Annotated in this window: 124 protein-coding genes, 2 tRNA genes and 3 pseudogenes (1 of these 129 only partly in view); 88 read left to right on the top strand and 41 right to left on the bottom strand. The window is 36.4% G+C overall.

All coding sequences use genetic code 11. The features are described from left to right. The first annotated feature begins 290 nt into the window (after positions 1-290). The 3 genes from ACYU0V_RS12385 (at position 291) to ACYU0V_RS12375 (ending at position 3,275) form a co-directional block, all read left to right on the top strand. The gene (locus ACYU0V_RS12385) at positions 291-518 is read left to right on the top strand and encodes a hypothetical protein (protein WP_002163179.1); all 228 of its coding nucleotides are present in this window, start codon (positions 291-293) and stop codon (positions 516-518) included. A gap of 322 nt (positions 519-840) precedes the next feature. Beyond that, entirely contained in the window at positions 841-2,160 is a 1,320-nt protein-coding gene (locus ACYU0V_RS12380; protein WP_005070381.1) for an NCS2 family permease, read from the top strand. 116 nt (positions 2,161-2,276) lie between these two features. Beyond that, positions 2,277-3,275 (top strand): adenosine deaminase, encoded by a 999-nt coding sequence (locus tag ACYU0V_RS12375; protein ID WP_017403116.1) that lies wholly within the window; start codon positions 2,277-2,279, stop codon positions 3,273-3,275. A gap of 44 nt (positions 3,276-3,319) precedes the next feature. Here ACYU0V_RS12375 and ACYU0V_RS12370 read toward each other — a convergent pair whose 3' ends face one another. Then, positions 3,320-3,877, bottom strand: coding sequence for a cytochrome b (locus ACYU0V_RS12370; protein WP_005076999.1), 558 nt, complete (start codon positions 3,875-3,877; stop codon positions 3,320-3,322). Positions 3,878-4,116: 239 nt separating this feature from the next. Between ACYU0V_RS12370 and ACYU0V_RS12365 the strand changes: the two genes are divergently transcribed. Together ACYU0V_RS12365 and rnhB are read left to right on the top strand one after the other, a co-directional pair. After that, complete coding sequence (locus tag ACYU0V_RS12365) at positions 4,117-4,506, top strand: hypothetical protein (RefSeq protein ID WP_005076998.1); 390 nt, start codon at positions 4,117-4,119, stop codon at positions 4,504-4,506. Between the two features lie 68 nt (positions 4,507-4,574). Next, the gene (rnhB, locus tag ACYU0V_RS12360; RefSeq protein WP_002163155.1) at positions 4,575-5,141 is read left to right on the top strand and encodes a ribonuclease HII; all 567 of its coding nucleotides are present in this window, start codon (positions 4,575-4,577) and stop codon (positions 5,139-5,141) included. Positions 5,142-5,208: 67 nt separating this feature from the next. Here rnhB and csrA read toward each other — a convergent pair whose 3' ends face one another. From csrA to alaS, 3 genes are all read right to left on the bottom strand, one after another. Beyond that, positions 5,209-5,463, bottom strand: coding sequence for a carbon storage regulator CsrA (csrA, locus tag ACYU0V_RS12355; protein ID WP_000906487.1), 255 nt, complete (start codon positions 5,461-5,463; stop codon positions 5,209-5,211). A 246-nt stretch (positions 5,464-5,709) separates the two neighbouring features. Continuing rightward, the gene (locus ACYU0V_RS12350; RefSeq protein WP_002115333.1) at positions 5,710-6,990 is read right to left on the bottom strand and encodes an aspartate kinase; all 1,281 of its coding nucleotides are present in this window, start codon (positions 6,988-6,990) and stop codon (positions 5,710-5,712) included. Between the two features lie 65 nt (positions 6,991-7,055). After that, complete coding sequence (gene alaS, locus ACYU0V_RS12345) at positions 7,056-9,692, bottom strand: alanine--tRNA ligase (RefSeq protein WP_461849942.1); 2,637 nt, start codon at positions 9,690-9,692, stop codon at positions 7,056-7,058. 270 nt (positions 9,693-9,962) lie between these two features. Here alaS and ACYU0V_RS12340 point away from each other — a divergent pair, with 270 nt between their 5' ends. The 5 genes from ACYU0V_RS12340 (at position 9,963) to ACYU0V_RS12320 (ending at position 15,179) form a co-directional block, all read left to right on the top strand. After that, positions 9,963-10,982 (top strand): type I glyceraldehyde-3-phosphate dehydrogenase, encoded by a 1,020-nt coding sequence (locus ACYU0V_RS12340; RefSeq protein WP_005076995.1) that lies wholly within the window; start codon positions 9,963-9,965, stop codon positions 10,980-10,982. Positions 10,983-11,293: 311 nt separating this feature from the next. Beyond that, positions 11,294-12,460: an ATP phosphoribosyltransferase regulatory subunit gene (locus ACYU0V_RS12335; protein WP_014206187.1), complete on the top strand. Its 1,167-nt coding sequence runs from the start codon at positions 11,294-11,296 to the stop codon at positions 12,458-12,460. A gap of 63 nt (positions 12,461-12,523) precedes the next feature. Beyond that, positions 12,524-13,843 (top strand): adenylosuccinate synthase, encoded by a 1,320-nt coding sequence (locus ACYU0V_RS12330; protein WP_002121613.1) that lies wholly within the window; start codon positions 12,524-12,526, stop codon positions 13,841-13,843. Between the two features lie 123 nt (positions 13,844-13,966). Continuing rightward, positions 13,967-14,284, top strand: coding sequence for a hypothetical protein (locus ACYU0V_RS12325; protein WP_002121533.1), 318 nt, complete (start codon positions 13,967-13,969; stop codon positions 14,282-14,284). Positions 14,285-14,399: 115 nt separating this feature from the next. Beyond that, positions 14,400-15,179, top strand: a complete 780-nt coding sequence (locus ACYU0V_RS12320; RefSeq protein WP_002121572.1) for a M48 family metallopeptidase — start codon at positions 14,400-14,402, stop codon at positions 15,177-15,179. A 54-nt stretch (positions 15,180-15,233) separates the two neighbouring features. On the opposite strand, the gene ACYU0V_RS12315 is transcribed toward ACYU0V_RS12320, so the two are convergent. Further along, positions 15,234-16,283 (bottom strand): NADP(H)-dependent aldo-keto reductase, encoded by a 1,050-nt coding sequence (locus ACYU0V_RS12315; RefSeq protein ID WP_063098424.1) that lies wholly within the window; start codon positions 16,281-16,283, stop codon positions 15,234-15,236. Between the two features lie 159 nt (positions 16,284-16,442). After that, a complete protein-coding gene (gene crp / locus ACYU0V_RS12310; RefSeq protein ID WP_032004029.1) occupies positions 16,443-17,150 on the bottom strand; it encodes a cAMP-activated global transcriptional regulator CRP in 708 nt (235 codons plus the stop codon). Between the two features lie 240 nt (positions 17,151-17,390). Between crp and ACYU0V_RS12305 the strand changes: the two genes are divergently transcribed. From ACYU0V_RS12305 to ACYU0V_RS12295, 3 genes are all read left to right on the top strand, one after another. Continuing rightward, a complete protein-coding gene (locus ACYU0V_RS12305; RefSeq protein WP_002121587.1) occupies positions 17,391-17,510 on the top strand; it encodes a hypothetical protein in 120 nt (39 codons plus the stop codon). Positions 17,511-17,588: 78 nt separating this feature from the next. Beyond that, positions 17,589-18,011, top strand: a complete 423-nt coding sequence (locus ACYU0V_RS12300) for an OsmC family protein (protein WP_002121528.1) — start codon at positions 17,589-17,591, stop codon at positions 18,009-18,011. 95 nt (positions 18,012-18,106) lie between these two features. After that, positions 18,107-18,532 carry a GNAT family N-acetyltransferase gene (locus ACYU0V_RS12295; RefSeq protein ID WP_213688612.1) on the top strand — a complete coding sequence of 142 codons (426 nt, stop codon included), beginning with the start codon at positions 18,107-18,109 and terminating at the stop codon, positions 18,530-18,532. On the opposite strand, the gene ACYU0V_RS12290 is transcribed toward ACYU0V_RS12295, so the two are convergent. After that, positions 18,529-19,338, bottom strand: coding sequence for a peptidoglycan DD-metalloendopeptidase family protein (locus ACYU0V_RS12290; protein ID WP_461847651.1), 810 nt, complete (start codon positions 19,336-19,338; stop codon positions 18,529-18,531). The two genes, ACYU0V_RS12295 and ACYU0V_RS12290, sit on opposite strands and share 4 nt — an antisense overlap. Positions 19,339-19,676: 338 nt before the next feature. Here ACYU0V_RS12290 and ACYU0V_RS12285 point away from each other — a divergent pair, with 338 nt between their 5' ends. Both ACYU0V_RS12285 and clpB read left to right on the top strand, forming a co-directional pair. Then, positions 19,677-23,633: a Dyp-type peroxidase gene (locus ACYU0V_RS12285; RefSeq protein WP_461847649.1), complete on the top strand. Its 3,957-nt coding sequence runs from the start codon at positions 19,677-19,679 to the stop codon at positions 23,631-23,633. Between the two features lie 333 nt (positions 23,634-23,966). Further along, complete coding sequence (clpB, locus tag ACYU0V_RS12280; RefSeq protein ID WP_461847648.1) at positions 23,967-26,546, top strand: ATP-dependent chaperone ClpB; 2,580 nt, start codon at positions 23,967-23,969, stop codon at positions 26,544-26,546. A 50-nt stretch (positions 26,547-26,596) separates the two neighbouring features. Here the strand turns inward: clpB and ACYU0V_RS12275 are convergent, their stop codons facing one another. Next, positions 26,597-27,091 (bottom strand): CinA family protein, encoded by a 495-nt coding sequence (locus ACYU0V_RS12275; protein ID WP_002121541.1) that lies wholly within the window; start codon positions 27,089-27,091, stop codon positions 26,597-26,599. A 268-nt stretch (positions 27,092-27,359) separates the two neighbouring features. Here ACYU0V_RS12275 and ACYU0V_RS12270 point away from each other — a divergent pair, with 268 nt between their 5' ends. Then, positions 27,360-27,776, top strand: a complete 417-nt coding sequence (locus tag ACYU0V_RS12270; protein ID WP_461847647.1) for a hypothetical protein — start codon at positions 27,360-27,362, stop codon at positions 27,774-27,776. An 18-nt stretch (positions 27,777-27,794) separates the two neighbouring features. Here the strand turns inward: ACYU0V_RS12270 and rlmKL are convergent, their stop codons facing one another. Continuing rightward, a complete protein-coding gene (gene rlmKL / locus ACYU0V_RS12265; protein ID WP_017399354.1) occupies positions 27,795-30,005 on the bottom strand; it encodes a bifunctional 23S rRNA (guanine(2069)-N(7))-methyltransferase RlmK/23S rRNA (guanine(2445)-N(2))-methyltransferase RlmL in 2,211 nt (736 codons plus the stop codon). Between the two features lie 239 nt (positions 30,006-30,244). Here rlmKL and ACYU0V_RS12260 point away from each other — a divergent pair, with 239 nt between their 5' ends. The 5 genes from ACYU0V_RS12260 to ACYU0V_RS12240 all read left to right on the top strand — a co-directional run bounded on the left by ACYU0V_RS12260 (position 30,245) and on the right by ACYU0V_RS12240 (position 35,492). Continuing rightward, positions 30,245-30,589: a hypothetical protein gene (locus ACYU0V_RS12260; RefSeq protein WP_206223390.1), complete on the top strand. Its 345-nt coding sequence runs from the start codon at positions 30,245-30,247 to the stop codon at positions 30,587-30,589. Between the two features lie 124 nt (positions 30,590-30,713). Continuing rightward, positions 30,714-31,730 carry an aspartate carbamoyltransferase catalytic subunit gene (locus ACYU0V_RS12255; RefSeq protein WP_002121555.1) on the top strand — a complete coding sequence of 339 codons (1,017 nt, stop codon included), beginning with the start codon at positions 30,714-30,716 and terminating at the stop codon, positions 31,728-31,730. 12 nt (positions 31,731-31,742) lie between these two features. Further along, entirely contained in the window at positions 31,743-32,978 is a 1,236-nt protein-coding gene (locus ACYU0V_RS12250; protein WP_461847646.1) for a dihydroorotase, read from the top strand. 213 nt (positions 32,979-33,191) lie between these two features. After that, complete coding sequence (locus tag ACYU0V_RS12245; protein ID WP_461847645.1) at positions 33,192-34,619, top strand: OmpA family protein; 1,428 nt, start codon at positions 33,192-33,194, stop codon at positions 34,617-34,619. A gap of 93 nt (positions 34,620-34,712) precedes the next feature. Further along, positions 34,713-35,492: a Rossmann-like and DUF2520 domain-containing protein gene (locus ACYU0V_RS12240; RefSeq protein ID WP_174731427.1), complete on the top strand. Its 780-nt coding sequence runs from the start codon at positions 34,713-34,715 to the stop codon at positions 35,490-35,492. 13 nt (positions 35,493-35,505) lie between these two features. On the opposite strand, the gene ACYU0V_RS12235 is transcribed toward ACYU0V_RS12240, so the two are convergent. After that, on the bottom strand, positions 35,506-36,132 hold the full coding sequence (locus tag ACYU0V_RS12235) for a glutathione S-transferase family protein (protein ID WP_461847644.1): 627 nt from the start codon (positions 36,130-36,132) through the stop codon (positions 35,506-35,508). 295 nt (positions 36,133-36,427) lie between these two features. Here ACYU0V_RS12235 and ACYU0V_RS12230 point away from each other — a divergent pair, with 295 nt between their 5' ends. From ACYU0V_RS12230 to ACYU0V_RS12080, 31 genes are all read left to right on the top strand, one after another. Next, positions 36,428-37,036 carry an immunity protein Imm33 domain-containing protein gene (locus ACYU0V_RS12230; protein ID WP_461847642.1) on the top strand — a complete coding sequence of 203 codons (609 nt, stop codon included), beginning with the start codon at positions 36,428-36,430 and terminating at the stop codon, positions 37,034-37,036. Between the two features lie 82 nt (positions 37,037-37,118). Beyond that, positions 37,119-37,322: a hypothetical protein gene (locus ACYU0V_RS12225; RefSeq protein ID WP_461847640.1), complete on the top strand. Its 204-nt coding sequence runs from the start codon at positions 37,119-37,121 to the stop codon at positions 37,320-37,322. Further along, positions 37,313-37,627, top strand: a complete 315-nt coding sequence (locus ACYU0V_RS12220) for an ankyrin repeat domain-containing protein (protein ID WP_199113206.1) — start codon at positions 37,313-37,315, stop codon at positions 37,625-37,627. Before ACYU0V_RS12225 ends, ACYU0V_RS12220 begins: the two co-directional genes overlap by 10 nt. Positions 37,628-37,869: 242 nt before the next feature. Next, the gene (locus tag ACYU0V_RS12215) at positions 37,870-38,295 is read left to right on the top strand and encodes a tetratricopeptide repeat protein (RefSeq protein ID WP_227602354.1); all 426 of its coding nucleotides are present in this window, start codon (positions 37,870-37,872) and stop codon (positions 38,293-38,295) included. 20 nt (positions 38,296-38,315) lie between these two features. After that, positions 38,316-38,867: an imm11 family protein gene (locus ACYU0V_RS12210; protein WP_227602355.1), complete on the top strand. Its 552-nt coding sequence runs from the start codon at positions 38,316-38,318 to the stop codon at positions 38,865-38,867. A 149-nt stretch (positions 38,868-39,016) separates the two neighbouring features. Continuing rightward, positions 39,017-39,421 (top strand): hypothetical protein, encoded by a 405-nt coding sequence (locus ACYU0V_RS12205; protein WP_199112086.1) that lies wholly within the window; start codon positions 39,017-39,019, stop codon positions 39,419-39,421. Between the two features lie 417 nt (positions 39,422-39,838). Next, positions 39,839-40,678 (top strand): ADP-ribosylglycohydrolase family protein, encoded by an 840-nt coding sequence (locus ACYU0V_RS12200; RefSeq protein ID WP_199112088.1) that lies wholly within the window; start codon positions 39,839-39,841, stop codon positions 40,676-40,678. 165 nt (positions 40,679-40,843) lie between these two features. After that, positions 40,844-41,260 carry a hypothetical protein gene (locus tag ACYU0V_RS12195; protein WP_461847637.1) on the top strand — a complete coding sequence of 139 codons (417 nt, stop codon included), beginning with the start codon at positions 40,844-40,846 and terminating at the stop codon, positions 41,258-41,260. Between the two features lie 357 nt (positions 41,261-41,617). Continuing rightward, positions 41,618-42,142 (top strand): DUF4303 domain-containing protein, encoded by a 525-nt coding sequence (locus ACYU0V_RS12190; protein ID WP_461847636.1) that lies wholly within the window; start codon positions 41,618-41,620, stop codon positions 42,140-42,142. A 372-nt stretch (positions 42,143-42,514) separates the two neighbouring features. Then, complete coding sequence (locus ACYU0V_RS12185; RefSeq protein ID WP_068611587.1) at positions 42,515-42,913, top strand: immunity 22 family protein; 399 nt, start codon at positions 42,515-42,517, stop codon at positions 42,911-42,913. Positions 42,914-43,013: 100 nt separating this feature from the next. After that, a complete protein-coding gene (locus ACYU0V_RS12180; RefSeq protein ID WP_461847634.1) occupies positions 43,014-43,391 on the top strand; it encodes a hypothetical protein in 378 nt (125 codons plus the stop codon). A 365-nt stretch (positions 43,392-43,756) separates the two neighbouring features. Beyond that, complete coding sequence (locus ACYU0V_RS12175) at positions 43,757-44,209, top strand: hypothetical protein (RefSeq protein ID WP_068611484.1); 453 nt, start codon at positions 43,757-43,759, stop codon at positions 44,207-44,209. An 88-nt stretch (positions 44,210-44,297) separates the two neighbouring features. Beyond that, on the top strand, positions 44,298-44,753 hold the full coding sequence (locus tag ACYU0V_RS12170; protein WP_068611483.1) for a DUF6985 domain-containing protein: 456 nt from the start codon (positions 44,298-44,300) through the stop codon (positions 44,751-44,753). 106 nt (positions 44,754-44,859) lie between these two features. Further along, positions 44,860-45,378, top strand: a complete 519-nt coding sequence (locus tag ACYU0V_RS12165; protein WP_068611482.1) for an ankyrin repeat domain-containing protein — start codon at positions 44,860-44,862, stop codon at positions 45,376-45,378. 69 nt (positions 45,379-45,447) lie between these two features. Continuing rightward, complete coding sequence (locus ACYU0V_RS12160; RefSeq protein ID WP_060465538.1) at positions 45,448-45,882, top strand: hypothetical protein; 435 nt, start codon at positions 45,448-45,450, stop codon at positions 45,880-45,882. Positions 45,883-45,922: 40 nt separating this feature from the next. Beyond that, the gene (locus ACYU0V_RS12155; protein ID WP_068611481.1) at positions 45,923-46,297 is read left to right on the top strand and encodes an immunity 22 family protein; all 375 of its coding nucleotides are present in this window, start codon (positions 45,923-45,925) and stop codon (positions 46,295-46,297) included. A 134-nt stretch (positions 46,298-46,431) separates the two neighbouring features. Then, positions 46,432-46,719, top strand: a complete 288-nt coding sequence (locus tag ACYU0V_RS12150) for a hypothetical protein (protein ID WP_461847629.1) — start codon at positions 46,432-46,434, stop codon at positions 46,717-46,719. Positions 46,720-46,937: 218 nt separating this feature from the next. Further along, positions 46,938-47,462, top strand: coding sequence for an ankyrin repeat domain-containing protein (locus ACYU0V_RS12145; RefSeq protein ID WP_461847627.1), 525 nt, complete (start codon positions 46,938-46,940; stop codon positions 47,460-47,462). A gap of 127 nt (positions 47,463-47,589) precedes the next feature. After that, complete coding sequence (locus ACYU0V_RS12140) at positions 47,590-47,994, top strand: hypothetical protein (RefSeq protein ID WP_461847625.1); 405 nt, start codon at positions 47,590-47,592, stop codon at positions 47,992-47,994. 192 nt (positions 47,995-48,186) lie between these two features. Continuing rightward, on the top strand, positions 48,187-48,606 hold the full coding sequence (locus ACYU0V_RS12135; protein ID WP_461847623.1) for an SMI1/KNR4 family protein: 420 nt from the start codon (positions 48,187-48,189) through the stop codon (positions 48,604-48,606). Between the two features lie 100 nt (positions 48,607-48,706). Next, positions 48,707-49,141 (top strand): SMI1/KNR4 family protein, encoded by a 435-nt coding sequence (locus ACYU0V_RS12130; RefSeq protein WP_461847621.1) that lies wholly within the window; start codon positions 48,707-48,709, stop codon positions 49,139-49,141. A gap of 120 nt (positions 49,142-49,261) precedes the next feature. Beyond that, positions 49,262-49,687 (top strand): hypothetical protein, encoded by a 426-nt coding sequence (locus tag ACYU0V_RS12125; RefSeq protein ID WP_461847619.1) that lies wholly within the window; start codon positions 49,262-49,264, stop codon positions 49,685-49,687. Positions 49,688-49,872: 185 nt separating this feature from the next. Then, on the top strand, positions 49,873-50,061 hold the full coding sequence (locus ACYU0V_RS12120) for a hypothetical protein (protein ID WP_461847617.1): 189 nt from the start codon (positions 49,873-49,875) through the stop codon (positions 50,059-50,061). Between the two features lie 218 nt (positions 50,062-50,279). Further along, the gene (locus ACYU0V_RS12115) at positions 50,280-50,768 is read left to right on the top strand and encodes a hypothetical protein (protein ID WP_461847615.1); all 489 of its coding nucleotides are present in this window, start codon (positions 50,280-50,282) and stop codon (positions 50,766-50,768) included. 102 nt (positions 50,769-50,870) lie between these two features. Beyond that, positions 50,871-51,221, top strand: coding sequence for a hypothetical protein (locus ACYU0V_RS12110; RefSeq protein WP_461847613.1), 351 nt, complete (start codon positions 50,871-50,873; stop codon positions 51,219-51,221). Positions 51,222-51,547: 326 nt separating this feature from the next. Next, positions 51,548-51,946, top strand: coding sequence for a hypothetical protein (locus ACYU0V_RS12105; protein ID WP_461847611.1), 399 nt, complete (start codon positions 51,548-51,550; stop codon positions 51,944-51,946). 304 nt (positions 51,947-52,250) lie between these two features. Then, positions 52,251-52,565 (top strand): hypothetical protein, encoded by a 315-nt coding sequence (locus tag ACYU0V_RS12100; protein ID WP_461847609.1) that lies wholly within the window; start codon positions 52,251-52,253, stop codon positions 52,563-52,565. Positions 52,566-52,740: 175 nt separating this feature from the next. After that, on the top strand, positions 52,741-52,908 hold the full coding sequence (locus ACYU0V_RS12095) for a hypothetical protein (protein ID WP_461847607.1): 168 nt from the start codon (positions 52,741-52,743) through the stop codon (positions 52,906-52,908). Positions 52,909-52,982: 74 nt separating this feature from the next. Beyond that, positions 52,983-53,240: a hypothetical protein gene (locus ACYU0V_RS12090; RefSeq protein WP_461847605.1), complete on the top strand. Its 258-nt coding sequence runs from the start codon at positions 52,983-52,985 to the stop codon at positions 53,238-53,240. A gap of 956 nt (positions 53,241-54,196) precedes the next feature. Beyond that, positions 54,197-54,535, top strand: a complete 339-nt coding sequence (locus ACYU0V_RS12085; RefSeq protein ID WP_373883216.1) for a hypothetical protein — start codon at positions 54,197-54,199, stop codon at positions 54,533-54,535. Positions 54,536-54,853: 318 nt separating this feature from the next. After that, complete coding sequence (locus ACYU0V_RS12080; RefSeq protein ID WP_461847604.1) at positions 54,854-55,246, top strand: hypothetical protein; 393 nt, start codon at positions 54,854-54,856, stop codon at positions 55,244-55,246. Between the two features lie 279 nt (positions 55,247-55,525). On the opposite strand, the gene trmB is transcribed toward ACYU0V_RS12080, so the two are convergent. Beyond that, a complete protein-coding gene (gene trmB / locus ACYU0V_RS12075; RefSeq protein WP_461847603.1) occupies positions 55,526-56,242 on the bottom strand; it encodes a tRNA (guanosine(46)-N7)-methyltransferase TrmB in 717 nt (238 codons plus the stop codon). Between the two features lie 145 nt (positions 56,243-56,387). Here trmB and ACYU0V_RS12070 point away from each other — a divergent pair, with 145 nt between their 5' ends. Continuing rightward, the gene (locus ACYU0V_RS12070; RefSeq protein WP_461847602.1) at positions 56,388-58,826 is read left to right on the top strand and encodes an ExeM/NucH family extracellular endonuclease; all 2,439 of its coding nucleotides are present in this window, start codon (positions 56,388-56,390) and stop codon (positions 58,824-58,826) included. Positions 58,827-59,033: 207 nt separating this feature from the next. Continuing rightward, on the top strand, positions 59,034-59,645 hold the full coding sequence (locus ACYU0V_RS12065; RefSeq protein ID WP_039757466.1) for a glutathione binding-like protein: 612 nt from the start codon (positions 59,034-59,036) through the stop codon (positions 59,643-59,645). 60 nt (positions 59,646-59,705) lie between these two features. On the opposite strand, the gene ACYU0V_RS12060 is transcribed toward ACYU0V_RS12065, so the two are convergent. Both ACYU0V_RS12060 and ahpF read right to left on the bottom strand, forming a co-directional pair. Beyond that, positions 59,706-60,050, bottom strand: coding sequence for a hypothetical protein (locus tag ACYU0V_RS12060; protein ID WP_002121546.1), 345 nt, complete (start codon positions 60,048-60,050; stop codon positions 59,706-59,708). A gap of 172 nt (positions 60,051-60,222) precedes the next feature. Beyond that, positions 60,223-61,788, bottom strand: a complete 1,566-nt coding sequence (gene ahpF / locus ACYU0V_RS12055; RefSeq protein WP_461847601.1) for an alkyl hydroperoxide reductase subunit F — start codon at positions 61,786-61,788, stop codon at positions 60,223-60,225. A 257-nt stretch (positions 61,789-62,045) separates the two neighbouring features. On the opposite strand from ahpF, the gene ACYU0V_RS12050 reads away from it, so the two are divergent. Next, entirely contained in the window at positions 62,046-62,264 is a 219-nt protein-coding gene (locus tag ACYU0V_RS12050) for a DUF1653 domain-containing protein (RefSeq protein WP_004702746.1), read from the top strand. A gap of 45 nt (positions 62,265-62,309) precedes the next feature. Continuing rightward, the gene (locus ACYU0V_RS12045) at positions 62,310-62,897 is read left to right on the top strand and encodes an O-methyltransferase (RefSeq protein WP_461847600.1); all 588 of its coding nucleotides are present in this window, start codon (positions 62,310-62,312) and stop codon (positions 62,895-62,897) included. A 66-nt stretch (positions 62,898-62,963) separates the two neighbouring features. Here ACYU0V_RS12045 and ACYU0V_RS12040 read toward each other — a convergent pair whose 3' ends face one another. Beyond that, a complete protein-coding gene (locus tag ACYU0V_RS12040) occupies positions 62,964-63,179 on the bottom strand; it encodes a KTSC domain-containing protein (protein ID WP_130121880.1) in 216 nt (71 codons plus the stop codon). 194 nt (positions 63,180-63,373) lie between these two features. After that, positions 63,374-63,937, bottom strand: a complete 564-nt coding sequence (ahpC, locus tag ACYU0V_RS12035) for an alkyl hydroperoxide reductase subunit C (protein ID WP_003652649.1) — start codon at positions 63,935-63,937, stop codon at positions 63,374-63,376. Positions 63,938-64,289: 352 nt separating this feature from the next. On the opposite strand from ahpC, the gene hrpA reads away from it, so the two are divergent. Both hrpA and ACYU0V_RS12025 read left to right on the top strand, forming a co-directional pair. Then, complete coding sequence (gene hrpA, locus ACYU0V_RS12030; RefSeq protein WP_461847599.1) at positions 64,290-68,147, top strand: ATP-dependent RNA helicase HrpA; 3,858 nt, start codon at positions 64,290-64,292, stop codon at positions 68,145-68,147. Between the two features lie 95 nt (positions 68,148-68,242). Further along, positions 68,243-69,349 carry a beta-ketoacyl-ACP synthase III gene (locus tag ACYU0V_RS12025; RefSeq protein ID WP_013198471.1) on the top strand — a complete coding sequence of 369 codons (1,107 nt, stop codon included), beginning with the start codon at positions 68,243-68,245 and terminating at the stop codon, positions 69,347-69,349. A 105-nt stretch (positions 69,350-69,454) separates the two neighbouring features. Here the strand turns inward: ACYU0V_RS12025 and ACYU0V_RS12020 are convergent, their stop codons facing one another. The 7 genes and pseudogenes from ACYU0V_RS12020 to benA all read right to left on the bottom strand — a co-directional run bounded on the left by ACYU0V_RS12020 (position 69,455) and on the right by benA (position 77,615). Continuing rightward, positions 69,455-70,711, bottom strand: a complete 1,257-nt coding sequence (locus ACYU0V_RS12020; RefSeq protein WP_461847598.1) for an OprD family outer membrane porin — start codon at positions 70,709-70,711, stop codon at positions 69,455-69,457. Between the two features lie 44 nt (positions 70,712-70,755). Further along, positions 70,756-72,114, bottom strand: coding sequence for an aromatic acid/H+ symport family MFS transporter (locus ACYU0V_RS12015; RefSeq protein ID WP_461847597.1), 1,359 nt, complete (start codon positions 72,112-72,114; stop codon positions 70,756-70,758). Between the two features lie 478 nt (positions 72,115-72,592). Beyond that, positions 72,593-73,786, bottom strand: coding sequence for a benzoate/H(+) symporter BenE (gene benE, locus ACYU0V_RS12010; protein ID WP_461847596.1), 1,194 nt, complete (start codon positions 73,784-73,786; stop codon positions 72,593-72,595). A gap of 57 nt (positions 73,787-73,843) precedes the next feature. After that, positions 73,844-74,629 (bottom strand): 1,6-dihydroxycyclohexa-2,4-diene-1-carboxylate dehydrogenase, encoded by a 786-nt coding sequence (locus ACYU0V_RS12005; protein ID WP_461847595.1) that lies wholly within the window; start codon positions 74,627-74,629, stop codon positions 73,844-73,846. An 18-nt stretch (positions 74,630-74,647) separates the two neighbouring features. Continuing rightward, positions 74,648-75,664, bottom strand: coding sequence for a benzoate 1,2-dioxygenase electron transfer component BenC (gene benC, locus ACYU0V_RS12000; protein ID WP_461847594.1), 1,017 nt, complete (start codon positions 75,662-75,664; stop codon positions 74,648-74,650). A gap of 52 nt (positions 75,665-75,716) precedes the next feature. Continuing rightward, positions 75,717-76,236: pseudogene (gene benB / locus ACYU0V_RS11995) on the bottom strand (benzoate 1,2-dioxygenase small subunit). After that, a complete protein-coding gene (gene benA, locus ACYU0V_RS11990; protein ID WP_167563887.1) occupies positions 76,233-77,615 on the bottom strand; it encodes a benzoate 1,2-dioxygenase large subunit in 1,383 nt (460 codons plus the stop codon). Before benA ends, benB begins: the two are co-directional and overlap by 4 nt. 106 nt (positions 77,616-77,721) lie before the next feature. Here benA and ACYU0V_RS11985 point away from each other — a divergent pair. Both ACYU0V_RS11985 and ACYU0V_RS11980 read left to right on the top strand, forming a co-directional pair. Next, positions 77,722-77,851, top strand: a pseudogene (locus tag ACYU0V_RS11985) (hypothetical protein). A gap of 44 nt (positions 77,852-77,895) precedes the next feature. Next, positions 77,896-78,855, top strand: a complete 960-nt coding sequence (locus ACYU0V_RS11980) for a LysR family transcriptional regulator (protein WP_017386346.1) — start codon at positions 77,896-77,898, stop codon at positions 78,853-78,855. Positions 78,856-78,904: 49 nt separating this feature from the next. On the opposite strand, the gene ACYU0V_RS11975 is transcribed toward ACYU0V_RS11980, so the two are convergent. Next, a complete protein-coding gene (locus ACYU0V_RS11975) occupies positions 78,905-79,105 on the bottom strand; it encodes a heavy-metal-associated domain-containing protein (RefSeq protein ID WP_080759550.1) in 201 nt (66 codons plus the stop codon). A gap of 166 nt (positions 79,106-79,271) precedes the next feature. On the opposite strand from ACYU0V_RS11975, the gene ACYU0V_RS11970 reads away from it, so the two are divergent. The 3 genes from ACYU0V_RS11970 to ACYU0V_RS11960 all read left to right on the top strand — a co-directional run bounded on the left by ACYU0V_RS11970 (position 79,272) and on the right by ACYU0V_RS11960 (position 82,655). Next, complete coding sequence (locus ACYU0V_RS11970; protein ID WP_461847593.1) at positions 79,272-81,743, top strand: heavy metal translocating P-type ATPase; 2,472 nt, start codon at positions 79,272-79,274, stop codon at positions 81,741-81,743. A 75-nt stretch (positions 81,744-81,818) separates the two neighbouring features. Then, positions 81,819-82,220, top strand: coding sequence for a Cu(I)-responsive transcriptional regulator (gene cueR, locus ACYU0V_RS11965; RefSeq protein ID WP_001020650.1), 402 nt, complete (start codon positions 81,819-81,821; stop codon positions 82,218-82,220). A 27-nt stretch (positions 82,221-82,247) separates the two neighbouring features. Then, positions 82,248-82,655, top strand: a complete 408-nt coding sequence (locus tag ACYU0V_RS11960; protein WP_033850543.1) for a GFA family protein — start codon at positions 82,248-82,250, stop codon at positions 82,653-82,655. Between the two features lie 608 nt (positions 82,656-83,263). Here ACYU0V_RS11960 and ACYU0V_RS11955 read toward each other — a convergent pair. After that, entirely contained in the window at positions 83,264-83,620 is a 357-nt protein-coding gene (locus tag ACYU0V_RS11955; protein ID WP_033850541.1) for a four-helix bundle copper-binding protein, read from the bottom strand. Positions 83,621-84,079: 459 nt separating this feature from the next. Then, on the bottom strand, positions 84,080-84,409 hold the full coding sequence (locus ACYU0V_RS11950; RefSeq protein ID WP_005070242.1) for a hypothetical protein: 330 nt from the start codon (positions 84,407-84,409) through the stop codon (positions 84,080-84,082). A gap of 441 nt (positions 84,410-84,850) precedes the next feature. On the opposite strand from ACYU0V_RS11950, the gene ACYU0V_RS11945 reads away from it, so the two are divergent. Both ACYU0V_RS11945 and ACYU0V_RS11940 read left to right on the top strand, forming a co-directional pair. Next, on the top strand, positions 84,851-85,444 hold the full coding sequence (locus ACYU0V_RS11945) for a LysE family translocator (protein ID WP_033850539.1): 594 nt from the start codon (positions 84,851-84,853) through the stop codon (positions 85,442-85,444). 48 nt (positions 85,445-85,492) lie between these two features. Then, complete coding sequence (locus ACYU0V_RS11940; RefSeq protein ID WP_016141649.1) at positions 85,493-85,711, top strand: hypothetical protein; 219 nt, start codon at positions 85,493-85,495, stop codon at positions 85,709-85,711. Positions 85,712-85,964: 253 nt separating this feature from the next. Here ACYU0V_RS11940 and xseB read toward each other — a convergent pair whose 3' ends face one another. Further along, a complete protein-coding gene (gene xseB, locus ACYU0V_RS11935) occupies positions 85,965-86,159 on the bottom strand; it encodes an exodeoxyribonuclease VII small subunit (RefSeq protein ID WP_002119890.1) in 195 nt (64 codons plus the stop codon). Then, positions 86,149-87,414, bottom strand: a complete 1,266-nt coding sequence (xseA, locus tag ACYU0V_RS11930) for an exodeoxyribonuclease VII large subunit (RefSeq protein WP_461847591.1) — start codon at positions 87,412-87,414, stop codon at positions 86,149-86,151. The genes xseB and xseA overlap by 11 nt, the downstream gene beginning before the upstream one ends. Before the next feature lie 255 nt (positions 87,415-87,669). On the opposite strand from xseA, the gene ACYU0V_RS11925 reads away from it, so the two are divergent. Then, positions 87,670-87,746 (top strand) — tRNA-Met (locus tag ACYU0V_RS11925). A 175-nt stretch (positions 87,747-87,921) separates the two neighbouring features. Beyond that, on the top strand, positions 87,922-88,155 hold the full coding sequence (locus ACYU0V_RS11920; protein WP_005070233.1) for a hypothetical protein: 234 nt from the start codon (positions 87,922-87,924) through the stop codon (positions 88,153-88,155). A 151-nt stretch (positions 88,156-88,306) separates the two neighbouring features. Here ACYU0V_RS11920 and ACYU0V_RS11915 read toward each other — a convergent pair whose 3' ends face one another. Further along, the gene (locus tag ACYU0V_RS11915) at positions 88,307-88,978 is read right to left on the bottom strand and encodes an XRE family transcriptional regulator (protein ID WP_017481391.1); all 672 of its coding nucleotides are present in this window, start codon (positions 88,976-88,978) and stop codon (positions 88,307-88,309) included. Between the two features lie 673 nt (positions 88,979-89,651). Between ACYU0V_RS11915 and ACYU0V_RS11910 the strand changes: the two genes are divergently transcribed. The 3 genes from ACYU0V_RS11910 to ACYU0V_RS11900 all read left to right on the top strand — a co-directional run bounded on the left by ACYU0V_RS11910 (position 89,652) and on the right by ACYU0V_RS11900 (position 91,082). Continuing rightward, the gene (locus ACYU0V_RS11910; RefSeq protein WP_002119927.1) at positions 89,652-89,906 is read left to right on the top strand and encodes a hypothetical protein; all 255 of its coding nucleotides are present in this window, start codon (positions 89,652-89,654) and stop codon (positions 89,904-89,906) included. A gap of 210 nt (positions 89,907-90,116) precedes the next feature. Further along, positions 90,117-90,506 (top strand): hypothetical protein, encoded by a 390-nt coding sequence (locus ACYU0V_RS11905; RefSeq protein ID WP_461847590.1) that lies wholly within the window; start codon positions 90,117-90,119, stop codon positions 90,504-90,506. Between the two features lie 30 nt (positions 90,507-90,536). Next, a complete protein-coding gene (locus ACYU0V_RS11900; protein ID WP_304395310.1) occupies positions 90,537-91,082 on the top strand; it encodes a glycoside hydrolase family 108 protein in 546 nt (181 codons plus the stop codon). Between the two features lie 96 nt (positions 91,083-91,178). On the opposite strand, the gene ACYU0V_RS11895 is transcribed toward ACYU0V_RS11900, so the two are convergent. Then, positions 91,179-91,796: a LysE family translocator gene (locus ACYU0V_RS11895; protein WP_461847589.1), complete on the bottom strand. Its 618-nt coding sequence runs from the start codon at positions 91,794-91,796 to the stop codon at positions 91,179-91,181. Between the two features lie 239 nt (positions 91,797-92,035). Between ACYU0V_RS11895 and ACYU0V_RS11890 the strand changes: the two genes are divergently transcribed. The 4 genes from ACYU0V_RS11890 to ACYU0V_RS11875 all read left to right on the top strand — a co-directional run bounded on the left by ACYU0V_RS11890 (position 92,036) and on the right by ACYU0V_RS11875 (position 95,135). Then, positions 92,036-92,968, top strand: coding sequence for an LpxL/LpxP family acyltransferase (locus tag ACYU0V_RS11890; protein ID WP_130118621.1), 933 nt, complete (start codon positions 92,036-92,038; stop codon positions 92,966-92,968). A 343-nt stretch (positions 92,969-93,311) separates the two neighbouring features. Then, the gene (locus ACYU0V_RS11885; RefSeq protein WP_005070223.1) at positions 93,312-93,527 is read left to right on the top strand and encodes a cold-shock protein; all 216 of its coding nucleotides are present in this window, start codon (positions 93,312-93,314) and stop codon (positions 93,525-93,527) included. A gap of 220 nt (positions 93,528-93,747) precedes the next feature. After that, on the top strand, positions 93,748-93,972 hold the full coding sequence (locus tag ACYU0V_RS11880) for a hypothetical protein (RefSeq protein WP_002117453.1): 225 nt from the start codon (positions 93,748-93,750) through the stop codon (positions 93,970-93,972). Positions 93,973-94,325: 353 nt separating this feature from the next. After that, positions 94,326-95,135: a pyrroline-5-carboxylate reductase family protein gene (locus tag ACYU0V_RS11875; protein WP_017403101.1), complete on the top strand. Its 810-nt coding sequence runs from the start codon at positions 94,326-94,328 to the stop codon at positions 95,133-95,135. Between the two features lie 15 nt (positions 95,136-95,150). On the opposite strand, the gene ACYU0V_RS11870 is transcribed toward ACYU0V_RS11875, so the two are convergent. Both ACYU0V_RS11870 and ACYU0V_RS11865 read right to left on the bottom strand, forming a co-directional pair. Then, entirely contained in the window at positions 95,151-95,267 is a 117-nt protein-coding gene (locus ACYU0V_RS11870; protein ID WP_002117441.1) for a hypothetical protein, read from the bottom strand. 178 nt (positions 95,268-95,445) lie between these two features. Continuing rightward, positions 95,446-95,931, bottom strand: a complete 486-nt coding sequence (locus tag ACYU0V_RS11865; RefSeq protein WP_031944142.1) for an Lrp/AsnC family transcriptional regulator — start codon at positions 95,929-95,931, stop codon at positions 95,446-95,448. Between the two features lie 364 nt (positions 95,932-96,295). On the opposite strand from ACYU0V_RS11865, the gene ACYU0V_RS11860 reads away from it, so the two are divergent. Together ACYU0V_RS11860 and ACYU0V_RS11855 are read left to right on the top strand one after the other, a co-directional pair. Further along, the gene (locus ACYU0V_RS11860) at positions 96,296-97,063 is read left to right on the top strand and encodes a class I SAM-dependent methyltransferase (protein ID WP_014206235.1); all 768 of its coding nucleotides are present in this window, start codon (positions 96,296-96,298) and stop codon (positions 97,061-97,063) included. Between the two features lie 284 nt (positions 97,064-97,347). Next, positions 97,348-97,686, top strand: coding sequence for a hypothetical protein (locus tag ACYU0V_RS11855; RefSeq protein WP_060465949.1), 339 nt, complete (start codon positions 97,348-97,350; stop codon positions 97,684-97,686). A gap of 252 nt (positions 97,687-97,938) precedes the next feature. On the opposite strand, the gene ACYU0V_RS11850 is transcribed toward ACYU0V_RS11855, so the two are convergent. After that, the gene (locus tag ACYU0V_RS11850; protein ID WP_461847588.1) at positions 97,939-98,442 is read right to left on the bottom strand and encodes an AAA family ATPase; all 504 of its coding nucleotides are present in this window, start codon (positions 98,440-98,442) and stop codon (positions 97,939-97,941) included. Positions 98,443-98,596: 154 nt separating this feature from the next. Here ACYU0V_RS11850 and ACYU0V_RS11845 point away from each other — a divergent pair, with 154 nt between their 5' ends. From ACYU0V_RS11845 to ACYU0V_RS11835, 3 genes are all read left to right on the top strand, one after another. After that, complete coding sequence (locus ACYU0V_RS11845; RefSeq protein WP_005076872.1) at positions 98,597-98,722, top strand: YHYH domain-containing protein; 126 nt, start codon at positions 98,597-98,599, stop codon at positions 98,720-98,722. A gap of 91 nt (positions 98,723-98,813) precedes the next feature. Further along, positions 98,814-99,236: a hypothetical protein gene (locus ACYU0V_RS11840; RefSeq protein ID WP_461847585.1), complete on the top strand. Its 423-nt coding sequence runs from the start codon at positions 98,814-98,816 to the stop codon at positions 99,234-99,236. 649 nt (positions 99,237-99,885) lie between these two features. Beyond that, entirely contained in the window at positions 99,886-100,440 is a 555-nt protein-coding gene (locus ACYU0V_RS11835) for a TetR/AcrR family transcriptional regulator (protein ID WP_461847584.1), read from the top strand. Positions 100,441-100,509: 69 nt separating this feature from the next. Here the strand turns inward: ACYU0V_RS11835 and ACYU0V_RS11830 are convergent, their stop codons facing one another. Continuing rightward, positions 100,510-101,454 carry a metal-dependent hydrolase gene (locus tag ACYU0V_RS11830; RefSeq protein ID WP_271649527.1) on the bottom strand — a complete coding sequence of 315 codons (945 nt, stop codon included), beginning with the start codon at positions 101,452-101,454 and terminating at the stop codon, positions 100,510-100,512. 321 nt (positions 101,455-101,775) lie between these two features. Continuing rightward, positions 101,776-102,009, bottom strand: a complete 234-nt coding sequence (locus ACYU0V_RS11825) for a DUF2171 domain-containing protein (protein ID WP_014206240.1) — start codon at positions 102,007-102,009, stop codon at positions 101,776-101,778. Positions 102,010-102,258: 249 nt separating this feature from the next. Between ACYU0V_RS11825 and ACYU0V_RS11820 the strand changes: the two genes are divergently transcribed. Genes ACYU0V_RS11820 through ACYU0V_RS11805 form a run of 4 tightly spaced genes read left to right on the top strand, consistent with a single transcriptional unit; the run spans position 102,259 to position 105,269 of the window. After that, positions 102,259-103,272 carry an acyl-CoA dehydrogenase family protein gene (locus ACYU0V_RS11820; RefSeq protein WP_461847582.1) on the top strand — a complete coding sequence of 338 codons (1,014 nt, stop codon included), beginning with the start codon at positions 102,259-102,261 and terminating at the stop codon, positions 103,270-103,272. Then, positions 103,260-104,054 carry a PIG-L deacetylase family protein gene (locus ACYU0V_RS11815; RefSeq protein ID WP_461847580.1) on the top strand — a complete coding sequence of 265 codons (795 nt, stop codon included), beginning with the start codon at positions 103,260-103,262 and terminating at the stop codon, positions 104,052-104,054. Before ACYU0V_RS11820 ends, ACYU0V_RS11815 begins: the two co-directional genes overlap by 13 nt. Continuing rightward, positions 104,029-104,628 carry a class I SAM-dependent methyltransferase gene (locus tag ACYU0V_RS11810; RefSeq protein WP_461847578.1) on the top strand — a complete coding sequence of 200 codons (600 nt, stop codon included), beginning with the start codon at positions 104,029-104,031 and terminating at the stop codon, positions 104,626-104,628. The genes ACYU0V_RS11815 and ACYU0V_RS11810 overlap by 26 nt, the downstream gene beginning before the upstream one ends. After that, complete coding sequence (locus tag ACYU0V_RS11805; RefSeq protein WP_032003976.1) at positions 104,625-105,269, top strand: glycosyltransferase family 2 protein; 645 nt, start codon at positions 104,625-104,627, stop codon at positions 105,267-105,269. The genes ACYU0V_RS11810 and ACYU0V_RS11805 overlap by 4 nt, the downstream gene beginning before the upstream one ends. 4 nt (positions 105,270-105,273) lie before the next feature. On the opposite strand, the gene ACYU0V_RS11800 is transcribed toward ACYU0V_RS11805, so the two are convergent. After that, positions 105,274-105,636 carry a DUF3592 domain-containing protein gene (locus ACYU0V_RS11800; RefSeq protein WP_199992775.1) on the bottom strand — a complete coding sequence of 121 codons (363 nt, stop codon included), beginning with the start codon at positions 105,634-105,636 and terminating at the stop codon, positions 105,274-105,276. 241 nt (positions 105,637-105,877) lie between these two features. On the opposite strand from ACYU0V_RS11800, the gene ACYU0V_RS11795 reads away from it, so the two are divergent. Further along, on the top strand, positions 105,878-107,125 hold the full coding sequence (locus tag ACYU0V_RS11795) for a mechanosensitive ion channel family protein (protein WP_032003974.1): 1,248 nt from the start codon (positions 105,878-105,880) through the stop codon (positions 107,123-107,125). An 86-nt stretch (positions 107,126-107,211) separates the two neighbouring features. On the opposite strand, the gene ACYU0V_RS11790 is transcribed toward ACYU0V_RS11795, so the two are convergent. Together ACYU0V_RS11790 and ACYU0V_RS11785 are read right to left on the bottom strand one after the other, a co-directional pair. Continuing rightward, a complete protein-coding gene (locus ACYU0V_RS11790; RefSeq protein WP_086266327.1) occupies positions 107,212-107,616 on the bottom strand; it encodes a hypothetical protein in 405 nt (134 codons plus the stop codon). Positions 107,617-107,748: 132 nt separating this feature from the next. Continuing rightward, positions 107,749-109,015, bottom strand: a pseudogene (locus ACYU0V_RS11785) (MFS transporter). A gap of 111 nt (positions 109,016-109,126) precedes the next feature. Between ACYU0V_RS11785 and ACYU0V_RS11780 the strand changes: the two are divergent. After that, on the top strand, positions 109,127-109,573 hold the full coding sequence (locus ACYU0V_RS11780) for a winged helix-turn-helix transcriptional regulator (protein WP_325793031.1): 447 nt from the start codon (positions 109,127-109,129) through the stop codon (positions 109,571-109,573). Between the two features lie 85 nt (positions 109,574-109,658). After that, on the top strand, positions 109,659-109,988 hold the full coding sequence (locus tag ACYU0V_RS11775; protein ID WP_001210983.1) for a hypothetical protein: 330 nt from the start codon (positions 109,659-109,661) through the stop codon (positions 109,986-109,988). A gap of 217 nt (positions 109,989-110,205) precedes the next feature. Here ACYU0V_RS11775 and ACYU0V_RS11770 read toward each other — a convergent pair whose 3' ends face one another. Next, the gene (locus ACYU0V_RS11770; protein ID WP_461847569.1) at positions 110,206-110,880 is read right to left on the bottom strand and encodes a hypothetical protein; all 675 of its coding nucleotides are present in this window, start codon (positions 110,878-110,880) and stop codon (positions 110,206-110,208) included. Positions 110,881-111,115: 235 nt separating this feature from the next. Here ACYU0V_RS11770 and ACYU0V_RS11765 point away from each other — a divergent pair, with 235 nt between their 5' ends. Both ACYU0V_RS11765 and ACYU0V_RS11760 read left to right on the top strand, forming a co-directional pair. Beyond that, positions 111,116-111,682, top strand: a complete 567-nt coding sequence (locus ACYU0V_RS11765; RefSeq protein WP_086400074.1) for a DUF6932 family protein — start codon at positions 111,116-111,118, stop codon at positions 111,680-111,682. Between the two features lie 4 nt (positions 111,683-111,686). Further along, positions 111,687-112,601 (top strand): hypothetical protein, encoded by a 915-nt coding sequence (locus ACYU0V_RS11760; protein ID WP_461847566.1) that lies wholly within the window; start codon positions 111,687-111,689, stop codon positions 112,599-112,601. 64 nt (positions 112,602-112,665) lie between these two features. On the opposite strand, the gene ACYU0V_RS11755 is transcribed toward ACYU0V_RS11760, so the two are convergent. The 3 genes from ACYU0V_RS11755 to cysS all read right to left on the bottom strand — a co-directional run. After that, positions 112,666-113,142, bottom strand: coding sequence for a hypothetical protein (locus ACYU0V_RS11755; protein WP_461847565.1), 477 nt, complete (start codon positions 113,140-113,142; stop codon positions 112,666-112,668). A gap of 207 nt (positions 113,143-113,349) precedes the next feature. Beyond that, positions 113,350-113,425: transfer RNA gene (locus ACYU0V_RS11750), tRNA-Gly, on the bottom strand. Positions 113,426-113,488: 63 nt separating this feature from the next. Beyond that, positions 113,489-114,198 carry the 3' portion of a cysteine--tRNA ligase gene (gene cysS, locus ACYU0V_RS11745; RefSeq protein WP_005076856.1) on the bottom strand. The gene runs 712 nt beyond the window's last position, so only the last 710 of its 1,422 coding nucleotides appear in the window; the start codon falls outside the window, past its right edge; it ends in the stop codon at positions 113,489-113,491.

Here is a 114,198-nt window from a genome sequence, read left to right as displayed (position 1 = left end):
AATTTCAAGCCATATACACATTTGTCTATGCTCTATCTTTAAAATAACTTAAGAGTTAAAACCGATAAAAAGATAATATTAAAAATAACTAAAATAAGCTCTTATTAAATAAAGTTACTTTTCAATGGAAAAATTTAGTATTTATTAGGTTTTTTAATGATATTTTTAAAATAACTTTTATTTTCAATAATTTGAATAATGGTGTATTATTGTAAATAAATGTGAAAATATTCACAAAGCTATAATTTTTTGTTAAGATCATTAACATTAAAAACATAGAGATAATAATAATGATCAATAAAGTATTAATAGTGTTGTGTGTGGGTATTGTCTTTGTATTAGGGTATTGGGCTTATTTAGATACTCAAAATAAAAGACATCAAGAGCTAATGCAGATCATACAAGAAGCTGAAAAAAACCTGCAAAGTATCGAACGAAATCCGAATCATGCTCATCACAGCAATTTAGCTTCTTTTCATATGCAACAATATATAGGCGAGAAAAAAATTATTTTCTAGCAATAACGAGCTATAAATTTCTAACTTTTTACAGTGTCATTGGTCATATCTTTTCATAAATTTTGATCATGTTTCTGTTGAATCTGTTAAACTTATTGAACGTATAGTAAAAAAGCTGCATAGGGGTTATGCAGCTTTTTTGTGTTTCAAGAGGGGCTGTGGTTGTTTGCTATGTATAAAGCTAGAAATCAAATGAGTGGCATATTTGTTGCTTCTTAAATTTGAGATTCTTGTTTATAGGACTGAACAGAAAAACAATATTGTTCAGCGACCTACATAGACGTAAATATTCCACAGTTCAGATTTTGCATAGAGGCTACTTATGGCGGCGCCCAATTCTTCGGCAGGCTGGTTAGAGCGTTTATTTAAGCTAAGCGACAATAAAACCACTTTCCGAACTGAAGTTCTTGCTGGTGTAACTACATTCTTAACGATGTGTTACATCATTATTGTCAATCCACTCATTTTATCTGAAACCGGCATGGATCATGGTGCCGTATTCGTTGCAACCTGTTTGGCAGCAGCAATCGGATGTTTAGTAATGGGGATCATTGCTAATTATCCGATCGCACTGGCCCCTGGTATGGGTTTAAACGCTTACTTTACCTACTCGGTTTGTATGGGAATGGGCGTGCCATGGCAAACAGCTTTAGCCGCTGTTTTTGTTTCAGGCCTTGTCTTTCTTGCAATTAGCTTCTTTAAAATTCGTGAAGCGATTGTTAATGCGATTCCAATGTCACTTAAGTTTGCAATCGGCGGTGGTATTGGTTTGTTCCTAGCGCTGATTGCACTAAAAAATGCTGGAATCATTGTTGATAACCAAGCGACATTAGTCGGTTTGGGCGATATCAAACAGCCTACAGTATTATTAGCGCTATTCGGATTTTTAATGATTGTGGTTTTACACCAATTAAAAGTTCGTGGCGCAATCATTATTAGTATTTTAGTTGTTACGGCCATCGCTACTGCTTTAGGTTTAAATGAATTTAAGGGTGTAGTGGGTCAAATTCCTTCAATTGCACCAACATTCATGCAAATGGACTTTGAAGGTCTATTTACTGCAAGTATGGTCGGCGTCATTTTCGTATTCTTTATCGTCGACTTGTTTGACAGTACAGGTACTTTGGTTGGTGTTTCACACCGTGCAGGTCTTTTACAAGACGGTAAATTACCTCGTTTGAAGAAAGCATTATTTGCAGACTCTACTGCAATCGTTGCAGGTGCCGCATTAGGTACATCTTCAACTACACCATATATCGAATCAGCTTCAGGTGTAGCAGCAGGCGGACGTACTGGTTTAACTGCTGTTGTGGTTGCAGTCTTATTTATCTGCTGTTTATTTTTAGCACCTCTTGCTCAATCTGTACCAGGTTTTGCAACGGCGCCAGCTTTATTGTTCATTGGTGTGTTGATGATCCAAGGAATCACTCACATTGATTGGGATGATATTACTGAAGCTGTTCCAGCATTTTTAACCATTGTATTTATGCCATTCACCTATTCAATTGCTGATGGTATTGCAATGGGCTTTATTAGCTATGCATTAGTTAAATTATTCACGGGTAAGGCAAAAACTGTACCGTACATGGTATGGATTATTGCTGCGCTTTGGGTATTTAAATTTATCGCGTTTGGCGGTTAATATGATTTTTTATAATTTTCTTCTTGAGCTATCTTAGACATAGTTTTCAATAAGAAGAAAATTATAAAAGGGTGTGATTTTGACCACACCCTTTTTTCTTTAGACGTGGAGTTAATATGAATCAAGTCGAGCTGATTCGCGCCTTACCAAAAGCCGAATTGCATGTACATATTGAAGGGACTTTCGAACCTGAATTAATGTTTGCAATTGCCCAGCGCAATCAGATTCAGATTCCTTACAAATCTGTTGAAGAAGTAAAGCAAGCTTATAACTTTCATAATCTTCAATCCTTCTTAGATATTTACTATGCTGGCGCGAATGTTCTTGTACATGAACAAGACTTTTATGATTTAGCGTGGGCCTATTTTGAGAAATGTGCTGAAGATCATGTCGTTCATACAGAAATGTTCTTTGATCCGCAAACCCACACAGACCGTGGTGTTGCGTTCTCAACTGTGATTAATGGTTTAAAGCGCGCTTGTGCAGATGCCAAAGCTAAGTTTGGTATTAGCTCTCAACTGATTATGTGTTTCTTACGTCATTTAAGTGAAGAAGCTGCATTTGAAACACTTGAGCAGGCTTTACCATTTAAACAAGACATTATTGCAGTTGGCCTTGATTCAAGTGAAGTAGGGCATCCACCAGCTAAATTTGAACGTGTGTTTGCTAAGGCGCGTGAAGAAGGCTTCTTAATCGTGGCTCATGCTGGTGAAGAAGGTCCACCTGAATATGTATGGGAAGCTTTAGATCTACTTAAAGTGAATCGTATTGATCATGGTGTGCGTTCTGAAGAGGATGAACAATTAATGACGCGTTTAATTAATGAAAAAATGCCATTAACGGTTTGTCCTTTAAGTAATTTAAAGCTATGTGTTGTTAAGGATATGAAAGATCACAATATCCGCCGTCTTTTACAAAAAGGCGTACATGTGACGGTTAACTCAGATGATCCTTCATATTTTGGTGGATATATGAATGATAATTTCTTTGCCATCCAGCAAGCATTAGACTTAAACAATGATGAGTTGAAACAACTCGCAATTAATTCTTTTGAGGCTTCTTTCATTTCAGATGAAGAGAAACAAAAGTGGATTGCAGAAATCCAAAAAATCTAAATAAAAAAACCGCCTGTGATAGGCGGTTTTTTTATACATCAGGTTTATTTAGGCTGTTTAGTCATACTATTTAAAATATTGTCTTTATCAATAAAGTGATGTTTTAAAGCTGCTAGTACATGCCCAACAATGAGAAAACCAGCAAACCAAGAAATATAAATATGTAATGGTTTAACAACAGCTAAAAGCTCTGGGTTATCTTGCACTAAACGCGGAATTTCAAATAAATATAAAACAGGAGCAGGGTGACCAGCACTCCAACTAAACAAGCAACCAGTGACAGGTAAAGCCACTAAAATTACATAAAGGAATAGATGACCAACGTGTGCCAGAGTTTTCATCATCGGTGACATAGTGTCAGGTAGTTTTGGAGCTGGATGTGTATAGCGCCATAAAATCCGGATAATCACTAAAAAGATAATGGTGGTTGCAATATTCTTGTGCAACGTAATCACATCACCTTTAAAGCTGCCATCAACGTCATAGCTTAAAAAATTTCCACTATAAAAGCCAATAACCCATGCGACGATGAAAATGATTGCCATCACCCAATGCAGAATTTGTGCGGTACGGGTGTAATACTGAGAGGAAGCAGCAGGCATAAAAGACCCTTTTTTTGTCGTTTTGATTTTTGATTTTAGGGGAAAGCACAGATTTTGAGAAATGTTTTAAATGTGACAGAGCGTGCTAAAAACAGAACGTTTTACCCCAAAAAAAGCTTTTGATGGGCTGAATTTCGCTCGGCAAAATAGTTTGCATAAATGCATCAAATTATTTGTTTCTTCTAAAGTTGAGTTTAGGCACAATACGCGCTGCCAACGTTCAATCAAAGGAAAAAATGATGAAAAAATTGATGCTCGCTCTAGCACCAGTTGTTTTAGCTTTAACAGCATGTGCAACAACTACAGGCACTGGTACAGGTGCTGCTTCTGCACAAACCACAACTCAACAATTGGGAGTTGCTGCGTTAAAGGTTGCTGTAAATGCGAAATGTATTACAGAGATTAATAATGTCGCAGCTTGGAAAACAGCAACAAAATATATGACTGCTGAGCAACGTGATAGCATCCAAACCAATGTATGTGGTTGTGTGAGTGAAAAGGCTCCAAACAGTGTGACAGCTGTAGAATTAGCGGCTGCTGCACTTGATGTAAATACACGTGCTACAATCGTAAACCAAGTGGTTTCTAAAACTGTAAATGCTTGTGTGGCAGAAGCTTTACAAAAGTAATTAATGATTTTGTATTAAAGAAGGCTGATTATATTGATCAGCCTCTTTTATTTAAAGGTAGTGAGTCGATGTTTATTGCTGGTGTAGATGAGGCGGGACGGGGGCCTTTAGTAGGTTCGGTTGTGGCAGCGGCCGTTATTTTAGATCCGAATAATCCAATTTTAGGATTAAATGATTCTAAAAAATTAACTGAAAAGAAACGTGAAAAGTTGTTTATTGAAATACAAGAAAAAGCCTTAGCTTGGTCAATTGCTGAAGCAACACATGCTGAAATTGATGAGCTAAATATTTTACAGGCAACTTTTTTGGCTATGCAGCGCGCTGTTGATGGCTTAAAAACTCAACCTCAAAAAGTGATTGTCGATGGTAATCAAATTCCTAAAGGAATTATTATTCCTTGTGAAGCCATTGTTGGTGGGGACGCAAGCCATGCTGAAATTAGTGCAGCAAGTATCTTGGCAAAAGTGACACGAGATCGACAAATGGCGGAATTAGATCAGCAATATCCGTTATTTGGTTTTGCCAAACATAAAGGATATCCAACCAAAGCACATTTTGAAGCGATTGCCGTGCATGGTGTGATTGATCAGCATCGTCGTAGTTATGCACCTGTTAAACGTGCGTTAGGTCTATAAATACAACCACTTAAAAAATTTAAAGCGACTATAAAGTCGCTTTAATTAGGGAGAGAACAACTTCATACTAACGATTGAAGTTTTTCTGTGCATAATTATCATCTTCATAAGAAACTTGATAATCTTGATCAAGATGTTGAAGGTGTTCATGCATTGCACGTTCATGTTGAATACGTTGATAAATTTCTTCGCGATGAACAGAAACCTCTTTTGGTGCATTCACACCAATACGAACTTGGTTTCCTTTGACGCCAAGCACAGTAACACTGACTTGATCCCCAATCATTAATGTTTCCCCGACACGGCGGGTCAGAATCAGCATGTTTATCTCCTTGCTAAACGCTTAAAACTGCAATATTGGTACCCAAATAAAAAGCTCAACCTCAGTTTTCAGTCAGATTCTAACAGAAATATGAGAACAAAGTCATATTTTGATAATCTCTGCCAAAAAACTTTCCGTTTAATATAACAGAGCCGCTATAAAAAAAACTATAGCGGCTCTGTGTTTTCTTTGATTATTGTCGGACAAGTAAACATTTTTTAATGAATTCTTGACCGGTTGGTAAAATTAAGCGCGAGCGCTGCTTTCACCATGTTCACGATCCAAACCAAAAGCGGTATGTAAGCAGCGAACAGCAAGTTCAAGATATTTCTCGTCGATAATCACAGAAACTTTAATTTCAGAAGTTGAAATCATAAGAATATTGATACCTTCATCAGCAAGGGCAGTGAACATTTTGCTCGCTACACCTGCGTGTGAACGCATACCTACACCAACGATAGACACTTTAACGATATCATCACGTGTTGAAACTTCACGTGCGCCAATATTTTTAGCAGTTTCGTTTAAGATTTTTTCAGCTTTCGCTAAATCAACACGGTTTACAGTGAAAGTGAAATCTGTTGTGCCATCTTCTTCAACATTTTGCACTATCATATCGACTTCGATATTGGCATCACTTACTGGTGATAAGATTTTAGAAGCAATGCCTGGTTCATCAGGTACACCTAAAATCGTTAATTTTGCTTCGTCACGGTTAAAAGCAATACCTGCAATAATTGGCTGTTCCATAGTATCTTCTGCCTCAGTAGTAATGAGTGTACCAACATTTTCTTTAAATTCGTCGTCAAAAACGCCGTCGTCGTCATTATCAAAGCTTGATAATACACGTAAAGGAACTTGATATTTCCCGGCAAACTCTACTGAGCGAATTTGTAAAACTTTAGAACCTAATGATGCCATTTCTAGCATTTCTTCAAAAGAAATACGGTCGATTTTTTTGGCTTTAGGAGCAACGCGAGGGTCAGTGGTGTAAACACCATCTACATCAGTGTAAATCTGGCATTCGTCAGCTTTTAAAGCAGCAGCAAGAGCAACACCAGAAGTATCTGAACCACCTCGACCTAGTGTTGTGGTATTTCCATTAGCATCAAAGCCTTGGAAACCAGCAACCACAATAACACGGCCTGCATCTAGGTCATTGGTCATGACATCTGTATCAATAGACTCGATACGCGCCTTGGTAAATGCACTGTCAGTTTTAATACCGACTTGACGTCCGGTATAGGATTTAGCTTCCACACCAATCGAATTAAGTGCCATAGCTAACATGGAAATCGTCACCTGTTCACCGGTTGAAACCATTTGGTCTAACTCACGTGGGTCAGGTGTTTCGGTAATGGCTTTAGCGAGAGCAAGTAAGCGGTTTGTTTCACCACTCATTGCAGATACGACCACAACAACCTTGTGACCGTGATCATGCCAACGCTTCACACGACGAGCAACATTTAAAATGCGCTCGGGGGTACCCATAGAAGTACCGCCATATTTTTGAACGATTAATGCCATAGTTGTTCCATATAAGCCATGACCCTGAGAGGCTTTTCAGGGTCAGTTACACAAAAAGTGAAGTCTTATTTTTGTTCAAGCCATGCAGGCAATGCTGCGATAACTTGTCCAAACTTCTCGTTAAGTGGCGCGCCACCTTGTGCTAAGTCAGGTTTACCACCACCTTTACCACCTAACTCGGTTGCTAGATGTTTGATGATGTCACCTGCTTTTAGAGTTGCAGTGTATTGTGATGCAACTGAAGCAAGTAAGCTGACTTTGTCACCCTCTACACCAGCTAACACAATCACTGCATTCTCTAATTTCGATTTAACACTGTCGTGTAAGTTGCGAAGTGATTTTGCATCTACACCTTGAACAGTGGTAATAAGCGTTTGACGACCAGCAATGGTTTGTACCTGATCAATCAATTCTGACGCTTGGAAGTTTGCCAATTTCTGATTGAGCTGTTCAATCTGCTTTTGTAATGCAGAAACCAATTCAACATTGGCTTGTACACGCTCAACAGTTTGGTCTTTCTGTGCTTTTAATAAGCCATTAATGTGCTGGATATCAGCATCAGTTTTTTGTACTACATCTAGCGCTTTAGTACCTGTAACAGCTTCAATACGACGTACACCAGCAGCTACACCACCTTCAGAAGTGATTTTGAATAAACCAATATCACCTGTACGTTTAACGTGGATACCACCACAAAGTTCAATTGAGAAGTTTTTCTCATCAATAATTGAACCCATAGAAAGTACACGTACTTCATCACCATATTTTTCACCAAACAACATCATGGCACCTTTAGCTTTTGCAGCTTCGATATCAAGAAGTTCGGTTGTTACAGCACTATTTGCAATAATTTCTGCATTCACTAAGCGCTCAACTTGTTGTAACTGTTCAAAAGCTACAGGTTGGTCATTAGCAAAGTCGAAACGTAAGATATCGCTTGCAACTAAAGAACCTTTTTGTTGTACATGTGAGCCTAAGATTTGACGAAGGGCAGCATGTAATAAGTGAGTTGCAGAGTGGTTACGTGCAGTTGCTTCACGAATTTCTGCTTTAACAATCGCTTCAACGTTTTGATCTGCTTTAAGGCTACCAACGGTCACAATACCTTGATGAACAAAGGCACCGCCTGACTTTTTAGTATCTTGAACTTCAAAAATACCAGTTTCGTTTTTGAAGATACCAGTATCACCAATCTGACCACCACTTTCAGCATAGAAAGGAGTTTGGTTTAAAACGATAAGCGCTTCATCACCTTCAGAAACTTCTTCAACTTGTACGCCATCTTTATAGATCGCTACAATTTGACCTTGACCAGTGGTGTTGATGTAACCATCAAACTGAGTTTCGCCTTCAACTTTTACAATGTTGTTGTAGTCGACTGCAAACTTACCAGCATCACGAGCACGTTGACGCTGTGCTGCCATTTCTACTTCAAAACCAGCTTCATCAATAATAAAGTCACGTTCACGTGCAATATCAGCAGTTAAGTCTGTCGGGAAGCCGTAAGTGTCGTAAAGTTTAAATACAGTGGCACCAGGAATCGTCTTATCTTTTAATTGAGCAAGCTCACCTTCAAGTAGTTTTAAGCCTTGCTCAAGTGTTTTAGCAAACTGTTCTTCTTCACGAATTAAAGTTGCTTCAATCACATCTTTACGAGCTGCAAGCTCTGGATATGCATCACCCATAACTTCAATTAAAGGTTGCAACATTTTGTAGAAGAACGTACCAGTTGCACCAAGTTTATTTCCGTGACGAACAGCACGACGGATAATACGGCGAAGTACATAACCGCGACCTTCATTACTTGGATTTACACCATCAGCAATGAGGAAACAGCATGAACGCGCATGGTCTGCAACAACACGTAAAGACGGCTGACCTTGGTCTTCAATACCGATAATATTGGCAGCAGCTTTTAATAAATGTTGGAACAGGTCAATATCGTAGTTTGAATTAACATGTTGTAATACAGCAGAGATACGCTCTAAGCCCATACCTGTATCAACAGATGGAGCAGGAAGTGGGTGAAGCACGCCATCAGCAGTACGGTTAAACTGCATGAAAACGTTGTTCCAGATTTCAATGAAACGGTCACCGTCTTCTTCAGGTGAGCCTGGTAAACCACCCCAAATGTGATCACCATGGTCAAAGAAAATCTCAGAACATGGACCACATGGGCCAGTATCACCCATTGCCCAGAAGTTATCAGATGCGTATTTTTCGCCTTTATTATCACCAATACGGATAATACGTTCTGGCGCTAAACCGATTTCTTTGTTCCAGATGTCGTAAGCTTCGTCATCGGTATGGTAAACCGTGGCATAAAGTTTATCTTTTGGTAAAGCAAGCCATTGTTCGCTGGTTAAAAATTCCCATGCGAATTTAAGCGCATCACGTTTGAAATAATCACCGAATGAGAAATTACCTAACATTTCAAAGAATGTATGGTGACGTGCGGTGTAACCAACGTTATCTAAGTCATTGTGTTTACCGCCAGCGCGTACACATTTTTGAGATGTAGTTGCACGCACATAGTCACGTTTCTCAAGACCTAAAAAGCAGTCTTTAAACTGGTTCATCCCAGCATTTGTAAATAATAAAGTTGGGTCGTTGGCAGGAACAAGAGAACTCGACGCGACACGTGTATGCCCTTGCGTTTCAAAGTAGCGCAAAAATGCTTCACGAATTTCAGCAGATGTCATTAAACGAGTACTCACAACCAAGTCACTCCATATTTTCGAATTTGGCTAAATGTATCAATGCCTGTTTGTTTTATGCCAAACCTTAGCATGTGATACGGGGCTTATTTTTTAAAAACGCTAAATTGTAGCGGAAAAACCCCACCGAACCAACGATTTTAAAAGGAATATCTTACAAAACTGTGATTTGGCTAAAAATCTATATTCAATTGGCCTTGACGTGCTTTACTATATGCCTTCTTTACTTTGTAGTTTTGTTGATAAGGATAGGTCATGCAACGTATCGCCATTAATGGGTTTGGTCGGATTGGACGTAATGTTTTACGCGCCTGGTTCGAGAGCCCAAAACAATTTCATTTTGAAATCGTGGCGATTAACGATATAGCAGATGTCCAGACATTAGTACATTTATTTAAATATGATTCTACGCACGGCCGTTTCAATGGAAATGTAGATATATTCATTGAAAATGAAAAAGTTTTTTTGAATATTCAGTCAAATCAACGAACGTTAAAAGTTGAGGTTTTAAAGCAGAAACAACCTGAACTTTTACCATGGTCTAGTTTAGATATTGATGTGGTACTTGAGTGTACGGGACTGTTCCGTTCTCATGCGGATGCAACACGTCATCTACAAGCAGGGGCGAAACGGGTCATTATTGGGGCGGCACCTTTTGATCATGTCGATGCAGCCATTGTTTATGGTGTGAACCATAATGAAGTCAAAGTGACTGATCAGATCATATCAAGCGTTTCATGTACTACGCAGGCTTTGGTTCCATTAGTAAAAATCATTGATGATGCTTTTGGTATTGAAACTGCACTTATGACAGAAATTCATGCAGTAACAGCAGATCAATCTGTACTTGATCACGCACATCGTGATTTACGTCGTGCTAGAGCTTCAGGGCAAAATATTATCCCGACCACATCTAGTGCACTCGGCGCATTAAAGCGTGTTATGCCTAAAATGGAAGACCGTATTGATGGTTATTCAATTCGTGTACCGACTATTAATGTGGCAGCAATTGACTTAACTTTTATCGCGCAATCTCCAATTACTGTGCATCACATTAATGAAATACTAATTAAAGCATCTCAAACAGACTATGCAGAAATTATGGCGGTAACAGATGAGCCATTAGTTTCGAGTGATTTCAATCATTCACCTTATTCACTCATTGTTGATTTAACTCAGACGATGGTTGTTGGCCATCAAGCTAAAGTATTCGCTTGGTACGATAATGAATGGGGCTATGCAAATCGTTTATTGGATCTGTGTGATTCTTTCTAAATTTAAAATACCTTAAGAAAGCTATTCAAAGATTAAATTTAGTTAACTGGCAACCAGGTGATAGTTCAGATATTGGCCCATTCTTTGGTCGAAGAACTTTTGCCTATGATGTGAGTGAATGAGAATAAAGTATTGAATATTATTATTAATTCATGAAATCTTCTTTTTGACTTTAGAGTTTATTAAGAAAGATTTATGCAAATTGTCAGGTGCATGGCACAAAGTATCATGCTACACTAAGAGAAATCGGGTGTGTTCCCGATTTTTTTATGTGGGGTCGTTCCACGTTGATCAGATTTTAGGCTTGAAATATGACCATTTCAGAGACATGGTTGCTGCCTGACGGGGTAGCAGATGTATTGCCGGAACAGGCGCAAGTCATTGAAAAACTTCGCCGTGAAGCTTTAGATTTCCTCGCGGTACGAGGTTATCAATTGGTATATACACCATTTATCGAATACATCGAATCGTTGTCTTCATTATCAGAATCAAATCAAGACTTAGATTTAGTAACTTTTAAGGTCATTGATCAGCTCTCAGGCCGTTTACTCGGTGTTCGTGCTGATATGACGCCACAAGTTGCACGTATCGATGCACATGTAAGACCAGTTGAAGGCGTTGCACGTTACTGTTATTCAGGGACTGTATTACATACTAAACCACAAAATTTCAATGCCACACGTGCACCTCTACAATTAGGTGCAGAGTTATACGGGCATGACAGTATCGAAGCTGATGTCGAAATGGTCGATGTTATGCTGGGGTTGATCGAGAACATCTATACTTTACAAGGCGCGCATTTAGATTTGGGTCATGTAGGGTTGTTCCGCAGTTTAGTAAAATGTGCTGGACTGTCAAAAAATGAAGAGCATGAGCTTTCAGATCTTTATCAAAGAAAAGCGTTACCAGAGTTAGCTGAATTTACTCAAAACCTCAATATGGGTTCTGATTTCTATGCACTTGGCCGTTATTCTAGTGATTTAGAAGCATTGCAGGCGAATTTAAGTGCAAACATCTTACAAGATGCTGAATTTAAGTCAGCATTAGATGCACTTAAAACAACACTTGCGCAAATTAAAGGCCGTTGGCCAAATCTCAATATCGGTATTGATGTTGTAGAGCTACGTAGTTATCACTATCACACTGGCTTAATGTATGCGGTCTATGCACCGAATCGCGCTGCGCCCTTAGCACAGGGTGGTCGTTATGATGGCATTGGCGAGCACTTTGGCCGCGCACGTCCTGCTACTGGCTTTAGTTGTGATTTATATGCCCTAGGTGCAAATCAGTTCGCCGAAATCGAAACTGTTGTTGCTCCAAAAGGCTCAGAACAGGATTTACTCTCAGCAATTTCGAATGCACGTGCTCAAGGTTTACGTGTAGTTCAATTGTTAGGTAATGATGATTTAAGTTCTATTCCATATGCGACCCATCAACTCGTGTCGCAAAATGGACAATGGAATATTGAAAAGATTTAATCGCCAACGGTAAATTTTTACTGGTGGTTTCCAATTTTAACAGCATGATGTAATGAGGCTATTATGGGCAAAAATGTTGTGGTACTTGGTACCCAATGGGGCGACGAAGGTAAAGGTAAAATCGTCGACCTGCTCACAGATCAGGCGGCTGCGGTAGTACGTTATCAAGGCGGACATAACGCAGGTCATACTCTTGTCGTAGGTGGTAAAAAGACTGTATTGCACCTCATTCCATCAGGCATTTTACGTGAAAACGTATTGTGCTTAATTGGTAATGGTGTAGTACTGTCACCAGCCGCGTTAATTGAAGAAATGGGAATTTTGGAAGCAGAAGGTGTTCCTGTTAAAGAACGTCTACGTATTTCTCCAAACTGTCCACTCATTTTGCCTAACCATATTGCACTTGATCAGGCACGTGAGAAGAAACGTGGTAATGCTAAAATCGGTACTACAGGTCGTGGTATTGGTCCTGCATACGAAGATAAAGTGGCTCGCCGTGCAGTGCGTGTTGCTGACCTTGTTCGTGGTGGTGCAGCGTTAGAAGAAAAACTTCAAGAAATGCTTGAGTTACATAACTTCCAATTAACTCAGTTCTACGGTGTAGAAGCTGTTAAATTTGAAGATGTATTGGCTCTTTGCAACCAATGGCGTGAAGTGCTTGCTCCATTAGTGATTGACGTTACTAAAGTGTTGCATGACTATCGCAAAGAAGGTAAGGCTGTAATGTTTGAGGGAGCTCAAGGCTCACTTCTAGACATCGACCACGGTACTTATCCGTATGTTACAAGTTCAAATACAACTGCTGGTGGCGTAAGCTCTGGTTCAGGTATGGGGCCTTTACATCTTGATTATGTATTAGGTATTACTAAAGCTTATACAACACGTGTAGGTGCTGGTCCATTCCCAACTGAATTGGTTTACGATGCAGCTGCTGATTCTGGTGATCCGATTGGTAAACACCTAGGTACAGTTGGTCATGAATTTGGTGCTTCTACTGGCCGTCAACGTCGTTGTGGTTGGTTTGATGCTGAAATTCTTCGCCGTTCTGTAGATGTAAACTCACTTTCAGGTATTTGCTTAACTAAACTTGACGTTTTAGATGGTTTGGAAGAAGTAAAAATCTGTGTAGGTTATGAAAATACAGATTCAGGTTGTGTAGGTTCTTCAGATGCGGTTTCTTTTGAATGCTTGAAGCCAATCTATGAAACTATGCCTGGTTGGAGCGAGTCGACTGTTGGTTTAACTAGTATCGATCAATTACCAGCAAATGCTTTGGCTTATGTTAAGCGTATTGAACAATTAATCGAATGTCCGATTGATATCGTTTCAACTGGTCCAGATCGTGCAGAAACAATTGTTTTACGTCATCCATTCTCTGCTTAATTAGCAAAGATTAAAAAGGCCTCCTGAAAGGAGGCTTTTTTTATACCCGACTAAAGTGCAGTTTTCGTTTTATTAGATTCAGATTAAAAACGTTATATATAGATAAGGAAGGATGGGCTCAGGATGAAGCTGCAACCAACTATTTCAAAAACAATTTTTTATTCTTTTTTATTTGCTATTGGTGGTTCACCCACGCTGGCGATGTTGGTTATTTATGGACAGGAGTATCATGAAGATTTCTTTATGACTGCTTTTATGAGCTTGTCGGTTTTGTTCGCATGTGTGTTAATTCCTGTTGTACTCATACAAAATAGTTATTTACTCTGGAAACGGGAAAGTCCTAATCTTGAAGAGAAAGTTAAAACCTTAAGTCATGTTTATCTGGGTTTAAATGTAATCTGTTTAATTTTCTGGATTTATTTGATGACTTTATCTACTTGATCGTTACATAAATACTATGATCATGGAGAAATGAGACATTCAAAGCATGAGTGGTATTTCTTATAATAAGTGCAAAAGAATAAACAGCTTTTTATCGATTTAGGTGATCCGTGTTATGAATAAAAAACTCTTTTTAAGCTTGTGTGCAGCAAGTGTGATGACCATTTCTGGCTGTGCAACAGTAGCGGACATGGCTGGTGCAGATACTGCAACCTTAAATGCTCAATCTGCTCAAGGTTTTAATAAGATGGTGCAGGAAGCACGTGGTAAGGGTGCTCTCGATACAAGCTCTAGTACATATAACCGTATTAATGCTGTATTCAACCGTTTAAAACCATATGCTAACCAGATGAATCAGACTGGTCAACCATTTAGCTGGCAATTAGCGGTGTTGAAATCAGATACGATTAATGCTTACGTTGCACCTGGTGGCAAAGTAGTGTTCTATACAGGTATTGTGAATAAATTGAACCTGACAGATGCTGAAATTGCAGCTGTTATGGGACATGAAATGACACATGCTTTAGAAGAGCATGCAAAAAGTAAAATCGGTGCACAAGCTTTAACTGATTTAGCTCTAGGTATCGGTTTAAGCTATGCGGGTAATAATGTAGGCCAGCTTGGTACTGCTGCTGCTCAGTTAGGTACACAAGTGGGTGTGGGCTTACCATATTCTCGTAGCTTGGAAAGTCGTGCTGACCAAGGTGGTTTAATGTTGATGGCGCGTGCAGGCTATAATCCAAATGCAGCGATTACGCTTTGGGAAAAAATGAATAAGCTTGAAGGTGGCGGTGGTTCATCCTTCTTGTCTACTCACCCATCTAACTCACAACGTATTGGTGATATGCGTAAAAACTTACCTGCGGCAATGGCAGTTTATAATAGCCGTAAATAAGATGTAAATTTTGTATAGGTAAAGAAAACGGATGCTTAAGCATCCGTTTTTTATTTAAGGAGCAGGGTTGGGCTGTTGAGTATGGATGGCCTCAATACCTTTTAGAACTTCACTTGGTAATTCAATCTCAAATGCCTGAATATTTTCTTTGAGTTGATCTAAATTAGTGGCACCAATAATTGTGCTGGTCACAAAGAACTGTTGTTTAATAAAAGCTAAGGCCATCTGAGTTAAGCTTAGTCCATGCTTTTCTGCTAGCTGTGCATATTGTTCAGTTGCCCACTCACTTTGAGGGTTACTGTAGCGGCTAAAGCGAGGGAATAGTGTCACACGAGCATTAGCGGGACGTGCACCATTTCTAAACTTGCCAGTTAGGTAACCAAAAGCCAGAGGAGAGTAGGCGAGCAAGCCGACATCCTCATATTTAGCAATTTCTGACATACCTATTTCATAAGTGCGGTTAAGCAGGCTATATGGGTTTTGAACACTTACAAATTTACTGACACCTAGCTTTTCGGCCAAATGTAAAAATTTCATGGTGCCCCACGGGGTTTCATTTGATAAACCAATATAGCGAATGCGCCCGCGATTAATCTCTTCTTGTAGGGCAAGTAATGTTTCTTCTAGAGGTGTTGTGTCGTAATCATTTTCAGCTTGCTGATTGCCATAAGCGAGCGTACCAAAAAAGTTGGTATGACGTTCAGGCCAATGCAGTTGATAAAGGTCGATATAGTCCGTTTGGAGGCGTTTAAGTGATCCATCTAGGGCTTTAGCAATATGGTCACTGTTAAAGCGTGTATTGCCTTCTCGGATGTGTGTTCCTCCAAAGCCCGGACCTGCAATTTTAGATGCGAGAAAGACTTTGTCACGTTGTCCATGCTGGGCAAACCAATTGCCAATAATCGTTTCAGTTGCTCCATAAGTTTCAGGTTTTGGTGGAACAGAATACATCTCTGCCGTATCCCAAAAATATAAGCCATGCGCCAAGGCGTAATTGAGTTGTTCAAAAGCTTCTTGTTGGGAGTTTTGCTCACCAAATGTCATGGTGCCTAAACAAATTTCTGGAAGTTTAAGGCCTGTGCGACTAAGTGGGTTAAATTGCATACAGCGGAATCCTTGGAAATTTTGAGTTAGCCTAACGGAGAATATGTATTCAACTTAAATCATAAAATTAGAATAGTTTGTAAGTTTTGTGTATTAACTCATTGTTGCATATAAAAAAAGCAAACCGAAGTTTGCTTTTTATTAAAAATTTAATGAATATTATTCTTCATCGTCGTAGTCTTCATCAGAAACAGTGTTTTCTTCTAATGATGCATCAAAAATAAGAATGGCTTTACCATCAGTTTGGATCATACCTTGATCTTCTAAGGTTTTGAGTACACGACCAACCATCTCACGTGAACATCCAACAATACGGCCAATTTCTTGACGAGTAATACGAATTTGACGACCATTCGGCAAAATCATTGCTTCTGGTTGAGAAGATAGATCGATTAAGCAACGTGCAATACGACCAGACACATCAATGAACGCAAGATCTGTCATTTTACGAGTCGTATTTTTTAGACGGCGAACTAATTGTGCAAAAACAGCATAGCTTAAGTCTGGGTATTGTTTGCTAAGTTCGTGGAAGTTGTCATAAGAGATCTCTGCAATTTCACAGACATCACGAGTTCGAACTTCGGCTGTACGTTGAGGGTTCGGTTCGAAAAGCCCCATTTCCCCAAAGAAATCGCCCGGATTTAAATACGCAACAACAATTTCACGTTCGTCATCTTCACGCAAAATAATTGAAACTGAGCCTTTTAAAATTAAATATAAAGATTTTGACTCTGTTCCGGCATCAACAATTGTGGTTCGTTTTGGATATCTGTTGATGTGAGCACGTTTTAACAATGCTTTAACGGATTCAGGTAGTTGCCCCGGAGATAAAGCATCTGTGCTGAGTTGTGAAAAATTTGAAGTCATGCTTAATATGTTCCGAATAGGGTAAACAATTCACACAAGCTCGAGATGAGCTATTACACAGAAGAGATGAAATTCCTTATCAACTCATTTTATGTTAGTGTACAAAACAAGGGCCTGTTGACATTTCACAGATGGTTGCAACATAAGACAATTCTTTTAGACGTACCAAATAAGAACTATGAAATTTAGCCATTCTAAATAAATAGATCTTAACAACGGAACGTACAAAATAACTTGGTCTTGCGCTATGCCTGCGCTGCTTTAATTGCAACTCAGATTATGGCTGAAATTTCACAAACTTTATTACAAAACTGGACAAAGGATTGCCATTGTCTGGGTTTTGCGTCTTATTTGGATTAATTTTTAGCTATAACGCAATCCATAGATGAAATGTCAACAGACCCTGCTTAAATTTATAATTTTTTTTGGGTAGTTGCAATGCAAACAAGTGTACATTGGCTAGAGAATGTTGCTTTTGAAGCGAAATCGGATAGTGGGCATAGTGTCATCATGGACGGCTCACCTGAGTATGGTGGTGAAAACCGTGGTCCACGTCCTATGGAACTGATATTAATGGGACTTGGTGGGTGTGCTTCATTTGATATTGTGACTATTTTAAAGAAATCTCGCCAAGATGTGACGAATGTTGTATGTAATTTAAAAGCTGAGCGCGCTGACGCAATTCCGGCTGTGTTTACTAAAATCCACTTACATTTTGTGGTAACTGGTAAAGCTGTGAAAGAAAAGCAGGTTGCAAAAGCAGTTGAATTGTCTGCCGAGAAATATTGTTCAGCAAGTAAAATGCTTTCCGATGGTGGTGTTGAAATTACACATGACTTCGAAATTATTGAAGCGGAATAAGGCATTTTTTTGCTAACTAGAAATTAAAAAAAGCTGACATTAGAGTTGGCTTTTTTATTGTCAAAAATAACTAAAAAATAATAGGGAGAAGAAAGGTGAATATTCGTTCTGCTAAATCAAAAGATACTCAAGCTATATGTGATCTACTTAAACAGATGGGATACCCACAGCCTTTTGCTCTTATTCAAGAAAAATTTGAGATACTCCATAATGACGCTAATTCACAAATTTTGATTGCTGAAGAGAGGGATAAAATTTATGGTTTTTTATCTCTCTACTTTATTCCGCAAATTGCCTTACAAGGTGACTTTGCCAAAATATGCTATCTGTGTGTTGATGAGAATATGCGCAGTAAAGGTGTAGGGCATTTACTCGTAAAGGAGGCTGAGCAACAAGCCAGACGCCGAGGGTGTGATCGAATCGAACTGCATTCAGGAATGCAAAGACCTTTGGCACATCAATTTTACCTAAGAGAAGGCTATATCGAAGCGCCAAAGTATTTTCGTAAAGCTTTAAATTAACGAGCTGTATTTAGAAAAAGCTGAGGATCTACCCGAGCATTATTAAGGCTCATGCCCCAATGCAGGTGTGGGCCTGTCACGCGTCCTGTTTTGCCTACTAAACCTAGTGTTTCTCCTTGGCGGATATGTTGGCCTTTCTCTACTTTAATTGCGCTTAAATGGCAGAACATGCTGACTAAGCCTTGGCCATGATCAATCAATACAGTTTGTCCATTAAAAAAATAAGATCCAGTTTGAATAACCACACCATCTGCGGGCGCAATAACTTTTTGCCCTACTGGCGCAGGAATATCTAAACCTGAGTGAGGCGCGCGTTCTTCACCATTGAAAAAGCGCTTTCTTCCAAAAGAGTTGCTAAATTTCCCTGAAGTCGGGCGTATAAATGTGGGTAGGGTTTGCCATGAGCTCTGTGTAAATGAGGTATACACATCATTTTGTTCTTTTGCTTCTTGAGCGTAGCGGTCTAATTGACTTTGATTAGGGTTCACATAATCTTGGTTCGTGACTTTAATGCGTTGCTCAGCGTAAGGATAAGACTTAACTGCTATTTGAATTGGGGCTTTATTCGTATCGAGTTGAATATTTCCGATTGGAGTAGATAATGGAATGCCAAGCACGGCATAACGCTGCTGACCTTCTTGGCTAATTAAAACAGGCTTTTGTTGAAAAGTGACCTGAGTAATATCAGTACTTAGAGGAACAACTGCAATTCCACCAGGTCGTCTGGAGTCCTGTGGGAGCTCGGCAAAGCAATAAAAGGGTATGGATGTAAAAAGTAAAGTGGAGAAAAGCTTTTTTATAAACATAGCTGCCTTATTTTTTATGCAAAGAATAATGAAGATTATATCAATAAGATTTACTTAAAGATTGTTTTAATTTTTTTAATGATATTATTTATTATTTTATGTTAATAATTTATTGTTTTTTTTATGCAGATATCTTTAATTTTATGGTTTTTAGGAATTTTATATTTTAAGTTTTCTAAACTTAATATTTTATTGAAATTTTTATTAATTCTTACTGTTTTGCTTTGATATTTTAAATATCTTGTTATTTAAATTTTTATTATGAATAATAATTTTGTAATTAAATTTATAATCATAATTTTAATTATTATATAAGAAATTTTAAAGGAACTAATATAATGTTAAATATATCTTATAACGATCGTTTTACTGAAGTATGGAAATATATGCAACGTGGGTTGGTTTATCCAGCTCCCCATGCAACTTTTAGTACGGTTTGGCTTAACACAGAAATTACACGTGAAAAAATTAAGCAATTAATGATCGCTGTGCGTCAAAAGGTGCATCATACTGAGGAACTTTCCAGTAAAAATACAACTTTGTCGATTGGTGTGTCTTTTGATAATTGGGATAAAATTTGTAAAACAGAACGTTTATCGCGACCCAAAGGAATGCAATTACATTATCCAGATCAAAACAATTCAAATATCTCAAAAGTTTTTGCGGACTCTAATGGGAGTTTTAAAAACTCGAATGGTGATATTTGGTTGCATGTAAAAAGTGATGATGCTAATGCATGTGAAATATTACAGGAATATATTAAGGAATTTTTAGGTTCAGATATCAAAGAAATAAATGAACAATATACTGCTTCACAATCTAAAACTGGTCGTAATGGTAAGGTTCTGGGTTGCCGTTTTTCTGAAAATTTAAATAATCCATCTGATACAATTTCGCTAGCAAAGCATACTTTGATTGGTGCAGAAGATATTGATCATTTTGGTGGTTCTTATGTTTTATCCCAACGGTTTCTAATTAACTGGGATCAAATCAATATGATGTCAGAAGATCAAATTGAAGATTTGATTGGACGTAAAACTGATGACACAATTATTCCAGACCGTGATAGCCGTTCGCACATTAAAGCTTCTCGTGTACAAGATGAAAATGGAAATACCACGCCTATTCTACGCTTAGGTTTACCGTTTGGCCGTGCTGAATCAAATTCAAGTTTTAGAGTGCCAAAATCGGTAACTAAAGCTGATGAAGCAGGAATTTATTTTGCTGGTTTTGCAAAAACTGCTGCCATTTTAGAAGAAGTGATGGCAAATCAAATTGGACCAAGACACGATTCAAAGGAAGATTCAAAGCAAGATGCTTTGAACGGCTTTATGAATGACCGTCTATTCAATAATCTTCACTCGGACTTGGGAGGAATATTCTATATTCCAAGTTTAAAAGATTTAAAATTAGATTTAGATAATGATCGAGCATCAGAATATCTAAATACCTTTAATTATCTGAGCGACAACGATAATCTGGATTGGAAGTCATTTCCAGGTATGGATTGGACGCGTTTTGATCGCCATTATACGAATAGTTCTGATAATGGTTTGATGTACTACAACCATAGTAATTATCTTTTTAATATGGCGACTGGGCTAAATCCTCATAGTGAGTTTTTTAAGCCGCCATCAAACCGTATTTTAAGTCTACTTGAGAATACATTTTCTTTATGGCAAGACAACTGGTATTTCAACCGAAAGCAAGAAGAAATTGAGCATGGCATAGATTATTATATTAACCAGTTTAATATTTCTGATAAGCCTGAAAATATTATGGATTTATCAATTATGTTGCGCAAAGGCTGGGCTATTCGATTAAGTTTACAGTTATTTTCATCAGAAAATTACGGTTTCCGTGGAAGAAAAATTTTATTAAAAAATGGTGAAATGATTCCATATTCGAACAGACGTGAATGTGATGGTAAGGTCATTTATGGATCAGATACCTATCGCATCATGCCTGATGAAATTATTGTAGGAGCCATGCCAAACCTGACCTTGGGTGAAGGTCGTTATGTCATGAAGTATTTATCTGAGGAAGAACGTATTCAGGGCTTTTTGCGTAACTTAAGTGAAGCATCAGGTGTTGGACATGTTATTCCGAATTATAAAAAAGCATTAGATTTAGGTTTGGCTGGTCTACAACTGGAAATTGCTAAACATGCAAGCAATGCGCAGACTCCAGAGAAAAAAGATTTTTATGAAGCTTCTAGATTGGCGCTAACCGGTATTTCTGAATATTTCTTAAACTACTCGAAGCTTGCATTTAAAATTGCAGATCAGATGCAAGAAGGACAGCAATTCGAAAAAGATAACTTAACTGCGATTGGTCGACGAATGGAAAAGTTGTCGAAAGATAAACCAGAGACATTTATTGAAGCAGTTCAATTTATTTTTACATTGCATAGCTGTCTGCATTTGAATGGTGAACCAACAGCATTTGGACGCATGGATCAACTGTTACAACCTTTCTTGGACAATCATTCAGCTACGCTCGGAGAGGCACAAGAAATTATTGATGCTTTCTATATTAAGCTAGATGAAAAAGTACAACAAAACCGTATTTTCATGGAAGATCATCAACCTTTCGGTAATCTTGCGATGGGTGGTAGTTCTGGCCCTTATCCTCAAGGAGCATCATTGGGGCAATGGATTCAGCAGATTACAGTCGGCGGTACAAAAGTTGACGGTGAAGCAGACTTTTCTAAAACTGAGCCTGCTTACAATGATGTGACACGATTATTCATTCGTGCATCAGGTCGTTTACCATTAAATGCTCCGTGTTTGTCTTTAAGAACTCGCAAAGATATTCCTGAAGATATTTTAGAAGAAGCTGCACATGCAATTTTATCTGGTGGTGCTCACCCGATTTTATTAAATGATGAAAAGCTTATTCCTAGTCTTCTCCAAAGTGGAGATGGTGTAGGGGGAGATGCGCTCTCTAATTTGCCAATTTGGAACTCTAAAATCGATATTCGTTCAGCGCAGAATTACGCTTGTGATGGTTGTTATGAACCACAATTTCCGGGCGAAAACTGGTTCTCTTTAGGTGGCTTCTCGACATTACAGCCTTTGGAATGTGCATTAAATCAAGGTAGAACAATTTCAAGTGCTGGGCAAAGCTATCTGTTTGGACAAACTGTTTCATTAAATAGCAGACCTGCCGATCAGATTGATAGTTTTGAAGATCTATTAGAGTTATACATGCAACATTTTGAGTTGCTCAATCGCAAGGCATTTAATGGGCAAATTCTAGGTTATGGTGCCAATACGGATATTTGCCCATCTCCAATTCTAAATGTCTTAATGGATGACTGTTTGGCTAAAGGGCAGGATTTTTATAGTGGTGGTGCTAAATATAATATTTATGGACCATGTTATATCTCGCTCAGTAATACCATTAATTCGCTATATGCGATTAAGGCAATGGTATTTGATCCATTAACCGCAGTAACTACATTACCTGAATTGTTAGAGTGCTTATGTTGTGACTGGGGTTATAAAATGACTGAGCCATTTATTAGTAATTTAGCTGGGCATGCTCGTATTGCTGCACAAGCTGATCGCTATAAGCGTTTACGAGAGATTGCTTTGGCACAACCGCGTTATGGACGAGGGAATTCTGAAGTCGATAAACTAGGTGATCAGATTGTTCAAATGATTGCAGAGATATCAGTCGAGACATTTACAAAACCATGGCCACAATTCGCACAAAGCCTCAAAGCTCTAGCTGAGCGCTATGGTTCAAACGAACATCCTTTTGGTATTCAAATTCAACCTGGTGTAGGAACTTTTGAAAATCATGTGGAGATGGGGGCATGGAATGGGGCGAGCGCTGATGGTCGTCGTTTAGGTACGACAGTGGCATCTGATTTAAGTCCATCGCCAAGTCCAGCAGATTTAGCGATTGACCATCAAACTGTTGAGTTTAGTCGTGCTTTGAAAGGTTTTGATGGTACTGGTACAAATTTAATGGCAGATGGAGCGCCTACGGACTTTAACATTCGTGAAGACTTTGGTGTTAAAGATTTGATTGGTATTTTAAAACAGTTTAGTCAAGGTAGTTCATCTAATATTTTAACGATAACGGTGGCTAATCCAGAAACATTTAGTGAAGCTGTAACATCACCTGAGCAGTATAATTTATTACGAGTACGCACTGGTGGTTGGTCAAACTTCTTTACATCTGTGTTCCCGATTATTCAAGAACAGCATCAGCGTCGTCCAATCTCTACGCCAGATATTCCAAAAGAAAAAACAGAGCAAGCTAAATGCCCATTCCATCAATAGCATAATTAATTAGTTATTTTATAAGGCAGTCTTTCAGATGAAGGACTGCCTTCACTTATTTTAAAATTTAACAACTACAACTTTTAAATATATTGCAGCTTTAAAATTGCTACTTGTTATAAAAATTCAGATCAAAATATAGTTTTTTCGTTATTACTTAAAAATTATACAAAACATACTTGAAATAGGTCATTCATAATCCCATATTATAATGGAGTTTTACTCATTGTTATTTTTATAACATTATGAAAAATATATAAAAATTTATTTGAAATTCGAAGAAGTGTTCCCATCTATTAGACAAGTACAAATTTGTTGTGAGGAATAACAAGAATGCGTTTTGAGAAATTTACAAACCGCTTGCAGCAAGCCCTCTCAGATGCTCAATCTTTAGCGATGGGTAAAGACCATACTGCTATCGCAGGTATTCATATTTTGTCTACCTTGTTAGAAGAGCCATCAAATATTAGTTTGTTGCAACAAGCAGGTGCACGGTTACCTGAACTTAAACAAAAACTTGAACAGGCTATAAAAGATGCGCCGACAATTGCCAACCCAACGGGTGATGTCAACTTAAACCCAGAAGCCGTTAAAGCGCTTAATTTGGCAGACAGATATGCGCAAAAGGCAGGTGATGAATTTTTATCAACTGACTGGGTTTTATTAGGTTTGGCAGAGACAGGCGAAACTAAAAATATTTTAAGTGCGGTAGGTGTAACTCCCGACAGCTTACGCAAAGTAATTGAACATATTCGAGGTAATGACAAAGTCATGAGTAATAATCACGAAGACCAACGTGACTCACTTAATAAATATACGATTGATTTAACAGAGCGTGCTTTATCTGGAAAACTTGATCCTGTCATTGGGCGTGACGATGAAATTCGCCGTACCATTCAGGTTTTATCGCGTCGTACCAAAAACAACCCTGTTCTTATTGGTGAGCCGGGTGTAGGTAAAACCGCTATTGTTGAAGGTTTGGCACAGCGTATTGTGAATGGTGAAGTGCCAGAGGGATTAAAAAATAAACGTGTTTTATCCCTCGATTTAGGTTCATTACTGGCTGGTGCTAAATATCGTGGTGAGTTTGAAGAACGTTTAAAAGCTGTTTTAAAAGACTTGGCAAAACACGAAGGCGAAATCATCCTGTTTATTGATGAGTTACATACACTCGTAGGCGCAGGTAAAGGTGATGGCGCGATGGATGCAGGTAATATGTTAAAACCTGCGTTGGCTCGTGGTGAATTGCGCTGTGTGGGTGCGACGACCTTAGATGAATATCGTCAATATATTGAAAAAGATGCAGCTTTAGAGCGTCGTTTCCAAAAAGTGCTAGTTGATGAGCCAAGTGTTGAAGATACGATTGCAATTTTACGTGGACTCAAAGAAAAATATGCCACTCACCATGGTGTGCAAATTTTAGACTCTGCGATTATTGCTGCGGCGAAAATGTCTCATCGTTACATCACTGATCGTCAATTACCAGACAAGGCAATTGATTTGATTGATGAGGCAGCTTCTCGTATTAAAATGGAGATTGACTCTAAACCTGAAGCACTTGATAAGCTCGATCGCCGTTTAATCCAGTTGAAAATGCAATTGGAAGCTGTGAAAAAAGATGAAGATGTCGGCAGTAAAGCTGAAGTCACTCATCTTGAAAAACAGATTACTGAAGTCGAGAAAGAATACAACGATCTTGAAGAAATCTGGAAGTCTGAAAAAACTTTGGTGGAAGGTACTAAACAGGCTCAGGTGGAACTTGATAAAGCACGTATTGCTTTTGAGAAAGCTCAGCGTGAAGGCGATTTGGCTGAAGCAGCACGTTTACAGTATGGCGTAATTCCAGAGTTACAAAAACAACTGGAGCAAGACGAAGTTGCTGAAGAAAACGAAGAGCCAAAACTCATTCGTACTAAAGTGACTGAAAATGAAATTGCTGAAGTTGTTAGTGCTGCAACAGGTATTCCGGTTGCTAAAATGATGCAAGGCGAGCGTGAAAAACTCCTTAATATGGAAGAGTTCTTACATGACCGTGTTGTAGGGCAAGATGAAGCAGTTGTTGCGGTATCGAATGCTGTTCGCCGTTCACGTGCCGGTTTGTCTGACCCGAATCGACCTAGTGGATCATTCTTGTTCTTGGGTCCAACAGGTGTTGGTAAAACAGAGTTGACTAAAGCTTTAGCTAACTTCTTGTTTGACAGTGATGATGCGATGATTCGTATCGACATGAGTGAATTCATGGAAAAACACTCTGTTAGCCGTTTGGTTGGAGCACCTCCAGGATATGTTGGTTATGAAGAAGGCGGTGTTTTAACCGAAGCTGTTCGCCGTAAGCCATATAGCGTGGTGTTGTTTGATGAGGTTGAAAAAGCACATCCAGATGTATTCAATATCTTGCTCCAAGTATTGGATGATGGCCGCTTAACCGACTCGCAAGGTCGAGTAGTAGACTTTAAAAATACGGTAATTGTGATGACTTCGAACTTAGGTTCACAAGATGTACGTGAGCTAGGTGAGGGTGCAACAGACGATGAAGTGCGTACCATTGTAATGAATGCGGTAAGTCAACATTTCCGTCCGGAATTTATTAACCGGATTGATGAGCTTGTGATTTTCCATTCACTCAAAAAAGCACAGATTCGTGGTATTGCGGATATTCAGTTGGATCGATTACGTTCGCGTCTTGTTGATCGTGACATGAGCCTAACTGTAGATGATACCGCTTTTGATTTATTGATTGATGCTGGTTTCGATCCTGTCTATGGCGCGCGCCCATTGAAACGTGCGATTCAACAACAGATTGAAAACACATTAGCACAAAAAATCTTGTCGGGTGATTTTGTCGCAGGTGATACTATTCTAGTTAAAGGCGAAAATGGGCATTTAGTCTTCGATAAAATGAAACTCAGCTAAGCTTTGTCTGCTAAAACCGAAAAGAGAATATGGAAACATATTCTCTTTTTTTATGGTGAATCAGTTTTTATGGTTGATGTGAGTAAAGCAATTATGGCATCTGAAACTTTCTGAGTTAATGTCTTTAACTTTTGTTCTGAGTGACCAGATAAAAAATAACGATAATGATAAATATGCTGTTGGTAAGAAATGCAAATAAAAAAGGTGCCCACAGGTTTTTCTGGGGTTTCACTTCCGCCAGATTTTAATAGCCCAGTACAACTGACAATAATATCAGCTTGTTGAAATAAGCTTTGACCCAGCCTACACATTTCCTCTGTGACTTGCGGTGACTCTGCTGTGTAAGTCTCTATTAACTTTGGATCGATATTTAAAATACTAATTTTAATACTTGGGTCGTAGCTAACTAAGCCACCTAGTAAAATATCTGCACCACTATTTTTGTGAATAGAAAACTGACTTGTTAAATAACCCGAACTCGCACTCTCAATAAAAGCAATTTTGAGCTGGCGATCTTCTAATAGTTGGCAGCACTGCTGAAGCATTATTTCACCTCGAATGGTGTTTATTTATAAATAAAATCAATTTACAGATAAATTTTAAAATTACAGTAAGTGATTTAGCAGTGTCGTACAAGTCTGAGATAAAAATCTATAAAACAACTTGAATATTCACTAAATGCTTGTGAAATATTTCAAGTTTTAAAATGATCAATGTTAATTGTCGGGAAGTTTATTTATAACATTGCGACATGTTTAAAAAATTGTTAATTTTGTTCGATATAACGAACAATAACAATTTAGGATAAATGCAATGAACAATAAACAAGGACCTGCGCTGTGTATTTTAGGTTTTATCACGTTAATACCCATCAATGTATGGGCTGCGCAGCCTCTAAGTGAAGGGGCCTTAGCAACACAAACAGGGGCAGTAAATGCAGCTTTACCTGTGATTATTGCGAAAGCTCAAGACGATGCTAAGAAACCAATGATAGAACAACAACAAGCACGTCAGGTGTTAGGGGATAATTATTTACAACAAGTTCGATGGGATGCACTTAGAACAAGTGTACTTTCACCTTATCAAGAACAAAAACAAAACCATGTTATCGATAGTAAGGAAAAGAAAAAACTGGAAATGATGGCATTACCGGAAAGAGCAGATCGATTTACCAAATATGATTTTGAATCAAAAAATGTTCATGGTGAGGTTATTATTACCGTGAAGTAATAATAACCTCTAGTCTTATTAATATTGATCTAGGCCAGGATGCTGGATTTTCCATGCACGGTGGATTTTTTGATTACGTTTAAAATCAGGGCCAATCGTTTCAGAAGTGATTTCTTCAACCTGAAAAATAGCTTCGATCTCTTCGTCCATCTCAAAACCACGATAGTTGTTTGAGAAATAAAGCGTTCCTTCACTGTTTAAACGGTTCATTGCACGTTTAATGAGTGAAACATGGTCACGTTGGACGTCAAAAGTACCATAGAACTTTTTAGAGTTTGAGAATGTCGGTGGATCGATAAAAATAAGGTCATATTGTTCGTGACCTTCTTTTAACCACTCAAAACAGTCACTCGCAAAGAACATGTGCTGTTCATCTGCGTGATCTACAGTCAGGCCATTTAAAACGAAGTTTTCTTTTGACCAGCTTAAGTAAGTATTAGATAAGTCTACACTTGTCGTACTTGCAGCACCGCCTAAAGCAGCATGTAAGCTTGCTGTAGAAGTATAACTATATAAATTCAAGAAGTGCTTACCACGAGCTTCTTGTGCGATACGTAAACGCATTTGACGGTGGTCAAGGAATAAACCTGTATCTAGGTAATCTGTCAGGTTAACTAAAATTTTAGCTTTACCTTCCTGAACGATAAAGCGTTTTGAAGCTGTGCTTTGTTTTGTATATTGATTAGTACCTGTTTGGCGCGCACGTGTCTTAATAAAGATAGCATCGCGGTTTAAACCGGTAACAGCACGAATTGCAGCGAGTGCTAAATTAAAACGTTTTTTTGCTTTTTCAGGATCGATTGTTTTTGGTGGTGCATATTCCTGAACGTGTAAACGATCGCCGTATAAGTCAACAGCGACATTAAAGTCAGGTAAGTCTGCATCATACAAACGTAAGCAATAAACATTTTCTTTCGTTGCCCATTTTTTCAAGGCAGTCATATTTTTTTGCAAACGGTTAGCAAAATCTTGAGCTTCTTCCATTTCAATAGGTTGAGCTTGCCAAGTTGCTAAGAATGGTTGTGTAACTTTTTCTGGCTTAATTGAACCAAAACGAATGTAAATTGGTAACTTACCATTCATTAAACGTAAGGTTTCAGGTGCTTCAAACGCTAAAACATCGGCTTGTTCAATTTGCGCTGCAATAATTGCTGCATATTGATTTGGGAAATGTTTTTGTAGAAGTGCAGATAAACCTAAGTAAAGAGAGCGGTTAGATGCTTTATCACCTAAACGTTCACCATATGGAGGGTTAGTCACAATAAATGCAGTTTTGCCTTCAGCTGAAAAATCAGGCCAGTCCGCTAAAGTACGTTCTTCAATCTGAATTTGACCTAATACTTTTTCAAAGCCTGCCGCAATAATATTTTCACGGGTGGCTTTTACAGCTTCCCAGTCTGCATCGTAGGCATAAAACTTAGGTAAAGGTAATTCAAGCGCCTTTTCATGACGTTCTGCTGCTTCAGCTTTGAGTGAAAGCCAAAGTTCGCGGTCATGACCATGCCAACCATTAAAACCAAAACGGCGAACAAGTCCTGGCGCACGGTCGGTTAAAATCATTAATGCTTCAATAATAAATGTACCTGAACCACACATTGGGTCGAGCACAATTTCTGGCTTACGTTGTTGAAGCTGAGCTTTTTGTAAGATTGCCGCCGCAAGGTTTTCTTTGATTGGTGCATCCGTCATATAACGGCGGTAACCACGTTTATGTAATGAATCACCAGATAAATCTAGGCAATATGTATGTTCAGTCTTACCTGCCAAAACATATAACGTAATTTCTGGTTGTTTAGTATCAATGCTCGGACGACGACCTACAGCTTCCATAAAGGAATCGACAACACCATCTTTTGCTCTAAGCGTTGCAAATTGAGTGTTAACCTTAATTTCACGTTCTGCATGTAAGCGAATTGCGAAGGTACTTTGTGGTGCAAAAATAAGTGACCAATCAAAGCTAATCGCACCTTCATAAAGCTCTTCTGCTACATCACGTGCATCGTGTGTATGTTCAAGTTCATATGTATGAATTGGAAGTAAAACACGAGAAGCAAGACGCGACCACATACAGATGCGGTAAGCATGTTCAAGCGTTCCTTCAATGATTAAACGTCCTGCTTTACGTTCTGTCACTTTGGTGCCAAGCTGTTCTATTTCTTCTTGTAAGAGGGCTTCTAAACCATCAGCACAAGTAATCCAATAGTGGTTTAAACGTAAAGAGGTATTCATAAACTCGATTGACCAAAACATATAAATATTAACGATGCAAAGTTTAACTTATTTTGATGTGTAAAGGTTTTTAAATTATTGCAACCTATCATAATCCAACCAATAAACTGATTTTTAAAGATTAATACAATTAAAGTGGTATGTATTTTGCTAACTCAATCCTATCAATGGTTATTTAATTAACAAACATAGCCAGTTTTTAACCACTTTATTATTTTAAATTGATGGGGTAATTATAAATGAAAGACATGATGGGGAATGGTTTTATTGCTAATGCAGATGCTTTCTCAGTTTCTACACAAATATATGTACGCATGCGTAGGGTGACGGGGCGAGTAATTGATGCAATGTACGTTGTCCAAAATAAAGATTATGCAAAATATGTCATTGCGCTGGCACTAGAATCAGAGGATGACGAATTAAAACGATGTGTTGAGCGATTGAAATCGTTGGTTGATACAATACCTGAGCCTTCTCTAAAAGAAAAAATTGCTGTTGTTAAAGTCGATGAAGAGTCTGAAATTACCGCCGAGGATATTTATCGGGCTCAAGTTCCGCACCATTACATTGGTGCATTAAGGTAATTGCCAATAAGGTTCTAAATTTTCTGGTCAATTTAGGGCCTTATTCTGTAAAGTTCTTCTGCGAAAAGAGCGGAATTCAGCTACACTATGCACGTTTTCGCGATTCGACCCATAGGAATCCATTATGCATATTGCAGCGTTGCATCAACCGAGCCAGGTTCAGCTCAATCAAGACGGAAATTTAAAACATTTTTTAACGATTGAGGGACTTTCAAAAGAAAACCTCACCAAGATTTTAGATACCGCACAAAGCTTTTTAGATGATAATAATAATTTAATTAACCGTCCGCTCTTAGAGGGATTGACGGTTATGAATCTCTTTTTTGAAAACTCCACACGTACCCGTACTACTTTTGAAGCAGCAGCAAAACGTTTGTCTGCCAATGTACTGAACATTGATATTGCACGTTCAAGTACTTCAAAAGGTGAAACTCTGCGCGATACGCTCTGGAACCTTGAAGCAATGGCCGCGGATATTTTTGTTGTTCGCCATTCATCTTCGGGTGCTGCACATTTCATTGCTAAAGATGTATGTCCAAAGGTCGCGATTATTAATGCAGGGGATGGGCGTCACGCGCATCCAACGCAAGCGATGCTTGATATGCTGACTATTCGCCGTGAAACTAAAAAACCATTTGAAGATTTAAGCGTTGCCATTATCGGGGACATTAAACACTCTCGCGTAGCACGTTCGGATGTAGCTGCATTACAAACCCTAGGTTGTAAAGATATTCGCGTGATTGCACCGAATACATTATTGCCAGTGGGCTTTTCTGAATATGGCGAGCACGTTCGCTTGTTTAACAAGATGGATGAAGGCATTACTGATTGTGATGTGATTATTGCCTTACGTATTCAAAACGAACGTATTGACTCTCCAGCGTTATCTTCACAGTCTGAATTTTACAGAATGTATGGTTTAAACAAAGAACGTCTTGGTTTAGCTAAACCAGATTGCATTGTGATGCATCCGGGACCAATGAACCGTGGTGTAGAAATTGATTCAAGTGTTGCTGATGGAGACCAGTCGGTTATTTTGAAACAAGTAACCAATGGTATTGCAGTTCGTATGGCCGTATTGGCGTTATCAATGCAAGGCCAACTCCAAGAGCAAGGTTTAATTGAAGCGATTACGTTGTAAGGAATGGATCACATGAGTATTGTAAAAATTGAAAATGTACGTGTGTTAGACCCAATCCAAAAAACAGACAGCGTACAAACTGTATATATTGAAAATGGCAAGTTGGTTGCTCCAGTTGAGCAAGTTGAACAAACCATTGATGGCCAAGGTAAATGGTTAATGCCAACCATGGTTGATTTATGCGCGCGTTTGCGTGAACCAGGTCAACAGCAACATGGGACATTAAAATCGGAAGGTAAGGCAGCACGTGCCAATGGTATTTTGCATGTGATTACACCACCTGATTCAAAGCCGATTGTACAAGACAACGGTGCTCTCATTCATGGCTTGATTGAAAAGGCTTGGCATGATGGTGGTATTCACATGCATATCATTGGTGCTCAAACCCAAGGTTTAAATGGTAAACAACCTGCAAATATGGCGGGCCTGAAAAAAGGTGGTTGTACTGCTGTTTCTAATGCAAATGCTGCTTTTGAAAATGATGATGTAGTTATTCGTACCTTGGAATATGCAGCGGGTCTTGGTTTAACGGTTGTGTTTTATGCTGAAGAGCCGCAGATTGCTAAAGATGGATGTGCACACGAAGGCTTTATTGCTTCTCGCCAAGGTTTGCCGATGATTCCTGCAATTGCTGAAACTGTAGCAATTGCAAAGTATCTGCTTATGATTGAAGCAACTGGCGTAAAAGCTCACTTTGGTTTGTTATCTTGCGGTGCATCGGTTGAATTAATTCGCGCAGCAAAAGCAAAAGGTTTACCTGTGACTGCCGATGTAGCAATGCATCAGTTGCATTTAACTGAACACTTAACTGATGGTTTTAATTCACTTGCGCATGTTCGTCCACCATTACGTTCTGAGCAAGATAAAGAACTTTTACGTCAAGGCTTAAAAGAAGGCGTGATTGATGCAATTTGTACGCACCATGAACCTTTAAGCAGTTCGGCAAAAATGGCGCCATTTGCTGAAACTCAGCCGGGTATTACCGCTTTTGATACTTATGTCTCTTTAGGCGTTCAACTCATTAATGAGGGTTTATTTGAACCTTTAGAATGGGTTGCTAAAGTTACTAGTGTGCCAGCACAGGTTGCGAATATGACCTCGCGTTGGGAAGATGAAGCTGGATGGGTATTGGTTGATCCTGCTTTAAGCTGGACAGTAAGCAAAGACACTATTTTATCGCAAGGGAAAAATACCCCATTGTTGGGTCAAACCTTGACGGGTAAAGTACTTCAAACTTTTGCTAACTGATAAAGTTCTTAGTTAAAGTAAATTTAAAATATGAACAGGTAGATCAATATGATCTACCTGTTTTGTAAATACTAGATGGAAAATTGTATATATATTATATAAAAAACAACAAAAGATTGAAGGAAGATTAGAATAAAAAACTATCAGCAAAGAGAAGTATTTGAATAATCAAAAATTGCTGGTTACGACGTATAAGATTCGGGAGAATAACCAATGTCGATAAACCCTATAGAATTGCTTAAAGAAAAAGTATCTTCAATATTATTAAATGAACAGGATGGATACCTAGGCGAAAAATCGAATGCTTTATCTAAGTTTTATCCAATTTTACTTTCATTATTAGCTGCTAAACCTGATCTTATCGGACAATTGAAAAATAGTTTGGCTCCTTCCTTATCAGACCTTTTTTCTCATAATGACCAAATCAAAAATACTGTACTTACCCATTTAAGTGGTACAGCACCAAATAATGAAATTGAAAGTACGCTCAACAGTGCAATTAAACCCAGCCTTAATGCAATTTCAGATGTTGCCGGAAATGACCAGCAAAGTATTGTGAATTACTTGCGCCAACATGCAGATACTATTCGTTCATATTTACCAGCATGGGCAGTGGGTCTATTAGCTCCGCTAGGACTTGGTGCAGGTTTATCTTCAGTTCCACATGCAACTTCAGCAGCCCCACCATTAGCTGCAGCCAGTGAAAAAACAGGCAAATCTCGTGGGTTCCTCCCTATTATTGCCTTAATTATTTTGGGTCTTATCATTGCTTGGTTATGGCGTTCTTGCCAGCATAAAGAAGCTGTACCAGCACCTGAACCAACAGCTGCCAGTGGTGTTGAGGCTACTACCGCAGCTGCACCTGCGAGTTTAACCTTAAGCACAGATGATAAAGGTGCTGTTAGCCAGTGTCAGGCAGGTATTGGCGATCAAGGATTCTTAGCAACACTACAAACTCAAGTTAAGCAGGTTTTCTCATCAACTCAAGATTGTAACGTTGATACTAGTCAAACATATGCAGCTGGATTTACAGATAAAGATGCACTTGCTGGCGTGCTTGGTGCCTTAAAAGGTGTGCCAAATGCATCTTTAGAATGGATAGGTGACAAAATTACTTTGAAAGCAGGTGATGCAGCAGCGTTAGCAGCATTAACCGCAAAAGTAAAAGCTCTTGTTCCTCACACTGAAGTTGTTTCTACTGCACCAGAAACAGCTGAGCAATCTGTAAGCAATAGCTTAACTGCTTCGCAAACTGCTCTAGGCTCAATTGATCCGAACAATGTCGATGTAAATGCTTTGGTGAAAGCACTTAACTTGCAAATTATTAATTTTGCGAGTGGTTCAAGTGACATACCTGCCGATAACAAAGCCATTCTTGACCAAGCTGCAACACTTTTAAATAAAGTGACTAGCATCAAATTAAATGTGGGTGGTCATACCGACTCAACTGGTAATGCTGCTGCAAATAAAGCTTTGTCTCAACGCCGTGCTCAAGCAGTTGTAGATTATTTAAAATCTAAAGGTGTGGATGCTTCTAAATTAGTTGCAGAAGGCCATGGTTCTGATCAGCCAGTTGCAGAAAACACGACAGAAGAAGGTCGCTTTAAAAACCGTCGTATTGAGTTTTCAGTAGCCCAATAATCGACTGATTTATGAAAAATTAGTTATTTTAATTTGAAAAAAGCTTCTCATTTTGAGAAGCTTTTTTGTTGAGACAAATAATGTTGGATTGATATGAAAATCAGTTTGGTGGGAAGTGGGCGAGTGGCCTTTCATTTGGCAAAGGCTTTATTGGGCCAAGGTCATAACATCGTACAAGTCTATGCGCGTGATTTTGATAAAACCCAAAAATTTGCAGAGAAAACTCAAGCAAAAGCCTGCCAGTCTCTTCAAGAATTCCAATCAACCGATCTTATCATTCTTGCGGTTTCAGATAGTGCAATTGCAGAGCTTGTAAAACAAGTTCATGAATTCTTTCCTGACACACTCATTGTCCACACTTCGGGTAGTACTGATATTGAAGTCATCAGTCATGTACATGAAAAAGCAGGGGTGTTTTATCCATTACAAACATTTAGCTTAGAAAGAGATGTTGATTGGTCTGCAACGCCATTATTTGTTGAAGCCTTAACAAATGTCGATCAGAAACTACTTTCAGATTTAGCAAATAGCCTAAGTAACCGAGTATATCAATACACCTCAAAACAACGTTTAACTTTACACTTAGCAGCTGTGTTCGCTTGTAACTTTAGTAATTATTGTTTTGATATGGCAAAGCAGGTTGTAGATAAAGAGCAGGTGGACTTTGGCTTGCTCTATCCATTAATTGTGGAAACAGCTAAAAAAGCGACTGAAAATGATCCGAAACAAATGCAAACTGGGCCTGCGGTAAGGGGAGATCAGAATATCTTGGCAATGCATCAAGACTTATTGGCTCAAGCAAATCAAGATGATTTAAAACAGGTTTATCAACTTTTAAGTGATGGCATCGTGAAACGCCATCACTCGGACTAAAAGTGATTTAAAATTAAGGTTCGCCGTTATTTCCCCATTTTAAGAAACCAGCACGTTGATTTAAACGTTCAAAATATTGGTCGACATTTTTAAGCGTTGGATGGTCAAAAGGTGTAGCTTTCCAGCGCTGTACCGATAGACCAATTGGAATATCGGCCAAGCTAAATTGTGAACCAGCAACATAGGCCTGAGTTTTTTCAAGTTGTTGATCGAGAATCTGCATATGATGATTCCAGTCAGCAATACCTTGTTGTAATAAGTTTGGATCTTGATGATCTGGTGAGTGTCTCAAGAGAGACATAATCGTATAAGTCCAGCTGTTATTCAGCTCGATCGCTTGCCAGTCAATCCACTGGTCAACAAAGAATCTTTCTTTCGCTTGAGTAGGGTAAAGCTGATGCTTTTTATCATAAGCATTTGCCAAATAACGGATAATACTGTTGGACTGCCAAAGGACTAAATCACCATCTAAAACAACAGGAATTTGACCATTTGGGTTTAATTGTAAATATTCAGGTGATTGTGCTGAGCGAAAGCCTCGTCCCCAGTCTTCTCTTTCATATTCAATATTTAGTTCTTCACACAACCATAAGACTTTGCGAACATTGATGGAGTTATCGCGCCCTAAAATTTTTAACATGTGTTGTTGTCCTTAGCTATTTTTAGTATGGCAAGTACCAGTTTCTATAAATAGCTAGATTTGGCTCGATTGGCAATCAATAGTTAAAAAAATACATCTATTAGGACGTATATCCTAAATAAAATTCTAAAAATTTGATTAATAAGAATATATTTGAACTTTTAAGTAGAGTTGTTTGATAATATAGGAGTAATACTTTTTAACTAGAATCGAAAAGATAAACTATTCAAAATAAGTGTGGAAATGAGTTGGTCTATATTTTTTAATATAAAACTTAATTAATAAAAGGTTATTAATGGAAGAGAAAGTTATTGAACTAAATGAGAAGAATATTCTAATGAGATATTCCTCTCGATTAAGTGAGCAAGCAAAATGGTTGGTAGAACTGATTGTAGATATGAGCCGGAAGGGTGTATCTATTGAAGATGGTGTAAAAATACAGTTTGGTTGGTCTTTTTTTATATTTCGAAATTTTGATGATAATCAGTTAATATTGTGTGAACCAGATTTTTCACGTAATCCATTTAGTGAAGAAAAAAATAGTATTGATTTTACACTTGAAGTTCAGGCACTACAAAATAGTTTTGCAAAGCGTTGCGGGGTAGATCCTATACCTACGTTATTTCAGGATAAAATTATTTTAGTAAAAGGATGTTTGGATAAAGAAAAACTATTTATGGAGCGTATAGAACCAGACTTAGAGAAAGGTGATTCTGGATGGTTTATTAATACACTTGAAGATGATAGCGAAGACATTGAATATGAAGCAATATATGCTTTTCAACTACTTTACTTAAGACCTGAAATTATGTCTGTACTGATACTACCACCAGAATTTATAGTTCTAGTAGATAAGAATACTATTGAAAAAGTAATAAATGAAAAAAATGAAGTTGTTTTATGAATTATTAGCGAATATTTACAGTGAAAAAATTTATATAAGTAAACTGACGGTTGGGTAGAAAAAGAAACATAGAGAGTGAAAAGTGAATGAGTTGAAATCTATTGCTAGAGAAATACATTGTGCTATTAAAGGTAATGATATTGATTTCGCTATAAAGCTATTAAACGTTAATGAAAAACTAGGCATTCTTAGCTACAAGACCCCTTTTGGAACATGGTTGCATGATGCTTCTGCTCATGGTCGTCAAATTTTAGTAGAGTATTTTGTTATAAAGGAATTGATATAAATGAAAGAGGAGGGATTTTAGGAGGAAATGCTTTAAATGAAGCAGTAAAAAATCAGCATATAGATCTTATTAATTATTTATTAGACTTAAATGTTGAAATGATAATCGATGAGTCCGAATATAATTCGCTCTTTACGGCAATTTATGTGGGAAATTTAACTATAGTTAAGATTTTAATATTTCGGGGTATAGATTATAAAATTTCTTATACGAGTGATTATATGAATAATATGGATGCTGAAGCATTCGCCTTGGAACGTGGAGAAAAAGAAATAGCTAGTTATTTGAATTCTTTGAAGCAGTAAGATTAGATGTAATAAATTAAAAAGTATCTCATATTCAATAGTAATATATTTAAAGTATATATATATCTTCAACTGAGCTTAAAGTGATAGAATTAGATGTGTTTATTATTTTTTGAAATAAATATCAGTAAAATTCATTAAAACTCAGTTAATACTTTAGATTCAGTGTTTGCAAGTGGAAGAACTTAAGTAGGAAATTTTCTTTAAAATAAACCCGGTGGTTAAGATAGTAAGTAGTAATTATGAAGCAGTTACCAAATGAAATTCACGAAGAAATCACCTTTTTATGCAAACGAGGCGATGAGCTTGTTAAGCACGGAAATGTTGAGGAAGCAAAGAAAAATTATATTGATTCTTTAAAATTACTTCCAAGCGACCATAGAGAGTGGGAAGCAGCAACGTGGATATATGTTGCAATGGGAGATATGTATTTTCACCTTAAAAATTATGAACAAGCATTTAAGTGCTTTTACAATGCAGTTCAGTGCCCACAAGGGCTGGGAAATCCTTATATTCATCTTCGTCTTGGACAGCTTTATTTTGAAGAAGGTAGCTTTGATGAATCAGCTGATGAATTAACACGAGCTTATATGGGAGGAGGGTTAGGTATACTTTTGGAAGATGATCCTAAGTATTTAGACTTTTTAGAAACAAAAATTGTTATATAATATAACTTTAAGGTCAAAAAATGTATAGCGTTTGGAAAGCAGATTTTGATAATGAAATTTATTATACGCGTGGAACCATTAGAGATATTAGTGTATTAAAGGAAATTAAACTTACAAAGGGTGAACCAATCTCTGATAAAAATATCAAGATAGACATTGATTTAATCGAAGAATATGAACCAGCAGATTATTTTCATGTAGGTTCACTTTTTATAGTTTCTAGTAAGCTAAAAGATATTTTAGAAACAAAACAGGTAAGTGCAGAATACTTTCCAATAAAGCTATATAAACCAAATGGTATTCCTATACAAACTAAATACTTTTTTGTAAACTTGTTGGAAAAAATTGATTGTATTAATAAAGAATATTCACGATATATAGAAGAAGAAGGTTATATTGATGAAATTTATAAACTTGTTATTGATGTAGATAAGGCTAAAAATGAAGTCTTATTTAGAGTTGGTAAAACATTTAATAACATAATCTTAGTACATGATTCATTAAGTGACTTAATAAAAAGTTTAGGTTGTACAGGGGTGAGATTTATTAAGATTGATGATTGGAAATGGTAGGATTGAAAAGTCTCTCAGTGTGAAATTGTGCAGTACTTATTATGCATATTTATAAAAAGTATTGAGTAGTTAGCTTAGAATTAAGAGATAATTTAAATATCTTCTTATTAAGAAGAATTGATGTGATATTCGAGAATAATAGGCTAAATATGAATTTTTTAAAAAAATCTGAATTGCTCAATATTGTTGTGAATGAAATTATTTATTCAGCTCCAGCTAATTGGTCAAAGATTGTATATTATACAGAGCGATTACGTGATATGGAAATTGGTTTGCGTGATGCTTCGATTAGTAGATGTTGGGTAGGACAGGATGAAAAGCTTTATGATGCTTCTAATGGTCCAGCTTTAAGTATATCTGTTGAGTTAGATGATGTAGTAGATGAATTATTTATTGACTCCGAAAAAAATAAAGAAATATGGAGTGGTTTTGGCGTAGTTATTAATCATAATGGTAAATATATTACTCATTTTTATTATCAAGATACACCACTTTTAGATAATAAAGACGAAGAATATAGAGCAAGATTGGATGCTTTAGCTGAGATGATTTAAATATGACAATAGAATTTTACTATAGGTGTAAAGGTCGTATAATTTTTTAAGGTTGATTAAATTAATTGGTTGAATTTTTCTGATACTTTAGAGAATAGGATTAATTTAGGAATTCTATTTTGTTAATTATTTTTAACTAAGTTCTTAAAGAAATTATTTATACAACTTTTTATAAATACGTCTTAAATAAAGATCGATGTCTTAAAAAATATTTTCAGATTAATGCATAAGATAGGTTATTATAAGTGAAAGTATTTCTATCTAAGAAATTATTTGAATCGCTCTATTATGACAGCGAGTTCAGAACAGAACTTTTAGAAGTCTGGGTACTTAAAGAAAGTGCAATACATGAACTAGTATCTATAGTTTTTGACAATTTAATCAAAGACCATTTTCACTTAAAGAGACTTAATCCTTATGTTGATTGAAATTGCTATCGCGGATGCTTACGGTGCTGGTTTTGAATTTTGCAGCCAAGATAAGATTATTTCACAGAATAATTTAGAATTATACAGCAAACATGAGTTATACGATATTTTAGGCAAGTATACAGATGATACACAGATGTCGATTGCGATAGTGGAGTTTATATTATCAGGTCAAGAATGGACCAAAGAAAATATAGCTTCAAAATTTTTAGAATGCTTTAATAGAGATGTGAGATTAGGATATTCAGAAGGTTTCTTTAATTTATTAAGTAAAGTTGAGTCTAGCAAAGAGTTACTTAAACTAATAATTCCAACAAGTGAAAGAAATGGGGCGGCAATGCGTTCAGTTCCAATTGGTTTTCTAAAAAATAAAGAAGATGTAATTGCTTTAGCAAAGTTACAAGCACAAATTACACATGATTCACCCATAGGAATTCAATCCAGCTGTGCTGTCGCTTTAGCTGCCCATTTTGGAACTCACCAAAAAGGTTCTATTAAGAATTTAGAGAGGTTTCTAAAATCAGAGCAATATGGAAACTGGGATTATAATTGGAAAGATCGAGTATCTTTAAATGCATATGATACGGTCAGTGCCGCATTAACATGTTTATTGCAACATAGTTCTTTAAGTGAGCTCCTAAAGTCATGTATTAATTTAGGAGGAGATACGGATAGCGTTGCAGCGATAGCTGTTGGTTTAGCTACATGTTTTATAGAATACAAAAAAGATTTACCTGTTCAACTTTATAATAATTTAAATGAAGATAAATACGGAATATCTTTTTTACAAAATTTAGAGAAAAAGTTTTTTGAAGAAAATTTAATATAATCAAAAAATTATGGTGTTATTTTTTGAAATTTAAAGTTCTCACTTTAATCGAAAAATGCATTTTTTATTTAATTTTTTGAAGATGAGATCGTTAATTTTATAATCTGATCCAAATACGGTGTTCAAACTTAGTCGCGGGCACCCGTATGGACTTTTATTGAAAAAATGAAAAAGGTTGATGAAGTGACAATTGATAAAACAGAATTATATTGGTCTTCACTATGTAGGTTAAGATCGGAATTTGATTGTTGGGTTCGTATAGTCCAAAAGCAAGATTCTTCAGTTGAGAAAGGTAAGTGGGGGCAAATGTTAACAATCTCTATCGAAAATTATTTAGAAGGGCCGGAGGGTTTTGTTTGTTTTAAAGATATAGAAGCAGTAGAGATCTCAATTTATTGTCTTATGGGAGGAATGGCAAATCGACCATTGCAGATGATTAATATAAAAAATGAAATCTTAGAAGCTTTACACGAGACTCAGCTGCGTTGGGAAATATATGAGAGTGTTTGGTCTGTTGGTAGAATTTTCGAAGAGGAGCCTGTAACAGTGATCGCTATCCTAAATCCTTTCAATTATAGTTGAATTATTGTCTTATTTAATTTTCTTCTGTAAAACTTCATTTAAAAAGTATTAGTGAGTTAAAGTAATTGTTTTTTGTAGTATGAAAATGAGTCCTTAAAATTCTAATGTTTTTTTTGAAGATAGGGTCGATAATTTTATAATTTGATTCAAATTGAAATTTTTAAACTTACTTACTGGGGCACAAGCTTAAACTTTTTAAAAATATTAAGTATTTATTTAATGTGTACGGCTGATATAAATAATGACTTTAGCTAGATTGTAATAGATGATCTTTTTTAGGGTAAATATACTTTAGAAAGATAATATTCACATTTTTATAATAGTCGAGATTTAACTTTAATATATTGGAGAGTATTATTGGATAAGCAATATGTTATAGAGAAAATTAAAGAAGCAGCAATAGAGGCTTTTAACTCTGTAAGACAAGAGCAGCCTGATATAAATTTTTGTGCTTATGGCTTATATTCTGATACAGATGCAATCACAATCTGTCCAGCACAAAATAGCTGTATTCATTTAAATAAAATGATAGAAAATGATCCTGATGATAAAGAATACTATAGATGGAGTCCAAGTGAGTGGAGCCATGAATCTAAGGGGGGTGAGAGTTTTAACGAGATTTCTACATATTTAAGAGCTAAATCTAAATTAATTAAGTCTTCAGATGAATATGATCAGTTTAAGTTCGATGTATATCAATCCTGCATATTGGCACTTAAGAGTTTGAAAGACGAGGGATTTTTTTGTGATATGGATAGGAATGGTGTCATAGTCTTTACTATTTCTGATGCGATAAATAGTAACGAGCATGAATGGATAGAATTGTTAAATAGTAATGATGCTTCACAGCAATTTAATGAGTGGATAAAGACGTTACAATAACAACATCTATTTCGTCGATTCTACTGTCCAATAATATAGTGTTTTTTATCAAAACAATAGGTTAGTTTTACAATTGCTGAGAAGAACACTCTGTACAGCTTAGTGTAGTGGCTGTATCCCAATTCACTAAAACCATTACATGCTAAATTGAAAAGCGAATTAGGAATTCAACGGCAGGGTCTATCATTCCTGTTTTAGAATTAACTGAGTTACTTTGATGAGGCACCTCTGAATTTTTTAGACTTTATATTGTCAAGTTTCAAATGATAACAGATTTGATTGTAGGAAATTTTATTATAATTAAATACAATTATGATAGATATTCATCTGCTTTTTGAGTCTTTCTTTCATTATTATTTAGGGGATATTTTAATGAGTATAAATGATTATTCTGATGAAAATGATTACTACAGTCAAGAATTTGAAAAAGAGGGAACTGTATCAATTTGGGCAGGAATATTTGGTGAAGGTGTAGATACAGATTTAGATATCTTGCAAGATTTATGCGGGGTCGGGTATTATCGTCTTGACGATCAGGAAACTAATAATTTTAATTTTGAGATGGTGAGTTTAAATAAATTACTTGAAGATTTATCTTATTCAAAATCTTTTATTAATGAGGTAGTCAGTGCTGCTTTTGAAAAAGGGATAGTAGATTGTAGGTGGGTTATTGCACAATATGATTTTTCTTATAAACCTTCTAAAGTTAGGAGAAGTATTGCAAAAGATCCTATTTTTATAGGTAGCTTTAAATATTCAGTAGAGAGTTGATTGGTTAATTTTACTATCAGATATACACAAGGTGTGGTGATTCATTTAGCCGGCTCTTTAATAATGCTCCTCAGCAAATTTATATTAGAAGAATGAAATTATGATTAATGATGATGCCAGTTCACTAGTTGTTGAGATTGCAAAAAAATTTATAACGCTCATGATGGGTGTTGAACCACAGTGGGAAAAAGCATACTTAAGATTTTCCTGTAATAATTCAGTCACAGAACTTAAAGCATCATTCGTGTCTGAAACTGGCGTAGAAATAATAGATGTCTTGAAGTATAAAGATTTCTTTCATCCTATGAATATGCAAGGTCAAGAATTACTAGCAGCCTTAGGTAAAATTAAAGGAGTATTTCTACTGGTGATAGATGCAAACTTTGACTATGAAATTAATTTTGAATACCAAGATATGAATCGTTGGAAAATTAGTAAATTAGCAGGTGGGACTGGAGTACCTGAAGGCATTATATAGTTGTGCAAAAATATTACCTTTAGCATCAACTAGAAGAAATTGGTTAGGGTGGTGCTTTGGACGATGTTGGTTTCCATTTTATTGTGTGAAGTTTGAGAAAAACTAATCAGCAAGCTCTTTAATAAATTGATTTAGAACATTAGCTAATATCAATTTTTCCGAAAGGTGAATAATTGTTTATATTTTTAAAATCCCTTTTACATGGCACTAGGTTCATACTTAACGTGCAATGAGTCTGATAGAAGCGAATGGAAGTTTTAGAGCTGGTATCACATCTATGGAGGCGAGACTAGTAAACTATCAGACAAATTTTTAAACTAAATCATAAAGCTATGACTTTGTATCAGTTTATTTAGAGTATAACAGTGAAGAAAATAGTAGCAGAATTAATTTTATTAAGTAATAAATCTATATATCCAAGAGTCTATTGTATTGATGAAACGGGAGGTGAAAATGAGGCCATAACCGTGACACTTTGTGATGCTATATGGGAATTGCGTGGTAGACCTCTTTTGGAGTTAAAAGAGTTAATAAGTAGTTTTATTTTGGAAAAGTATTACCCAATTGATCAAGAGTTACCGGATATGTCAATTAATGATAAATTTATTTGGGTGAGACCACCATTGGCAAATAAAAGTGAGATTTGTATATCAAATGAGAATATTCAAGAGTATTCCATTGATGATGGATTACCCCAATATTTTAATTTCGAGCAGTTTAATACAGTATGTAATGTTGTAGAAGAGTTTGAAAATATAATAATTAAACATGGAAAAGAAAATTTACTTGGTATTAAAATTGAGATTGATTTTCCTTAATCTTGAATCAGGTCTAGTTACTAAAATTATTTGCCGATATTATGGTTTAATTATGATTAAAAAACTGAAATAATTGCGGGTGTAGAAAATGGGTTTACAAAGTATAGAACCATTTGGTTTTATGGATTCTAATCTGAATTTAATCGAGCATAAAAAATATATAATTTTTGGAGAGTCAAAAGAAATTAGTTTTACTCTTGCTGGTTACGAAGCTAATGATATTACAAATGCTCAAGAGCGAGCTTACAATGAATTTATTGATAATTCTTTAGTCTATATCACGTTAATAGAGGAAGCTCTATTTAATTATTATAAATTAAATAGAGCTAAAATATATCAAGATTTACCTGATGATGGAATGGTGCCTTATATCCAAATGGTTTCTGATTTGAGGAAAGTCTTTGATTGGGATCAATTATACTTTTTACCTAATGGTGAAATAGTTTTTATGTTTGAAGCAACTTTCGAACCAGAGCTGGGGATAGGCGTCTTGATAGTTGATAAATGTGTTAAAACTATTAATGTACAAGAATATTTTATTTGAATGATGAGGTTCTGGCGTTTTATCTGTAATGCAAAAGCACTGGCTGAGATGAGTCAGTTTTTCTCAATTACATAACACTTTTTCAATGATTCGTAAGTGAAGTTATATGCATAAGTCCAATATCATTCGACAAAATCAAGAGAATAATATTTTAATTAGAAATGCTATTAAAAATCATAATTTGATTAATTTAAAAAAGATATTTAACGAATTTCCTAGTTTAATATTTATAGATACACCATTTGGTAGCTGGCTTCATGTAGCTTCTAGTAGTGGAGCATTAGAAATAGTTAAATATCTAATTTCTGAAGGGGTGGATCCTAATAAAAAAGGGGGAACTTTTGGGGGCAATAGTTTAAATACAGCAGCATCAAGTGGACATATTGATATAGTAGAATACTTATTGTCATTAAATGTTGAAATGGATACCACAGAACCAGAAAAAAATCCTTTATTTGGTGCCATAATGAAAGGAAGTTTACCGATCGCTGAAAAATTAATTTGTCACGGTATTGACTATAAAATGTCTTATACTGGCAATTATATGAATAAAATGGATGCTGAGGCATTTGCTTTAGAGCGTGGAGAAATAGAAATAGCAAACTATTTAAATTCCTTGAAATGAAAGTCTGATAACTTTAATAAGTATGATATTCGATAGCTTATGTGTAACTTTGGGAGTTAAATAACTTATATGAATTTGAAGCATCTAGATTCAGATATAGATTTCGTAGTAACACCTGCAGCATTTTTAGGTGTTTTTGATATATATGATCGTGAGGAAACATGGGGGGCCTATTTAGACCAATTTGATCCGAATAATCCAAAAGAACTAGATGATTTGCTAGAGAAATACTTTTTTAATAACGGTAGAGTTTTGAGGTTTACAGTTGATCATAAAATTGAAATGATAAAAGTTCTTATTAATGCTTTAAATGATAAAAACTTTAACTTTGATGCATTATTAGTAAATGATGAAGATCCATATGATACATTTTCTCTTCCATATACTTGGGAATTCAAGCGACCTAGATTCTATTTTGAAGAAGTTTATCAGTTGTCGTATAAATATTGGGGAAATGACCTTAAAGAAGCTGGTTTTAATATGCCTTGTTTAAATGATTTTTAACTTTTTCTATATGCTATTTAAAATAGACAGGATTTGTTAAATGCACCAAGATAATTCTATATCTATTTGGGTGGGGAATTTAGATTCTTCTTGTGACTTAGATAACTATGTCTTAAATCGATATTCATTAGATGGTGATTTTGAAGGATCTTTATTTACAGATGAATTCCAGATCGATTTTATTGATGAGGATTTTGTTGAGAAAAGTTTCTTTGATTTTACCAGTAATTTAGAATTAGCTTTCAATGGGTTTTCCTACGATGAACAAATTTTGGAAGAACTAAAATTAAAAGATATAAAATTATTGTTTCCCATTAATTTTATAATTCTAATTTATAATTTTGCATATAAATTAAATCACAAAAGTGTAGGGAAGGTTCAATTTTTAGGTACATTGCCTTATAAAAAACCATAATTTTTTATTTAATATAGATGCTATATTTTGAAGTTTTATTAATTCAAAATAAAAATAGATATAGCGTGGTAATTAAAAGTTACTTTTGTATTTGCGCTGAGATATTAGCTAATGGATATAAATGGAGTTTTAAAGTGGGAACTTTAAATGATAAAGTTTTTGGAGAGTTGTATAATAAGGAGCTACTTTGGTTGCGTCCATATGAAATAGAAATATTTCATACATTATATCCAGTTGAATTAAATGTTTATACATATGAAGATGATGGTAGTGATATCACTCAAAATCAAAGAGATACTTTTATTCATTTTGAGTTAAACAAAAAAAATATTTTGGATAATGTTGAAAAAGAGATCAAAAAGTATTGTTATGAAAACTTTCAGATTGCTGAATTGGAAAGTATAAAAAAAAGGTTATTTTAAAATGTTTGAAAATTATACATACTGAAATAGGGGAGGATAGACAATTAGGATTTATTTTTGATTCTATATTTGATCCAGAGCTTGGTATAGGTGTCTTAGTTATAAATGAGCAAGTTGTTGCGGTAGGAGTGCAAGATATAGTGCTTTAATATAATTTGGAATGTAATAGAGTTAAAATGTAAAATAGTAGATGTGACAGCTAATAAAAGAGTCAAGAAATGGATGAATTAAAGATAATTGCTAAGGATATCCATAGTGCCATTAAAGATGGTAATAATGAGGTAGCTATAAAGTTATTAAATGATCATAGACATTTAGGAATTTTAAATTTTAAAACTCCTTTTGGTACTTGGTTGCATGATGCTGCTTTACATAATCGTAAAGATATTATTGTATACTTGGTCTCAGCAGGAGTTGATATTAATGAACAAGGTGGCCCCCTCCGTGGTAATGCTCTAAGTCAAGCAGTTAATAAGGAAAATATTGAAATTATTGAATATTTTTTGAATTTAAATATGGAGATAATAACATCAGATTCTATAAAAAATCCTTTGTTTACTGCAATTTATTGTGGAAATCTTGATATTGTTAAAATTTTGATTAAGCATGGTGTAAATTATAGAGTGGCATATACTGGAGATTATGCAGAGCATTTTGATGCTGAGGCGTTCGTTTTAGAGCGAGGTGAAAGAGAAATAGCTAACTATTTGCACTCTTTGAAGAAACAAGATCATTTATTATAATGTAGTGTGAATTTTCTATATTTTTTAAATTTACTTGTTTTGATTAAAAATAAAATATCTAATTGTATCTTAGTTTATAATAATATTTAATATACATGGTTTTTATATTTTTAGATAAAATTTTATTATGAAAAAATTTGATTACTATGGTGTGAGTTATGATAATGAAAAAGATATGATTTCAAAATTAAGTAAAATTTTGGGAATTGTATTTATACCTCATGATAGTTCTTTTTGGGGAGATTATTTTTTAGCAAAAATTGGTGGTAATGGTAAGTGTAGGCTTTTTCAAAATTTTAATCCATGTGAAGATGATTGGAACTACCCGGATCATAAGCATGTTGAGTGGATTATGGAAATAAATGGAACACCTGAAATGGATAATATATTTAATAAATTGTTAAATGAAGCTGGATCTAATATTTTTTTATTATATCGATCAGAGGTAGAAGCTTTAAATTATATAAAAGAGTATGAATTTAAAGATGGTGATTTTAAATTGGTCAATGAGGTTTTTTATAAGAAAAAATAATTTTCTTATTTTGATTTGGCAAAAACATCAACTTTAAATAATTTTTATGATTTCTTCTATTATTCATATTTTATAATTTGTTGCTAGCTTATCTTTAATATTTTAAATGAAATTATTGTCATATTTTACTTGATAGAGAAATGGAATGGATTGGACTAAGAAAATAGCGAGATTGGCTTTTGTGAAAATTCTTTGTATGAGGCAGATACTAAGAAAATTTGGCCTTATTATTTACCTGAATTAACTGCAACAATAGATGATATTATAAAAACTGAAATTATATTGGGTGAGGAAATTGATAAATTTTACAAGAGCTTTCTTTTATATACAAATGGATGGAAAGGCTTTTATCAATATGTAGATTTATTTGGTCTGACAGATTTGATAGAAGGAGAAAAAAAGAAATATGCATTGGATTTATTAAATATAATCGATATTACATATCTTTCTAAAAAAGGCATTTGTAGAACTGATTTGATGCCAATAGCAGCTACTTTAATTGATAAAGATATTTTTTTAATAGGTAAACCTAATTCATCAATAGCTGGGGAAGTAATTTGGTATGCTGGGGAAGAAATTGAAATTTTTAAAAATTTAGTGAATTTTTTTTAGCAATGATTGATTATAATATTGAAGAGGTTAATGATCTTAAAAGTGGGTTGGTTGATATTCAACCTAAATAATAAGACGATATATTGATGGAGAATAAACTATGAGTTTATCTAAAGGTTGGTCTGATTTTGGTTTAAGTGGACCTAAAAATTTAAATTTAGATGAAATTTTAAAGATTGAATCTATTTTGAATATTGAATTTCCCTTCTTGTATAAAAGTTTAGTTGAATATGCAAACCCTGCATATATCGAGGTTGGTTCTTTTTATTACGGTGATGATGAAACATGTATAAGTGATTTTTTTCCTCTAACTCAATCACATGAGTATGGTTCATTCTTGTGGTATGCACTTGATAATTCTATAATTCCTAAAGGTATTTTACCATTTGCAAGAGATGCAGGGGATTTCTTGATTTGTTTTGATTATCGAGAAACAAAAATATCGCCTAAAATAATTTTACTTGATAGCTTCTTGTCGGAAATATATCCAATTTCAAATAATTTTAAAGATTTTTTAGAGCTTTTACATGAGTGATTAACATATTAATAAATGTTTTATTCACCTTTGTTATTGACTTTAAGATAAATATAAAATTTGAAATTGTTGTAGATGTAATTAAAACTTTAATTTCGTAAAAACAGAGAAATATTTCGTATGTCTTTAAAGTATCCGAATAGCACTGTTAATTTTACAGCAAGTCCAGCACATGCTTTGACTCACTTTCAGGTGTATGATCGGGATGAATGGGAAAATTACTTATCCGAATATGATCCAAATGACTTTACTCAAATGAAACACTTATTTAATGAGTATTTTTTTAAAGTAAAAAATAAAAAGTATAATGTTCATCATAAAGCAGTAGTTATGCTCTCTTTAGAGAAAGCTTTGCTGACTAAGAATTATAACTTCGCTGAATTGTTAGAGTCTGATGATGAAACATGCTTTTATTTTCCTTATAATTGGAAAATTGAAAAACCTAGAGATTTTTTTAAGAGTATTTATGGTTTGATGTTTGAGAACTGGGGTAGTGAAGTAATTAATTCGGGATATAAAATTTTACTACCAAACGAAATATTATAAGCTTGGGGTAATTATAATATATTTCATTTGTACTGGGCTCTTTTGATTTTTTAGCTATTTTTTTACATATTGTTAGGTGTGGGAAAGTATTACCATGAATGAATATTTTAAGATGTACACAGAATCGCATGATGGAATAGAATGATGGAATAGAATGAACGTTCTATTGTGAGGTGGAAAATGGTATGATAATCCGTCATATTATTGTTTTTGAAGGAATTTTTTATTGGGCAACTCCTAAAGAATATTTTCATGAACAATATGATTTTACAGATCAGCCAGAGTTTGGAGAGCCTGATGAGAGTACAATTTCTATATCAAAAGCTGAGTTTGATGAGATATGGAATCATGCATTAAGCCAGAATTTAATTTGAATATCATCAATGGTGATCTTATTAATTTAGCAAAAAGTAATTAAACAAGATTTCTATTCTTGTAAAATAGCTTATCCTATGCTCGGAACTAGTCTTGCTGGAGGAGACTGTAATAAAGTATTGTAAGTTTTAGGTAATTACAATATATTTTATTTGTAAGTTTAATGAACTTTAAACATTTCTTAACTTTAATGGTTTTAAATTAATAAGGTTATATGATGATAAAAAGAATTGTTAATCCTTTTTATATCTGCTTTTTTTTATCAAATATATTATTTTATCGAGATTTTGATGAAGTTCAAACTCAGGGTGTCATATTTAACAGTATAGATTTTACTAGTTTTAAACATATTGATATTTTATTAGAAGAATTAGTAAAGCCTGAGTTTGTTAGGTTAGATAATCCGACGAAAGAAAGGGTTATGCATTCGTTGTATTATATGAATATATCAAATAATAAAAAATACATTTCATTTGTGTTAGATTATTTTGAAATTTTAGATTTTTCTGAAATTGCAGTTGATTATTTTTTGAAAAAAATGTGGGAAATATTTTTTGATAGTATTCAGTTGAATTTATTAAAAGAAGATTTTAATGTTTCTTATAGAATTTTAAATGATAATAATATAAATTACATTCTTCAAAGTGAAAGTAAAGATATGAGTGGAGTATTGGATGAAGTATATGGAAAAATATTAAATAACTAAAATTAATATAATATTTTATGGTGTATTTAAAAAGTATTGTGTTTTTTGTGGAAATCAAAAATACTAAGACTAATTTTCTACAAGTTTTTAAAAGGAACAAAAATGAGTAAGTTGTTAATCTATTTAGGAGAAAATAAAACTTTTGATATTAATCAGGTAGTAGAACAAATTTCAAGTATTTTAGGGGTTTCAAATTTAAAAATTGGAGATTTCATTGGTGCTATTTTGGAATGTGAGTATTCATTAAATGGAAGTTCAACTATAGTTAGAATGAGTAAAGATGCTGAAACTTTAACAATAGAAGGCGTTGGAGATGAAGCTATTGATTTTACTTTGAAAATTCAAAAATTATTGCCTTATCCTTTATTAATGATGGATATGGAATATAACTTTAATATTAGATTGTTGGATTATAATTCTCTTGATGAAATTAGAAAAATGACCTTAATTTAATTTATTTTTAAAATTATACTTATAGTCTTGTTTTTTATTAAATGTCTTGATTTAATGAATAATCTTTAAGATATAAAAATAAAAATTTGAATGCTTAATATGGTAAATTTAATCAAAAATTATACGTTCGTCACTTAAAATTCTTAAAGTTAAAGTCATTAATATTATAATCTGATTTAATGCTAAGGTGTTCAAACTTAGTCATCGGATGCTAGTTTTTAAGTATGTTTTTTTTGCCGTTAAGCCCACATAAATTATAGTTCAAGTGTTAAATACTTAACTCATCTAAATGAATATTATTGAAAAATGAAAAATAGGTTAATGACATGACAATTGATAAAACAGAATTATATTGGTCTTCGCTATGTAGTTTAACAGCAGAGTTGCGTTGTTGGGTCCATATAGTTCGTAAGCACGATTCTTCGGTTGAGAAAGGTAGGTGGGGGCAAATGTTAACAATCTCTATCGAAAATTATTTAGAAGGGCCTGATGGTTTTGTTTCTTTTAAAGATATAGACGTCGTAGAGATTTCAATAAATCGTCTTAAAGGAGGAATGGCAAGTCGACCATTGCAGATGATTGATATAAAAACTGAAATCTTAGAGGCTTTACACAAGACTCAGCTGCGTTGGGAAGTACGAGAGAGTGTTTGGTCTGTTGATAGGATTTTTGAAGAAGAGTCTGTATCAGTGATTGCTATCTTAAACCCTTTCAATTATGGCTGAAATTTTATCTCATGTAGTAGGTGATTTTCTTTTGAATTATAACGCACATTTATAAAATAATATTATTATTACTCATATCGAATAATAATAACTTGAATTGATAATATTACTAGGAGTTAATTATAGTAATTCGCACTTCATTCTTGATGATACTAACTCGTCCTCTTTAATAAAGAGGTGTATTATTTTCATCGGTAGTATTTAAATAATCTTCTAACATGTCTATCAATATTTTACACTATACTAATCTCATGATTGTAAATTCAATTTATAAATTAAGTAAATATTCCTAGGGGATTACAAAATGACGTTAAAAGAAAAATTAGGTGAATTAGAAGATGCCCTCATGACACTAGCGCATTGTGCTCCAAATGATTATGATGAGTGGCTTCTTGAGTACTTTCCTACTCAAGAAGCCATTCATGAAGAAGAAATAAAGGACCTAAGAGCATTGTGGTCTGAAATTAGACCAAAAATAAAAAAAGATCTGGTGAAAGCCGATTATGTTGAAATTAAAATTCAAGAAATGATAGATGCTTTTGATAACGGGGAGAAGATTGAAGGGCGAAAAATTGCTAGAGAGCTTGCTGATTTGTACGATATTACTAAATTGAAATAAGTTTTAGAGTTACTAAGTAAATTCACTTAATGAGAGATATATATAAATGTTATTAAAAGATAAATTAAAATGGATAGAAAATAAATTATTCTTAATCTCAAACAATACTCAAGATAATCAGTTATCTGAAAGTGAAAAGAATGAGTGAGATGGTATTTTTGTTGAAATAAAAAGATTGTGGGAAGAAATAGTTTTTGAAGTTCAAAAAGACACTGTAAAGGCGTTACAAATTGAAAGAAAAAATATTGAAATGATTGATGTATTTCATCAAGATGATATTTTAAAAGCAAAAAAAATAGCTTGGGAAATAGCTCATATGTATACCATTACTGAATTGAAATGATTAATTCTTATAAGAGGGTATTTAATATTCATGGTTGTACAGAAAATTTATATTTTTGGAGATAAGATTCCATTATGAATAAATATGATTATTATGGCGTGAGTTATGATAACGAAGAAAATATGATTTTAAAGTTGAGTGAAATTTTAGGAGTTGTATTTATACCTCATGATAGTTCTTTCTGGGGGGATTATTTTTTAGCAAAAATTGATGGTAAGGCAGAATGTAGGCTTTTTCAAAATTTTAATCCGTGTGAAGATGAGTGGAACTATCCAGATCATAACCATGTTGAATGGATTTTGGAGGTAGATGGAATATGTGAAAATAGATAATATATTTAATAAATTGTTAAATGAAGCTAAATCTAATGTTTTTTTATTATATCGATCAGAGGTTGAAGCTTTAAACTATTCAAGAAGGTATGAATTTAAAGATGGTAATTTTAAGTTGATTAGTGAATTCTTTTTTAAGAAAAATTAATTTTTTCTAATTTATTTTAAGTTATATATTTATTTAAGTAATAATTTTTACATTTAATTTAATGAGGATATCGTTGAAATATATCTATGTTTAGGAAGGTGTATTGATAAATCTTCAACTTTAAATGAAATTAATATATAGCTTTGATGGTAGGTTAATAGTGTTTTGAAGTCGAATTCCAAAAAGATGTCTATTAATTAACAACTTTATATGAAAATAAAGCTGGGGGATAGAATGAATTTTATTGAAAAGTCTCAACTTATTAATGTGATAGTTAAAGAAGTAGTTGAGGTTATAATTCCTGCCAATTGGAATTATATTTATTTTTATACTGAAAGTTTGAGAGATAAAGAAATTGGTCTAAGAAAAAAACAACTGTTGAATGTTGGATCGGAGAAAAACAAGTTTTATATACTAAGGATTATGCATTAGATACAAGTGGTGAGTTATTAATGGAAATTAATAAACTTTATTTGATGTGCGAAAAAGATAATGATATTTGGACTGGATTTTTACTAAAAATAAATAATACAGGAAAATATTCCTCTAAGTTTTATTATGAAGGTACACCATCTTCTTGATGGTAATGATGAGGAATTAGATGAAAGAATGAATGATTTAAAATCTTAATTAATTAAATTTAACCTAAATATCTTTTTAAAATTTTGGCTACTTTATATCCCACAATTTAATTATTTTATGAGAATAAATAATATTTTGCTACTCAAACCTATGGAAAGTCATATTCTGTACTGGTTTAATTCTAGAATGGCCAAATAAACACGGCTTTTCCTATTTGGGATGAATAATGAAAGCAAAACAGGAAATATTCGATTTACTTAGTGTGCTTAAAGTGTTTGATGTCAACTATGTAAGCCATGAAGATTATTTGAAACTGCATGGATTGAATGTGAACCAGACTGAGGATGTAGTTAAAGCTGTCAGAACTTTGCTTTTGCCAGAGTTTAATACATATCCTCAGGGCTCACGACAACGACTAATAGCTTTACTCAGCGCGAAAATTTTGGATTCCAGTGAGGATTTTAGTATGCTTTTTGATCGAATTGAGCTGGCATTTGATAATGAGATTATTGATAAGCGTGTTTTTATGTCTGCTTTGTTGGTTGGGATTGAATCAGCCTCTTAACCTGCCATTCGGAATATCATGTCTACCTAGGTAGTGGACTTGATCTCAAAAATATCAAAATATTGAGTTTAATCGAGTGGTCGATGTAATTCTAAATTCAAGAAAGAAGTAGAATGACTTCTTTCTTTAATGATTCGTCATAATTAATGAAGATGATTATCTTCATCAATAGTATCTAAGTAAGCGCCCAAAAAACCTGTTAAGATTGAGGCAATTTATGATAGTAACACAATTCGTCCATAAGGTTTTGTAGTTAAATATCAGAAAGCAGATGGTACGTGGTTAGAGTTCAATTTGAAAATAGAGTAGGGGGATAAAATGGATTTTTTAAGGAAATCAGAATTAATTAATTCTATACTTGAAAAAATTGCATCTTTGGCCGTAAATGATTGGCGAAATATTGTCTATTATACTGAAAGACTTAGAGACAATAATATTGGATTGAGAAATAAGGATACAGCCTTATGTTGGGTTGGTGATAATCTAAAATTATATACGGCTGATTATCCTTTACGTTATTCTATGGAACCTTATAAAACAATAAATATTCTTTTTGAAGAGTGTGAAAAATCTGGTGATAATTGGTGTGCTTTATTTTTATTTTTAGATCATAATGGTAAATATTGTTCTAAGTTTTATTATGAAGGTACACCTCTTCTTGATGGTAATGAAGAAGAGTTAGATAAAAGAATGAATGATTTAAGATCTTAATTAATTAAATTTAGCCTAAATATCTTTTTAAAATTTTTAGATATTGAGGCTTCTTTATATACTACAATTTAATTATTTCATGGAAATAAATAATATTTTACTATTCTAAATGATTAGATGTGTAAATTATTACTTCTATTAATTTTTTTAAGAGTAGAAAAGTTTTACTAATAAATGCATGTTTTTTAATAATTCAATGAACTATTTTTAAGTTTAAAAAATATGGCACTAAGTCTTTAAAACTTAATGCCATATTTTTAAATAAAAACAATAAAATTTTTACTTAATCTTTTTAAAGATAAAGTCATTAATCTTATGACCTGACTCAATACCACGGCGTTCAAACTTAGTCACTGGGCGCCAGTCTGGACGTGGGTAGCTGTTGCCTTTACCTGCCAAGTTTTCAAGATCTGGACGGTTGTCTAATACATCTAGCATCCATTCAGCATACGGTTCCCAATCTGTTGCAGCATGGAACGTACCACCAAGCTCAAGTTTTTGTTCAACCAATTGCATACGCTCATGAATAACAAAACGACGTTTGAAATGACGTTTCTTTTGCCATGGGTCTGGGAAGTAAAGTTGTACGCAGTTAATGCTGTTGTCTGGCATTTCACGTAAAACCTGAATCGCGTCTGCATCAAGTACACGTAAGTTTTTAAGTTCCGCCATACCTGCTTCATATAGGCATTGAGCAATGCCAGGTACGTGGACTTCAATACCCACATAGTTACGTTCAGGGTTCGCTTTTGCCATCAGCACTAATGAACGACCCATACCAAAACCGATTTCAACAGTTAAAGGATGTTCTGGATGTTCGAAGTGTTGACGTAAGTCACCAACAGGATATTCCAAAATTAAATCGCGATGTTGTTCTAATGCCGTGCGTTGAGACGTATTAAGTGGTGCTGAACGACGCATAAACGTCACAATTTCACGGTGTTCAGGCAAATTGTCTAAGTCTGCAATTTGCGTTTCTAACTGATCGATCGACATAACCTTGGCAATATTGAAATTCAAATGCGGTATTTTAAGTCTTCAGGTGGTCAAGTCAAATGTTTCGGTGTTTTTCTTCATGTAGATGTCATGATCAATATTTAAGCTAAGAGGCTAATTAAAACTCACATGAACATTTTTACTCATGAAAACTTTTCAATTAAAAACACTTTCGGTTTTTTTAAGTGCATTAGGTGCATTTTCATATAGTTCTGTTGCTCAGGCACAGCTCATGTTTAGTCAGTATGTTGATGGTAGCAGTAATAAAAAAGGGCTAGAAATTTATAATCCGGATGGTACTACTGTTAACTTGGCTGATTATGAAATTCAACAATTTAATAATGGTGGAACTGCGAAAACAGCTACCTTCCGTTTACAAGGTACGCTTGCAAGTAAACAAAAATTTTTGGTGGGGCGTTCAGAGTTACAGACAGAACTTGGCAATAAAGTAAATCAAGTGGCTGCATTGTCTTTTAATGGGGATGATGCAGTTGTGCTTGTTTATAAAGGCACACCTGTAGATCGTTTTGGCCGTATTGGGGAACGACCTGAGGCAGGATGGGGAACTGCTGTTTCAAGCTTGGGAAATAGCTTTAAACGTATTGAAACTGAAAATCCAGCTTTGAGTATTGATCCGACAGCGGCATTTGATTTGGACCATTCATGGGCAGCATGGGCAAACCGAAATGATTTTACAAATCTATCAGGTACTATCACTCAGCCTCCTATTGAAACGGTCAGCTGTTCAAGCTCAGATACACCAATTGCCGATTTAGCAACATCAGCACAAAACCAGACTTATACCGTGCGTGGGGTAATTACTGCCGACTATCGTTATGCAAATGGTTTCTCAGGTTTTTATGTTCAAACACCTGATACGAAAGCACGTGCAAATGTGAGCAATGCCATTTTTGTTTATATTCCGAATAGTAGTACGGTGAAAGGTGGACAAATTGGTGATGAGGTTATTTTACGTGGTCGTTTAACCAGCTATCAAAATCAGCTACAGATTGACCAATTACAACAAGATATTCAAACCTGTAATAGCAATATGGCAAATCAGGTTCAGCCAATTAGCCTTGAACTACCATTTTCGAGTTTAACAGGCAGTTCAACCCATTCTCCGCAGCGTTATCAAGGCATGTTGGTGAAATTGCCTCAGACTTTAACGGTGAGTGAGAATTATAATTATGGCCGTTATGGTGAACTATCTTTAAGTTTAGGTCGCTTATATATTCCAACCAATTTATATCCAGCGCTATCTCCTGAAGCTAAAGCTCTAGCTCAGAAAAATTTATTATCTAAAATTATTTTTGATGATGGTTATAACAATCAAAACCGTACACCATGGTTACCTACAAATTTTAGTGCTGCCAATACATTGCGTTCAGGCTACCAGCTTAAAAATCTCGAAGGGATTTTAGAATATCGTTTTAACGGTTGGCGCGTACAACCAGTGCTTGGACGTACGCAACCAGAAGTTGTTACTCAAACAAATCCACGCCAGAGTGTCATTACAAAAAATGCCAATCATATTCGTGTAGCTTCATTTAACGTCTTGAACTATGACAATGGTGCAACGGGTTTCCCAACAGAGCGTGGTGCAAACACACAAGCAGAGTTTGATAAACAGCACCGTAAAATTGTGAGTGCATTAAAAGCGATTGATGCTGACGTTTACGGTTTAATGGAAATTGCCAACAATGGCTATGGCCCAAACAGCGCGATTGCTCATTTAACCAGTGCACTAGGTCCAGACTGGAAATATGTTATTCCTGAAAATCTGGATCGTTTAGGTAATGATGTTATTGCTGTTGCGATTATTTATAACAGCAAGCGTGTGAAGCCTTTAAATAAAGCTGTTGTGCTTGATTTAGGTGATAAAAACCGAACAACCTTAGCTCAAACTTTCCAAGCTATCCGTGGTAATAAAACATTTACTGTTATTCCAAACCATTTGAAATCAAAAGGATGTAGTGGAGTAGATGCCAGCTCTTCTGATGCAGATCAAAATGATGGTCAGGGATGCTGGAATCCAACCCGTGTAAAAGCTGTTGATCAAATTGTACAGTGGCTAGCAAAAAATCCGACGCAAGTGCCTAAGCAAAATGCTTTACTCGTTGGAGACATGAATAGTTATGCAAAAGAGGCGCCGATTTTGGCATTTGAAAAAGCCAATTATAAAGTCTTACTCAATGACGCTAAAGTTGGGCAAGGCGCTCAGGCGTACAGTTATGTTTTTGGTGTGGCAAGTGATGCAAATGGTAATGGTGGAGCGGGTAACTTAGACCATGCTATTGCTGATGCAGATTTATATCCAAAAGTAGTTCGTACTTTTGCTTGGCATATTAATGCTGACGAACCGACTGTTCTAGATTACAACGAAGAATATAAAACTGATGAACAAAAAGCTTTGTTCTATGGCGAAGATGCCTATCGTTCTTCGGACCATGACCCTGTGATTGTCGATCTAGATTTAAATGGCAAAGACTCGAATCAGCCAAATGATAACCAGAAAAGTCCAATTTTCGATTTCTTATCTCAATTAATGGAATGGATTAGCCAGCTTTTTAAACGTAGTTAATGGTAAAAATGCGTGATGTGAATGTGTTTTATCATATTTTAAACAATCGTCACGCAAGACAACTTGCAAGGGAAAACTTTTTCAAGAATATTAGGTAGTGTAAGTAATTTATAAATTTACGCTTTTTTACAATTAAGGAATTGTACAAACCTTGCAGGTTTTTTAGAACCAATTTAAAACGTTAATGTGAGATAACAAGGATCAGATATGAAATTATATTATTCGCCAGGCGCATGTTCTTTAGCTGCACATATTATTTTAAATGAAATTAATGTTGATTTTGACTTAGAACGAGTAAATTTAAAAACACATAAAACAGAAAAAGGTGCAGATTATTACGAGATTAATCCAAAAGGATATGTACCAGCTTTAGAAATTAACCCTGGTTTAATGTTAACTGAGAACGTTGCGATTTTACCTTTCCTTGCTCAGCACGATCCTAAGCAGGATTTAATTCCGCCCTCGGGTATGGGCCGTGCGAAAGTATTGGAATGGTTGGGTTATTTGAACTCTGAATTGCATGATGCTTATGCAGTTTTCTTTGGGGCACCTCTAACAAATGATGAAAAAACCAAAGCTTATGCTGAAATCGACCGTCTTTTAAAATATATCGATAACTATTTGTCTGAATCTGATTACGATTATTTGGTAAATGATAATTTTGGTCCAGCAGATGCTTATCTATTTGTTTTAACAAATTGGTCAAACTCAATTGAGCACGACTTAACACCGTATAAGCACATTATTGCATTACGTAATAAAGTTGCAGAGCGTCAATCTGTACAAATTGCGATGCGTGATGAAGGCTTAATTTCATAAAAGATTTTAAGAGCCAAAAAAAGCCCCTAATCAATAGGGGCTTTTTTATACTAAAGACGATTAGTGTTGAGCGTCTTTTTTCACTTCAGCAGCGGTGTTTTCAACAGCTTGAGCTGTATCAGCAGTCGCTTTACGTGCAGTAGCTTCTGTTTCAGCTGCAGCTTTAGCAGTCGCATCAGCAGCGTGATCGGTTGCAGCATCGATCTTCTCAGCAGCATTATCAGTTGCAGTTGCAATATCATCAGCAGCTTTATCACCAGCAGATTTGATATCAGCACTTGCTTGTTGAGCAGCATTTTCTAAGTGTTCACCTGTAGTCGCACCAGTTTCTGGAGCTTTATCTTTATTACAACCAACAAGGGCAACAGTCGCAGCAAGACCTAAAGCAACAAGTAATTTATTCATTGTGTTTTTCCTTCTAATTCATGGCATCCAAATATGGATGTCTAAAATATAAACATAAAGTAAATGATTAATAAAGATCGAAAATTGTTAAAAAGTTGTAACTCTAGTATTAAAAAAGCCTAGCATTTTGTAATGCTAGGCTTGAAATAAATAATAATGATTTTGACCGATTTTACTGCCCAGAACGGATGATGTAATCAAATGCTGAGAGTGATGCTTTAGCACCTTCACCTGTAGCAATAATGATTTGCTTGTAAGGTACAGTCGTACAGTCACCCGCCGCAAATACACCTTGCACATTGGTTTCGTTGCGGTCATTCACAATGATCTCGCCACGGTTGGTTAACTCAACTTCACTGTCTTTCAAGAAGTCAGTGTTTGGTAGTAAACCAATCTGTACAAAGATCCCTGCAAGCTCGACCACATGCTCTTCATCAGTCGCACGGTCTTTATATTTAAGACCAGTCACTTGTGAACCATCACCTAACACTTCTGTACTTAAGGCATTCATAATCACCGTTGTGTTTGGCAAGCTATGCAATTTGTTTTGCAGCACTTGGTCAGCACGAAGTTTGGTATCGAACTCAACCAGAGTCACATGCTCAACAATCCCTGCAAGGTCAATTGCTGCTTCAACACCTGAGTTACCGCCACCAATCACGGCAACACGTTTGCCTTTGAACAATGGACCATCACAGTGTGGGCAGTACGCGACACCACGGGTACGGTATTCTTGCTCACCCGGTACATTCATCTCTCTCCAACGTGCCCCTGTTGAAAGGATCACAGTTTTCGATTCAAGTTTTGCACCGTTTTCAAGTTCAACTTCAACCAAGCCATTTTCAGTTTGGTTGGCACCTGTGATTTTGCTGACACGTTGCAGGTTCATGATATCGACATCATATTCACGAACATGTGCTTCCATCTCGGCAGCAAACTTAGGACCTTGAGTCTTTTGTACAGAAGTGAAGTTTTCAATGTCCATGGTATCCATGACCTGACCACCAAAGCGTTCAGCCACGATACCTGTGTTAATACCTTTACGTGCCGCATAGATCGCAGCTGTTGCACCTGCAGGACCACCACCAATCACCAATACATCAAAAGCATCTTTGGCATTGAGTGCTACTGCGTCTTTTTCAGCTGAGTTAGTGTCGAGTTTCGCTACAATCTCTTCAAGGGTCATACGACCTTGACCAATGTGTTCGTTGTCTTGGAATACCATTGGCACAGCCATGATTTTGCGTTGTTCCACTTCATCTTGGAAGAATGAACCGTCAATCATGGTTGCCGTGGTGTTCGGGTTGTAAATCGCAATCAGGTTAAGTGCCTGTACCACGTCCGGACAGTTATGACAGCTAAGCGATACGAATACATCAAAGTTGGCTTTGAGGTTTAAACCTTTAATCTGGTTGAGCACTTCATCAGACACTTTAGGTGCATAACCAGAGACCTGTAACAGTGCCAAGATCAAAGATGTAAACTCATGGCCCATTGGTAAGCCTGCAAAGAATACACGAGGTTGTTCACCAGCTTTAGCCACACCAAAGCTTGGACGACGTGTATTGTTACCGTCAAAACGGGCAGTGACTTGGTCAGATAGTTCAGCAATTTCTGTCACCAACTCTTTAATTTGAGCTGCTTTGTCTGATTCATCTAAAGCAGCAACTAATTCGATTGGACTTTCTAGACGTTCTAAGTAAGCTTTTAATTGAGTTTTAATGTTTTGATCTAACATCTGTTTTTTACTCCAATGCATCCAAATTCTTTCAATAGATGCATAGTACGTGAAAACACAGAATAGGTGAAACAGTATGTTTTTATAGATTTAATCGGTTTTTTGAATTATTGAAAACATTCATAAATAAGATCAATAATTTATCTCTAAAATGTTCTTTTTTATGTTTTGTAGTGTTTTAAAGTGAAAGTATTTAAAAATTTATATATGTTATATGGCTGTAAAGATTTTATGTCATAACATTAAAAGGTACTTTCATGTCATTGCAACGCGGCATTTATCAGCATTATAAAGGTAATCTCTATCAAGTTTTTTCTGTGGCAAAACACAGCGAGACTGAAGAAGAGTTAGTCGTTTATCAGTGTCTTTATGGTGACTATTCAACTTGGGTACGTCCTTTAGATATGTTTACTGAAACGGTTCAAATGGCTGATGGAAGTATCGTGCCGCGTTTCAAGTTAATTCAAAGCACTTAACTCAAACGACTTTTATATAAAATAACGATTTTAAAGGGTGAATATATGCCAAATACTTTTTTCTTACAAAGAGTTGCCGATTTATATGACACCTTTAAACGACATGATGCACAGCAGACAGATCGTTTGCTGCGGTATCGTAATATTGAGGCGGAGTCTGCAAAATTACTATCGCAATTTATTCGGATGCAGCAAGCTAAATCAATTTTAGAAATTGGGACTTCAACAGGTTACTCTACTTTATGGCTTGCTGAGGCTGCTCAAGCTACTCATGGAAAAGTAACCACGCTTGAAATTGATGCCAATCGTAGTAATGAAGCTAAACGCCATGCGACTGAACTGGCATTAGATGAATTGGTAGATTTTTGGGTTGGAGATGCAGCCGACTATTTAAAAGAAACTCATGAAACTTTCGATTTTATTTTGTTAGATGCTGAGCGTCCTGCGTATGAGAATTATTGGCCAGATTTAAAACGGCTGACGAAGCCAAAAGGTGGCGTACTCATTATTGATAATGTTATTTCACATGCGGCTGAAGTCAGTTCATTCTTAGCATTAATTAAAAAAGATGAAAATTTTATGAGTAGTATTTTGCCCGTAGGCGCTGGTTTATGCATTGTAGTGGCAAGATAAACCATATTGAAAATATGATTTATTCATTCATAAAGGCCTGTTCTAAGCAGGCCTTATTTTATTATGTTATGAAGCATTCACTAAAGATAGGCGAGTAAAGTGTAAATCGAATTCTAAATATTTATGTACAAAAGCAGCTTTGTCTGTTGATCGTAATAAGTTGTCATAAATAAATTCTGGTACAGGATGATAAAGTTCGCCTGAACCATCGCTATAAAATATTTTTAGATGACGTGAAGTCGCATTGTATTTCCATGAAGTGACTGCCAAAGTATTCGTCATAAATTTTTCCCCTTTTATTTCATATGATTTAAGCTCAAAAAACATCGGTTATTTATTCGACATTACTCAAACTTCATGTAATGGGGAAGGGCATAATTGTAAAAGTATCAGTAGAAAATGTGATGTGCTTATTCAAAACAAAAGAACCATCCGATGAGGGATGGTTCTTTGAGTTTTTAAAATCTAATAAGAGATTAGATTTTACCAACTAGGTCGATAGATGGAGCAAGAGTAGCTTCGCCTTCTTTCCATTTAGCTGGGCAAACTTCACCTGGGTGAGCGTGTACGTATTGAGCAGCTTTTACTTTACGAAGAAGTTCAGATGCGTCACGGCCGATACCACCAGCGTTGAGTTCAACGATTTGGATTTTACCTTCTGGATCGATAACGAAAGTACCACGGTCAGCTAAACCTTCAGATTCGATAAGAACGTCGAAGTTTTTAGAAAGAGTCCAAGTCGGGTCACCAACTAATGGATATTGGATTTTTTTGATTTCTTCAGAAGTGTCGTGCCAAGCTTTGTGAGTGAAGTGTGTATCAGTAGATACAGCATAAATTTCAACACCAAGTTTTTGGAATTCAGCGTAGTTGTCAGCTAAGTCACCAAGTTCAGTTGGGCAAACGAAAGTGAAGTCAGCTGGATAGAAGAATACAACAGACCATTTACCTTTAAGGTTAGTTTCGTTAACTTCAACAAATTGGCCGTTGTGGTAAGCAGTTGCTTGGAATGGTTTAACTTCAGTATTAATCAAGCTCATCATTGTCTCCATGATTGAGGTTTATATTTAAACTTGTTTACGAGATCTAGAATAAATAAAAATTCTTTATTGGGGAAATAGTATTTTTACATGACTAAAATCGGAAAATCGAATAAGTGATAAATTTACGATTTTTAAGTCCCCAAACACTGTATTCGATTTGACTGCAAAAACATGTAAATCAAATGACAGTTATCGTAAAAGAAACTTGCCTAACAACATGAAGTCTCGTTAGTCAAAATTCAAGGGTAAAATTTTAAAAAATTAAAAATATATAAAAAACCAACTGTTTTACCTTATGGTCATTAGAGCGTAAAATAGAGGATTGTTGTATTTTCAGGAAAATTTGTCTGTGCAGAATGATTTAAATATTGATCAGTGGGTGATGGCAAGAGATCGTTACCGTTTAAATCGTTTGCGTAAAGATAAAAAAGCCAATACAGCAGAGATTGAAAAATTATTTGAACAATCTAATGCCAAAGTAAGGCAGCGATTTGAACGTCTCCCTAAAATTAAACTGAATCAGGAACTACCTGTTTCTCAATATGCTGACCGTTTAATTGATGCGATTCAAAAACATCAGGTCATTATTGTGGCAGGTGAGACGGGTTCAGGTAAAACCACTCAGCTTCCTCAAATTGCAATGCTAGCAGGTCGTGGCTTAACGGGTATGATTGGTCATACTCAGCCACGTCGTTTAGCTGCACGTAGTGTTTCTCAGCGTATTGCAGAAGAAGTCGGAGAAAAGCTTGGTGAATCGATTGGTTTTAAAATCCGATTTAATGAACAAGGTTCGCAAGATTCAATTGTACGGTTAATGACCGATGGTATTTTGCTTGCTGAGTTAGGCAATGACCGTTTCTTGTCTAAATATGACACGATCATTATTGATGAAGCGCATGAACGCTCACTCAATATCGATTTTATTATGGGTTATTTAAAGCAGTTACTGCCAAAACGCCCAGATCTAAAAGTTATCGTGACTTCGGCCACTTTAGATGTAAATCGCTTTAGTAATTACTTTAATGATGCGCCTATTTTTGAAGTAGAAGGGCGTAGTTATCCTGTCGAAGTGCTTTATCGCCCAATTTCAGAAATGAATATTGGCGGCAGTGATGACGATGAGTTTGATGATTTTGAAGAAAACCTTCCACGCGCAGTTGTACAAGCGGTAGAAGAATGCTTTGCAGATGCAGAAGCAAAAGGTCATCCAGAACATGCCGATATTCTAATTTTTTCAAGCACAGAGCAAGAAATTCGAGAATTACAGGAAACGTTGCAAAAGTACGGGCCAAGACATACCGAAATTTTACCGCTGTATGCGCGTTTAGCTGTTTCTGAACAACAGAAGATTTTTAGTCCGGGTGGAAAAGGCCGTCGTATTATTATTGCGACGAACGTGGCCGAAACTGCACTTACGGTTCCAAACATTCGTTATGTGATTGATAGTGGTTTTGCTCGTATATCACGTTATAACTACCGTTCACGTGTACAACGCTTACCCATTGAAGCAATTTCTCAAGCCGCAGCCAATCAGCGTAAAGGGCGTTGTGGTCGTATTGCTCCAGGTGTGTGTATTCGTTTATATAGCGAAGAAGATTTTTTAAGTCGCCCTGAGTTTACCGAACCAGAAATTAAACGAACCAACTTAGCGTCTGTTATTTTGCAAATGCAGAGTTTAGGGTTAGGTGAGTTAGAAAACTTTGATTTTATTGAGCCACCAGATTTCCGCCTTGTAAATGATGGCCGTAAGTTGCTGATTGAGTTAGGCGCACTTAACGAGAAGAAAAATGAGCTGACTAAAGTCGGGCAAATGATGGCACGTATGCCAATTGATCCACGTTTGGCACGTATGATCGTGGGTGGTGCTCATTTTGGCGTACTCAAAGAAATCTTAATTGTGGTAAGTGCTTTAGCTGTTCAGGACCCGCGTGAGCGTCCGGCAGATAAACAAATGCAAGCTGACCAAAAGCATGCTTTGTTTAAGGAAGCAGATTCAGATTTTCTGTTTTATTTAAAACTTTGGGAGACTTTAAATCCTAAAGGCGAAGCAGGCATGTCTGAAAATAAACGGCGTCAATTTGCCAAGCAGCATTTCTTAAGCTGGTTGCGTTTACGTGAATGGAAACAGACACACCAGCAATTGGTTGAGTTAGCCGAAGGCTTAAAACTTAGCTTTAATGAAAAACCTGCGAATTATGAAAACTTGCACCGAGCATTGCTGACAGGTTTATTATCGTTTATTGCTAATAAAACAGATGAACGTAATACCTTTATGGCGGTGCGTCAGCAAAAGGCTAAAGTTTTCCCTGCAAGTACGCTGCACAAAACCAATACTTCTTGGGTGATGGCTTTTGAGATGGTCGAAACCTCTCAAGTGTACTTACGTACTTTAGCCAAAATTGATCCTGAATGGATTTTGCTAGCTGCACGTGACTTATTGAAATATCACTATTTTGAGCCGCATTGGTCTAAGAAAGCGGGAATCATTAATGCATATGCACAAATTTCTTTATTTGGTTTAATTATTGAGCCAAAACGTTTAATTAATTTTGAGAAAGTTGATCAGCCTGCTGCCCATGAGATTTTCTTACGCGATGCATTAACCACAGGTAACTTGGGTACAGTTCCACCATTTTTAAAACACAACTTACTTAAGCTTGAAGAAGTAGAGCGAGTTGAGGATAAATTGCGTCGTCGTGATTTGGTGGTGGATGAAGAAACAATTTATCAGTTTTACGCGTCGAAAATTCCTGAGGAAATCGCGAGTCGCCGTAGTTTTGAAGACTGGCGTGCAACGGTAGAAGCAAATAATCCTCGTTATTTATTTATTGACGATGATGCGCTCTGGCTCAATGACCGACCAACCACGCAGCAATTCCCAGATCATTTACACAATGGGCAGCTGCGTTTAGCAACCACATATCATTTTGATCCGAGTCATGATGAAGATGGTGCCACTGTTCAAATTCCTGTACAGGCGTTGCCTCAAGTCGATGAAAATATTTGGTCATGGGGAATTCCAGGTTGGCGCCAAGATTTAATTGAGGCTTTACTCAAAGCTTTACCTAAAGACAAGCGTCGTAATGTGGTGCCAATTCCTGATACAGCTCGTAAGCTCATGCAAGGGGTTGATGCAGTACATTTACGTGAACATATTTTTAGTTATTTAGCTTTTGCCTTACGTGGTGAGCAAATTACTGAAAAAGATTTCTCGTTTGAACGTATTGATCCATATTTGGTGCCTTTCATTAAGGTTATTGATGAAAAAGGTAAGCTGATTGCGAAAGGGCGTGATTTACCTGAGTTAAAAGCACGTTGTCGTGTAGAAACGCATCGTCCAGTGAAACAGCAAAAAGGTGAGTTTAAGGACTTTCCTGAAAACTTTACTTTCGAGGCTTCTCATAAAGTTACGGGCGTTGTAGTAAAGCAATATCAGGCTTTAGTTCCGACCAAGGCTTTTGCTGACCTCGAAGCTAAAGATGAGTCAGGCATTGTTATTCAAACGTTTAACGATCAGGCTGAGGCGATTAAACAGCATCGTGAAGGTATTATTCGTCTAGTCCATATGCAACTTGGCGATTTGGTTCGTCAGTTGAAAAAGCAGATTTCAAAACCGCTCGCGTTGGCTTATTCACCTTTGGGCGATAAAGCTAAGCTTGAGCAGATGTTGGTCTATGCAACGTTGCAGATGGCAATTACGACTCTGCCAATTAACGCAGATGAATTTAACAAACTGCTCGAGCAAGTTAAAAAGCAATTTTTGACCCATGGTCAGCAAGCACTTGAGCAGTTAAGTGATATTTACATTCAGTGGCAGCAAATCCGTCGTCAGCTTTTAGTGCTTGATCCAAACGTGTTTGGGCGCAGTATTGATGATATTGAAGATCAACTAGATTTAATGTCACTTGGTAATTTTGTTTACTGCCAACCAGTCGATCTTTGGCAGGAATATCCGCGATATTTAAAAGCGCTGCTATTGCGTTTAGATCGATTGCCAAATAATCTACAGCGAGATCATGCCGCTATTGATGATGTCGATCCATGGATGGACAAGGTATTTAAATTCAAAAATAATCCCAAAATCAAAGAATTGTATTTGATGTTGGAAGAATTCCGCATTTCTTTATTTTCTCAACCGATGAAAACCAAGATGCCTATTTCGCCAACTCGACTGCAAAAGTTATGGGATCGTTTGGGAATCAGTTAAGATAGATCGGGGTCTGTTTATGTTGTTGTTTAGCCTACAACGCAATTTATAAATGAAAGATTAACAGACCCTATTCATTTTTTTAGGAGTTTTACATGGGCATTCGTATCACAGGTACTGGGTTATTTCACCCAACAGAAATCATTTCTAATGAAGAACTGGCCGACAGTTTAAATGCTTATGTGGAACAATATAACCAAGAGAATGCAGAGAAAATTGCAGCAGGTGAACTCGAAGAATTACGTGGTTCTAGTGCTGAATTTATTGAAAAAGCGTCTGGTATTAAGCGCCGTTACGTGATTGAGAAATCAGGTATTCTCGATCCAAATCGTTTGCGTCCTCGTTTGTCTGAACGTTCAAATGATGAACTTTCACTTCAAGCAGAGTGGGGCGTCATTGCTGCGAAACAGGCAATGGAAAATGCAGGCGTAACTGCTGAAGATATCGATGTTGTGATTTTGGCATGTTCAAACATGCAGCGTGCTTATCCAGCAGTTGCGATTGAAATTCAGTCGGCACTTGGCATTCAAGGTTATGCCTACGACATGAACGTTGCATGTTCAGCTGCCACTTTTGGTTTGAAACAAGCGGCAGATGCAATTCGTTCAGGCGCTCGTCGTGTTTTATTAGTGAACGTTGAGATTACATCGGGTCACTTAGATTACCGTAATCGTGATTGTCACTTCATTTTTGGCGACGTTGCAACGGCTTCTATTATTGAAGAAACCACTACTAAAACTGGTTTTGAAATTTTAGATATTCATTTATTTACTCAATTTTCAAACAACATTCGCAATAACTTCGGTTTCTTAAACCGTAGCGAAGATGCAGTGGTTGACGACAAGTTATTCCGTCAAGATGGTCGCAAAGTCTTTAAAGATGTTTGTCCGTTAGTGGCAAAAATCATTAATGCGCAGTTGGAAAAAATGCAGTTAACTGCAAACGATATTAAGCGTTTCTGGTTACACCAAGCCAATGCCAACATGAATGAACTAATCTTGAAATATGTGGCTGGTAAAGAGGCAGATCTAAGCCGTGCCCCAATTATTCTAGATGAGTTTGCTAATACCTCTTCAGCAGGCGTGATCATTGCTTTACACCGTACAGGCCATGAAGTAGATAATGGCGAATATGGCGTGATTTCATCTTTCGGTGCTGGTTATTCAGTCGGTTCGATTGTTGTACAAAAGCACGTTGCTTAAGTTGCAAAGTTAATTAAAAAACGCTCGTAAGAGCGTTTTTTTATGAGCGAAATTAATATAAAAAAGCGAACCAACATTGGCCCGCTTAAATTGAATCAAAAGTTATTAAAACTTTTTGGTGTAGTTTACAAACAGGCGATCTTCACCAAAGTCATTACCATGTTTAACGTTGTAATCAATACGAATGTATTGCAGGGCAACACCCTTTAAGAATGGCTGTTGAAATGCATAGTTTAAAATCACATTCGACTCAGTTTCATGATTCTTTTCGCCATTGGCTGCTTTAAAATCATGGCCATAGACATATTTCACCATTGCGTTTAAGCCCGGTACATAATCTTTAAAGTCGTAGCCATACATTACATGATAAGACTTTTCGTCTTCTTTAAAGAAACCAGTAGCGTTCCAGTTAATGAAATACGTCTCTGGTAAGAAACCATCTGGTAATGGATAAGCCGACTCACCGATAATCTGCTGGTATCCCAAGCCAAAGGTATGGTTTTTTACTTTAAGAGTCTCCAGCACCCCAATATTTTGTGCATCAATATCAAAAGTGTTGCCGTCATCTTTTGCATTAAAGTACTTAAACTTAGAGGTCAGGGCAAAATTAGGTTGTTTCCAATTATGCTCAAGTCCAACATAGTGTTTGTTGTAGAGGTCTTCTAAATTACCAAAATAATATTCGCCCTTTAAAGACGGCGTAAATTGATAGCGCAGATCTATGTAGTTCAGGCCATCAGATTCTTTGGTCATTCCATTTGCCGTGAATGAAAACTTTTTAAAGTCTTCTTCATTTCGTGGAGAGACTTTTTCAACCCGACCAATTTCTGCATAAAGCTGATCTGAAAGTTGCGACTTAAGATTGGTTCCCCAATATGAAGCAAGTAATTGTCGGCTCGCATCAACAGCTGTTACAGGCAGGTCTAACCAAAGCTCACCGACACTTAAAAGAGTTTTGTCATAGCCCAGTTTTAAGGTCGCACCGTATTTTAAAAAGTCAGATGCTTGTGACTGTGTTTCTTTATTAAAAGGCAAAACTGTGTCCGCAACATGTTTGTCTGAACTTAAGCGCACGGCGTATTGAACAGAAGAATCGGCCCCAATCGTAATCGGTTTGTCTGCAATTTGCAGAGGGGTGTCATGCATTTTCGACTTATAAAATAGCGATGCTGCCTGAGACCAACTGCCCGTATCTTTGAGTGCATCATTATCAAAATTACGATTGATATAGGCATTCTTTAGCGTGAACTTCCATTCATCTTCAGGCTGCTGATTTGGATTTGCAGCGAATGAATTGCCACACATTAACACTAAGGTCGCAAAAGTTAAAACACATGGCTTAAAGCGGTGTAATAATTCCATAATCCATTTCCAAAAAGATGCGCCAGTCCTCGGCGCATGTATTTTTACTGCTGGGTAAGCGTGTTTTGAGGGTTAAAAGTTGATGGTGTTTGTGCAGCAACAGAGGCTTTGAGATTGACCATAAATATTGCAAATGCAGCAATCACACCCGGAATTGCAATCACTAAGAAATTCATTTGGTGAGGAAGCTCAAGTGTGAGTAGCGCTCCGGTTAAAACTGGTCCGATAATCGCGCCAATACGACCAATTCCAGATGCCCAGCCCATGCCAGTTGAACGAAGTGCTGTTGGATAGAACTGTGCCACGAAAGTGTAGAGTAAGATTTGTGAACCAATTGTGGCAGCGCCAGCAATCGCAATCAGGCTATATAAAATAAATTGTGGACTATTAATGCCAAGCAGAATTAAAGCTGCTGATCCCACAATAAACATGATCGTAATAACAGGTTTTAAATGGAATCTATCTGCCAAAGCACCACCACCAATTGCCCCAACCATGCCGCCAATATTGAGTGCAAAGAGGAACAACATGCTCGCACCTAATGAGTAGCCCGCTTGCAGCATGAGTTTAGGTAACCAGCTTCCTAAGGCATACACCATGAGTAAGCACATAAAGAAAGCGATCCAGAACATAAATGTGCTGAAAGTACGGCCTTGTTGGAAAAGTGCACGGACAGGTGCATCTGTGGTTGTGCTTTCGTTTAACACCAGTTGTGTATTGGCGTTTACCTGCGTTTCTGGCGCAATTTTACAAACAATACTTTTTGCCTGCTCGCTATGGTTTGATTTCACTAAAAAGGTGAGAGATTCAGGTAAAAATTTCCAAATGAGTGGGAGCAATAATAGGGGAATACCCGCAATTAAAAACATGATTTGCCAGCCCATGTCTTTCACGAGCCATGCGCCAAGTAGAGCAGATGTCATGCCACCAATTGCATAGCCACTAAACATAATTGCGACTAATGTACTGCGGATTTTTTTCGGCGCGTATTCAGTCATAAGCGCGACGACGTTTGGCATAACGCCACCAATCCCAAGGCCTGCAATAAAGCGCAAAATAGCAAACTCTGTTGGTCCTTTGGCAAAGGCACCTATAAAGGTAAATCCGCTAAATAAGGTGACACAAATCAGGATGGTTTTTTTACGTCCCAGTTTGTCTGAAAGTGTGCCGAAAATCATGGCACCAAACATCATACCGAATAGAGCAGCACTGGCGAGTAAACCAGCTTCTACCGCAGTTAATGACCATTGCTGCATTAACAGAGGAAGAGCAACCCCATAAATAACTAAATCATATCCATCAAAAATAATAATAAGTAAGCACCAGATTAAAACTTTCCAATGAAAAGATGTAAAACTGGCTTTATCAATTAACTCATTAATATTTACCTTGCTCGTATCCATTTTCTTCACCTCCAATTTGTGAAGCATCGCGTTATTTTTTAATAAACTATTTTGTTATTGGATTAGAGTCAAAAACCTAATTGATATATCTTTATGTCTTTAAGGTATTGTGCTTTTATTAATTTAATTATTTGAAAAATATGTATTTATTTTGATTTCTTTAGTTGGTTTTGTTGTGTCATTAAAATGGGGTTAAATATTGTATTATGAGAATTTTAAGGATTTTAGAGATGTTTTTTTATGGATTTTATTGATGATAATCACACTTAAAAATATCGTTAAATTTATATTATGAGTTGAAGTAAAAATATAAAAACAAAATACTAAAATCTATTATTTAATTATTTTAGAAATTTATCTTAAAGATGAAATTTAATTTATATTTAATAGAAATCGCCAAAACAGTGTTAGCGAATTATTTGCATCCTGATTTGGCGATTGAGGCTTTATTCTAGTGGTAGGCGCTTAGATAAAAAACTTAATTTGTGGCTGGCGTTGAGCGTGGGGTGAGAATGAAATGGGCGATTACACCAATGCAAATACCCCAAAAAACTGAGCTTAATCCAAGAAAATGCATGCCTGATGCGGTAGCTAAAAAGGTAATAAGTGCAGCATCACGTTGACTATCATTCTTCATGGCAACAGAAATATTGGTCGCAATTGCTCCAAGCAAGGCTAAACCTGCCAGTGCTGCAACCAACTCTTTAGGAAGTAAGCTAAATAGCATGACAATACTGCCAGCAAATAACCCACCTAAAATATAAAAAATCCCATTGGCGATTCCTGCGATATATCGTTTTTCTTTAAGTTCATGTGCATCTTTGCCCATACATAAAGCAGCGGTAATTGAAGCAAGCACAATGGTAATACCGCCGACGCAAGCAACAGCTAAAGAGGCAATACTGGTGACAGTAATAATGGGTTTGGCTGGGGTATCGTAACCGCTGAGTTTCATAATCGCCATACCCGGTAAAAATTGGCCGGTTAAGCTGACTAAAATGAGAGGAACAGCGAGGTTGAGTGTTGAGTTCCATGTCCATTCTGGGCTAATCCACTGGGGGATTGCTAAATTAAAACTCACATCAACCGGATTCATTTTGCCTAAAATGAGGCTTAATAAAACTCCGGCAGCTAACACCCAAATCATGGTGTAGCGCGGCATTAAACGTTTGGCAATTAAAAAGACAATGAGCATGCTAAAAACAATAAAAGGCATGCTATCAGACGCGGTAAATAGACCAATACCAAATTGAAAAAGAATACCTGCCATCATGCCGGCAGCGACGTCTTGCGGAATCCATTTTAGTAATTTGTCGAAGTAACCTATAACGCCAATTAAAAAAATAACGATAGCAGAAGTAATATAGGCGGCTACTGCTTCATTCAATGAAATGTTTGGAAATAGGGTAACTAACAGGGCAGTACCTGGTGCTGACCATGCGGTTATGACAGGCGTTTTATATTTAATCGAAAGATAAATACCTGAAACGGCAGCACCAATTGAGATTCCCCAAATCCATGACACCATCATGTCGGTGGACACATGAGCACGCTGAGCAGCTTGGAAAAAAATAATTAGTGGGCCTGAGTAAGAAATTAAAACCGCGAGAAAGCCCGCAACTGTTGCTGATATGGACCAGTCATTTTTTAATGTCTTTAACAGGGTTGCCATGTGTGATTGCCTCCATGCAAATCATGTTATTTACCCAATCATATAAAAAGATCAGGATTAACCCTGATCTCCACCTCCGACCGGAATGACCGATCCCGTCATATACGATGCGTCGTCTGATGCAAGAAATAAAATTGCATTGACTTGTTCTTGAATTGTGCCATAACGGCCCATAAATGTTCGATCTATGGTTTGATCAACTACTTGCTGCATCCAGTCTTTTTCATTTTGACTTAACGGGTTGGCGTTACGTGGCACTTTACGAGGTGGCGCTTCGGTTCCACCCGTCGCCACGGCATTGACTCGAATCCCATCTTTCGCATGTTCAAAAGCAAGCGATGCTGTTAGAGCATTTACACCACCTTTAGATGCAGAGTAGGGAATACGGTGAATACCACGGGTTGCAATTGAAGAGACATTTACAATAACACCCGCTTGTTGCTTAATCATGGCGGGTAGCACAGCGCGGCAACACCATAAAGTTGGAAACAATGAGCGATTGACTTCCTTAATGATCTCTTCTTCGGAAAACTCTTCAAAAGGTTTCATCCAGATCGCGCCGCCTACGTTATTAATCAGGATATCTACCCGACCATAATGTTCGATGGCTTTTGCAACAACCGCTTGCGCGCCTGCATAGGTTTCTAGGTCAGTATTAATCGTAACAGCATCACCACCTGTACTCTGAATTTCTTTGAGAACGTCTTCAACGTATTCAGAGCGGTCAGCCATGATGACTTGGCCGCCTTCAGCTGCAACTTGCAGTGCCACACCACGACCAATACCTTGGGCACTACCCGTAACAATCACGACTTTATTAGTAAATCTTTGACGGTTTGACATAGATAACTTCTCCATCTATTAATTCGCAGAGAACTTTTCAAACAAGAAATTAGCAGGTTTGATATTTTCAGTTTCTAACCAACCACGTACCGCTTCTACCATTGGCACTGGGCCACATAGATAAACATCGACATCGCCACCGTTTAACCATTCACTTTCAATATGACCAGTGACATAGCCTTTGCGTTCATGGTTACTCTCAGAGCTTGCGACCACAGTTCGATATTCAAACCATGGAAATTTCGCCTGCAACTCATTGAGTTTTTCTAGAGCAACCAAATCAAAGTCATTGGTGACACCAAAGACTAAACGAACTGGTTGTTCTGAACCTTTTTCTTCAAGCACTTGTAACATCGACATAAATGGGGCAATACCAGTACCGCCTGCAAGCATTAGCACTGGACGCGCTACATTACGTAAGTAGAAGCTACCGAATGGACCTGTAAATGTCATTTTGTCGCCAGCTTTAGCATTCTTGCTTAAGAATTCACTCATCTTGCCATTTGGTACATTACGTACCACAAAACCAGTTAAACGATTACCCGGTTTTGAGCTAAATGAATATGAACGGGTTTCGCCAGTTTTTGGAATTGCAACATTTACATACTGACCTGCAAGGAAATGAATATCCGGTTGGCCTTCATCAAGTTGAATGTCAAAAGTGATGGTTGAATCTGATAAGTTTTCAACGCGGGCTAGGGTACCTTGGAAGCTATGAATTTCTGTTTTGCAGACATCTGATGACGCCTGAATCTGAAATACAGCATCGGACGTTGGTCGACATTGGCAAGCAAGAATGTAGCCTTGCTCAGCTTCTTCTGGGGTTAATGCATCTTCAATATAGGTTTCTTCTGGCATGTCATAACTACCGGACTCGCAAAATGCGCGGCAAGTTCCACATGCACCATCACGGCAATCCAAAGGAATATTAATTTTTTGGCGATAAGCTGCGTCAGATAGGGTTTCGCCCTGAGCTACGTTAATGAAACGTGTAACACCATTTTCAAATTGAAGTGCAACATTGTGGTTTGACATGGCATGTATCCTACAAAATATTTGAAACTTTTACCCTCAGTCAACAGTCCGTTTAACTGAGGGGGTATGTCTTAAAGGTGGTAAATATCAATCACTTGATTGATGTAGTCATTTTTCAAAACGACATACTTGCTCAAGATTTTTGGTTGATCACCTGAAAAATCGATCACATAACGTGACATACCGAAATAGCTGTAATTTGTCTTGTAACGGAAACTCAAGGTATTCCAGTTAAAGCGAACAGTGACTTTGTCGCCGTCGCGATCGAGAACTTCAACGTTGGCAATATTGTGGCTTGTGCGTGTGTCCGGCATGGTTGCAGATGAGCGTTCAGTTTTAATACGGAACACACGATCTTCTAAACCTTGACGGTCTGGATAATAAATAAGTGAAATTTCAGATTGCGGGTCTTCAGTTAATTTATCGTCGTCATCCCAAGCTGGCATCCAGAAAGAAGCTTCCGGTGCATAGCATTCAAGCCAGTCATCCCATTGTTCATCATCTAAAAAACGAGCTTCACGATAGAGAAACTGAGCAATATTTTCTAAAGTTGCTTTGTCTTGAGCACTCATGCTGTTTCTCCCTGATCAGCAATTTCTTTCTCTGATGCAATCGCGTGTTTCATGGTGTGTAACCAATATTGATGTTGGGCAAGATAAAGCCCTTCATCTTCAGTTTTGATCCCACTTAACATGGGTTTTAAACCGATTTCGTTCGCTGCCTCGTCTGGTCCATAAATCCAGTGTTTTGAACCGCGGCACATGTCATTCCATTCAAGTGCAATACCTGCATAGCCTGCCTGACAAGCACGGAATTCTTCTAAATCGTCTGGTGTTGCCATGCCTGAGGCATTAAAGAAATCTTCATATTGACGGATACGACGTGCACGAGCTTCAGGTGCTTCACCTTTAGGTGCGATACAGTAAATGGTAACTTCGGTTCGATTAACCGAAAGTGGGCGAAGTACACGAATTTGCGAACCGAACTGATCCATCAAATAAACATTTGGATAGAGACACAAGTTACGTGAACGCTCAATCATCCATTTCGACATGGCTTCGCCGTATTTTTCGGTGTATTCGTCTGCTTTTGGGAAGTTTGGACGGTCTTCTGGGTTTGCCCATTGTGTCCAAAGCAACATGTGGCCATTTTCAAAGCCATACGAGCCACCGCCTTGTTTACCCCAAGAACCTGCACTCATGGCACGAATGTTATCGGCAGCTTGAGTTTCTTTACGGTGTTGAGTCGTTGCTGCATAGTTCCAGTGAACAGCAGAAACGTGATAACCATCTGCACCATTTTCAGCAGTGAGTTTCCAGTTGCCTTCATAGGTATAGGTAGATGAACCACGTAAAACTTCTAAACCATGTTCAGACTGGTCAACAATCATGTCGATGATTTTGGTGGTTTCACCTAAGAATTCTTCAAGTGAAGGAACATCGGGATTTAAGCTGCCAAATAAGAAGCCTTTGTAGCTCTCAAAACGAGCCACTTTTTTAAGATCGTGTGAACCATCTTGGTTAAAACAGTCAGAATAGCCTGCTTCACTTGGATCTTTAACCTTGAGCAATTTACCTGAGTTGTTAAACGTCCAGCCGTGGAAAGGGCAAGTATACGTTGCTTTGTTACCACGTTTGTAACGGCAAAGTTGTGCTCCGCGGTGTGAACACGCATTGATCATGGCATTCAATTCACCGTTACGGTTACGTGCAATAATGACAGGCTGACGACCAATGTAAGTGGTGTAGTAGTCATTATTGTTTGGAATTTGGCTTTCGTGTGCTAAGTAAACCCAATTACCTTCGAAGATATATTTCATTTCGAGGTCAAATAGGGCTTCGTCAGTAAACACTGAGCGATGAAGTTTAAATTCACCTGTATCGATGTTATCGACAAGTAATTCATCAATACGGTCAAGATGGCTAGTATTGATTACAGGAATACGTGGCATGTCCGTTCTCCGACTTTCCAAAAGTGTGGAAGTCACCAAGGCCTTAGCTACGATCTACAAGGTCTTGATATCCTAATATTGTCAATGAAGCGCATGAGTGCGCTGGGTGTTTAACCGTGAATTGATGAAGATGAATCACTGGAAGATTGGCAAGAAGGCTTGTTCACAAAGCAATTCATCACTTCATCGGTTTGTTGCTTGTATATACCTTAAAAGAATGGTTAAACTGTGTCTAAGACTGAATTTGCATTTTTTTATATCTTAAAGGTATGGAAACCTTATGGAACTAAGACATTTACGGTATTTTGTGGCTGTTGTTGAAGAACAGAGCTTTACAAAGGCAGCCGAAAAACTATTTATTGCTCAACCACCTTTGAGTAGACAGATTCAAAATCTGGAAAGCGAGCTTGGCATTCAACTGTTTGAGCGTGGAAGTCGTCCTTTACAAACTACACAAGCAGGGCATTTCTTTTACCAGCACGCCGTTAAACTTTTGTCGAATGCTGAAGAAATAAAAAGTATGACCAAGCGTATTGGTCTCATCGAAAGAAGTATGACCATTGGTTTTGTTGGGTCTTTACTTTATGGTTTGTTGCCTCGAATCATTTATTTATTTCGCCAACAGCAACCCCATTTGAATATTCAGCTTATGGAGTTAAGTACAACCGAACAGTTACAGGCATTAAAAGAAGGACGTATTGATGTCGGTTTCGGACGTTTAAGAATTAGTGATCCTGCTGTGAGACGAATTCTTTTACGTAAAGAGCGTTTGGTAGTGGCAGCACATACCAGCCATCCAATTGCACAGCGCACAGAAGGGGTATATCTAGCTGACTTGATTGATGAAAAGATGTTTATGTATCCCACTTCACCGAAACCCAATTTTTCGACCCAGCTTTTGAATATTTTTGCCGAGCATAGTTTGGTTCCAAAAAATATGCATGAGATACGAGAAATTCAATTGGCTTTGGGCTTAGTTGCAGCGGGAGAAGGGATCTGCATTATTCCAGCAAGTGCCGATACCATTCGATTTCCACACTTAAACTATATTCCGATTTTAGATAACGGCGCGGTCAGCCCAATTTTTATTACAGCACGGGCAATGGACCGAAGTGAAGATTTACAGTCACTATTTGATTGTATTTATCAGGTTTATGACTTAGAAGGGATACCTTATCAACGGACTGTCTTTACACTCGATCAAAACCCGATAGATGATTCAAATGGTATCGACTTTTAAATAAAGGAGGTGCATAGCCTCAAAGGATGAAGCTATGCAATTTTATATCTTATTGCACTTTCGCTGGGAAACCATCTTCTTCAAGTGCTTCGGTAATTTTATCGATGCTTTCACTGCTTTCAACAGTCACGATTTTGGTTGTTAAGTCTACATCTACTTTTGCATTTGGATCGACATCTTGAATCGTTGCAGTCACACCACGTGCGCAGCCGCCACATGTCATATTTTCAATAAGTAGTTTCATGTTCATACTCCATCAAGAATGAGATGTTTGTTTGGATAACACTGAGTCTAAACCTTGTCATGATTGTAAGGTCAAGACCAAATTTTTAAAAAAATATGCTTGACCTTCCCATGATGGGAATCTGTATGCTCAATACAGAATATTAAATTTTGCAAATTTGCAGAGGTGTTTGATGGACTCAAAAAACACAAAATTGCCAGCATATAGTGAAACACTTCCAATCGAAGGCATGACTTGTGCCTCGTGTGTAGGTCGTGTCGAAAAAGCACTTAAGAAAGTTGAAAATGTAGAGATTGCCAATGTTAATTTGGCAACAGAAAAAGCGGTTGTTTATTCAAATCAACCAATCCAGCGCGAAGCACTGGTTAAAGCAGTTGAACGAGCAGGTTATGATGTTCCCAAAGCTGCGCCAGTTGAGTTGTCTATTGAGGGTATGACCTGTGCATCTTGTGTTGCACGTGTAGAAAAAGCCCTTAAAAAAGTAGACGGCGTTCAACAAGCTACGGTTAACTTAGCAACAGAGCAGGCTTGGGTACAAGCAGATGCATCAGTCAATGTTGAAGACTTAATTCGCGCTGTTAAAAAAGCAGGTTACGACGCTAAAGCATCTGAAAAAAATCAAGATGAGCAACTCGATAAAAAAGCATCAGAGTTAGATCAGCTTAAAAAAGATTTGATCATTTCGATTGTGTTGGCCTTACCTGTGTTTATTTTGGAAATGGGTTCACATCTCATTCCAGCTTTTCACATGTGGATCATGGACACGATTGGTCAATACAACAGCTGGCTTTTACAGTTTGCTTTGACTACATTAGTGCTCGTTTTTCCAGGTCGCCGTTTTTATCAAAAAGGGATTCCAGCCCTGTGGCGTTTGGCACCAGATATGAACTCGCTAGTGGCAGTTGGAACCTTGGCTGCCTACAGTTTCTCGGTCGTAGCAACCTTTATGCCGCATGTGTTACCACAAGGCACGGTCAATGTTTACTTTGAAGCGGCTGCCGTTATTGTCAGTTTAATTTTACTCGGACGTTATTTTGAAGCCAAAGCTAAAGGACGTACTTCGCAAGCGATTCAACATTTGGTAGGAATGCAGCCTAAAACAGCCCGTATTCAACGTGACGGTCAAGTGGTTGAAGTTGCAGTTGCCGAAGTAGTCAGTGGAACTATTGTAGAAATTCGTCCGGGTGAACGTGTACCAGTCGATGGTGAGGTGGTTGAAGGGCACAGCTACATTGATGAATCTATGATTACGGGTGAACCTGTCCCAGTCGAAAAAGTAGTGGGACAACAGGTGGTCGGTGGTACGGTCAATCAAAACGGAACACTGAACATTCGGGCAACCGCGGTGGGTAGCTCATCTGTACTTTCACAAATTATTCGTATGGTTGAACAAGCCCAAGGTTCTAAACTTCCGATTCAGGGCTTAGTCGATAAAGTCACCATGTGGTTTGTACCTGTAGTGATGTTAATTGCAGCAATTACTTTCTTGGTTTGGTTTATTTGGGGGCCAGAGCCTGCACTCACTTTTGGATTGGTGAATGCCGTTGCAGTACTGATTATTGCGTGTCCTTGTGCGATGGGACTTGCAACACCAACTTCTATTATGGTTGGTACTGGACGTGGTGCCGAGTTAGGTGTCTTGTTCCGTAAAGGTGAGGCTTTGCAGCTTTTACAAGAAGCTCAAGTAGTTGCAGTTGATAAAACGGGTACACTCACTGAAGGTAAACCGACACTCACTGACTTTAATGTGCAATCAGGTTTTGAGCGTGAACAAGTGCTGACTTTGGTTGCTTCGGTCGAAGCCAAGTCTGAACATCCCATTGCTCTTGCGATTGTTCAAGCAGCAGAGAGTGAAGGCTTAAACTTATTACCAGTAACAGCATTTAACTCGATTACAGGTTCAGGTATTGAAGCAGAAGTTTCAGGCCAGAAAGTACAAATTGGCGCAGACCGTTATATGCACCAACTTGGTTTAGACACCAACTCTTTCCAAGCGATTGCTGCTCAGTTAGGTGAAGAAGGCAAAACCCCGCTATACGTTGCTATTGATCAAAAACTTGCGGCAATTATTGCTGTGGCAGATCCAATTAAAGAAACAACCTATGCTGCGATTGAGGCCTTGCATCAATTAGGTCTCAAAGTTGCCATGATTACAGGAGACAACCGTCATACGGCGCAAGCAATTGCCAAAAAGCTGAACATTGACGAAGTTGTGGCAGAGGTTTTACCCGAGGGCAAAGTGGACACAGTCCGCCAACTGCAAAAACAGTATGGGCGCTTAGCTTTTGTTGGTGATGGTATTAACGATGCACCAGCCTTGGCGCAAGCAGATGTCGGTTTAGCTATTGGTACAGGAACAGATGTTGCCATCGAAGCAGCTGATGTTGTGCTCATGTCAGGTAGTTTAAAAGGCGTACCGAATGCAATTGCATTAAGTAAAGCCACCATGCGAAACATACGTCAAAACCTGTTCTGGGCATTTGTATATAACGTTGCACTGATTCCAATTGCAGCAGGGGCATTATATCCAGCATTTGGTGTGTTACTTTCACCGATGTTTGCAGCAGGCGCGATGGCACTTTCTTCGGTCTTTGTTTTAGGCAATGCATTACGCTTAAAACGCTTTCATGCGCCAGTAGAGTAAGCGTGCTGAAAATCAACTTTTGGTTTAAGATCATGACAGCAGGTCTTAAACCAAATTTAATATTTGAGGTGTGAGATGAATATCGGTCAGGCATCCAAACATTCGGGCATTTCGGCGAAAATGATTCGCTACTATGAAGAAATCGGTTTACTTGAAGCAGCTCAGCGTTCTGCTTCTGGCTATCGCATCTATTCAGAAACAGACCTTAAAACTTTAAACTTTTTAAAGCATGCTCGAGAGTTAGGTTTTTCATCTGAACAGATGAAAGAGCTTATTTCACTTTGGAAAAATACTGATCGGCATAGTGCAGAGGTGAAAGCCTTAACCGTCAAACACATTGCCGAATTAAAGCAAAAAATTGCCCACCTACAAGAAATGGTTAATATTTTGCAGGCTTCTGCCGATGATTGCTGTGGCGATCAACAGGCTTCTTGTGCCATTTTAGATCATATTGAAAAAGGGGTGGGTGTAAGCTAAATCCCATAAAAATAAAAAGTTAAAATCATGATTTATACAGCTTCTTGTCTTTGTAATGGTGTTCAACTCAGCATTAATGCTGAATTAAATCCCATTATGGTTTGTCATTGTAAGCAATGCCAAAAAGCACAAGGGGCTGCTTTTGCTGCCATCACTCAAGTACAAAAAAGTGATTTAAACATTGTGCAGGGTGAAAACCTGTTACAGGCTTATTTTGCATCACCTAATAAAAAGAGAGTGTTCTGTAAAACTTGTGGTTCACCGATCTGGAGTGAACGTCTAGATAAGCCAGAAGTGGTACGCCTGAGGGTCGGACTTATTAATGAAGAAATATCGACGCCAGTCATCTCTCATGCTTTTGTTAATTCACAAGTGAAGTGGTATCCAATTTGTGATGACGCTCGCCAATATCCAAATGGGGTAGAAAACCCTTAAATATTAAGGATAGATCGTATTTTGTTCATTTGTAAAAAAACGTGAACAAGACTAGTCATGAATAAATAATGTGCTATAACTGTACCTAAGGTAATCGTAATATCTCCTCGATCCACAGGGAAACTTGGGACAGGGCAAAAGATACGATAAGACCTTACATATAGCTAGCAAAGAGCAAACAAGAGTTGGATAGACACAACGCTTACATTGCTCACCGTTGCAGAAAAGCCCGTGAAACGGGCTTTTTTAATGCCTGTAAAAAAGCTATTTCTTATTTGGAAATATCTTATACTTTTAAACTATTTATGAAAAATTAATGTAAAAATAATAAAATATTTCAAATATACAGACTTTTCTGTATTGCAATTTATTTTTATTAAGGGTACATTTGGTTAACGGTTTAAAGTTCAAGTTTAATAATGAACTCATGGTCGTTGTGGGAGATCTAAGAGCCTGCATTTTCCCCAAGATGCGGGTTTTTTTTATGCCTGTAAAAAAGTAAAAATTGTAATCAGCTTAAATAAAAAATATCTAATTTACTGTTATCTAAAATATTTTAATTAGCCTACGATCTAAAGATTGCGTAGGCTTAAAGTTGTGAATACCACTTAGGAACGATATGCCAGACAAGCTTGTGCGCAAGCAAGACATGCTTTAGCACAAACTTGGCAGTGTTTATGGTCATGTTTACTGCATTCTGCTGCACAAAGTTGACAAGCGTTCGCACAAAGTTGCATGGCTGATTCTGCTAGCTCAGAGTTTCTTAGTTCTAAAGACGTACAAAGTTGGCAGGTTTCTACACATGTCATGCAATGCTTAATACAGTCACGCATCATACTTACATGTTCTTCTTGCAAACATGCAGCTGCACATGTTTTGCAGGCAATCATACATTCAATGCAGGCTTGAATTGAGGTAGAGGCATTACAAAATAAAGAAGAGTTGGTTTCTTGTTGAGTTTCCATAAAAGTTCTCCTGTCGAAGACTATTATTAAAAAACAGAATATTGTTATCTCTTTTCATTTTATAAAATCATTTCTTTGCTAGGTGAGTTTGAAATGAAAGGTCTACAAACGCTCAATAGGGCTTAACCTCGTATAAGAATGTTACATCTAGCTACTTCAGTTATAAATTTCAAAACTACCTGCCTAGCATTAGATTTAAAATTTGATTCGATATAATACTTTTGGCTAATTTCTTATTGTGTGAAAATTGTGCAAATTATCAGTGTGAACTTTAAGGGCACACGAAATGGAAAACGTTAATCAATTTGCTCACGGAGCTGAGCATGAAGTCCACATACATTGCAAACGATCATTAAGCACTTTAATACTGAGTATGCTCGTATTAATTACAACTGGTCGTTAAAAGAAAAAGCACCTAAGGGTGCTTTTTCTATATGAGTTTAAAGTAAATGCCTTCACTTAAGAGTCTATAAAGCCACGCCGTTTTTTGTAGGCTTTACGGTCATAAGAAGGGATGTTTGATTGCTGGAGATCAATCGCGAGTTGTTTCTTGCGTTGAAACTGAACTTCACTTAGAAGAGCAGCATAAATTTTGGGACGATCAGTTTTAAACTTTTCTACATCCAACGGAATCGTATCTTCATTCTTAACAATGTACAGCACAGAGCCATTGCCATTCGTTTCATAAACCGTCCAACCAACTCGTACAATGTAGAGTCCGGTTTTCTGATTCTTGCCTAAATAAGATTTAAAACCATCTGGATGAGGGCGAACATAAGCATTCATCATGCATCCTCCATCATCTGATTTATTTGATGAAAGCGACAATCAAAGAATTGATGGGGAACGGGACATCATATTCAGTAAAATCACGATTTCTAGTTGTTTATATATTGATCAATTTTCAAATTTCAAGTCAGAAAAAAGCGTTTATTAAATAAGCTGAATAAGAAATAAATATTAAAAATAACGGCTTATTTTTCTGTGAAAAAAAGCTTGATTTAAGTGTTTAGCGAGCATAAAAAATAGCGCTTATTCTAGGTTTATGTGATCGATTTTGCATATTTAAAATTATTGAAATAGTAAGTGAATTTGTAGTCAGGTGGAGTTAATTGTTTGTTTTAAAATTAAAAAAATAAACTTCAATATTTCTTGTTACAACCATTATGTCGACAATAGATATTCCTTTTTGACATATTTCGCCTGGCATAACTAAAGAGTTCGTTGCCTATGGTGTCATTTATGTTTATTGGACTTGTGGTCACCATTTTGTTGACTCCAGGCCCAACAAATACATTGTTAGCCTCGGCTGGAATACAAGCGGGGGTGAAGCAGTCTCTTAAACTTATTCCTGCTGAAGTGATGGGTTATCTCATTGCAATTACTTCATGGGGTATTTTGCTTGAGTCAGTTTCACATTTTATCCCTTGGCTTCCTGCCTTATTAAAGTTAATAAGTGCAACTTTTATTCTCTACCTTGCATTTAAACTTTGGATAACATCAACAAATGACATCAAATTAGACAGCCCACTGATTACACCTAAGGCTTTATTTGTTGCAACACTTTTAAACCCTAAAGCTTTACTCTTTGCTTCTGCTATTTTTCCACATGCAGCATGGGAAGTGCTTCACGTTTATTTTGTGCATATTGCTATTTTTTTATCATTAATTACACCCATTGCATTTTTATGGATTGCTTTTGGAACAGTATTAATTTCAAACAAAGTAACTTGGTTAAACCAACGTAATTTACAACGTACGGCTGCATTTATTTTAACTTTTTTTGCGATGCCAATCGGCTATTCTGCGATTAGCTCATTTTAAACTTAACCCTTTATTTATATTAAAAAATTTAATTTTTAGGAGATTTTCATGACAAGATTAAAAGTAATTATCAAGGATCAGTTTGATAAAGAATCAATTGCTTTGGCAAAAGTTAGACCCATGAATGATCACGCGCTCGAACTTCATAAAAGTGTTGAACATATTGAAATTAATGATGATATTATTTTACCCAATATGGATTTGCTCTATGAAAACCCTAAAGACGGCAAAATTTATCAGTTAATTGGTCCATTCAGTGAGGAATAACTCTTAAATTAAATTTAACAATAACCATGAGCAGAGTTTGTATTTTGTATGGTCTTAATAGAAGTCATTTAGTTAAGAGATGGTGAAAATTAAGCCAAACTAACGTATAGACACAATTAAAATATTGAACATCTAAAATGGTTATGGGACTATGCCTGTGTAAAAGTGTGACCTAATCCACATTTTTGCATTTCAGGATTAAGTGGATTTCACTAAGCCCATTCCTTCAATGAGAAGTAGGAGTGGGCTTTTTTTATTCTTTGAATGTCTCATCTAGAGCTTGTTGAACAGCTTCAATACGTGATTTACATGCTTTATAAGCTGTAATAGATTCTTCAACAATCTTCATTAAATTATCGATATCCGGGCTTTCCTGAGATTCAAGTAATTCGGCATTTTTCTTCAAAATGTCATGACCATCTTTAAACGTTAACTCTTCATTCTTCATTTGGAATTACCTGCATAATGTTGGCTTCAACCACACCATCTCGCATCTCAATAGCAATTGCGGGGCTTGAAATTTGATGTATAGAGCGAATCGCTTTTCCTTCGGATCTGACAATTGCATAGCCCTTGGCTTGGACCTGTTTAGGGTTTTGCAAAAGAATTTCCTTCATTAAAGATTCGATTTGGGCTAATGAAAATTTAACTTGTTGCTGTGAGCTAAACTGAATACGTTCTTTCATCTGGTCAAGCAAACGATGTGCCGAGCTAAGTTGACTCTGTGCCGAAGATTTAATGTGATGAAGCAGTTGATCATTTTTGCTTTGATAGGTTGTGATTTGATGCTGAGAAAGTAGCTTAATCGTTTGCAGACTATCTACTGCTTCTTGTACGCGTTCAACAATGTGGTTTCGGATACCAGCAATGACTTTACTTGGTGTATCAAATGAGCGATGGGCAATTTCATCAAGAATAGTACGGTCTTTTTCATGACCAATACCTACCCAAATGGGTACACTACGTTTGCAAAGTAGAGCGGCAAGTTCATAATCATTTAAATAAGCTAAATCATTTACCGATCCACCACCGCGAATAATCACAATCAAATCAGGTGGAAAGTTAAAGGTGCTGGCCCATTGTCTTAAACCTGAACCTAAGGATTCAATCAAACTGGTTGCAGCCGTGTTTCCTTGAAAAGTAGCGGTGTGATACACAAAATGGCAAACCCCATTTCGCTCAAGTGCATCTGCATCTTTTTTAAAGTCACCAAGGCCCGCAGCATTTTGAGGGGCAATGACTAAAACATTTTGAATATCAAAGGGAGTGGGAAGAAGTTTATTTTTATGGATTAAACCTTCTTGAGTAAGTCGTTCAATAATTTGCTGATAACGTTTAGCAATTTCACCCAACGTAAAGCTTGAGTCAATCTCTTCAATATTGACAGAAAATCCATATTGAGGATCAAAACGTGCTCTAATTTTGATGAGTACATTTAAGTCACTTGAAATCTCAATCCCAGTTTCACGTTCAAACTTTAAAACAATTTTACTCGCTGAAAATTTCCAGATTGTGGCTTTACAGCTTGCAATGACTTTATCCGTCTCTGCATCTTTTTCTGCGAGCTCTAAATAGTAATGGCCGCCCTTAATATTTAAATTTCGAATTTCTGCTTTTACCCAAACTGGCTCATCAAAAGCCACACGTATGACTTCCTGAACTGTGCCGAGATATTCACTAAGGGAAAACTGAGGTTCAGACATACGAACTAAAAATTAAAGGGCCAAACTAGATAGTATAAAAGCCATCCAACCAAGGCAATTGCTGTCTATGAATATCGGGTTCTATTTAAAATAAATACAACAATTTAAAGAATTAAAAATTGAAAGTGATAAGTGAATTTAGACTGAATGGTTAAAATGAAAAAATAATAAAAAGAGAATTGTTAATAATTACAACCGATTAAAAAATAAAGTTTGCTTTATAAAATATATGAGCGTATAAAGCTTACTTCCAATTGCGGGGTGGAGCAGTCTGGTAGCTCGTCGGGCTCATAACCCGAAGGTCGTTGGTTCAAATCCGACTCCCGCATCCAAAAATATTATGCTCTGTGATGTACCACTTTTCATAATACGAAAATTATGAAAAGCAATTAGCTTATAAATAACCCTATATAAAGCTAAATATTAAATTCTAGACGAAATGTCCATACCCTAAATCTAGCGTTCTAATTACATACCGTAAAATCACATGAGCTCAGTGATGAGTGAATGATTGTGAATATAGTAAATGAGTGGCACATTGCCACAGCCGTAAATGGCAATGAAATTAATGTGAGGATTGTTCCTCATGTGCGTAAACAAAACTCTCTCGATGGTTATCGTTGGGTCGAAGTCGGTAAAAAAATTCAACTTCAATCTGGTGAAGAAATTGAGTTAAACCAAGATGGTAAAAGCTTCTATACCGGGTTTAATCAACTTTATCGTTTAAATACATATTGTTGATAAAACCATGGTAATAAAGCGAGAAAACCTATCTCTTTTAAAGGAGATAGGTTTTTTTATGTCTACAGGTTGTATAAATAATTAAAGTTATAAAAGGCTGTAATGATTAAAAAAGCTCATATTATTATTTTAATTATATTTAATAACTAAATTAGCCTGCTCGCCAGAACTGGCGACCCATAACCTTAAAGTTTTTACCGTTCTCTTCTGTTACGCGTCGGTCTCTAAATTTTTCATTTAAGCTATGCAAAATTAAAGAGCCATCTGCCTCTTTAAAAATCTGTTTAATCATTCCTTCGCCAGCAAAGTAAACCGCATAAATCTCGCCATCAATGACTTCTGTTTGAGAGATATCAATACCCACCAAATCACCGTCTTTAATGTAGTCGGTCATGCTATCGCCTTTAGCTTTAATAATACGCATGCATTCTTGAGCAACGCGTTTTTCTTTAAAGAATGAAGCAGGGAATGGAATTTTTCCATTAATAGCATCAAAGTGAAATTCAATAGATTCACCAGTCCCACAAGAAAAGTTAGCTTCTACGACTTCAATCCAAACATATTGATCGGTAGATTCTGCACTCACCACAGTCGGGCTTAATACATCACTTTCTCTAAAAGAATCTTCAGTATTCCCAGTCGTTAACCAATAACCATCCACTCCTAAAAATTGGGCAATTAAAGGAAGAAATGCAGATTTTAAATTTTTCCCTGACTCTAAAGCCTGATAGGCAGGTTGTGACATCTTTACAGCTTCTGCCACTTCAGCCTGAGTTTTTTTGGCTTTAATTCTAGAGTCTTTTAAACGGTCTTTAAGAGCCATAATGGTTACACCAGTAAACTTATAACAAATATATAACTTAAGTTATATCTAGTAAAACAACTATAGTTATTGACTAATAATAACTATAGTTATAATATCAGTTGTATCTCAAGATGAATAGAGAAAATTTAAGTGGTGCCTAAGTCACTATTTATCGCTTTATCAAAGCTTTGAGATGGAAGCTAAATTTATTTTGTTTCTACAGGTAGCAGAATAAAAGGGAGATAGCTCAATTATTATTTGCAAACAGGCTATCAAAACAAAAATTGGAATAAAAAAAAGCCCGATTCCGTGGATCAGGCTTAATGTTCGTCGATAAAGGGTATCAAGAACATGAAGAATTTAACAAAGATTGTGAGACCTAACAAAAGTTTCCGATATACGGCAAAGCCTTATATGAACTTTTTGGTCAAAAAATTAAGACGTGTAAAAAGCTTAAATCCACAAAATTTAATACTTTTTTACATTTTTAGAAAAGGAAATATTTGTTTATAAATTAGTGGCTTAATTGCATATAGTTTGGTTCTTTATGATTGTTGTACCAGATGAAACGTTTCGAACACACATTTGTAGCCATAGCTTAGCTATATTGCTCAAAGAATGTATCAAAACCTCAAGAATAACAAACGATAAAGACGCCTTACTAACGAGTACATTGAGTTGGAGATAGTGAATGACTACAGCAATGCAGAACAGAGCTAAACAACTTAAAAATGCAAAACGTGGAGGGTATATCCCGACAATTGCCAAAGACGTAAACAAATATAAGGTACAAAAAATAAAAAGGGCACTTGAGGAGGCCAAGCAGATTGTAAATGAGCTTGAAGATGACGCATTCGAATTCGATGATCAAGTCTCTATGCAAAAAGCGATTGGTGCAATCACAGTGATTGAGTTGATTGAACAAGCCTTAAACGGTGCACACTAACAGGCTTTAGCATACAAACATTTTTTCTCGGACCCCTGAAATAAATGGGGTCAAGGATAAGTTCGTCTTGCAATTTAGCGCTGCTTTAAAGCGTTAGTGTTTTTTATTGACTGTAATAAAGAAAACGAAAGGGATTAATAAACATTGAAAACCACAAGCTGGTCAACGTGATGAGTTTTCAAGTTTTATCCTTTAAAGCAGGACAAAGTCATGGAAACAGTTTCTAGCAGTGGGTTAGCCACATTTTTAAATTTTTATAGTATTGCAATTATGGTGGCTCTGGCAGTCAGCTTAGTTGTCGCGGTTGTATTAATGATGCGTTTTCCTCGTTCTCCAGAAGAATGGATTGTTGCTCTCATCTGTACAGTAGTTTCAAGCCTGACAGGCGGCTCATTCATTATTATGAAATGGAACCTGCATGAATGGGTATCCGATATTTGGGGAATGATCACCCTATCTGGATTTTTCTTCATCTGTGGTTTACCGGGCTGGGCTATTGTGAGATGGATATTTAACTTCATCAATAAACAAGAAGGTAAAACGATTGTAGAGGTCATTAAAGACCTAAAAAAAGCAAAAGATGATCTCCAAAATAGCTAAAGACAGCTTTAAATATAAAGGTAGAATAAAATGAATATTGATCAATACTTAGAAAAAATTATCAGCCGAGAAGGCGGATATGTTAACCATCCATCAGATCATGGCCATGCGACTAAATTTGGCATTACAGAAGCAGTCGCTCGATCGAACGGATATCAAGGCAACATGCAAGACTTGCCCTTAAGTGTCGCCAAATCTATTTATAAGCAAAAATACTGGTTTGAACCCCAGTTTGACCAGATTAATGCAATTAGCCCAGCTATTGCAGAAGAGCTACTGGATACAGCTATAAATTGTGGCGTCAATTTTACTAAGCCTTTATTACAACGTGCTTTAAATCTGCTGAATAAGCAGGGGAAGGAAGGTTGGCCAAATCTTGTGGTAGATGGTCAGTACGGACCTCTTACTTTGCAAGCACTAGCTACGTACTTAAATAGACGTAATAAAGAGGGAGAAAAAGTATTCGTGCGCATTTTAAATATTATGCAAGGGCAGCATTATATTGAAATTACAGAGAACAATCCTAACTACGAAGATTTCTTCTACGGTTGGATATTAAACAGAGTAACACTCTAAAAATGCGTTAGAAAAGAACATGTTTAAAGATCTAATGAGTTAAAAAGCCTAACCACGAGTTAAGGCTTTTTAACAAATAATAGGTCGAGCAATGCTTTATTGTGCGATAAGTAAAATGGCAAGTAGAAAGAAAATAGCACCACTAATTTTATTGAGAATCGAGAAATTATTTCCAGCCAACATCTTCTCTTTAAAAATCGAAGAAAAATTTGCGTAAACTAAATGAATTAAAAAACCAATAAAACAAAAGGTTAAAGAAAGAATTAAAAATTGATTTAAAATCTCTTTCTTGATATCAATAAATTGAGGGAAGAGTGCGATAAAAAATACGATTGTTTTAGGATTAAGCAAAGATGCAAATAGGCCCTGATAAAACAATTTAGATTTACTTACAGCTTTATCTTTTTGTTGATCGGTCATTAACTCTTGGGTTGCAAGTTTTTTAGTGAAGTTTTTATATCCGAGATACATTAGATAAAATGCACCAATAAACTTTAGAACCATAAAAATAGTAGGGTTACTGGTAATAATAAGTCCTACACCGCTGGCAGAAATTACAGCAATCACAAACATACCAATAATTAAACCACTTATTCCAAACAAAGCAGTTTTAACACCATAGTTAATTGAATTTGTGACAGTAAATAAAACTCCCGGTCCTGGGCTTAATAGGGTAAGAAATGCTATTGTTATAAATACTAAAAGACCGCTCACGCTGATATATCCTATTTATCAATTGAGGCAAGATTGTGCGGTTACTTTAAATGAGAAAATAATCGTTGTATACAGAAGGTTATGTATATTTAAGCCTTAAATAGATTAAATATTTAAAATATAGATTTGTATAAATAAATAGGGCATATAAAACTATAAAAGTGAAAGCAACATAAACACACAACGTTAAAAATTGAGCATGTTAGTATACTAAGTCTATACCTCAAGAAATCTATAGTATGACGAAAAATGAACGGCAGTTTAAATCTGGCGAGTTTCAATTTTCCTTTTTAGCGTTTAAATATTGGGGTATATGGTTTTTAGCTTTTATTCTAATGTTATTTGCGATGTTACCATGGGCTATTCAATGGCGCCTTGCTGATTTTCTATCAAAAATAGCGTGGAAATCTCTAAGTTCTCGAAGAAAAACGACACTACGTAATTTACAAGCATGTTTTCCAGAAAAAACACCTTTGCAAATTGAAGCAAAAGCTAAACAGGTTTTTGTTGATACTTTAACGGGTGTATTTGAAGCTCTAAATGCTTGGTATTGTCCAAATTGGTTTAAAAGCCGTGTCCATATAGATGGTTTAGAAAATTTAACCAATAATCAGGAAAATGGCGTACTTTTATTAGGTACACACAGTACGCTTTTAGATGCAGGTGGAGCGGCGTGTACTTTATTCTTTAATATGGACGTGGTTTACCGACCTCAAAACAATCCGTTTTTAGATTTTCTGATTCATCGTAGTCGTGCGCGAGTGTATAAAAACCAAATTGCTCGAGACAACATGCGTGGACTCATACAAAACCTTAAACATGGTCATGCGATATGGTATAGCCCAGATCAGGATTTTGGCTTAAAACAAGGGGTCATGGCATCATTTTTCGGTATTCAAGCCGCTACTGTTACAGCGCATCGCAGACTAATGGATATCTCAAAAGCAGCAGCCGTGCCTTTATATTTTTACCGTAGTGGTAATATTCGTAATCCGCAATATCATGTTTTAGTAGAACCTAAATTAGAAAATTTCCCGAGTGGCTGTGAAGTCAGTGACGCTGAAAGGGTAAACAAGATTATTGAAAACCAAATTCGCATTGCCCCTACACAATACATGTGGTTTCATCGACGCTTTAAAACACGTCCTGCTGGTGAACAGAAATTCTATTAATGGCGTCAGTAACTCAAGAATTAAAAGTACTTCTTTCAATTAAAATATAGAATATTAGATTTTTAATTGAAAGGATCTTTAATCAAATCAAGATGAAAGATGTTGAGTCAACACTATAAAATTTTTCTTGCTTTAATTATTTTGAATATCGATTGCAAATGATTTTGAAGCGTGTATAGTCGAGCATAACTAACAAAATATTCTTGTCATCATAAATTTCTATTTCGCAGTTTTATTTATAAGTCTTCGGTTCATTCAGATATTTAAGTTTTCACGTCTATTTTTTAGTTAAATTGGTTTCCCCAATAATAAGTTATAATATTTTAAAATTTAGGATAAATATATGTCTACTTCTACTGGTACAGTAAAATGGTTCAATGAAACTAAAGGTTTTGGTTTTATTGCGGCTGATGAAGGTAAGGATATTTTCGCTCATTTTACCGATATTCAAACACAAGGTTTTAAGGTTCTCTTAGAAGGCCAACGTGTTGAGTTTACTGTAGTACAGGGTAAAAAAGGCCCACAAGCTTCAAATATTGTGATTCTTCAGAATTCATAACTTCATAGAGCGACTAGAGTTGTTTTAAATATATTATTTAAATAGAATATGTTTAAGGCTAAAGCGCTTTAGAAGAGTTTAAAAACCCACTCTATCTTGTGGGTTTTTTATAAGTTTTAATTAAACTTATCTTTAAAAATAAAAAGCAGAATAAAAATATGCTCTTAAAAGTGCTTCTAAATTTTTTTAAAATATAAGTAATTAGGTGTATGGTACTAAAATGGATATTTGTATTGGCGGTATTTTAGACGGTCAAAAGATAGAAAATCATAATGATGTTTTTAAGATAGAAGAGCACTATTCGGACAATAGCTCTCAGTATGTTAAACAGCATTTCCACCTATTTGGAAAAATTTTTACCTTTTGGGTGTGCGAAGATATTGATTTACAACAGGCAATCAGAAAAGCCGAGAGAATTTTAGCGAATAAGAAAGAAACTCTTTAGTTGTTTGAACTAGAACACTTCCGTGCCTTAATTTGGTTTAAAGATTTTCTTATTAAGTAATAGATATTTTTTATATTAGCTTAATAGAATTCGTTACAGAATTTTTTACAATACTCTTGTATATGTTACACAGCTTAACATTTTTTTGTGGTATTTACTAACAATAGTAATACATTAGGCTTAATCTAAAGTTGTTTTATTTATTGCGCGAATAAAACAAAACCCACTTTAATAATATATCTTATTAAAGTGGGTTCTTTATTCAGACGGTCATCATTAATTCAATATACATAATTAAATTATAGATAATATTTGTTGTTATAAACCTCTCTTAAGAAAGGAAAACATTTTAAATGTTAAGTGCAGTACAACCTAATATTTGTTTTATTGGCAGTAGTAATCTAGCTTTAGCGTTAATAGGAGGGTTGGTTTTAAAAGGATTTAAAAAAGAAAAAATACACCTCATTGAAGAGAAAAAGATTAATGATACAAATGCTTTAAAGCAAAAAGAAAATGGACTAAAAAAAGCTGAAATTGTTGTTTTGCTACTAGAGCCTAAACAGTTAAAAGAGACACTTATACCGCTAAAAAAATGGTTAGCTAGTAAAATTATAGTTTCTATGATGGCGGGAGTAGATATTGCAAACTTGACTCGTTTTACGGGTTCGAAAAAAATTGTTCGCGTAATTTCAAATCCACCTGTGCTGACGCATACGGGGACACATGTGCTTATTGCTTCAGAGCAAATGGACCAGCTTGATAAAGACCTAATCGAAATGCTGTACTCTGCAACGGGTCAGACTTTTTGGGCGCCGTCTGAAACGCAGTCAGACGCAATTATTGCTTTGTCTGGTTCGGGGCCAGCTTACTTTTTCTATATTTTAGACAGCATGATCAAGACAGGGGTTTCTTTAGGGCTTGATAAACAATTTGCTCTAGATTTAGCACTCCAAGCGGCTAGTGGTGCAGTTGAAATGGTCCGTAAAAGTAATGTCCCGCCAGCGGATCTGTGTGGTAAGGTGACCTTGGCTAACGGGATTACCGAATCAGCACTCAGAATGTTTGAGCTAGGAAATGTATCTGATGATATACGTTTAGCTATGAAGGCCGCATATCATCGTAGTAAAGAAATCACTTCAGAAATTATTACTGAGGTGAGTTAGCACTTCTTTAGCAAACTAGGCCTTTAAAAAGTATTCCCAAATCACGAAGCCTAAGCCAAACCCAATAAAAGAGTAGAGGGTAATAATAAAGAATACAAAACTGGCCTTATTTTTTTTCTTCAAAATGTTCATGGCGATGCCTCCAATTCAGATTAATTACATTTTGAAGAATTGAAGACTGTAATCATAGATACAGAATTTTTTAAAAAAAATATAACAGAGCTATGATCTGTTATATTTTCTAGGTTCTATCTTAATAAAGATTTTTAAATCAATAAATTAAGGAATTATCTCTAAGTGTTTAACTCTTCTATTCGATTAACATTAAATCGGCTGTATTAGCAGATTTGAGAGGGCGTAGAGCAAATGTCGAACGGGTGTGGCGTATTCCTTTAATTGAATAAAGCTTCTTTCTTAAAAATCGTTCGTAATGGTCAGCATCTTTGACTGCTACTTTAACCAGATAATCATAGTCACCTGTGACGAGATGCGCTTCCACTACTTCAGGTATATCTGCTAATGCTTCACTGAAATTTTCTAGCATTTCGTCATCATGGCGCTCTAAAGTAATTTCAATAAAAAAGACTTCATGAATGCCAATCGCTTTTTGGTTTACGTTTACCGTATATCCTTCAATAATTTTTAAAGTTTCTAGACGTTTCAGTCGTGTCCAGCATGGAGAAGATGAAAGACCTACTTCTTCGGCCAGTTGAGCAACGGTTAAACGGCCATTTCCACGTAATGCAGATAAAATTTTCCGATCTATACGATCTAGTGTGTATTCTGTTCTGTTCAAAATATAAACCAAAGAAGAATCTTCTGATAAAAATCAATATACTTCATTTTTATGCTGTGAATGTTTAAAAATTTTAAAAAATACAGGAAACATTTTGAGTCAAAGGTACATACACTATTTCTATGCATCGGACCTTTCTGGATAGAGGTTGGGATGGAGCAAAGAGCACTGTTTCAGTAAGGGTGACTAAACAGTGCTCTTTGCGGATTTCTTATAAATTGTTAGATCGACTTTTATGAATGGGCATAACGTATTAAAATAAATCAAATAATAACTTTTATTTATCAATTGAAGAAAAACTAATCATTATTTTTTATCTAACTTTTCCTTTAATGTAATTCCATTACAAAGGAGGAGCAAGGTTATGATCACCCAGCATGATATAAATCAAAAACAATATCAAAATAAATCTCTCGACTATTTAAATAGCCAAGCTCATTCTGAAGGGGTTGAATTTAATAAATTTATTAATGAAATTCAGAAAATTGAAAAGGCTGTAGTCCTTGATTTAGGCTGTGGTGGGGGGCATGTTTCCTACAATGTTGCTCCGCATGCCGACCTTGTTTTTGCTTACGATTTATCTCATGAAATGTTAGACACCGTTTCTAAGACCGCTAGCCAACGCAAATTAAAAAATATCTTTGTGCAGCAGGGCATTGCTGAGGACATGCCTTTTAGTGATCAGCAATTTGATGTGGTCATTAGCCGATATTCTGCGCATCACTGGCAACATGTTCCGACTGCCATGAAAGAAGTAAACCGCGTGCTTAAGCCTGATGGTATTGTTATTTTTGTAGACATTATTAGCTCTAGCTCGCCCATATTAGATACTTTTTTACAGACCATCGAAACTATTCGAGACCCAAGCCATGTACGAAACTATAGTGTGAAAGAGTGGGTCTATTTTATTGAAGATGCAGGCTTTGACTTAGTCGGCTTAGACAAACAAACGCTTTCGTTAGACTTTGATAGTTGGGTAAAGCGCATGAAAACGCCTGAAGATCAAATCAAAACTTTACGTTATTTGCAGGAAGGTTCCTCAGACCTCGTGAAGAAATATTTCAAAATTCAAAATGACGGTAGCTTTGAAAGCCATGTGGGTTATTTTGTCTTTAAGAAATTAGGGTTTTAACGTGGTGTCATGAATAAGGGTTTTAGTAGATTAGAAATGGATTAAATATCACTAAAACTCTGTTTTCGGATAACTCGAATAATATTAAAGATGGTTATAAAACAGATTTAATATCATTTATTTGTTAAAACTTAATCACACAATTTTTGTAAGGTGATTAAGTATTCAAAAGAGAGGAGGGTTATCCCATTTTCTTTATTATTAATAGACACTTATAAATAATTATTATTTAATACGCCCGCAATATTATCACTAATACTTTTAAAAACTTTGTCGGGGAAATAATGCGTAATTTTTTAGTAACGATTTTCACTCTATTCGTCGGAACATCAATTTATGCTGCTCAAGAATCTAAAAGTCTTGTAGGGCAAACACAATGCGAGAAAACAGTAGAACTGCATGGTTTTTTAAGCCGTGCTCAACTTGATTGTAATTATCATTATTCATCAGAGGCACTAATTCATGAAGCTGAAAAATGCACTAAACATGAGTTAGGTGATAAATATGGTAAAGAAGTCATGAGATTCGGCATGAATCAATTTGAAGAACGGAAGAAAGAAGATACAAAAGGTCAATTATGTAGTAGGGTTTTAAAAGAATTTCCAAACTATATTAAAAAATAAAAAATAAGATTTTAAAAACCGATTCTAGCAAGCCGATAAAATGGATTTAATTATCCATTTTATCGGTGTATCACCAAATATAATCTGCTAATTACATTAGAAAATAAATCTACTCATTACCACATTGATATTTAAAATCACTCTTATTATTCTCTGCGATAGAACGGAAGAGGGACGCTTAGTGCGTGCCATTTGCTAGATGGCTGGTCTGTCAACCCACTTTTGTTCTTTCATCATGATTTCATAAATGAATTAATTGTTTTTAAAAATAGTCTGAATAATATTTATAGCTTTTGAATAGTTATTAAAAGGAATAGTCTTTTTAGAGAGTTGAGCATTACTACTCAGAGATTTTTCTAAACGTTTATCAAAACTATATGAAAACCGAATTAGCTCAATTGTATTTTTTAAAGTTTCTTTAGGTCTTTTGCCTGTAGCTACAGACTTTAAGTAACGTTGTAAAAGCCTTATTGTTCTTAAATAAAAAGGAACTTCCATTTTTAAAATTAAAGAGCATTCAAGAAGTAATGGAAGTAAGCGTTTATCGTAAGCTCCTTCTACAATCCAGCTATCTTGTAAGGCGATTTCTTGAGTACCACTTGAGATTGTTTCTTCCGAATTCTTTACAAACTCAGTTCCACTTATATTCCAGTAGATCTCATCAAACCCATAAGTTGATATCTTTAATTCATCAGCTAATTTCTTAGTGATAGTTGTTTTACCAGCGCCAGAAGGGCCTACAATACAAATTTTCATGGTTTATCTTTTTAAAGGGATATTTCAAAAAAATGGTTATAAATAGAAACTAGACTAAAGTTTATAAGTCACTCATCTGTTTTATCAAAGCTTAATAATTTTATTTTGTACAATAAAAACTCAATTATAATTCCGACTTGAAGGAAATAAACTCATGAAAAAACTTTTATTCATTTGTCTAATCGGTTTAGCAGTTACACAGGTTAATGCTCATTCTGGGGGTACAAACTCTAAAGGATGTCATACGAATAGTAAAACTGGTGACCATCATTGTCATTAAATAAGGGTATGAAAGAGTAAGCTGATTTCTGGTTTACTCTTTTTTAATATCTTTAGTTTTGTATTTTTTATGAATAATAAGAGGAAAAAGAATGGAAATGATAATGGGAGTATTTGGCTTATTGGTTTTATTTTTAATATTAAGTAAAAAACATAAGAAGAAAAATCTCACTGGTGAAAGATCAATAGTCTATTTGGTTGATGTTGTTGGGGAGCAATCCTATCAAGCAAATTTAAGAAAGATTGCTGGGCCTAAACAAGAAAAGTCAAAATATGTAGAAGTAATGGCTAGAGTTGTCTCTGAACCTTTTAATGCTTATGACAAGAACGCAGTTAAAATTGAAATTAACGGTTTAACCGTTGGCTATTTAAGTAGGGAGGATGCCAAACTATTAGCTGGTAAAGTGATAAATAAGACAGTGCCAGCTTTAATTAATGGTGGTTGGCTTGATAACGATAGTGAAGGTAGCTATGGCGTCAAACTCGGTATTCAAAGGCTTAATGAATTAATATAACGAAGTACATTTTTAAGTTTACCTTACATTTTTAAATCTAAAAAATAAAAGTATTCTCTAAGGTATTAATAAATCTTTTTACTCATGTTTTTAAAGCTTTATTTCTAGCCAATATCACATTGACACCTAAAACCCCTCCGATTATGCTTTGCGTGCTGGTCACATTGCCAGTCGATTTTGACAGATCGATTTAACACACAAGACATCAAAAAGTTCTCTTTTTGGTGGCGAACTCGTTCGTCCCCCTTCGTAGCGGTAGGGCGAGGGAGGGACGCCTTGTGCGTGCTGATTCTTGTGTGTCAGTCTGTCAACCTTCTCTCGTTCTACCACCATAATCATTTGACAGTGATCTGGTAGAACTTCTTTACACACAAGGAGTCTGCTATGCATACTATTTCTTCTTTATTGGCCGTTGCCAAAGTCTCTCTATTCATACCGCTTGAACAATCTTTAAAGCGGTTTAACCGACTCTAGGTTTTCTACAACCTTAGCTCGTTACGACTAAAAAAATCATAGCAACAATAAAACCTGAGATAGCTTAGGCACATTTTTGTGGTGCTTTTGCATGCCTGTTTTTAGCACTCATTTTAAGAGTGACGGCATTTCTATCTCTTTTAGATACAACAAAAATTATTTAAACGGTATTCCTATGCCAAATTTAGAATCTTCATTTAGAGCACTCAGAGTGCTTCACACTGCAAAAGACTTATTTAATCAATATGGGTTTCATAAGGTCGGAGTCGACCAAATTATTGCAGAGGCCAAAGTTGCCAAGGCTACTTTTTACAACGACTTTCACTCAAAAGCACGACTCATCGAGATGTGTCTCACTTTTCAAAAAGACGCGCTCAAAGTAAAAGTGTTTTCCATTATTAATTCTTACCGTGAGCAAATGGTGCTCGATAAACTTAAGCAGATTTATCTTTTACATGCCGACTTAGATGGCTTTTATCATTTACCCTTTAAAGCAATTTTTGAAATAGAAAAGCTCTACCCAGTTGCCTATAAAGTTGTGATTGATTATAGAAACTGGTTGGTTAGCGAAATCTATAAGGTGCTTTTAACCTTAAAATCTACGGCTTCACTCCAAGATGCTTACATGTTCTTATTTATGATTGATGGGGCAATGGTTCAGCTTTTAGATAAAAATGTGTTAGATGAAAGCGGTCGGTTGTTGGATTATTTCTTTTTAAATTTTGCTTAAGCGACAAAACTTATCTAAGAAAAAGCCTCCAAACAAAGGAGGCTTTTCATTCTAAATAAAAGTAGTTGTTTAGCTTAATGTCGCCGGTTTTGCAGCCTGTGCCATTCCTTCAAAGTATTGAACGGCAGGCGAACGAGCCATATAGGCTAAAGCTTGCTCGGTGTCTCCCTCATGAATTGGGTTAAATTTTGGAGAAACCCATCTTAACGTCGCTTTCCACAAATATTTAATGGTTGGTAAGTTGTCTGAGCGAGTCGCAGTTTTTTCAAATTCACGAATAATTTTGAAGTAGCCACGGCGCATCAATTTTTGAATATCTTCGTGCTCTAAATCTTGTTTACCTAAACTACGAGCAAAGTCAGCAAGGAAATAAATAAACAGTGGGAAAACAGCAGCCATAATCACTTGGCGCGACACATAAAAACCAAACTTGTTTGTTAAAAGGTGCTCAAATAAATCGTAGGCAACACAGCGATGTTCCACTTCTTCAGCCAAATGCCAACGGAACAAATCTGCCATAGCAGGGTCAGCTTGGTCCCAAGATTTACTGTCCAGCGTCCATTGACCAATGGTTCCCGTAAAGTGCTCGATTGCAGCAATCACACCTACTCGGAAAAGTAACCAATATTCATCAAGCTTTTCGCCTTTTAAAAAGGGTATGCCGAGCGGTTTGTCACCCAATAAAATGTTAAAAACAAAATGGGCACGGTTGAGTGTTTCTTGAATGTCGTAACCATTTTCACGTAAGAAGTCCTGTGCTTTTTCATGCGCACGTGCATGAGCAGCTTCTTGGCGGACAAATCCAATCACTTCTTGTTTTAGGGTTTCATCGGTAATTAAGGGCAGGGTTTTATTAAACACACGGCAAAACCAAAACTCACCAGCTGGCAAGAGCATGTTAATGCCATTGGCTACATGCGAGCATAGCGGATCATTCGGCATCCAACAGACGGATGAATCGGTAAAATCGAAATGTACCTTTCTGGCTTTAAGCTGATGATTCCCTGTGATCATATACGTCACCTTATTCATAATTGTTCATTTAATGCGAATGCACAATTTTTAGCACTAAGTAAAAACGATCACCATGTGCTTAAGGGACAAAATGAACCACAAAAAGGTTTGTAGAGATAAAAGCAGCTCCGTTAAAGACTAGTTAAATTTGAAATAAAACGAGGTTAAGTTTTATTTATTTTAAATATGAGATAAATAAAAAAAGGCTCCTTTATAAAAAGGAGCCTTAGTTTTAGATTTTAGTAATAAACTAATTTTATTTTATTAGTAAAAAATAGCTTATTTAAAAAAGCTAACTCTTTTATAGTTATATTTAGAAGTCTAGATCGCTTGCCACTGATCTTTAACTTCCTCTGAATTTTTATTCAGAATAACCTGGTCTTCTTTTACTTCCCCAATCCATCCTGTAGGAATAAGGTGATGTTGACCACTTTCGTCTCGGGTAAGCTTTAACTGATTTTCACCTTCGAGGTGATCGACTGTTCCTACTTTAGTGCCACAAGAAGCAATAACATCTGCGTGTTTTTTAATATCATTAATATTTAAAGTGTTCATTTTAGACCTCTTCTGTAGAAATAGAAAAACGGTAAGAACTAAATTACTTTAAATAATGAACTAAATGTTGAGTTTTTAATAAACCTTACATGATCGGTTTATAAGTTCACTTAATGGGTGTATTTGAATAACAATGAAATAATTAGATATAAAACTAATAATATTTATCTTTTTATTACAATTTATATGTTTATTTAAACAGAAGTATTTAGATATGGTTAAATCAAGTCTTATAAATAATTATTTGCAATGAATATTAAAATACCTATAAATATGACGATATTAAGTATATTGAGTGAATTTGAAGCTGCCTTAGCTGAAGATAAAAGTAAGCTTCGTATAGATTTGCTCAATCAATTGGTAAGTTTAACTCACAATTTGCCTCACCCAGCTTCTGGCCAAACCTATCAACGTTGGCAACTTTTTGCTCAGATTGCTGGAGTTGACTTAAGTTTAGCTAAGCTTTTTGAGTCTCATTGCGATGCTTTAAGCATTTTGAGGGAATTGGGTTATCAACAACAAATAGATGACCAGACTTGGGCTGTTTGGGCAGCAGACGGTGGACCAGCGCCATTACAAGTGGAAGATAGTCTTTGTAATGGCATCAAGCTTTGGTGCTCTGGTGCGGAATTTATTTATAAAGCTTTAATGAGTTATAAGGACCCGCAAGGCCAAGCGCAGCTTTGTATTGTTGACTTAAGTCATCCATCCATTACGACCGATTTAAACCACTGGCATGCTGTAGGCATGCACGCAACACAGACTGCACGAGTTCGTTTCGAGAATACGCCTGTTCAGATGGTTGGTCAGCCAAACAGTTATTTAAAACGCCCAGGTTTTTGGCATGGTGCAGCAGGTGTTGCGGCCTGTTGGTTTGGTGCCGCCGTTGGTTTAGCTGGTTTTTTACAAGAAAGTTGTCAGGTCAGTCCGAATCCTTTTAAAAAACTGTACTTGGGAGAGGTCGCTCATCAATTAGAAATCACTAAGCAATATTTTCAATATGTTGCTGAACTGATTGACAGCAAACCCATGCTCAATCATGAGCGGGAAATACGAATATTACGTGCCCAAACAGAACAATGTTGTCTGAGTGTGGTTGAGCGAGTAGGCAAAGCATTAGGTGCTCGTCCTTTTTGTGAGGATGCCACATTTGCTCAGCTCATGGCTGATCTGCCCGTGTTTATACGGCAAAGTCATGCTGCTTTTGACTATGAACAAATTGCAGAACTCTGTGTATCGGAGCAAAGCCTATGGGAACTTTAAAACATCCTTTGGTTGAAGACCGCGTTATTTTTGGTGAGGGTACGGCCAAAGAGCAATGGTTAAAGGCATTTCAAGAGCATCCATTAGCGCCTTTAGATCTTGATTTATTTCGTTCAAAAAGGGTCGTAATTATCGCTCCACATCCTGATGATGAAATACTTGGCTGTGGCGGATTAATGCAGCAGCTTATTGCACTGAACTGTAAGATCCTAATTTTAGCAGTGAGTAACGGCACACAAAGCCATCCTAACTCTACAAAATATCCTCCGGATCAGCTCAATATTCTTCGCCCGCAAGAAAGCTTGGTAGCCTTAAATTGTCTAGGGGGAGCAAAGTCAACCGAGCATATAGAGCTTAATTTGTTAGATGGTCAGATCCATTTGCAAACCGAACAACTTTGGCAGAGTTTAGACCAGTTGGTTCAAGCTGACGATATTCTAATTTGTAGCTATGAATTTGATGGTCACCCAGACCATGAAGCAGTAGGTAAAACCGTACAAGCCTATGCAACCGCTAAGCAACTACTCTGTTTACACGTATTAATTTGGGCTTGGCATTGGGCAGAGCCTTTAGACCCACGCATTGATTGGCACCGAGCAAAAGCCTACCGCTTAACCGAAGAACAGCTAACAAAAAAACATCAAGCAATTTTGCAGTTTAAAACCCAACTTGAAGCAGATGAAACGACAGGTAATGCTGCGGTTCTCTCTCCAAGTGCGATTAAACGTCTTTTAATGCCTTATGAGGTTTATTTGAGTGATTCATTCTCGCGTGTACTTTGAAGATTTATATCGGCATAACAGTGATCCATGGGGTTATGACGCTCACTGGTATGAAGCTCGTAAAAGACAAATTTGTCTTGCACTGCTGACAAAACCCCGCTATTCAAAGGTGCTAGAAGTGGGCTGTTCAAATGGACATTTAAGTTTTCATTTGGCACAAAGAGCTGAGGAGTTAGTGTGTATAGACATCTCTGAGTGTGCTGTTCGCTTGGCTTCCGAGCGTTTAAAAGAATTTGAGCATGTCATTGTTGAAAACAGAAAAATACCCGAAGACTACTCGATTCAAAAATTTGACCTAATTTTAATTAGTGAGATGGCCTATTACTTATCCAAGGATGAATTGCATCAGTTTATTGAAAAGTTAAAGCATAGTTTAAATGATGATGGCGAGATTCTGTGTTGTCACTGGCGTCATGAAATTCAAGATTTTGAGTTAAACGCCGAACAAGTCCATCAAGCTTTTCAGCAACATTTCCCATTTCATCATTACCTCAGCTTAAACGACCCAGACTTTATGATTGATCTGTGGACGGCGAATACTTCCTCTTTAGCTCAGCAGGAAAAACTAAGATGAAAATAGGTATCGTCATTCCAGCACATAACGAAGAGCACTATCTATCTGCCTGTTTGCAATCTATTCAGGTCGCCATAGATAATATTTCTGGTTATGAGGTAGAAGTGCTTGTTGTACTCGATAACTGTACAGATCAGTCGCGGTTGATTGTACAAAGCCATCAAATCAATTGGATTGAATGCAACTATGCATGTGTAGGGCAAGCGAGGGATTTGGGAATCCGTCATTTAATCAGGCGTGGCGTCACTTGGATTGCATGTACTGATGCAGACACCGTGGTGAGTCCAGATTGGCTGCGCTATCAAATTCAGCATCAACCCACAGATGCAATTTGCGGCACTGTGACGCTAGATGATTTTAGTCATCTCTCTATAACGAAACAGCAGAAATATTTAGCGCACTATAAAGATCAGATGGATCACGCGCATATTCATGGCGCAAATTTAAGTTTTAGTGCAGAGGTCTATCTTTTGGTTGGTGGCTTTGAGCCTATCTCATGTCATGAGGATGTATCTCTAATCAAAAAATTGATCCATCATTGTTGTAATATTACTTGGAGCAATCTGGTTCGAGTAACCACAAGTAGCCGTTTAAATGGACGCGCACCTCAAGGTTTGTCGTACTTTTTAAATAATCTCTAATGACCTAAATCATCACTTCGCCCAATATCGAAATATTCTTTAAATTTTTAGGGTCATATTTAATATTAATAATTCTACCGACTTTATATTTATAGTGATCTTGCTTAGCAATAAGCACCTTTAGATTTTCAGTAATGACTTGGTCTTGCTCAGTTTGGAATTTTAATTTGATATAACATAAAGGGCGATATTGCACCTTAGCTAATGAGTCTTGAAAATATACGACCTCGGCAGAAGTCATCTTTCCTCGTTTATAAATCAAAAATCTTTGAACCTGACTTTTAAGAAAAAATGTCCAAGCAATATAGATAAAGAATAAGCTGAACCAGACCACTCCAATAAAAGTTAAAAAGTCAGAAAATTTCACTCAATACAACCAAAAGCCTTCGTTTAGCACATTATTCTAAAGGAGCTGATAGCTTCGATCTACTTTCTAGAATCAATCTTAAACATAAATAGGCAAGGGGGTGAAATTAAGCAATTCGATTTAAATTTGAGTGGGTATATAACTTAGTTGTTGTATTTATGACTACATATGTAAACAAACCTTATTATAAATGTCCTTAACCCCTAAAATTCTAGAAAAGAAAGTTTTAAGGTGTATAGGTTTGGATTTTTTAAATTTTTTCCGTGATATTCGGGGTGAGTTAAGCCAATATCCTTGGCTAGAGATGTTTGTTTCACTCACTATTTTGATTTTATTTGCAGCAATAGCAAATTTTATTGCTAAACGCATTATTGTTCGGGGCGTTCGTCATTTAGTCACAAAACTCAAATCTCCGAATCAATCTATTTTTGCTCAGCATAGCGTTATAAAGAAATTTGCAAATATTGTTCCTGCCGTTGTGATTATGAACGGTATTGCAACGGTTCCTCATCTATCTCCGAAGTTTATTGCTTTTGTGGAGATGGGCGCGCAAGCATTCATTTTTCTTACACTCGCGCTTACGATCAGCGAACTATTAAATATCTTTAACCTTATTTATCAGCGTAATCCGAAATCTAGAAATAAGCCGATTAAAGGTTACTTACAACTGGTTAAACTCATTTTATTTGTTGTGTGTGGCCTCATGATTTTGGGAACATTCCTTAAAAAGGATGTGTTCACTTTACTTGCAGGTTTTGGTGCAATGGCAGCGGTATTAATGCTGGTTTTCCAAAACACCATTTTGTCTTTGGTGGCGAGTGTACAAATTGCCTCTTATGACATGGTGCGTATTGGCGACTGGATTGAAATGCCATCACTCAATGCAGATGGCGATGTAATTGATATTTCACTGCATACTGTAACTGTTCAAAATTTTGATAAAACCTATACCACCATTCCAACCAATAAGCTCGTGACCGATACTTTTAAAAACTGGCGAGGCATGAGTAATTCAGGTTGCCGTCGAATGAAGCGCTCACTTTTCATCGACCAAAGTAGCGTTCATTTCATGAGTGATGAAGAGCAACAAAAGCTCAAAGACTTTTTGTTGTTAGATCAATACTTAAATGCAAAGAACTCTGAAATTGAAGAATTCAATAAGCATTTAAGCAATCAATCTCGTTACAACAAGCGCCGTCTAACCAATATTGGTACATTTAGAGCCTATGTTGAATTTTACTTACGTCAGCACAAGGGTATTGCTCAAAATCAAACCATTATTGTCCGTCAGTTACAGCCGACAAGCCAAGGGTTGCCGTTAGAAATTTATGCATTTACCAACACGATTGCGTGGGTTTCTTATGAAGCGATTCAGTCAGATATTTTTGACCATTTAATTGCGATTCTTCCCGAATTTGGTTTACGTGTTTACCAAGCACCTTCGGGTCATGATTTGCAAAGATTAACGGCAGAAATTCACCCCAGTTAAGTTTTAAGCTGTAAATAACAGCGCCTAAACTATTTTAAAAAAGCTCCCAGACGGGGGCTTTTTTTACTCATACTCTTCACAAAAGATTAGCCGGCAAACCAAATATTCTGATGATCACACATGGGACTCAAATGCTTAATACGTAGATTGTCTTGCTCAAAATCACCAATATTTCCAGTAATATCTAATCTATTGCCTAAGCCGATCTGCTGACCTTTATAACTTAAAGTGTTTTTTTCATCATCCCACTGAGCAGTATGTTCAGGGAAGACAATGAGTATATCCTTCACATAAAGACATCCTTGCTTTAACTCTAAATTTCCTTTTAAGCGTGCTGAACCAGAAACGCCATTAAACTGATAGACTGGGAGTTTTACAGCATCGGGACCATCGTCTGCTTCTTGTTGATGACATCCTGCAACAAGGGCAAATACCATGGTGTAAATCACTTTATTATAGATACCCAATTTTGTTCCTATAGGGGTTTTCATATATTTGATAGTAATTGACTAAAGTTACATATCAATCTTTAGATTGTTAAAGAAGATTTCATCCCATTACCGCTCGAACTTCAAAGTTGAAGTCCAAATGAGTTTATTTATGGGGGATGAAATTTTTGGTTATTATAATTTATGTATTTGTATATTGTTATCTTTTTTCATCTGCTCTTTAAGACGCAATATGTCGTGTCATTCGCCAAAATAATAATGCCAGAAGGCTAACACCTGCGCCGAGTGTACACACGCCAAACCATCCAGCATAAGCATAAGTCGCTGTTGTGCTGATTGCACCCAATCCGCTACCTACCGCATAAAAGAGCATGTATAGACCAACAAGCCGACTATGCGCTTCAGGACGAGTACGAAAAATCATACTCTGGTTGGTGACATGTAGGGCTTGTCCACCTAAGTCTAGCAATACGATGCCAATTACAAGTGCCCAGAGCGAATAGGACATGAGTGAAAGTGGAGCCCATGCAATTAATAATATTAACAGTGCTGCCAAGCTTGTACGCTGAGCATATCCACGGTCTGCCCAGTAACCGGCACGCGCAGCAGCCAAAGCACCAATCACCCCAACGAGCCCAAAAGACCCAATTACAGTATGAGAAAAGTTATAAGGCCGGGCACTTAATGGCAGTACCAATGCACTCCAGAAAATATTAAATGCTGCAAACATCAGTAAAGCTAACACACCGCGCACTTGTAGCACTTTTTCTTGGCGTAGCAGTTTCAACATAGAAGCCAGAAGTTGAGGGTAGCGCATGGCACTGGGTTGAATATTTAAATGAGGAAGTCGTTTCCAAAGGGGAAAAGCAATCATGAGCATGATGATGGCTGCGCAAAAGTATACGCCGCGCCAACCCGCTATATCACTAATTCCCCCTGAAAATACGCGGGCAAGTAGTAAACCAATGAACACACCACTTTGTGCAGTACCTACTACATGTCCTTGCTCATGTGGGGCCGCAGCACTTGCAGCATAAGCGATAAGCCCTTGTGTCATGGCTGTGCCGAGTAAACCCACCGCAAGCATTCCTACCAAAAGAATAATCGTAGAATGGGCAAAGCCAACTACGAGCAATGCAGATATTAAAGCCAATAACTGTAGGGCCATTAACCGACGCCGATTTACCAAATCACCCAACGGCACTACAAAGATTAAGGCTAGGGCACAACCTATTTGAGTGGCTGTAACCACACCACCAATGGCAGCATGACTCACATTAAAGTCACTCGCTAATATGTCGAGTAGAGGCTGTGCATAATAGACATTTGCTACGCTTGCACCACTAGCAATCGCAAATAGCAAAATTACGCCACGAGGCATGCTTGGAAGCGGTTTATCACTTTCGGAGGATGAAGTTGAAGATGCAAGAGAAGCTTTCATGGGCCTAAATCCATTCAATCTAGTTTTAAAATAAAACTAGTTGAATGTTAGATTGACTGGTTTTAAAATGCAACTAGATAGCTTGTTACTGATGATTAGTTAGGAAACTCAATGGCGAACTCTACATTGATAAAAGATGAACCTTGTCCTGTTGCGCGCTGTGTCAATCTCATAGGAGATCGTTGGTCATTGCTTATTGTGCGTGATGCTTTTGATGGAATGCGCCGTTTTGGAGATTTTCAGCGCAGCTTAGGAGTAGCACGTAATATTCTTTCTGATCGCCTAAAAAAATTAGTCGATGCAGGTGTTCTTGAACTGCAAGATGCTTCAGATGGCACGGCTTATCAAGAATATGTATTGACCGCTAAAGGGGAGAGTTTGTTCCCGGTGATTGTGGCTTTACGACAATGGGGAGAGCAGAACCTATTTGAAAGTGGTGAGCGCCATTCTCTGTTAATTGATAAAAACACGGGTCAGCAAATTCCATTTATGGCACCAGTCGCGGCAGATGGAACAGTGCTGAGAGCCTCTAATACTGAAGTGCAAAAGGTGAAATAAAATAAGACAAAACAAAAATAACCTTTTTTAACTTAAATTTAGGCAGATTAGTTGATAACCTTGCGCGTCAAATTAAGGTGAGATTATGAGATTTATATTCCTCTTTATAAGCGCAATTTCAATTCAATGTTATGCAGCATCAGAAGCAATGGAACTTCATTACTGTGAAACTGTGAAAAAAGCAGCGAGTGGCGTGATGGATGCTAGACAACATGAAGTGCCAGCTAAAGAGTTACATGACATCGCCAATCATCTTGAAGAGCAACAAGCCAAACAACTTTATCAAGAGCTTATCAAATCTGCATATTCTTCAAAGTTATTTGAAGACCCTCTCATTAAGTCAAAAGCTGTCGAGAACTTCCAAACCACATGGCATGAGCAATGTTTAGCAAAAGAATTGGCTAAAAATATGTGAGTGTTAGTGGGAAATAGTTTATTGGTAGACAATAGAAAACTACCTAATTCTTTTGTGAATAGCTAATTTTCTACAGTATATAGCAAGTATCAAACAAGAAAATGAGTTTATAGAGCAAAACTATTTTCTATATTGATGCATAAAGATATGACTACATACTAAACCACCCTTGGGTGGTTATTTCATTTGAACTTAATATAGCCCGAAAGAGCTTATCTTATGGTCTAATTATAATTGGTCCGAACATACCTGTTTTAATTAAAGATTCCCATATTTTCTTTATTGTTTGTCCTGTTTCTTGATTAACAAATAAAGATGAACGTTTACCGTGTGGTGCTCCCAAAAAGTAAGAGCTCATGGAGTCCCATGTTTCTCCAACTTGAGCAGTTTTCCAGTTAGGTAATTCATTTTCTAATAACAATGGAACGGCAATTGATGCTGGGATTGTGCCATCCTTGCATAATGATTTTTGCCAGATACATCTTACAAGTATAGGTGTTGCACTTGATGAGTAAAGCTTTACATCTAGACGTTCTGCAGTTATGTCTGCAATTTCATTTGGATTTAGTTTAAGAACCGAATCTAACACTTTTTGTCCATCATCATAAGGACATGTGATAAATCCATTAGCGAAACAAACTGTATGATCTAAGCCTTGATACCCACATTCTTTACTGGGGGTTATAGTGTCATAATCTACTCTTTTATCACTTACTAAAGGGTGCCAACTTGGGTAAGTATAAATAACAGGACCTAATTCATCGAATAGGTCCATTAATTTTTCACGGCTTTTAGTTAGATCTTTAGAATCTAGATCAGTTAAATGAGAGAGTAGATACTTTTCAACCGAAAGACGTCCGTCTTTTGCTGCTTCATCTGCACGAAATGCCATAGTGTTGCCTTTTAATATTGAGAAATTCATAATATTAAAATACTATGCATGAAACAATTATATTGCGCATAATATTTGTATTTTATGCTTAAAATATTGGAGTTATTAAATTTTTTTAAATAGTGCTTAATATTAATCCAAAGTGGGATATATTTATGCTAATGATTAAATATTATAAACCGTGACTTGATACGGTTCTTTTAAATGGTTCGATAGCAGAGGGGACTTCGCAATTATGAATGTCAAGCCAAATATATTTAACATGGCTGGTGTGATTCCTCCTGTAAATGATATTGATGGAAGCAGTCTAAATAGATCGCCTTATATTATTTCTATAAGCCAGTTGATTGATCTTTTCTCTTTTACATCTGAAAGAGTGACTATCCTAAATGGATTGCTTGAGTATAGGGCTGAATTATATCGTGTGGGTATAGTTTCTGGTTATCAGTGGCTTGATGGCAGTTTTACTACAGATATAGAAATTCTTGAAAAGCGAGCTCCAAATGATATTGATGTTGTGACTTTTTTTTATTTACCTGACGGTGAAACACAGCAAAGTTTTTTACCAAAAACTGGAAAATTGCTTCTTACAAAATATACAAAAGCCAACTTTAAAGTGGATGCTTACCCTGTGATCCTTGGGCAGAATTTGACGCCCGAGCTAATCAGTAGGATAACTTACTGGTACAGTATGTGGTCACATCGCAAAGGTGATAATATATGGAAAGGCTTCTTTCAGGTTGAACTCTCTCCGTTAGAAGATGCGGCCGCCCTTAAAATCCTAAATAGCATGGAGGGATAGAGTGATGAATGCAATACTGTATACAAACCTTTCCTCTGAGGCTAACACCCTCAAAGAATTATTAAAAAATATTCCAGAGGAAAATGTCATAGATAGACTTGGCATACAAAGTAGGCTTGAAGAGGTAGAGCAAGAGTTACGTTGTGTAAATCCTTTTCATATTAATAAAAGAGCAAAGCTAACATTTAGAGGTCAACCTGTTGAGGGTAGTCAAGCTATATCGGCAACTTTTGCAGCTAAAGCGACTAAATTCTTCTCAGATGCTGTATCTGCTGTATCTGCTGGTTTAACTGGAAAATTAAACTTCAAAGGACCTGTTCCAGATAGTAGTTTAAACCAACTAATGATTACTGGCACCGCTATAGGCTCATTTGGCTTCGAATTTGAATTACCAAAGCCTGATAATTTTGATTTATGTCCTGAAGAGTCTATTGTGGAAAAAGCAGTTGATGATATTAGACAATTATTTGAATCAGCAGCTTTAGGGACGGATGATGAGTTGAATGATTTAGTGGAAGAAATCCACCCTAGAGCTGTATCAAAAATTTATGATTTTTTAAAATTTTTGGAAGAGCAAGATGCAAAATGTGGCTTGGAGTTCAATAATAAATTCTTTAGATTCAATGATAAAGATCAGTTGGAGAATGCAATCCATCGATTGGATGACAATAATATCCATGAAGAAATCGTGACTTTTAAAGGTTTTTTTCAAGGAGCTCTACCTTCTGCTCGAACGTTTGAATTCAAGACTGAAATAGAGGGTGAAATTATAAGAGGCAAAATTGGGAAGGATATAACTAATCCAGAAAAGCTTAATTCAGATTGGTTCCAAAAAGCAGCTCAAGTAAAATTTACTGTTATTCGTGTAGGTAATAGTCGTCCTAAATTTATACTTGAATCACTTGCAGATATTAAATAAATAGGAATTTTTATTTAATTAACCCGCGTTGAGCAAGTTTTGTTTGCTTAAAGAAGAAAGCACCCTAGGGTGCTTTAGCCAACCGATTTACTGCTGCTTGAATAATATCAGGTAAAAGCTCTTTTTTCGGACCTTCTCGGTCAGCAATAATTTTTACAATATTCTCACTATTTAGAATCCAACAATCACTTGGAATGAATTGGATCTGAGGTTTTCCATCAAAATGATTAATAGTTAAAAACATCCTTTTAAACTGCACCATTCTTGTAATCACTGCTCTTACAATCTCTTCTTCATTAAATTCTGGGCTGTCGGGTGTTACTCCTCCTAACCGAGTGATCTCTCTATGTAAGCTCCAGTAGTGGTCTATGATTTTATTGCAGATTTCTGATTCTATTAAATCAAAAGAAGAGGGCTTATCAGTTTGGATAGATACCTCATTTTTTTCTGTTGAGTATGATGTGGGTGCACCACACTTAGGACATGCATAAGCAAGATTGCTAAATTTTTTCTTACATTCTTTACAATTAATTAAGGCCATTTTTTTCTTTCTATAAAGTGGTTCTAGAACCTATAAATTTACTTTGAAATAGTTTCAGATTAATTTTCTTGGTTATGTCAGAATAATTTTAAATATTAGTTATTAAGATCCATTAGATAAGAAACAGTCGGGCGTAGCTTATTTTTTCTAATTGAGAACCAATAAAAAAACCACTTAATTCTTTCAAATTAAGTGGTTTTTAAATTTTGGAGCGGGAAACGAGACTCGAACTCGCGACCCCAACCTTGGCAAGGTTATGCTCTACCAACTGAGCTATTCCCGCAATGTGAGCACATTATAGAGTGTTTCATTAAAGTGTCAACACTCTTGTGATCTAATTGAACGTTTAATCAGCACGACGCCAAACTGTACCTTGACGTGTATCTTCAAGTACCACACCTTGGTCGAGTAGAGACTGGCGAATACCATCTGCTTTCGCAAAGTCTTTTGCTTTTTTCGCATCTACACGTTGTTGAATAAAATCTTCAATTTCAGCATCAGACAGAGCAAGCGCTTCTTGTCCAATATCTGATTTTAAGAAATCATCTACATTGTGTTGTACCAAACCTAAAATGTTGGTGAGGTGACGTAATGTCGAATAAAGCACAGTCGCTTGGTCAGCTTGCTCTTCTTTTACAGCACGGTTTAACTCTTTGTTCAGTTCAAACAATACAGCCATTGCTTCAGCAGTATTGAAGTCATCACACATTGCGTTGTTAAAACGTTCAATAAAGCTTTGATCAAGCGTTTCAGTTGTCGTTTGACCGTACACTTGTTGGTAAGCTTTAAATGAATGATAGAAGCGAGTTAAAGAAGTTTTTGCTTCTTTGAGTGCCACATCAGAGAAGTTCACAGGACTACGATAGTGTGAAGACACAATAAAGTAGCGAATCACTTCAGGGTGGAATTTCTCCATCACGTCACGAATCGTAAAGAAGTTGCCTAAAGATTTAGACATCTTTTCACCATCAACATTAATGAAGCCAACATGCATCCAGTAGTTTACATATTGCTCACCAGTCGAAGCTTCACTTTGCGCAATTTCATTTTCATGGT

Source organism: Acinetobacter sp. X9 (genome assembly GCF_054889255.1).
Note: the sequence above shows the minus strand (reverse complement) of the source record. Positions and strands in the feature narration are given on the sequence as shown.

Bases quoted from the DNA above. Each gene is read 5' to 3' on its own strand.
- ACYU0V_RS12115 (WP_461847615.1), top strand. From the start codon at position 50,280: ATGATAAAAAGAATTGTTAATCCTTTTTATATCTGCTTTTTTTTATCA.
- ACYU0V_RS12215 (WP_227602354.1), top strand. From the start codon at position 37,870: ATGAAGCAGTTACCAAATGAAATTCACGAAGAAATCACCTTTTTATGC.
- alaS (WP_461849942.1), bottom strand. From the start codon at position 9,692: ATGACATCTGCTGAAATTCGTGAAGCATTTTTGCGCTACTTTGAAACG.
- ACYU0V_RS11760 (WP_461847566.1), top strand. From the start codon at position 111,687: ATGAATGCAATACTGTATACAAACCTTTCCTCTGAGGCTAACACCCTC.
- ACYU0V_RS12165 (WP_068611482.1), top strand. From the start codon at position 44,860: ATGCATAAGTCCAATATCATTCGACAAAATCAAGAGAATAATATTTTA.
- ACYU0V_RS12020 (WP_461847598.1), bottom strand. From the start codon at position 70,711: ATGGAATTATTACACCGCTTTAAGCCATGTGTTTTAACTTTTGCGACC.
- ACYU0V_RS12285 (WP_461847649.1), top strand. From the start codon at position 19,677: ATGTTAAATATATCTTATAACGATCGTTTTACTGAAGTATGGAAATAT.
- ACYU0V_RS12085 (WP_373883216.1), top strand. From the start codon at position 54,197: ATGAAAGCAAAACAGGAAATATTCGATTTACTTAGTGTGCTTAAAGTG.
- ACYU0V_RS12365 (WP_005076998.1), top strand. From the start codon at position 4,117: ATGAAAAAATTGATGCTCGCTCTAGCACCAGTTGTTTTAGCTTTAACA.
- ACYU0V_RS12255 (WP_002121555.1), top strand. From the start codon at position 30,714: ATGCATATTGCAGCGTTGCATCAACCGAGCCAGGTTCAGCTCAATCAA.
- ACYU0V_RS12080 (WP_461847604.1), top strand. From the start codon at position 54,854: ATGGATTTTTTAAGGAAATCAGAATTAATTAATTCTATACTTGAAAAA.
- crp (WP_032004029.1), bottom strand. From the start codon at position 17,150: ATGACTTCAAATTTTTCACAACTCAGCACAGATGCTTTATCTCCGGGG.
- ACYU0V_RS12245 (WP_461847645.1), top strand. From the start codon at position 33,192: ATGTCGATAAACCCTATAGAATTGCTTAAAGAAAAAGTATCTTCAATA.
- ACYU0V_RS12005 (WP_461847595.1), bottom strand. From the start codon at position 74,629: ATGTCAAACCGTCAAAGATTTACTAATAAAGTCGTGATTGTTACGGGT.
- ACYU0V_RS12130 (WP_461847621.1), top strand. From the start codon at position 48,707: ATGAGTTTATCTAAAGGTTGGTCTGATTTTGGTTTAAGTGGACCTAAA.
- ACYU0V_RS11880 (WP_002117453.1), top strand. From the start codon at position 93,748: ATGGATATTTGTATTGGCGGTATTTTAGACGGTCAAAAGATAGAAAAT.
- benA (WP_167563887.1), bottom strand. From the start codon at position 77,615: ATGCCACGTATTCCTGTAATCAATACTAGCCATCTTGACCGTATTGAT.
- ACYU0V_RS12210 (WP_227602355.1), top strand. From the start codon at position 38,316: ATGTATAGCGTTTGGAAAGCAGATTTTGATAATGAAATTTATTATACG.
- ACYU0V_RS12120 (WP_461847617.1), top strand. From the start codon at position 49,873: ATGATAATCCGTCATATTATTGTTTTTGAAGGAATTTTTTATTGGGCA.
- rnhB (WP_002163155.1), top strand. From the start codon at position 4,575: ATGTTTATTGCTGGTGTAGATGAGGCGGGACGGGGGCCTTTAGTAGGT.
- ACYU0V_RS12050 (WP_004702746.1), top strand. From the start codon at position 62,046: ATGTCATTGCAACGCGGCATTTATCAGCATTATAAAGGTAATCTCTAT.
- ACYU0V_RS12250 (WP_461847646.1), top strand. From the start codon at position 31,743: ATGAGTATTGTAAAAATTGAAAATGTACGTGTGTTAGACCCAATCCAA.
- ACYU0V_RS11765 (WP_086400074.1), top strand. From the start codon at position 111,116: ATGAATGTCAAGCCAAATATATTTAACATGGCTGGTGTGATTCCTCCT.
- ACYU0V_RS12200 (WP_199112088.1), top strand. From the start codon at position 39,839: ATGTTGATTGAAATTGCTATCGCGGATGCTTACGGTGCTGGTTTTGAA.
- ACYU0V_RS11980 (WP_017386346.1), top strand. From the start codon at position 77,896: ATGGAACTAAGACATTTACGGTATTTTGTGGCTGTTGTTGAAGAACAG.
- ACYU0V_RS12195 (WP_461847637.1), top strand. From the start codon at position 40,844: ATGAAAAAGGTTGATGAAGTGACAATTGATAAAACAGAATTATATTGG.
- ACYU0V_RS12025 (WP_013198471.1), top strand. From the start codon at position 68,243: ATGGGCATTCGTATCACAGGTACTGGGTTATTTCACCCAACAGAAATC.
- ACYU0V_RS11970 (WP_461847593.1), top strand. From the start codon at position 79,272: ATGGACTCAAAAAACACAAAATTGCCAGCATATAGTGAAACACTTCCA.
- ACYU0V_RS11855 (WP_060465949.1), top strand. From the start codon at position 97,348: ATGCGTAATTTTTTAGTAACGATTTTCACTCTATTCGTCGGAACATCA.
- ACYU0V_RS11940 (WP_016141649.1), top strand. From the start codon at position 85,493: ATGACAAGATTAAAAGTAATTATCAAGGATCAGTTTGATAAAGAATCA.
- ACYU0V_RS11950 (WP_005070242.1), bottom strand. From the start codon at position 84,409: ATGATGAATGCTTATGTTCGCCCTCATCCAGATGGTTTTAAATCTTAT.
- ACYU0V_RS12270 (WP_461847647.1), top strand. From the start codon at position 27,360: ATGAACAATAAACAAGGACCTGCGCTGTGTATTTTAGGTTTTATCACG.
- ACYU0V_RS11755 (WP_461847565.1), bottom strand. From the start codon at position 113,142: ATGGCCTTAATTAATTGTAAAGAATGTAAGAAAAAATTTAGCAATCTT.
- ACYU0V_RS12260 (WP_206223390.1), top strand. From the start codon at position 30,245: ATGAAAGACATGATGGGGAATGGTTTTATTGCTAATGCAGATGCTTTC.
- benE (WP_461847596.1), bottom strand. From the start codon at position 73,786: ATGGCAACCCTGTTAAAGACATTAAAAAATGACTGGTCCATATCAGCA.
- ACYU0V_RS11885 (WP_005070223.1), top strand. From the start codon at position 93,312: ATGTCTACTTCTACTGGTACAGTAAAATGGTTCAATGAAACTAAAGGT.
- ACYU0V_RS12340 (WP_005076995.1), top strand. From the start codon at position 9,963: ATGCAACGTATCGCCATTAATGGGTTTGGTCGGATTGGACGTAATGTT.
- xseA (WP_461847591.1), bottom strand. From the start codon at position 87,414: ATGTCTGAACCTCAGTTTTCCCTTAGTGAATATCTCGGCACAGTTCAG.
- ACYU0V_RS12330 (WP_002121613.1), top strand. From the start codon at position 12,524: ATGGGCAAAAATGTTGTGGTACTTGGTACCCAATGGGGCGACGAAGGT.
- ACYU0V_RS11775 (WP_001210983.1), top strand. From the start codon at position 109,659: ATGAGATTTATATTCCTCTTTATAAGCGCAATTTCAATTCAATGTTAT.
- ACYU0V_RS12325 (WP_002121533.1), top strand. From the start codon at position 13,967: ATGAAGCTGCAACCAACTATTTCAAAAACAATTTTTTATTCTTTTTTA.
- ACYU0V_RS12335 (WP_014206187.1), top strand. From the start codon at position 11,294: ATGACCATTTCAGAGACATGGTTGCTGCCTGACGGGGTAGCAGATGTA.
- ACYU0V_RS12180 (WP_461847634.1), top strand. From the start codon at position 43,014: ATGATTAATGATGATGCCAGTTCACTAGTTGTTGAGATTGCAAAAAAA.
- ACYU0V_RS12065 (WP_039757466.1), top strand. From the start codon at position 59,034: ATGAAATTATATTATTCGCCAGGCGCATGTTCTTTAGCTGCACATATT.
- ACYU0V_RS12110 (WP_461847613.1), top strand. From the start codon at position 50,871: ATGAGTAAGTTGTTAATCTATTTAGGAGAAAATAAAACTTTTGATATT.
- ACYU0V_RS12185 (WP_068611587.1), top strand. From the start codon at position 42,515: ATGAGTATAAATGATTATTCTGATGAAAATGATTACTACAGTCAAGAA.
- ACYU0V_RS11955 (WP_033850541.1), bottom strand. From the start codon at position 83,620: ATGGAAACTCAACAAGAAACCAACTCTTCTTTATTTTGTAATGCCTCT.
- ACYU0V_RS11960 (WP_033850543.1), top strand. From the start codon at position 82,248: ATGATTTATACAGCTTCTTGTCTTTGTAATGGTGTTCAACTCAGCATT.
- ACYU0V_RS12015 (WP_461847597.1), bottom strand. From the start codon at position 72,114: ATGGATACGAGCAAGGTAAATATTAATGAGTTAATTGATAAAGCCAGT.
- ACYU0V_RS12290 (WP_461847651.1), bottom strand. From the start codon at position 19,338: ATGTTTATAAAAAAGCTTTTCTCCACTTTACTTTTTACATCCATACCC.
- ACYU0V_RS11790 (WP_086266327.1), bottom strand. From the start codon at position 107,616: ATGAAAACCCCTATAGGAACAAAATTGGGTATCTATAATAAAGTGATT.
- ACYU0V_RS12155 (WP_068611481.1), top strand. From the start codon at position 45,923: ATGCACCAAGATAATTCTATATCTATTTGGGTGGGGAATTTAGATTCT.
- ACYU0V_RS12045 (WP_461847600.1), top strand. From the start codon at position 62,310: ATGCCAAATACTTTTTTCTTACAAAGAGTTGCCGATTTATATGACACC.
- ACYU0V_RS12160 (WP_060465538.1), top strand. From the start codon at position 45,448: ATGAATTTGAAGCATCTAGATTCAGATATAGATTTCGTAGTAACACCT.
- ACYU0V_RS12315 (WP_063098424.1), bottom strand. From the start codon at position 16,283: ATGCAATTTAACCCACTTAGTCGCACAGGCCTTAAACTTCCAGAAATT.
- ACYU0V_RS11890 (WP_130118621.1), top strand. From the start codon at position 92,036: ATGACGAAAAATGAACGGCAGTTTAAATCTGGCGAGTTTCAATTTTCC.
- ACYU0V_RS11815 (WP_461847580.1), top strand. From the start codon at position 103,260: ATGGGAACTTTAAAACATCCTTTGGTTGAAGACCGCGTTATTTTTGGT.
- ACYU0V_RS11830 (WP_271649527.1), bottom strand. From the start codon at position 101,454: ATGATCACAGGGAATCATCAGCTTAAAGCCAGAAAGGTACATTTCGAT.
- ACYU0V_RS11915 (WP_017481391.1), bottom strand. From the start codon at position 88,978: ATGGCTCTTAAAGACCGTTTAAAAGACTCTAGAATTAAAGCCAAAAAA.
- cueR (WP_001020650.1), top strand. From the start codon at position 81,819: ATGAATATCGGTCAGGCATCCAAACATTCGGGCATTTCGGCGAAAATG.
- ACYU0V_RS11900 (WP_304395310.1), top strand. From the start codon at position 90,537: ATGAATATTGATCAATACTTAGAAAAAATTATCAGCCGAGAAGGCGGA.
- ACYU0V_RS11835 (WP_461847584.1), top strand. From the start codon at position 99,886: ATGCCAAATTTAGAATCTTCATTTAGAGCACTCAGAGTGCTTCACACT.
- ACYU0V_RS12320 (WP_002121572.1), top strand. From the start codon at position 14,400: ATGAATAAAAAACTCTTTTTAAGCTTGTGTGCAGCAAGTGTGATGACC.
- rlmKL (WP_017399354.1), bottom strand. From the start codon at position 30,005: ATGAATACCTCTTTACGTTTAAACCACTATTGGATTACTTGTGCTGAT.
- ahpF (WP_461847601.1), bottom strand. From the start codon at position 61,788: ATGTTAGATCAAAACATTAAAACTCAATTAAAAGCTTACTTAGAACGT.
- ACYU0V_RS12350 (WP_002115333.1), bottom strand. From the start codon at position 6,990: ATGGCATTAATCGTTCAAAAATATGGCGGTACTTCTATGGGTACCCCC.
- clpB (WP_461847648.1), top strand. From the start codon at position 23,967: ATGCGTTTTGAGAAATTTACAAACCGCTTGCAGCAAGCCCTCTCAGAT.
- ACYU0V_RS12090 (WP_461847605.1), top strand. From the start codon at position 52,983: ATGAATAAATATGATTATTATGGCGTGAGTTATGATAACGAAGAAAAT.
- ACYU0V_RS11850 (WP_461847588.1), bottom strand. From the start codon at position 98,442: ATGAAAATTTGTATTGTAGGCCCTTCTGGCGCTGGTAAAACAACTATC.
- ACYU0V_RS12105 (WP_461847611.1), top strand. From the start codon at position 51,548: ATGACAATTGATAAAACAGAATTATATTGGTCTTCGCTATGTAGTTTA.
- ACYU0V_RS11825 (WP_014206240.1), bottom strand. From the start codon at position 102,009: ATGAACACTTTAAATATTAATGATATTAAAAAACACGCAGATGTTATT.
- ACYU0V_RS11975 (WP_080759550.1), bottom strand. From the start codon at position 79,105: ATGAACATGAAACTACTTATTGAAAATATGACATGTGGCGGCTGCGCA.
- ACYU0V_RS11820 (WP_461847582.1), top strand. From the start codon at position 102,259: ATGAATATTAAAATACCTATAAATATGACGATATTAAGTATATTGAGT.
- ahpC (WP_003652649.1), bottom strand. From the start codon at position 63,937: ATGAGCTTGATTAATACTGAAGTTAAACCATTCCAAGCAACTGCTTAC.
- ACYU0V_RS12125 (WP_461847619.1), top strand. From the start codon at position 49,262: ATGTCTTTAAAGTATCCGAATAGCACTGTTAATTTTACAGCAAGTCCA.
- ACYU0V_RS11840 (WP_461847585.1), top strand. From the start codon at position 98,814: ATGGAAATGATAATGGGAGTATTTGGCTTATTGGTTTTATTTTTAATA.
- ACYU0V_RS11875 (WP_017403101.1), top strand. From the start codon at position 94,326: ATGTTAAGTGCAGTACAACCTAATATTTGTTTTATTGGCAGTAGTAAT.
- ACYU0V_RS11920 (WP_005070233.1), top strand. From the start codon at position 87,922: ATGATTGTGAATATAGTAAATGAGTGGCACATTGCCACAGCCGTAAAT.
- trmB (WP_461847603.1), bottom strand. From the start codon at position 56,242: ATGTCGATCGATCAGTTAGAAACGCAAATTGCAGACTTAGACAATTTG.
- ACYU0V_RS11805 (WP_032003976.1), top strand. From the start codon at position 104,625: ATGAAAATAGGTATCGTCATTCCAGCACATAACGAAGAGCACTATCTA.
- ACYU0V_RS11860 (WP_014206235.1), top strand. From the start codon at position 96,296: ATGATCACCCAGCATGATATAAATCAAAAACAATATCAAAATAAATCT.
- ACYU0V_RS11910 (WP_002119927.1), top strand. From the start codon at position 89,652: ATGACTACAGCAATGCAGAACAGAGCTAAACAACTTAAAAATGCAAAA.
- ACYU0V_RS12380 (WP_005070381.1), top strand. From the start codon at position 841: ATGGCGGCGCCCAATTCTTCGGCAGGCTGGTTAGAGCGTTTATTTAAG.
- ACYU0V_RS11870 (WP_002117441.1), bottom strand. From the start codon at position 95,267: ATGAACATTTTGAAGAAAAAAAATAAGGCCAGTTTTGTATTCTTTATT.
- ACYU0V_RS12070 (WP_461847602.1), top strand. From the start codon at position 56,388: ATGAAAACTTTTCAATTAAAAACACTTTCGGTTTTTTTAAGTGCATTA.
- ACYU0V_RS12235 (WP_461847644.1), bottom strand. From the start codon at position 36,132: ATGTTAAAAATTTTAGGGCGCGATAACTCCATCAATGTTCGCAAAGTC.
- ACYU0V_RS12275 (WP_002121541.1), bottom strand. From the start codon at position 27,091: ATGCTTCAGCAGTGCTGCCAACTATTAGAAGATCGCCAGCTCAAAATT.
- ACYU0V_RS12060 (WP_002121546.1), bottom strand. From the start codon at position 60,050: ATGAATAAATTACTTGTTGCTTTAGGTCTTGCTGCGACTGTTGCCCTT.
- ACYU0V_RS12140 (WP_461847625.1), top strand. From the start codon at position 47,590: ATGAAAAAATTTGATTACTATGGTGTGAGTTATGATAATGAAAAAGAT.
- csrA (WP_000906487.1), bottom strand. From the start codon at position 5,463: ATGCTGATTCTGACCCGCCGTGTCGGGGAAACATTAATGATTGGGGAT.
- ACYU0V_RS12375 (WP_017403116.1), top strand. From the start codon at position 2,277: ATGAATCAAGTCGAGCTGATTCGCGCCTTACCAAAAGCCGAATTGCAT.
- ACYU0V_RS11845 (WP_005076872.1), top strand. From the start codon at position 98,597: ATGAAAAAACTTTTATTCATTTGTCTAATCGGTTTAGCAGTTACACAG.
- benC (WP_461847594.1), bottom strand. From the start codon at position 75,664: ATGTCAAACCACAATGTTGCACTTCAATTTGAAAATGGTGTTACACGT.
- ACYU0V_RS12370 (WP_005076999.1), bottom strand. From the start codon at position 3,877: ATGCCTGCTGCTTCCTCTCAGTATTACACCCGTACCGCACAAATTCTG.
- ACYU0V_RS11905 (WP_461847590.1), top strand. From the start codon at position 90,117: ATGGAAACAGTTTCTAGCAGTGGGTTAGCCACATTTTTAAATTTTTAT.
- ACYU0V_RS11945 (WP_033850539.1), top strand. From the start codon at position 84,851: ATGGTGTCATTTATGTTTATTGGACTTGTGGTCACCATTTTGTTGACT.
- ACYU0V_RS12100 (WP_461847609.1), top strand. From the start codon at position 52,251: ATGACGTTAAAAGAAAAATTAGGTGAATTAGAAGATGCCCTCATGACA.
- ACYU0V_RS12300 (WP_002121528.1), top strand. From the start codon at position 17,589: ATGCAAACAAGTGTACATTGGCTAGAGAATGTTGCTTTTGAAGCGAAA.
- ACYU0V_RS12040 (WP_130121880.1), bottom strand. From the start codon at position 63,179: ATGACGAATACTTTGGCAGTCACTTCATGGAAATACAATGCGACTTCA.
- xseB (WP_002119890.1), bottom strand. From the start codon at position 86,159: ATGAAGAATGAAGAGTTAACGTTTAAAGATGGTCATGACATTTTGAAG.
- ACYU0V_RS11770 (WP_461847569.1), bottom strand. From the start codon at position 110,880: ATGGCATTTCGTGCAGATGAAGCAGCAAAAGACGGACGTCTTTCGGTT.
- ACYU0V_RS12170 (WP_068611483.1), top strand. From the start codon at position 44,298: ATGGGTTTACAAAGTATAGAACCATTTGGTTTTATGGATTCTAATCTG.
- ACYU0V_RS12385 (WP_002163179.1), top strand. From the start codon at position 291: ATGATCAATAAAGTATTAATAGTGTTGTGTGTGGGTATTGTCTTTGTA.
- ACYU0V_RS12240 (WP_174731427.1), top strand. From the start codon at position 34,713: ATGAAAATCAGTTTGGTGGGAAGTGGGCGAGTGGCCTTTCATTTGGCA.
- ACYU0V_RS12205 (WP_199112086.1), top strand. From the start codon at position 39,017: ATGAATTTTTTAAAAAAATCTGAATTGCTCAATATTGTTGTGAATGAA.
- ACYU0V_RS12230 (WP_461847642.1), top strand. From the start codon at position 36,428: ATGGAAGAGAAAGTTATTGAACTAAATGAGAAGAATATTCTAATGAGA.
- ACYU0V_RS11780 (WP_325793031.1), top strand. From the start codon at position 109,127: ATGGCGAACTCTACATTGATAAAAGATGAACCTTGTCCTGTTGCGCGC.
- ACYU0V_RS12145 (WP_461847627.1), top strand. From the start codon at position 46,938: ATGGATGAATTAAAGATAATTGCTAAGGATATCCATAGTGCCATTAAA.